Annotated in this window: 108 protein-coding genes, 2 tRNA genes and 1 riboswitch (1 of these 111 cut by a window edge); of the genes, 35 read left to right on the top strand and 75 right to left on the bottom strand. The window is 63.8% G+C overall.

Going from position 1 to position 112,303, the window contains the following annotated elements:
• Positions 1 to 21: 21 nt before the first annotated feature.
• The 4 genes from tnpC to ACEWQZ_RS01745 form a co-directional block, all read right to left on the bottom strand.
• The gene (gene tnpC, locus ACEWQZ_RS01730) at positions 22 to 1,635 is read right to left on the bottom strand and encodes an IS66 family transposase (RefSeq protein WP_476481345.1); all 1,614 of its coding nucleotides are present in this window, start codon (positions 1,633 to 1,635) and stop codon (positions 22 to 24) included.
• Positions 1,559 to 1,999: an IS66 family insertion sequence element accessory protein TnpB gene (gene tnpB / locus ACEWQZ_RS01735; RefSeq protein ID WP_476481346.1), complete on the bottom strand. Its 441-nt coding sequence runs from the start codon at positions 1,997 to 1,999 to the stop codon at positions 1,559 to 1,561. Before tnpB ends, tnpC begins: the two co-directional genes overlap by 77 nt.
• The gene (gene tnpA / locus ACEWQZ_RS01740) at positions 1,999 to 2,295 is read right to left on the bottom strand and encodes an IS66 family insertion sequence element accessory protein TnpA (RefSeq protein WP_476481347.1); all 297 of its coding nucleotides are present in this window, start codon (positions 2,293 to 2,295) and stop codon (positions 1,999 to 2,001) included. The genes tnpB and tnpA overlap by 1 nt, the downstream gene beginning before the upstream one ends.
• Positions 2,296 to 2,358: 63 nt before the next feature.
• Complete coding sequence (locus ACEWQZ_RS01745) at positions 2,359 to 3,390, bottom strand: IS3 family transposase (protein WP_476481458.1); 1,032 nt, start codon at positions 3,388 to 3,390, stop codon at positions 2,359 to 2,361.
• A 116-nt stretch (positions 3,391 to 3,506) separates the two neighbouring features.
• On the opposite strand from ACEWQZ_RS01745, the gene ACEWQZ_RS01750 reads away from it, so the two are divergent.
• Complete coding sequence (locus ACEWQZ_RS01750; protein ID WP_476481348.1) at positions 3,507 to 4,667, top strand: IS256 family transposase; 1,161 nt, start codon at positions 3,507 to 3,509, stop codon at positions 4,665 to 4,667.
• Positions 4,668 to 4,770: 103 nt separating this feature from the next.
• On the opposite strand, the gene ACEWQZ_RS01755 is transcribed toward ACEWQZ_RS01750, so the two are convergent.
• Genes ACEWQZ_RS01755 through ACEWQZ_RS01770 form a run of 4 tightly spaced genes read right to left on the bottom strand, consistent with a single transcriptional unit; the run spans position 4,771 to position 6,733 of the window.
• Positions 4,771 to 5,175, bottom strand: a complete 405-nt coding sequence (locus tag ACEWQZ_RS01755) for a transposase (protein ID WP_476481349.1) — start codon at positions 5,173 to 5,175, stop codon at positions 4,771 to 4,773.
• 39 nt (positions 5,176 to 5,214) lie between these two features.
• Positions 5,215 to 5,454 (bottom strand): hypothetical protein, encoded by a 240-nt coding sequence (locus tag ACEWQZ_RS01760; RefSeq protein ID WP_476481350.1) that lies wholly within the window; start codon positions 5,452 to 5,454, stop codon positions 5,215 to 5,217.
• A gap of 17 nt (positions 5,455 to 5,471) precedes the next feature.
• Positions 5,472 to 5,870 (bottom strand): hypothetical protein, encoded by a 399-nt coding sequence (locus tag ACEWQZ_RS01765; protein WP_476481351.1) that lies wholly within the window; start codon positions 5,868 to 5,870, stop codon positions 5,472 to 5,474.
• Positions 5,867 to 6,733, bottom strand: a complete 867-nt coding sequence (locus tag ACEWQZ_RS01770; protein WP_476481352.1) for a hypothetical protein — start codon at positions 6,731 to 6,733, stop codon at positions 5,867 to 5,869. The genes ACEWQZ_RS01765 and ACEWQZ_RS01770 overlap by 4 nt, the downstream gene beginning before the upstream one ends.
• Before the next feature lie 604 nt (positions 6,734 to 7,337).
• Between ACEWQZ_RS01770 and ACEWQZ_RS01775 the strand changes: the two genes are divergently transcribed.
• Positions 7,338 to 7,841: a DUF456 domain-containing protein gene (locus tag ACEWQZ_RS01775; RefSeq protein ID WP_476481353.1), complete on the top strand. Its 504-nt coding sequence runs from the start codon at positions 7,338 to 7,340 to the stop codon at positions 7,839 to 7,841.
• Between the two features lie 22 nt (positions 7,842 to 7,863).
• Here the strand turns inward: ACEWQZ_RS01775 and nuoN are convergent, their stop codons facing one another.
• From nuoN to ACEWQZ_RS01865, 18 genes are all read right to left on the bottom strand, one after another.
• Positions 7,864 to 9,306, bottom strand: a complete 1,443-nt coding sequence (gene nuoN, locus ACEWQZ_RS01780) for an NADH-quinone oxidoreductase subunit NuoN (protein ID WP_476481354.1) — start codon at positions 9,304 to 9,306, stop codon at positions 7,864 to 7,866.
• A 95-nt stretch (positions 9,307 to 9,401) separates the two neighbouring features.
• Positions 9,402 to 10,913, bottom strand: coding sequence for an NADH-quinone oxidoreductase subunit M (locus tag ACEWQZ_RS01785; protein WP_476481355.1), 1,512 nt, complete (start codon positions 10,911 to 10,913; stop codon positions 9,402 to 9,404).
• A gap of 12 nt (positions 10,914 to 10,925) precedes the next feature.
• Positions 10,926 to 12,881: an NADH-quinone oxidoreductase subunit L gene (gene nuoL, locus ACEWQZ_RS01790; protein ID WP_476481459.1), complete on the bottom strand. Its 1,956-nt coding sequence runs from the start codon at positions 12,879 to 12,881 to the stop codon at positions 10,926 to 10,928.
• Between the two features lie 162 nt (positions 12,882 to 13,043).
• Complete coding sequence (gene nuoK / locus ACEWQZ_RS01795; protein ID WP_476481356.1) at positions 13,044 to 13,349, bottom strand: NADH-quinone oxidoreductase subunit NuoK; 306 nt, start codon at positions 13,347 to 13,349, stop codon at positions 13,044 to 13,046.
• Positions 13,349 to 13,951: an NADH-quinone oxidoreductase subunit J gene (locus tag ACEWQZ_RS01800; protein WP_476481357.1), complete on the bottom strand. Its 603-nt coding sequence runs from the start codon at positions 13,949 to 13,951 to the stop codon at positions 13,349 to 13,351. The genes nuoK and ACEWQZ_RS01800 overlap by 1 nt, the downstream gene beginning before the upstream one ends.
• A gap of 13 nt (positions 13,952 to 13,964) precedes the next feature.
• Positions 13,965 to 14,453, bottom strand: a complete 489-nt coding sequence (gene nuoI / locus ACEWQZ_RS01805; protein WP_476481358.1) for an NADH-quinone oxidoreductase subunit NuoI — start codon at positions 14,451 to 14,453, stop codon at positions 13,965 to 13,967.
• 11 nt (positions 14,454 to 14,464) lie between these two features.
• Complete coding sequence (gene nuoH, locus ACEWQZ_RS01810) at positions 14,465 to 15,484, bottom strand: NADH-quinone oxidoreductase subunit NuoH (RefSeq protein WP_476481359.1); 1,020 nt, start codon at positions 15,482 to 15,484, stop codon at positions 14,465 to 14,467.
• Complete coding sequence (nuoG, locus tag ACEWQZ_RS01815; RefSeq protein ID WP_476481360.1) at positions 15,481 to 17,844, bottom strand: NADH-quinone oxidoreductase subunit NuoG; 2,364 nt, start codon at positions 17,842 to 17,844, stop codon at positions 15,481 to 15,483. The genes nuoH and nuoG overlap by 4 nt, the downstream gene beginning before the upstream one ends.
• Positions 17,845 to 17,994: 150 nt before the next feature.
• Positions 17,995 to 19,290, bottom strand: a complete 1,296-nt coding sequence (gene nuoF / locus ACEWQZ_RS01820; RefSeq protein ID WP_476481361.1) for an NADH-quinone oxidoreductase subunit NuoF — start codon at positions 19,288 to 19,290, stop codon at positions 17,995 to 17,997.
• Between the two features lie 161 nt (positions 19,291 to 19,451).
• On the bottom strand, positions 19,452 to 19,979 hold the full coding sequence (locus ACEWQZ_RS01825) for an NADH-quinone oxidoreductase subunit NuoE family protein (protein ID WP_476481362.1): 528 nt from the start codon (positions 19,977 to 19,979) through the stop codon (positions 19,452 to 19,454).
• Positions 19,976 to 21,229, bottom strand: coding sequence for an NADH-quinone oxidoreductase subunit D (locus tag ACEWQZ_RS01830; RefSeq protein ID WP_476481363.1), 1,254 nt, complete (start codon positions 21,227 to 21,229; stop codon positions 19,976 to 19,978). The genes ACEWQZ_RS01825 and ACEWQZ_RS01830 overlap by 4 nt, the downstream gene beginning before the upstream one ends.
• A complete protein-coding gene (locus ACEWQZ_RS01835; protein ID WP_476481364.1) occupies positions 21,226 to 21,951 on the bottom strand; it encodes an NADH-quinone oxidoreductase subunit C in 726 nt (241 codons plus the stop codon). Before ACEWQZ_RS01835 ends, ACEWQZ_RS01830 begins: the two co-directional genes overlap by 4 nt.
• The gene (locus tag ACEWQZ_RS01840) at positions 21,948 to 22,475 is read right to left on the bottom strand and encodes a NuoB/complex I 20 kDa subunit family protein (protein ID WP_476481460.1); all 528 of its coding nucleotides are present in this window, start codon (positions 22,473 to 22,475) and stop codon (positions 21,948 to 21,950) included. Before ACEWQZ_RS01840 ends, ACEWQZ_RS01835 begins: the two co-directional genes overlap by 4 nt.
• Positions 22,476 to 22,483: 8 nt before the next feature.
• Positions 22,484 to 22,840 (bottom strand): NADH-quinone oxidoreductase subunit A, encoded by a 357-nt coding sequence (locus tag ACEWQZ_RS01845; RefSeq protein WP_476481365.1) that lies wholly within the window; start codon positions 22,838 to 22,840, stop codon positions 22,484 to 22,486.
• A gap of 104 nt (positions 22,841 to 22,944) precedes the next feature.
• Positions 22,945 to 23,031, bottom strand: a tRNA-Leu gene (locus ACEWQZ_RS01850).
• Between the two features lie 34 nt (positions 23,032 to 23,065).
• Positions 23,066 to 23,503 (bottom strand): preprotein translocase subunit SecG, encoded by a 438-nt coding sequence (gene secG, locus ACEWQZ_RS01855; RefSeq protein WP_476481366.1) that lies wholly within the window; start codon positions 23,501 to 23,503, stop codon positions 23,066 to 23,068.
• Positions 23,504 to 23,531: 28 nt separating this feature from the next.
• Entirely contained in the window at positions 23,532 to 24,281 is a 750-nt protein-coding gene (gene tpiA / locus ACEWQZ_RS01860; protein ID WP_476481367.1) for a triose-phosphate isomerase, read from the bottom strand.
• A gap of 106 nt (positions 24,282 to 24,387) precedes the next feature.
• A complete protein-coding gene (locus ACEWQZ_RS01865) occupies positions 24,388 to 24,957 on the bottom strand; it encodes a DUF2845 domain-containing protein (protein WP_476481368.1) in 570 nt (189 codons plus the stop codon).
• Positions 24,958 to 25,076: 119 nt separating this feature from the next.
• On the opposite strand from ACEWQZ_RS01865, the gene ACEWQZ_RS01870 reads away from it, so the two are divergent.
• On the top strand, positions 25,077 to 25,673 hold the full coding sequence (locus ACEWQZ_RS01870; protein ID WP_476481369.1) for a YceI family protein: 597 nt from the start codon (positions 25,077 to 25,079) through the stop codon (positions 25,671 to 25,673).
• A 140-nt stretch (positions 25,674 to 25,813) separates the two neighbouring features.
• Here ACEWQZ_RS01870 and pmbA read toward each other — a convergent pair whose 3' ends face one another.
• The 14 genes from pmbA to ACEWQZ_RS01940 all read right to left on the bottom strand — a co-directional run bounded on the left by pmbA (position 25,814) and on the right by ACEWQZ_RS01940 (position 43,047).
• Positions 25,814 to 27,196, bottom strand: coding sequence for a metalloprotease PmbA (pmbA, locus tag ACEWQZ_RS01875; RefSeq protein ID WP_476481370.1), 1,383 nt, complete (start codon positions 27,194 to 27,196; stop codon positions 25,814 to 25,816).
• Complete coding sequence (gene tldD / locus ACEWQZ_RS01880) at positions 27,193 to 28,623, bottom strand: metalloprotease TldD (protein WP_476481371.1); 1,431 nt, start codon at positions 28,621 to 28,623, stop codon at positions 27,193 to 27,195. The genes pmbA and tldD overlap by 4 nt, the downstream gene beginning before the upstream one ends.
• 34 nt (positions 28,624 to 28,657) lie before the next feature.
• Positions 28,658 to 32,455, bottom strand: coding sequence for a YhdP family protein (locus tag ACEWQZ_RS01885; RefSeq protein ID WP_476481372.1), 3,798 nt, complete (start codon positions 32,453 to 32,455; stop codon positions 28,658 to 28,660).
• Positions 32,456 to 32,487: 32 nt separating this feature from the next.
• A complete protein-coding gene (gene rng, locus ACEWQZ_RS01890; RefSeq protein ID WP_476481373.1) occupies positions 32,488 to 33,960 on the bottom strand; it encodes a ribonuclease G in 1,473 nt (490 codons plus the stop codon).
• Between the two features lie 84 nt (positions 33,961 to 34,044).
• Positions 34,045 to 34,635 carry a Maf family protein gene (locus ACEWQZ_RS01895; protein ID WP_476481374.1) on the bottom strand — a complete coding sequence of 197 codons (591 nt, stop codon included), beginning with the start codon at positions 34,633 to 34,635 and terminating at the stop codon, positions 34,045 to 34,047.
• Positions 34,636 to 34,738: 103 nt separating this feature from the next.
• Positions 34,739 to 35,200, bottom strand: a complete 462-nt coding sequence (rlmH, locus tag ACEWQZ_RS01900; RefSeq protein ID WP_476481375.1) for a 23S rRNA (pseudouridine(1915)-N(3))-methyltransferase RlmH — start codon at positions 35,198 to 35,200, stop codon at positions 34,739 to 34,741.
• Between the two features lie 26 nt (positions 35,201 to 35,226).
• Complete coding sequence (gene rsfS, locus ACEWQZ_RS01905) at positions 35,227 to 35,589, bottom strand: ribosome silencing factor (protein WP_476481376.1); 363 nt, start codon at positions 35,587 to 35,589, stop codon at positions 35,227 to 35,229.
• Between the two features lie 75 nt (positions 35,590 to 35,664).
• Entirely contained in the window at positions 35,665 to 36,315 is a 651-nt protein-coding gene (gene nadD, locus ACEWQZ_RS01910) for a nicotinate-nucleotide adenylyltransferase (protein WP_476481377.1), read from the bottom strand.
• Complete coding sequence (gene holA, locus ACEWQZ_RS01915) at positions 36,312 to 37,331, bottom strand: DNA polymerase III subunit delta (protein WP_476481378.1); 1,020 nt, start codon at positions 37,329 to 37,331, stop codon at positions 36,312 to 36,314. Before holA ends, nadD begins: the two co-directional genes overlap by 4 nt.
• A complete protein-coding gene (locus ACEWQZ_RS01920) occupies positions 37,328 to 37,825 on the bottom strand; it encodes an LPS-assembly lipoprotein LptE (RefSeq protein WP_476481379.1) in 498 nt (165 codons plus the stop codon). Before ACEWQZ_RS01920 ends, holA begins: the two co-directional genes overlap by 4 nt.
• Positions 37,825 to 40,413, bottom strand: coding sequence for a leucine--tRNA ligase (gene leuS, locus ACEWQZ_RS01925; RefSeq protein WP_476481380.1), 2,589 nt, complete (start codon positions 40,411 to 40,413; stop codon positions 37,825 to 37,827). The genes ACEWQZ_RS01920 and leuS overlap by 1 nt, the downstream gene beginning before the upstream one ends.
• Positions 40,414 to 40,521: 108 nt before the next feature.
• Positions 40,522 to 41,046: a hypothetical protein gene (locus tag ACEWQZ_RS01930; RefSeq protein WP_476481381.1), complete on the bottom strand. Its 525-nt coding sequence runs from the start codon at positions 41,044 to 41,046 to the stop codon at positions 40,522 to 40,524.
• Positions 41,047 to 41,157: 111 nt separating this feature from the next.
• Positions 41,158 to 42,516, bottom strand: coding sequence for a leucyl aminopeptidase family protein (locus tag ACEWQZ_RS01935; protein WP_476481382.1), 1,359 nt, complete (start codon positions 42,514 to 42,516; stop codon positions 41,158 to 41,160).
• 51 nt (positions 42,517 to 42,567) lie between these two features.
• The gene (locus ACEWQZ_RS01940) at positions 42,568 to 43,047 is read right to left on the bottom strand and encodes a DUF2937 family protein (RefSeq protein ID WP_476481383.1); all 480 of its coding nucleotides are present in this window, start codon (positions 43,045 to 43,047) and stop codon (positions 42,568 to 42,570) included.
• A gap of 204 nt (positions 43,048 to 43,251) precedes the next feature.
• Here ACEWQZ_RS01940 and ACEWQZ_RS01945 point away from each other — a divergent pair, with 204 nt between their 5' ends.
• Positions 43,252 to 44,352, top strand: coding sequence for a GGDEF domain-containing response regulator (locus ACEWQZ_RS01945; RefSeq protein ID WP_476481384.1), 1,101 nt, complete (start codon positions 43,252 to 43,254; stop codon positions 44,350 to 44,352).
• A gap of 1 nt (position 44,353) precedes the next feature.
• Here the strand turns inward: ACEWQZ_RS01945 and ACEWQZ_RS01950 are convergent, their stop codons facing one another.
• From ACEWQZ_RS01950 to ACEWQZ_RS01980, 7 genes are all read right to left on the bottom strand, one after another.
• A complete protein-coding gene (locus ACEWQZ_RS01950) occupies positions 44,354 to 44,971 on the bottom strand; it encodes an ABC-type transport auxiliary lipoprotein family protein (RefSeq protein WP_476481385.1) in 618 nt (205 codons plus the stop codon).
• Positions 44,971 to 45,936 carry an MlaD family protein gene (locus ACEWQZ_RS01955; protein WP_476481386.1) on the bottom strand — a complete coding sequence of 322 codons (966 nt, stop codon included), beginning with the start codon at positions 45,934 to 45,936 and terminating at the stop codon, positions 44,971 to 44,973. Before ACEWQZ_RS01955 ends, ACEWQZ_RS01950 begins: the two co-directional genes overlap by 1 nt.
• A gap of 1 nt (position 45,937) precedes the next feature.
• A complete protein-coding gene (locus ACEWQZ_RS01960) occupies positions 45,938 to 46,735 on the bottom strand; it encodes an ABC transporter ATP-binding protein (protein WP_476481387.1) in 798 nt (265 codons plus the stop codon).
• Entirely contained in the window at positions 46,732 to 47,844 is a 1,113-nt protein-coding gene (locus ACEWQZ_RS01965; RefSeq protein ID WP_476481388.1) for an MlaE family ABC transporter permease, read from the bottom strand. The genes ACEWQZ_RS01960 and ACEWQZ_RS01965 overlap by 4 nt, the downstream gene beginning before the upstream one ends.
• A 95-nt stretch (positions 47,845 to 47,939) precedes the next feature.
• Positions 47,940 to 48,245 carry a M12 family metallo-peptidase gene (locus tag ACEWQZ_RS01970; protein ID WP_476481461.1) on the bottom strand — a complete coding sequence of 102 codons (306 nt, stop codon included), beginning with the start codon at positions 48,243 to 48,245 and terminating at the stop codon, positions 47,940 to 47,942.
• Positions 48,246 to 49,229 (bottom strand): hypothetical protein, encoded by a 984-nt coding sequence (locus tag ACEWQZ_RS01975; protein ID WP_476481389.1) that lies wholly within the window; start codon positions 49,227 to 49,229, stop codon positions 48,246 to 48,248.
• 65 nt (positions 49,230 to 49,294) lie between these two features.
• Positions 49,295 to 50,650 carry a Do family serine endopeptidase gene (locus ACEWQZ_RS01980; RefSeq protein ID WP_476481390.1) on the bottom strand — a complete coding sequence of 452 codons (1,356 nt, stop codon included), beginning with the start codon at positions 50,648 to 50,650 and terminating at the stop codon, positions 49,295 to 49,297.
• A 223-nt stretch (positions 50,651 to 50,873) separates the two neighbouring features.
• Between ACEWQZ_RS01980 and ACEWQZ_RS01985 the strand changes: the two genes are divergently transcribed.
• Positions 50,874 to 51,476 (top strand): HNH endonuclease, encoded by a 603-nt coding sequence (locus tag ACEWQZ_RS01985; RefSeq protein WP_476481391.1) that lies wholly within the window; start codon positions 50,874 to 50,876, stop codon positions 51,474 to 51,476.
• A complete protein-coding gene (locus ACEWQZ_RS01990) occupies positions 51,476 to 52,393 on the top strand; it encodes a 5'-3' exonuclease (protein WP_476481392.1) in 918 nt (305 codons plus the stop codon). Before ACEWQZ_RS01985 ends, ACEWQZ_RS01990 begins: the two co-directional genes overlap by 1 nt.
• Positions 52,394 to 52,406: 13 nt before the next feature.
• Here the strand turns inward: ACEWQZ_RS01990 and ACEWQZ_RS01995 are convergent, their stop codons facing one another.
• Positions 52,407 to 53,828 carry an SMP-30/gluconolactonase/LRE family protein gene (locus tag ACEWQZ_RS01995; protein ID WP_476481393.1) on the bottom strand — a complete coding sequence of 474 codons (1,422 nt, stop codon included), beginning with the start codon at positions 53,826 to 53,828 and terminating at the stop codon, positions 52,407 to 52,409.
• Between the two features lie 77 nt (positions 53,829 to 53,905).
• Between ACEWQZ_RS01995 and ACEWQZ_RS02000 the strand changes: the two genes are divergently transcribed.
• The 3 genes from ACEWQZ_RS02000 (at position 53,906) to ACEWQZ_RS02010 (ending at position 55,692) form a co-directional block, all read left to right on the top strand.
• On the top strand, positions 53,906 to 54,445 hold the full coding sequence (locus tag ACEWQZ_RS02000; RefSeq protein ID WP_476481394.1) for an NUDIX hydrolase: 540 nt from the start codon (positions 53,906 to 53,908) through the stop codon (positions 54,443 to 54,445).
• Between the two features lie 66 nt (positions 54,446 to 54,511).
• Entirely contained in the window at positions 54,512 to 55,498 is a 987-nt protein-coding gene (locus ACEWQZ_RS02005; protein WP_476481395.1) for an isoaspartyl peptidase/L-asparaginase family protein, read from the top strand.
• Positions 55,495 to 55,692, top strand: a complete 198-nt coding sequence (locus tag ACEWQZ_RS02010) for a CPXCG motif-containing cysteine-rich protein (RefSeq protein WP_476481396.1) — start codon at positions 55,495 to 55,497, stop codon at positions 55,690 to 55,692. Before ACEWQZ_RS02005 ends, ACEWQZ_RS02010 begins: the two co-directional genes overlap by 4 nt.
• Positions 55,693 to 55,750: 58 nt before the next feature.
• Here ACEWQZ_RS02010 and metF read toward each other — a convergent pair whose 3' ends face one another.
• The 3 genes from metF to metK form a co-directional block, all read right to left on the bottom strand.
• A complete protein-coding gene (gene metF / locus ACEWQZ_RS02015; protein ID WP_476481397.1) occupies positions 55,751 to 56,632 on the bottom strand; it encodes a methylenetetrahydrofolate reductase [NAD(P)H] in 882 nt (293 codons plus the stop codon).
• A 64-nt stretch (positions 56,633 to 56,696) separates the two neighbouring features.
• Positions 56,697 to 58,157, bottom strand: a complete 1,461-nt coding sequence (gene ahcY / locus ACEWQZ_RS02020; protein ID WP_476481398.1) for an adenosylhomocysteinase — start codon at positions 58,155 to 58,157, stop codon at positions 56,697 to 56,699.
• A 160-nt stretch (positions 58,158 to 58,317) separates the two neighbouring features.
• A complete protein-coding gene (gene metK / locus ACEWQZ_RS02025; protein ID WP_476481399.1) occupies positions 58,318 to 59,535 on the bottom strand; it encodes a methionine adenosyltransferase in 1,218 nt (405 codons plus the stop codon).
• A gap of 125 nt (positions 59,536 to 59,660) precedes the next feature.
• On the opposite strand from metK, the gene ACEWQZ_RS02030 reads away from it, so the two are divergent.
• From ACEWQZ_RS02030 to ACEWQZ_RS02080, 11 genes are all read left to right on the top strand, one after another.
• Positions 59,661 to 61,082 (top strand): phospholipase D-like domain-containing protein, encoded by a 1,422-nt coding sequence (locus tag ACEWQZ_RS02030; protein ID WP_476481400.1) that lies wholly within the window; start codon positions 59,661 to 59,663, stop codon positions 61,080 to 61,082.
• Positions 61,083 to 61,208: 126 nt separating this feature from the next.
• Positions 61,209 to 61,688 (top strand): Na+/H+ antiporter subunit E, encoded by a 480-nt coding sequence (locus ACEWQZ_RS02035; RefSeq protein WP_476481401.1) that lies wholly within the window; start codon positions 61,209 to 61,211, stop codon positions 61,686 to 61,688.
• The gene (locus ACEWQZ_RS02040; protein WP_476481402.1) at positions 61,685 to 61,969 is read left to right on the top strand and encodes an MrpF/PhaF family protein; all 285 of its coding nucleotides are present in this window, start codon (positions 61,685 to 61,687) and stop codon (positions 61,967 to 61,969) included. Before ACEWQZ_RS02035 ends, ACEWQZ_RS02040 begins: the two co-directional genes overlap by 4 nt.
• Positions 61,966 to 62,280 carry a monovalent cation/H(+) antiporter subunit G gene (gene mnhG, locus ACEWQZ_RS02045; RefSeq protein ID WP_476481403.1) on the top strand — a complete coding sequence of 105 codons (315 nt, stop codon included), beginning with the start codon at positions 61,966 to 61,968 and terminating at the stop codon, positions 62,278 to 62,280. Before ACEWQZ_RS02040 ends, mnhG begins: the two co-directional genes overlap by 4 nt.
• Positions 62,277 to 62,840 (top strand): DUF4040 domain-containing protein, encoded by a 564-nt coding sequence (locus ACEWQZ_RS02050; RefSeq protein ID WP_476481404.1) that lies wholly within the window; start codon positions 62,277 to 62,279, stop codon positions 62,838 to 62,840. The genes mnhG and ACEWQZ_RS02050 overlap by 4 nt, the downstream gene beginning before the upstream one ends.
• Complete coding sequence (locus ACEWQZ_RS02055; RefSeq protein WP_476481405.1) at positions 62,837 to 63,289, top strand: Na(+)/H(+) antiporter subunit B; 453 nt, start codon at positions 62,837 to 62,839, stop codon at positions 63,287 to 63,289. The genes ACEWQZ_RS02050 and ACEWQZ_RS02055 overlap by 4 nt, the downstream gene beginning before the upstream one ends.
• Positions 63,289 to 63,651, top strand: a complete 363-nt coding sequence (locus tag ACEWQZ_RS02060) for a cation:proton antiporter subunit C (protein ID WP_476481406.1) — start codon at positions 63,289 to 63,291, stop codon at positions 63,649 to 63,651. Before ACEWQZ_RS02055 ends, ACEWQZ_RS02060 begins: the two co-directional genes overlap by 1 nt.
• The gene (locus tag ACEWQZ_RS02065; protein ID WP_476481407.1) at positions 63,648 to 65,120 is read left to right on the top strand and encodes a monovalent cation/H+ antiporter subunit D family protein; all 1,473 of its coding nucleotides are present in this window, start codon (positions 63,648 to 63,650) and stop codon (positions 65,118 to 65,120) included. The genes ACEWQZ_RS02060 and ACEWQZ_RS02065 overlap by 4 nt, the downstream gene beginning before the upstream one ends.
• Complete coding sequence (locus ACEWQZ_RS02070) at positions 65,117 to 66,583, top strand: monovalent cation/H+ antiporter subunit D family protein (protein WP_476481408.1); 1,467 nt, start codon at positions 65,117 to 65,119, stop codon at positions 66,581 to 66,583. The genes ACEWQZ_RS02065 and ACEWQZ_RS02070 overlap by 4 nt, the downstream gene beginning before the upstream one ends.
• Positions 66,580 to 66,912 (top strand): hypothetical protein, encoded by a 333-nt coding sequence (locus ACEWQZ_RS02075; protein WP_476481409.1) that lies wholly within the window; start codon positions 66,580 to 66,582, stop codon positions 66,910 to 66,912. Before ACEWQZ_RS02070 ends, ACEWQZ_RS02075 begins: the two co-directional genes overlap by 4 nt.
• Positions 66,905 to 68,593 carry a Na(+)/H(+) antiporter subunit D gene (locus tag ACEWQZ_RS02080; protein ID WP_476481410.1) on the top strand — a complete coding sequence of 563 codons (1,689 nt, stop codon included), beginning with the start codon at positions 66,905 to 66,907 and terminating at the stop codon, positions 68,591 to 68,593. Before ACEWQZ_RS02075 ends, ACEWQZ_RS02080 begins: the two co-directional genes overlap by 8 nt.
• A gap of 38 nt (positions 68,594 to 68,631) precedes the next feature.
• Here the strand turns inward: ACEWQZ_RS02080 and ACEWQZ_RS02085 are convergent, their stop codons facing one another.
• Complete coding sequence (locus ACEWQZ_RS02085) at positions 68,632 to 68,898, bottom strand: hypothetical protein (protein ID WP_476481411.1); 267 nt, start codon at positions 68,896 to 68,898, stop codon at positions 68,632 to 68,634.
• A gap of 15 nt (positions 68,899 to 68,913) precedes the next feature.
• On the opposite strand from ACEWQZ_RS02085, the gene ACEWQZ_RS02090 reads away from it, so the two are divergent.
• Positions 68,914 to 69,258: a Rieske (2Fe-2S) protein gene (locus ACEWQZ_RS02090; protein WP_476481412.1), complete on the top strand. Its 345-nt coding sequence runs from the start codon at positions 68,914 to 68,916 to the stop codon at positions 69,256 to 69,258.
• Between the two features lie 71 nt (positions 69,259 to 69,329).
• Here ACEWQZ_RS02090 and ACEWQZ_RS02095 read toward each other — a convergent pair whose 3' ends face one another.
• From ACEWQZ_RS02095 to ACEWQZ_RS02110, 4 genes are all read right to left on the bottom strand, one after another.
• The gene (locus ACEWQZ_RS02095; RefSeq protein WP_476481413.1) at positions 69,330 to 71,168 is read right to left on the bottom strand and encodes an SLC13 family permease; all 1,839 of its coding nucleotides are present in this window, start codon (positions 71,166 to 71,168) and stop codon (positions 69,330 to 69,332) included.
• Between the two features lie 100 nt (positions 71,169 to 71,268).
• Positions 71,269 to 73,653: a serine/threonine protein kinase gene (locus ACEWQZ_RS02100; RefSeq protein WP_476481414.1), complete on the bottom strand. Its 2,385-nt coding sequence runs from the start codon at positions 73,651 to 73,653 to the stop codon at positions 71,269 to 71,271.
• 98 nt (positions 73,654 to 73,751) lie between these two features.
• Positions 73,752 to 75,560: a diguanylate cyclase gene (locus ACEWQZ_RS02105; RefSeq protein WP_476481415.1), complete on the bottom strand. Its 1,809-nt coding sequence runs from the start codon at positions 75,558 to 75,560 to the stop codon at positions 73,752 to 73,754.
• Between the two features lie 203 nt (positions 75,561 to 75,763).
• Positions 75,764 to 75,840: transfer RNA gene (locus ACEWQZ_RS02110), tRNA-Arg, on the bottom strand.
• A 119-nt stretch (positions 75,841 to 75,959) separates the two neighbouring features.
• Here ACEWQZ_RS02110 and ACEWQZ_RS02115 point away from each other — a divergent pair.
• Positions 75,960 to 76,373, top strand: coding sequence for a hypothetical protein (locus tag ACEWQZ_RS02115; protein WP_476481416.1), 414 nt, complete (start codon positions 75,960 to 75,962; stop codon positions 76,371 to 76,373).
• 69 nt (positions 76,374 to 76,442) lie between these two features.
• A complete protein-coding gene (locus tag ACEWQZ_RS02120) occupies positions 76,443 to 76,952 on the top strand; it encodes a c-type cytochrome (RefSeq protein ID WP_476481417.1) in 510 nt (169 codons plus the stop codon).
• Here ACEWQZ_RS02120 and ACEWQZ_RS02125 read toward each other — a convergent pair.
• Complete coding sequence (locus tag ACEWQZ_RS02125; RefSeq protein WP_476481418.1) at positions 76,928 to 77,536, bottom strand: acyl carrier protein phosphodiesterase; 609 nt, start codon at positions 77,534 to 77,536, stop codon at positions 76,928 to 76,930. The genes ACEWQZ_RS02120 and ACEWQZ_RS02125 overlap by 25 nt on opposite strands.
• Before the next feature lie 139 nt (positions 77,537 to 77,675).
• On the opposite strand from ACEWQZ_RS02125, the gene ACEWQZ_RS02130 reads away from it, so the two are divergent.
• Entirely contained in the window at positions 77,676 to 78,335 is a 660-nt protein-coding gene (locus ACEWQZ_RS02130) for an alpha/beta hydrolase (RefSeq protein ID WP_476481419.1), read from the top strand.
• 53 nt (positions 78,336 to 78,388) lie between these two features.
• Complete coding sequence (gene zapE, locus ACEWQZ_RS02135; RefSeq protein ID WP_476481420.1) at positions 78,389 to 79,477, top strand: cell division protein ZapE; 1,089 nt, start codon at positions 78,389 to 78,391, stop codon at positions 79,475 to 79,477.
• A 181-nt stretch (positions 79,478 to 79,658) separates the two neighbouring features.
• Here the strand turns inward: zapE and ACEWQZ_RS02140 are convergent, their stop codons facing one another.
• Entirely contained in the window at positions 79,659 to 80,210 is a 552-nt protein-coding gene (locus tag ACEWQZ_RS02140; protein ID WP_476481421.1) for a TetR/AcrR family transcriptional regulator, read from the bottom strand.
• A gap of 162 nt (positions 80,211 to 80,372) precedes the next feature.
• On the opposite strand from ACEWQZ_RS02140, the gene ACEWQZ_RS02145 reads away from it, so the two are divergent.
• From ACEWQZ_RS02145 to ACEWQZ_RS02155, 3 genes are all read left to right on the top strand, one after another.
• Positions 80,373 to 81,251 carry an alpha/beta fold hydrolase gene (locus tag ACEWQZ_RS02145; protein WP_476481422.1) on the top strand — a complete coding sequence of 293 codons (879 nt, stop codon included), beginning with the start codon at positions 80,373 to 80,375 and terminating at the stop codon, positions 81,249 to 81,251.
• Between the two features lies 1 nt (position 81,252).
• Positions 81,253 to 83,736, top strand: coding sequence for an acyl-CoA dehydrogenase (locus tag ACEWQZ_RS02150; protein ID WP_476481423.1), 2,484 nt, complete (start codon positions 81,253 to 81,255; stop codon positions 83,734 to 83,736).
• Positions 83,737 to 83,806: 70 nt separating this feature from the next.
• A riboswitch (cobalamin riboswitch) is annotated at positions 83,807 to 84,031 on the top strand.
• Between the two features lie 114 nt (positions 84,032 to 84,145).
• On the top strand, positions 84,146 to 85,924 hold the full coding sequence (locus ACEWQZ_RS02155) for a TonB-dependent receptor domain-containing protein (protein WP_476481424.1): 1,779 nt from the start codon (positions 84,146 to 84,148) through the stop codon (positions 85,922 to 85,924).
• A gap of 312 nt (positions 85,925 to 86,236) precedes the next feature.
• Here ACEWQZ_RS02155 and ACEWQZ_RS02160 read toward each other — a convergent pair whose 3' ends face one another.
• The 5 genes from ACEWQZ_RS02160 to ACEWQZ_RS02180 are packed head-to-tail and all read right to left on the bottom strand — an operon-like array spanning position 86,237 to position 90,780.
• Positions 86,237 to 87,046, bottom strand: a complete 810-nt coding sequence (locus ACEWQZ_RS02160; protein WP_476481425.1) for an ABC transporter permease — start codon at positions 87,044 to 87,046, stop codon at positions 86,237 to 86,239.
• Complete coding sequence (locus tag ACEWQZ_RS02165) at positions 87,039 to 88,232, bottom strand: ABC transporter substrate-binding protein (RefSeq protein WP_476481426.1); 1,194 nt, start codon at positions 88,230 to 88,232, stop codon at positions 87,039 to 87,041. Before ACEWQZ_RS02165 ends, ACEWQZ_RS02160 begins: the two co-directional genes overlap by 8 nt.
• A gap of 33 nt (positions 88,233 to 88,265) precedes the next feature.
• On the bottom strand, positions 88,266 to 89,084 hold the full coding sequence (locus ACEWQZ_RS02170; protein ID WP_476481427.1) for an ABC transporter ATP-binding protein: 819 nt from the start codon (positions 89,082 to 89,084) through the stop codon (positions 88,266 to 88,268).
• 28 nt (positions 89,085 to 89,112) lie between these two features.
• Positions 89,113 to 90,219: an acyl-CoA dehydrogenase family protein gene (locus tag ACEWQZ_RS02175; RefSeq protein ID WP_476481428.1), complete on the bottom strand. Its 1,107-nt coding sequence runs from the start codon at positions 90,217 to 90,219 to the stop codon at positions 89,113 to 89,115.
• 12 nt (positions 90,220 to 90,231) lie between these two features.
• A complete protein-coding gene (locus ACEWQZ_RS02180) occupies positions 90,232 to 90,780 on the bottom strand; it encodes a carboxymuconolactone decarboxylase family protein (protein ID WP_476481429.1) in 549 nt (182 codons plus the stop codon).
• Between the two features lie 274 nt (positions 90,781 to 91,054).
• On the opposite strand from ACEWQZ_RS02180, the gene ACEWQZ_RS02185 reads away from it, so the two are divergent.
• The gene (locus ACEWQZ_RS02185; protein WP_476481430.1) at positions 91,055 to 91,417 is read left to right on the top strand and encodes a SpoIIAA family protein; all 363 of its coding nucleotides are present in this window, start codon (positions 91,055 to 91,057) and stop codon (positions 91,415 to 91,417) included.
• 24 nt (positions 91,418 to 91,441) lie between these two features.
• On the opposite strand, the gene sufT is transcribed toward ACEWQZ_RS02185, so the two are convergent.
• From sufT to ACEWQZ_RS02200, 3 genes are all read right to left on the bottom strand, one after another.
• Positions 91,442 to 91,993, bottom strand: coding sequence for a putative Fe-S cluster assembly protein SufT (gene sufT / locus ACEWQZ_RS02190; RefSeq protein ID WP_476481431.1), 552 nt, complete (start codon positions 91,991 to 91,993; stop codon positions 91,442 to 91,444).
• Positions 91,994 to 92,215: 222 nt separating this feature from the next.
• Positions 92,216 to 94,126, bottom strand: a complete 1,911-nt coding sequence (locus tag ACEWQZ_RS02195) for a M1 family metallopeptidase (protein ID WP_476481432.1) — start codon at positions 94,124 to 94,126, stop codon at positions 92,216 to 92,218.
• 119 nt (positions 94,127 to 94,245) lie between these two features.
• Positions 94,246 to 94,584, bottom strand: coding sequence for a P-II family nitrogen regulator (locus ACEWQZ_RS02200; RefSeq protein ID WP_476481433.1), 339 nt, complete (start codon positions 94,582 to 94,584; stop codon positions 94,246 to 94,248).
• A 181-nt stretch (positions 94,585 to 94,765) separates the two neighbouring features.
• Here ACEWQZ_RS02200 and ACEWQZ_RS02205 point away from each other — a divergent pair, with 181 nt between their 5' ends.
• Positions 94,766 to 95,002: an accessory factor UbiK family protein gene (locus ACEWQZ_RS02205; protein WP_476481434.1), complete on the top strand. Its 237-nt coding sequence runs from the start codon at positions 94,766 to 94,768 to the stop codon at positions 95,000 to 95,002.
• A 767-nt stretch (positions 95,003 to 95,769) separates the two neighbouring features.
• Here ACEWQZ_RS02205 and ACEWQZ_RS02210 read toward each other — a convergent pair.
• From ACEWQZ_RS02210 to gshB, 5 genes are all read right to left on the bottom strand, one after another.
• On the bottom strand, positions 95,770 to 96,666 hold the full coding sequence (locus tag ACEWQZ_RS02210; RefSeq protein WP_476481435.1) for an aspartate carbamoyltransferase catalytic subunit: 897 nt from the start codon (positions 96,664 to 96,666) through the stop codon (positions 95,770 to 95,772).
• Positions 96,663 to 97,100, bottom strand: a complete 438-nt coding sequence (gene ruvX, locus ACEWQZ_RS02215) for a Holliday junction resolvase RuvX (protein WP_476481436.1) — start codon at positions 97,098 to 97,100, stop codon at positions 96,663 to 96,665. Before ruvX ends, ACEWQZ_RS02210 begins: the two co-directional genes overlap by 4 nt.
• A complete protein-coding gene (locus ACEWQZ_RS02220; RefSeq protein ID WP_476481437.1) occupies positions 97,093 to 97,656 on the bottom strand; it encodes a YqgE/AlgH family protein in 564 nt (187 codons plus the stop codon). The genes ruvX and ACEWQZ_RS02220 overlap by 8 nt, the downstream gene beginning before the upstream one ends.
• A gap of 69 nt (positions 97,657 to 97,725) precedes the next feature.
• Entirely contained in the window at positions 97,726 to 98,595 is an 870-nt protein-coding gene (locus tag ACEWQZ_RS02225) for an energy transducer TonB (protein WP_476481438.1), read from the bottom strand.
• Complete coding sequence (gshB, locus tag ACEWQZ_RS02230; protein ID WP_476481439.1) at positions 98,592 to 99,530, bottom strand: glutathione synthase; 939 nt, start codon at positions 99,528 to 99,530, stop codon at positions 98,592 to 98,594. The genes ACEWQZ_RS02225 and gshB overlap by 4 nt, the downstream gene beginning before the upstream one ends.
• A 186-nt stretch (positions 99,531 to 99,716) precedes the next feature.
• Between gshB and ACEWQZ_RS02235 the strand changes: the two genes are divergently transcribed.
• From ACEWQZ_RS02235 to ACEWQZ_RS02255, 5 genes are all read left to right on the top strand, one after another.
• Complete coding sequence (locus ACEWQZ_RS02235) at positions 99,717 to 100,148, top strand: response regulator (RefSeq protein WP_476481440.1); 432 nt, start codon at positions 99,717 to 99,719, stop codon at positions 100,146 to 100,148.
• A gap of 31 nt (positions 100,149 to 100,179) precedes the next feature.
• On the top strand, positions 100,180 to 100,758 hold the full coding sequence (locus ACEWQZ_RS02240) for a chemotaxis protein CheW (protein WP_476481441.1): 579 nt from the start codon (positions 100,180 to 100,182) through the stop codon (positions 100,756 to 100,758).
• 160 nt (positions 100,759 to 100,918) lie between these two features.
• Complete coding sequence (locus ACEWQZ_RS02245; RefSeq protein ID WP_476481442.1) at positions 100,919 to 102,958, top strand: methyl-accepting chemotaxis protein; 2,040 nt, start codon at positions 100,919 to 100,921, stop codon at positions 102,956 to 102,958.
• A 97-nt stretch (positions 102,959 to 103,055) separates the two neighbouring features.
• Complete coding sequence (locus tag ACEWQZ_RS02250) at positions 103,056 to 108,710, top strand: hybrid sensor histidine kinase/response regulator (protein WP_476481443.1); 5,655 nt, start codon at positions 103,056 to 103,058, stop codon at positions 108,708 to 108,710.
• A gap of 8 nt (positions 108,711 to 108,718) precedes the next feature.
• Entirely contained in the window at positions 108,719 to 109,192 is a 474-nt protein-coding gene (locus tag ACEWQZ_RS02255; RefSeq protein WP_476481444.1) for a chemotaxis protein CheW, read from the top strand.
• A 173-nt stretch (positions 109,193 to 109,365) separates the two neighbouring features.
• Here the strand turns inward: ACEWQZ_RS02255 and accC are convergent, their stop codons facing one another.
• From accC to ACEWQZ_RS02275, 4 genes are all read right to left on the bottom strand, one after another.
• Entirely contained in the window at positions 109,366 to 110,712 is a 1,347-nt protein-coding gene (gene accC / locus ACEWQZ_RS02260) for an acetyl-CoA carboxylase biotin carboxylase subunit (RefSeq protein WP_476481445.1), read from the bottom strand.
• Between the two features lie 6 nt (positions 110,713 to 110,718).
• Entirely contained in the window at positions 110,719 to 111,201 is a 483-nt protein-coding gene (accB, locus tag ACEWQZ_RS02265) for an acetyl-CoA carboxylase biotin carboxyl carrier protein (RefSeq protein ID WP_476481446.1), read from the bottom strand.
• Between the two features lie 3 nt (positions 111,202 to 111,204).
• Positions 111,205 to 111,651, bottom strand: coding sequence for a type II 3-dehydroquinate dehydratase (aroQ, locus tag ACEWQZ_RS02270; protein ID WP_476481447.1), 447 nt, complete (start codon positions 111,649 to 111,651; stop codon positions 111,205 to 111,207).
• A gap of 233 nt (positions 111,652 to 111,884) precedes the next feature.
• Positions 111,885 to 112,303 carry the 3' portion of a TlpA family protein disulfide reductase gene (locus ACEWQZ_RS02275; protein WP_476481448.1) on the bottom strand. 121 nt of this gene lie beyond the right edge of the window, so 419 of the gene's 540 nt are visible here — the last part of the coding sequence; its start codon lies off the right edge, out of view — the gene reads right to left on this strand; it ends in the stop codon at positions 111,885 to 111,887.

A 112,303-nucleotide genomic window follows, 5' to 3' on the forward strand; every position in this document is an offset into this window, starting at 1 on the left:
GTAAGCGTTCATTCCCGACCGTTACTGGTCGATCCACTGCACGTCTGATACAAGCGGCTTGCTGGCGAAGTGCTCTTTCCACAGCCTGGGCGTGAGCTGCTCGACTTTGCTGGCCGGGTGCTGACCTACGCGCTGGAGCACATCGACCAGATAAGTGTAGGGGTTGATGCCGTGGATTCGGCAGGTCACCAGCAGGCTCTGGATGGTGCCGATGTCCCTGGCCCCGAGCTCGGTCCAGCTAAAGAGCCAGTTTTTCTTGCCCATCGGGATGGGCCGAAGGGCGCGCTCGAGGTGGTTGGTGTCGATCGGCACCTCCGGATCGGACAGGAACACCTCCAGTGACGCCTTGCGCGAGAGCGCATAGTTCGCCGCCCGGCGCAGCAGGCTGGTCTTGGGCCGATCCATGCGCCGCATGTGCTGCTCACACCAGGCCCAGAAGGCCTGAACGACCGGCAGGGCGTGCTGGCTGCGATATCCGAGCTTGTTTCGGCCCGTCAGCGCCTGGTCGGTGATCTGCGCCTCGATCCGGTAGAGCTGGCCGATCAACTCCAGGGCCTGATCAGCCGCCTTGGGCTCATCGCCCAGGGCCGCATCGAACTTGCGCCGGGCATGGGCCCAGCAGTTGGCATGGGTGATCTCCGGGCGTGCCTGGGCATAGCGGGCATAGGCCGCATAGCCATCGGTGATGAGCGTGCCCGAGAAGTGCTTGCCCAGCGTGTCGGTAACGACCCGGCTCGCGCGGGTTGGCGAGAACACAAAGCAGACTTCATCATCCTGACCATAGACCGGCCAGAACCAGGCCTGTTTCATCTTGCCTTTCCGGCCCGGCGTCTTCGAACGCCCGGCCTTGATCGGGGTTTCGTCCATGGCCAGCACTTTCGATTGAAGTACTTGCTCAAGCTGGGCGTCATAGACCGGCTCGAGTAGCTGGACGGCGCGCTTGACCAGGTTGGTCAGCGTGCTGCGGCTAACGGTAATGCCGTTGGTGGCCAGGCGCTGGTGCTGGCGATACAGTGGCAGGTGATAGCAGAACTTGTCGACCATCAGACCGGCCAGCAAGCTGACATCAGCCAGACTACCTTCGAGCACGTTGGCCGGGGCCGGCGTGGTATGGACGTGATCATCCCTCAAGTCCTTGATGACCGGACGGACATACTGCAAAATCACATAACTGCCCGGCCGCTGGGCCAGGCGGTGGGTCACCTTCTCGCCGATGACGATCCGGTGTTGTTCCGGGATGGCTTCGATCTCAGGATCGGCGACCCGGATGACTTCGACCGGCACATCCTCGCTGAAGCGAAGGCCCGAGTCAGTTACCGCATTGCCGCGCTCCTTGACTGCCTTCTTGCGCGTATAGCTGATCGACTCGGTTGGTGCCACTTCGGCGGATTCGCCCGCCGTCTCGAACAGCGCCTTCTGGTCCACTGCCTCATCGATCAGACGCTTCTCGGACTTCGGTCCGAACAGCTGGCGCTTGAGCCAGGCGAGCTGCTGCTTGAGCGAGGCAAGCTCGTGGTCATGCTGTCGCTTGAGCGCTGCATGGTCTCGTTGCAGTGCGTCATAATCGCCTTGCAGCCGAGCGTATTGCTGCGGGCTGATCGGGGTTTTCGTGCGAGCCTGTGGCATGGTCTTCATTATACTTCAGCCGGTGTGGCACCTGCCGGTCAAAGCGCTTGAACTGACGCGATTTTTCGACCTTGATGCCATCGAGCAGCAGCCTCAGATCGGTCCAACTCAGCGCCTGCTTGTCACCGCGATGCACGTTGTAGTTGAACTGCCCTTGCTCCAGGCGCTTGCACCACAGGCAATAGCCGCCTCGGTCGAAGTAGAGCACCTTCATGTAGGTCCGCCTGCGGTTGATGAACACGAACAGGTGGCCGCTCATGGGATCCTCTTCGAGCTGGTTGCGCGCCAGGGCCGCCAGACCATCGAACTGTTTGCGCATGTCGGTGGGCCGGGCATACAGCCAGACCCGGACGCGATCTTCAGGGAAAAACATCAGCGCCGCCGCAGCCGCAGGCAGAGGCCACCGCCAAGATCCAGCTCAATGTCCCAGCCCGGCTCCGAACCCGTCATGGCACCCAGATCAATCCACGGCGACGTTGCCGACTCCGGTTCGTCACAGGTGGCCGCTGGACTCTTACCGGCCAGGCGCCGCTTCCAGTTGGCAAAGGTGCTCAGTGCAAGCCTCTCTTGCCTGCAAAACGCCACCTGGCTCAGGCCGCTGCCGGCCTGCTCGTCAATCAGGTTCTGCCACTGCTTTGCCGAGCGGCGAATGCGATAGGTCGAAGACATGATCTGCTCCTTGAGTTGAGTTTGGGAGCAGATTACCGGAACATGTCAACCTGTTTCGGACACTTATTTCAAAGTTAACGTAGATTCTCTTGCTGTATGACGGGCTGACGGTAAGGTCGGGAAGTTCACGGCACTTGATTCGCCACGTTCGATGGCCTCAAGCGCGATCGGATTGATCGTGACGACGGCCGGCGGCAGTGAGGTGGCCGGTGGCCCTGCGACAAAACGCTCCGGGTGTTTCCGGTACATTTCATCAAGCGCCGCTTGTCGGGTTCCAGCCAGCTCGCGATAGCGGCCGGTAAAGACCTGTTCTGGCGTGAACCCGGCCAAGCCACTGTGGTGATGGTGGAAGTTGTACCACTCGAAGTAACGCTCGAACCATCGTCGAGCATGGGCGATGCTCTCGAAGCGCCCCGGATAGTCCGGCTGATACTTGGCCGTCTTGAACTGTGATTCGCTGAACGGATTGTCGTTGCTGACCCGAGGCCGACTGTGGCTTCCAGTAATACCGTGCTCGCCGAGCAGGTCCAGGAAGCTGTGCGCAATCATCGGTGAGCCGCGATCCTGATGCAGCGTCAGTTGTCCGCTCTCGATCCGGTAGCGGCTGCTGGCTTCTGTCACCAGCTGCTGGGCCAAGGCACTGTTTTCCTTCCGCGAGACCATCCAGGCCAGCGCAAAGCGGCTGAACAGGTCGAGAATGACGTACAGTGACAGGTAAGTGCCGCGCGTGTGAACGGGCAATTTTGATATATCCCACGTCCAGACCTGGTTCGGTGCCGTCGCCTTGAGTCTCGGGATAGCGTGGTGCTGAGCGGGTCGCTGGTTGCGTCGCTCGCCGGCACACCCCTCAGCGCGCAAATAGCGATGCATGCTGCTGGTCGAGCACAGGTAGCGGCCTTGCTCCAGTAACTCGGAATAGACCTCGAACGGTGGTTGATCGCAGAATTCCTCGCTGTGGAGCACATCCAGGACCTCCTGACGCTGAGCCGGCGTCAAGGCTCTGGGCTGGATACTGTCGTGCCGAGCGGTCCGGGCAGGCTGACCGTCGCGCTGGCGTTTTCGGTGCGCGTAAACGGTGCTGCGGTTCAGGCCCAGCGATCGACGTTAGTGCACCATCTGTTCTGTAATTTCGGTGGCCTTGGTTTGAGGTAGGTCACCGGCTTATCCTTTTGTCGGAGTTTTCGACGACACAGACGAAAAGGAATCAACCGATGACCTACCAAGTAGAGGATACCGCGCTGGAACGGGTTTTTGAACTGTTGGCCGAGGAAGGATTTGACGGCATGAGTCAAGCGCTGGAAGTGCTGCTCAACGAGATGATGAAAGTAGAGCGCAGCCGGCACCTTCAGGCCAGCCCCTACGAGCGTTCCGAGCAGCGCCGGGGCTATGCCAACGGGTTCAAGCCGAAACGGGTTCGAACACGCGTTGGCGAGCTGGATCTAGCAGTTCCGCAGACTCGCGCCAGCGACTTCTACCCGAACTGCCTGGAGAAGGGCCTGAAGTCCGAGCGTGCGTTGCGCCTGGCGCTGGCCGAGGCCTACGTTCAGGGTGTCTCGACTAGGAAGATGGCCAAGCTGACTCAGGAGTTGTGCGGCATAGACGTCAGCTCCAGCGAGGTCAGCCGGGCAGCCCAGGCGCTCGATGAGACGCTCTCAGCGTGGCGCGAGCGCCCGATCGAGGCCATGCCCTACGTCTACCTCGACGCGCGCTACGAGAAGGTCCGCCACGGCGGCCAGGTGCTGGACAGTGCGGTCCAGCTGGCTATCGGGATCGATCGCCAGGGCCAGCGCAGTGTGCTGGGTGTCTCCGTAGCCCTGTCCGAGCAGGAGGTCCACTGGCGCGAATTTCTGACCAGCCTCAAGGATCGAGGCCTGCACGGTACCGAGCTGTTTATCTCGGACGCTCACGAAGGCCTAAAGGCCGCTCGCAAGGCGGTCTTCCCGGCCGTGCCATGGCAGCGTTGCCAGTTCCATGTTCAGCAGAACGCCCAGAAGTACGTGCCTCGCCAGAGCATGAAGCGGGAAGTGGCACAAGCCATCCGGGGCGTGTTCAACGCACTCAACCGGGAAGAAGCCGAACGACAGCTTGACCGGCTGATCCAGGCCTATCAGGACAAAGCCCCCAAGCTGGCCGCCTGGGCCGCCGAGGCGATCCCGGAAGCCTTGACCGTCTTCGCCTTCCCCGAGGGCCATCGCCGACGCATCCGGACCAGCAACATGGTCGAGCGTTTGAACAAAGAACTCAAGCGGCGGACACGGGTGGCGACACTGTTCCCGAATGAAGACAGCTGCCTGAGACTGGTCTCAGCCGTTGCCATGGAAATCTCCGACGAGTGGGAGACCGGACGGGTCTACCTCACAATGGAGCAATAGTGCCGATGGAAGGATAAGAGAATTTACAGAACAGGTGTTGCTTTATCCGATCGACAGGCCATTGCCAGGGGAAGACGGTCCGGGCGCTGTTCGAGGACAGCCTTCATTCGGCTTCCCCATTGCGCGCCCGATCCAGCATCGACAAGGCTTTTTTTTGGAGCTCAACGCAGTCCTGGGTAATTTCGAGCTTGCATTGCAGCCCGGAAAGCTGTTTTTCCAGTTGTCGGATGCGGCGTTGATCGGGCGTCAGCGCGGATTGAGGCCCCGGCCTGGTCTTGCCCAGCCCGGTTTCTCCATCGGCGGCCAGGTCCTTGCGCCACTGCTGCAATTGGCTGCTGTAGAGGCCTTCGGAGCGGAGCAGTTCACCGACTTCACCATACTGGCAGGCGTCGGCCCGGGCAATCACTCGGAGCTTGTATTCTGTTGAGAACCGGCGCCGGGAGCGCTTTTCCAGCGCAGGCTCGGGGATAACTTCTGTATCTCGCTGTTCGGGGGCTGGCTTAGGCATTGCATTGATTCCTCGTTCCGAGAGCCCTGAAGAATTACACTAACTCAAAGCAGAAGTGTATGGGACGAGGTTGACACACAGGGAGGGCAGCACCACCCCGCCCTGGGGCTGGCCGGTGAGGGGGTCGACATCGAAGGTCACCCGCAAGCTGTCGGGCAAGCTGGCCCAGTCGGCACCGCGCAGCACAATCCGGTTGTCGGGCCGTTCGGTCAGCTCGCCGCTCTGCTGGACGATCGCCTTGCGACCGCCCAGTACATCATCCGTGGTCGTATCGCTCATCTACGCTTTAAGTAGGTTTACCAGGAGATCCAAGACCAGTACGCAAAAATACCCATGTACGAAAATGACATAGCGATATCTAGATACCTCACTCCAGTAAACCTTAGATGTGGAAAGCGACCATGGAACCTATCCCCCCTGGCTTCTTTGGGATCAAGTATCGTTATGGCAAGGCAGAAAACAAAAAGTACAATAAAGAAAGAGAGCGTAGACAATGTGTCATAGAAGGCTGAAACCTTATCCATCCCGGAAAGAACATGCAGCTCAAAAATATATAGCCAAGAAATCATGAGCAGAAAGCTAGCCACATATAAAGACTTCGCCATTCTGAATGAAGCCAATAAACTTGCCATCAGAACCATGGCAATAAAACGATACTCAAAAGTTACAGTGACTAGCAACTTAGGAATGCTCATCGACAATATCCTGCATATGTAGATACCAAGCTTGCAAGGGCGTTCGTCACCAAGCCAACCATTGCTGCCACAGCTGCACTAACACCTGGAATTAGAAGAGAAACCATAACGGCAATGGTACCCATAGCAAATGATACTAATGCGTTGCACAGTTTCACGTTATCCTCAAGAAGCGCGAACCCGGCAGCGATCAGGGTTGTTGAAACCACAAGGGCAAGCGCGAAGAAGACAAGCCCTACCCCGGACGCTAGGAGTAGCGGGAAGGCAAGAAAAGCGACCATCAGAATCAGCAATCCAGAGACAATCAACTTAAAAGCCCCATTCTTCCCCCCATCGATCATATAGGACCCGGCCCCTGTCTCCGGATCGGTCAGGATATACCCACTCCCCTGCCACCCGGGCACAGTGATCGGCGCTTCATGCACGATGGCCTCGTAGCCGAACTTACTCACCGCCCGCCTGATATCACTGCGCGACGCGCTGCTGATCGCAACTTCCCCCAATGCCTCATCCAGATTGTCCTGCGTGATATGAAACACCCGCTGCCCCTCAGCCTGCGCCTTGGCGATGGCGGAGACTGCACTCACCCCCTCAGCCTGCTCGTCTTCGGTACTGAACTGCTGCTCGGGCACCGAGCTCTCCAGAATACTCTTGAGCATCCCCAACGGCTGCGCTGACTCAAGACGCTTGCTTTCGCTGCCATTGTGTGTGGTCAGCTGACTTGGCACGGAGTCAAGGTCCATATTCACCCCACCAGCATCGAGCGCCATGGGCATACCGTAGACGTATCTGACCCAGGGCTGGTAGCGGTAGGTGCCCACGCTCAGGCCGGGGCGGTAATGGGCGTTCGTCTGGGCCACCATCAATCCGCCCGGTGAACCGGCCCCCAATGCGTATCCGCCGAGAGTTCGCCGCTGACTGTCAGCCCAAAGGCGTAACCGCAGCCTAGACAAGCAATCGCTGCCACAAACAACCGCTGGAAGAAGGTGCGAACACGCTGGCCACCAGGCGGCTTGGAGCCTCTGTCATGAAACAGGAAAGCAGCTGGTGCGGGCTGTGAAAAAAGCGCTGGTATGCGCAGAAGTGCAATCATCGGTCCCACCGACAGGTAAATCCATCCCTGAGCCGCTCGTCACGGCCCCCGTCCGGTGGCGCTTTGGCAGGTTGTGACTACTTGCCGATCATGAGGTGGTCACAGATCCTCCCCGATCTGAAACCATAGATTTGTCCACCAGCCTAGCCCCCAACTAGACGGCGCAGATATTACACAGCTTCGTGACAGGCCGCAAGTTCTTGCTTCTGTAAATTGATGCCGTGATGATATATCTCGGCCCGGTGAGACATGATCGGCCGGGTATCTGCTGCCCACGGACTCTGTCGGTTCACGGGAATCAGCTTAGGTGACTCCACTGGTCATCGCTACCCGATTCCAATAAGATTGGGCCCTTGCAAGTGCGGGCGCATGTGATGGAGTGGCTTAGCTGGGAACTATTGATCTGGCCGGTTTGGGCACTGGCTCTGGCCCTCGTTCTCGTCGGGTTGGCAGGGACGATTTTGCCGATATTGCCCGGCGTGCCGATCGTCCTGCTGGGCCTTGTGCTGCTGGCCTGGCTCGACGGTTTCGAGCGCGTTGGCTGGTGGACGCTGCTGTGGATGACGGCGCTGACGGCGCTGTCGATGGTGATCGACTTCGTCGCCACTGCTGAGGGTGCGCGGCGCTTTGGTGCCGGGCGTCACGCCATAGTGGGCGCGACTCTGGGGCTGTTGATTGGCCTGTTTTTTGGGATACCCGGCATTCTCTTCGGTCCCTTTCTGGGAGCCGTACTCGGCCACATGGCCAGCCGCGCCAGGCTCGATGCGTCGCTGCGCGCCGGTGTCGGCGCCAGTGTCGGCGTCGTGGTCGGCACGCTTGCCGGCGCTGTCATTGGTGTGCTGATGGTCGTCTGGTTCGCCCTGGCCTGGTGGCTTTGACAAAGGCGTCTGCCTGTGCTTGCTAGCCCTGCGCGAATGCCGACAGGCACAGGGCAATCAGACCTCCGGAGAAAATCCCGAGTCCAATCATGGCCATGCCATTGACCGTCAGCACCGCGCCAAAGTCTACCGGAGCCGTCATTGGCTCGCTGTCTTCGGGCTCGTCGAAGTACATCAGTTTGACCACGCGCAGGTAGTAGAAAGCACCAATGACCGCCGTAATCACGGCCAGAATGCCCAACCAGGTGTAGCCCGCCGAAAGAGCAGCGACAATCACCTGCCATTTGGCAAAGAAGCCGGCAAAGACCGGAATCCCCGCCAGCGAGAACATCAGAACCAGCATCATCAGTGCATGCCAGGGGTTGCGGCGTGCCAGACCCTTGAGGTCATCGAGCTGATCGGCTTCCCGGCCATCCCGCGACAGCAGGATCAGCACCGCGAAACTGCCGGCTGACATGATGCCGTAAATGATGGCGTAGTACATCGCTGCCGCATAGCCTTCGGGAGTGGCCGGAAGCAGGCCAAGCAGCACAAAACCCATATGCGCAATGGTTGAATAGGCCAGCATGCGCTTGATGTTGGTCTGGGCAATCGCGACGACATTGCCGAGCACCATTGACAGCGCTGCGAGCACAATCAGCATGCCCTGCCAGTCTCCGTGCAGCTGTATCATGCCGTTATCGAGCAGGCGGATGGCCAAAGCAACTGCGGCCAGTTTGGGTACTGAACTGAGCAGCAGCGTGATCGGCAGCGGCGCACCGTCGTAGACGTCCGGAATCCACATATGCAGCGGGACGGCGCCAAACTCGAAGGCAATGCCGAGCACGATGAACACCAGGCCGACAGTCAGGAGCATGTCGTCGCCCATTCCGGCCGTCAGGGCGGCACTCACAGCAGACAGATCAAGCGAACCGGTCGCGCCGAAGATCAGGCTCATGCCGAAAAGGAGAAACCCCGAGGCCATTGCGCTCAGGACGAAAAACTTCATCGCCGCCTCGGAACCCGGAAGCGATTTACGGTTGAGCGCCACCAGCGGGTAGCTTGCCAGCACCATCACCTCGAGACCCAGATAGACGGTCAGCAAGGAGCCAGCCGAGATCAGCACCATCATGCCCAGCAGGGCGAACAGGCTGAGCGTGTAGAACTCGCCCTTGAACAGATTGAACTCGCGCAGATAGTGCTTTGCGTAAACAAACACGCCGATGAAGATCAGATAACTGAACACCTTGAGCACGTCACCAAAGCGATCGCGCACGAAGGTGTCGGAAAAGGCGTGCTCCACCTGGCCCGGCGCCATCATCGAGCCCAGACTCAGGATGGTGGCAAACACCAGAGTGACCAGGGCCAGAGTGTGGGTCAGGCCGCGGCGCCCATCGGAAATGAACAAGTCGGCAAGCAGGACCACGCAGGTCATGCCGAGCACGAATATTTCAGGCAGCGCCAGTTGCAGTTCGCTAATCGTCATGGTTGAAGTCTGTTGTCATTGTCCGGTTTGAAACCAACGGCCAGCCGCAGCGGCTCTCTGTTGTCGGTTCACTAAACGCCCGCATGGTTTTCCTGTCAGCCCAGCTTCGACTGCATGATGTGCTCGACCAGGTTTTCCACCGACGGCTGCATGAGTTCAATGAGTGGGAACGGATAAACGCCCACCGCGATCACAAGAATGGCCAGCGCCGCCATCACGATCCACTCACGCTTGTCGAGATCTTTCAGTGACGCGATCTTGTCATTGCCCACCTCACCGTAGATCACTCGCTTGACGAGCCACAGGCTGTAGCTTGCGCCGAGCAACAACATGAGCGCCACGCCCAGAGAAATCCAGATATTGGCGTGGAACGCGGCCAGAATGACCATGAATTCGCCGACAAACCCGGAAGTGCCCGGAAGCCCCGAGTTGGCCATGAAAAACAGGATGGTGAACATGGCAAACCACGGCATGGTATGGGCCACGCCACCGTAATCCGCGATCTGGCGGCTGTGAACCCGATCGTAGAGCACGCCCACAAACAGGAACAACGCTGCCGAGATGAAGCCGTGCGAAATCATCTGGACCATGGCACCAGTCATGCCCAGCGTCGCACCCGTCAACTCGCCGGTGTTGCGAGCAATGGCAAAGCCCAGGAATATGCCCAGCGTGACAAAGCCCATGTGCGAAATCGAGCTATAGGCGATCAACTTCTTCATGTCGCGCTGGACAATCGCTACCAGGCCGATATAGATGATGGCGATCAGTGAGAGCGCAATGATGAGCCAGTCGAACTGACCGGCAGCATCGGGCACTATCGGCAGCAGGTAGCGCAGCATGGCGTAGGTGCCGATCTTGAGCATGACCGCGGCCAGCACAACCGAGCCGCCGGTGGGCGCTTCAACGTGCGCGTCGGGCAACCACGTGTGGACCGGCCACATCGGCACTTTGACAGCAAAGGCAATCAGCATGCCGAAGAACAGCCACATCTGCGCCGTCATCGACAGGCCATGTTCCTGCAGCGTGGCAACATCGAAGCTGCCGGAATCCAGGTACAGCCACAGCATTGAGATCAGCAAGAAGACCGAGCCCAGAAAGGTGTACAGAAAGAACTTGATCGTTGCGTAGATGCGGTTGGGCCCACCCCACATGCCGATGATCAGATACATCGGGATCAGGCTGAACTCGAAAAAGACATAGAACAGCAGAATATCGAGCGCAGCAAATGTGCCGGTGATCAACGCATGCAGCACAAGGAACGTGGCCATGTACTGGTGCGGTCGATCACTGACATGCCAGCTGCTGATCACGATGACAAGGCTGGTCAGCGTGTTGAGAAGAATCAGCGGCAGAGAGATACCGTCGATACCCAGGTGGTAATGGATATTGAATGCTTCGATCCAAACCAGCTTCTCGACAAACTGCATGTCCGCCGATCCGGTATCGAAGCCGACATACAACAGCAACGACAGTCCGAATGTCACCAGGGCGACGATCAAGGCGAGCACGCGCGCCACATCCGGCGAGCGGCGGCCAAGAGTCGCCACGGCGACTGCACCGACCGCCGGTATCCAGATCAGAAGGCTGAGCAGGGGCCAATCCAGCATGGGTCAAATTCCTTATCGGAGCAGCATGAACGTCGCCAGCATGGCTACCAGCGCGACGGCCATGACGAAAGCGTAGTGAAACAGAAAGCCGGACTGGGCGGTACGAAGAACGGCTGACATGCGGCCGATCAACCGAGCCGAGCCGTTGACCAACCAGCCGTCGATCACGGTCTGGTCGCCACCTTTGGACAGGCCAGAGGCCACTCCGAGCCCGCCGCGAGCCAGGACGTTCTGCCACAGCTCGTCGAATCCGTACTTGCGGTCGAGGATGGTCCAGATCAGGCGGAAGCGCTCTCTGAGGCTGTCGGCCATACCCGGGTTGATCAGGTAGATATAGCTGGCAAGAGCGACGCCCAGCATGGCGAGCCAGAAGACCGGAGTGACAAACCCGTGCAGCGACATCGCCAGCGGGCCATTGAAGTGCTCGCCCAGCGCGGCAACCACATCGTTTTCCGGCCGCACCGAAATGGCATCGGCCAATGCGCCCCCGAACAGCAGTGGCTCGACCGTGAAATAGCCAAAGCCAAGTGACGCGATGGCCAGGAGCACCAACGGCACGGTCACTACGGGGCGGCTTTCACGCGCCTGGGAGCGCGTCTCCTCGTCCATGCGCGTCGGGCCGTGGAAAGTCAGATACAGCATGCGGAAGGTATACAAAGCAGTCACCAGCACGCCGGCATAGACGGCGAAATGAGCAAAGCCCGCGCCCGGACGCTCGGCCAGGCCGACGGCCTCGATGATCATTTCCTTGGAGAAGAATCCGGAAAGAAAGGGGAAGCCGATCAACGCCAGGCTACCTACCCAGGCAGTGATGGCAGTAATGGACATGTATTTTTTCAAGCCGCCCATCTTGCGCATGTCCTGCTCATGATGAAGCGCAATGATGACCGATCCGGCTGCCAGGAACAGCAGGGCCTTGAAAAAGGCATGGGTCGCAAGGTGAAACACCGCTGCTGAATAAGCGGAAGCGCCCAGAGCTACCGTCATGTAGCCCAATTGCGAAACCGTGGAATAGGCGATCACGCGTTTGATGTCATTCTGGACAATGCCCACCAGGCCCATGAACAGGGCGGTGACGCCACCAATCACCAGAATGAAGCTCAAAGCAACCTCGGAGGTCTCGAAGATGGGCGACAGGCGCGCCACCATGAAGATTCCAGCGGTAACCATCGTGGCCGCGTGGATCAATGCCGAAATCGGCGTTGGGCCTTCCATGGAGTCCGGCAACCACACGTGCAGCGGCACCTGAGCCGATTTGGCCATGGCGCCAAAGAACAGCGCCAGACAGATCACCGTCGTGGCCAGCACTTCTGTCTGGCCGAAGAGTCGGATGGTGGTGCCCTCCACCTCCGGGACGCCGGCAAAAACCGTGGCGTAGTCCAGCGAGCCGAAGAACAACAGCACCGCGCCGATGCCGACAACAAAGGTAACGTCACCGACGCGGTTGACCAGAAATGCCTTGAGGTTGGCTTTCACCGCGGACTCGCGCCCGAACCAGAAACCGATCAGCAGATAGGAAACCAGCCCCACCGCTTCCCAGCCGAAGAACAGCTGCATGAAGTTGTTGGCCATCACCAGCATCAGCATGGCGAAGGTGAACAGATTGATATACGAGAAGAACCGTTGGTAGCCGGGGTCGTCATGCATGTAGCCAATGGTGTAGATGTGCACCATCAGCGAGACCGAGGTCACGACCACCATCATCAGGGCAGTCAGGCTGTCGAGCAGGAATCCGACCTGAAAACGAATGCCGTCAGTCACCGCCCAGGTGTAGACGGTGTAATCCATATTCGGCAGGCCATTGAAGAAAACCTGCCAGGCCACGTAGATGGAGAGCGCCGTTGACCCACCAACCGCCAGGATGGTGACCCAATGGGCACCGGCACGGCCCACCTGGTGACGCAACAATCCGGCCACGGCGCTGCCGATCAGTGGCAGCAGCGGCATCAACAGCAGTACGGTCTCTATATTCACAACCAGTTATTCCCGTTACTCGTTGCCGATCCAACGGCTTTTGAATTCAACCACGAAGCGCACGAAGACCACGAAAGCATCCGATGTTCTTCATTTGTCGTTTCCTCGTGACGTTCGTCAATTGGCAGCAGTCATGCTGCCTGCACTCGCGCCGCATCACCCCTTAAGGTCGGCCATGTCTTCGACGCTGATCGAGCGGCGGTTACGGAACAACACCACCAGCAGCGCCAGGCCGATTGCTGCCTCCGCGGCGGCAACAGTCAGGATGAAGAAAACAAACACCTGACCGTCAAGCACGTCAAGGAAGCGGGCAAAGGCGATGAAATTCATATTGACTGCCAACAGCATCAGCTCGATGCACATCAGCAGAATCAGTACGTTCTTCCGGTTCAGGAATATCCCGGCCAGGGCAATGCTGAACAGCACCGCGCCCAGGGTAATGAAATGCGCCAGTGTCAGCATCAGGCGTCCTCTCCTTCGCTTTTCATCTTGACGATGCGCAGTCGGTCCTCGCGCTTGACCCGGATCTGGCGGCCGACATCCTGGTACTTCGTGCCCGGCCGGCGGCGATGAGTCAGCGCAATCGCGGCAACGATCGCCACCAACAGAACCACGCCGGCAATCTCGAACGGGTACAGATAGTCGGTATACAACAGCTCACCGATCATGCTGGTGTTGCTGTAGCCGGCGCCCTCGGCGGACGGCAGCGGCACCTTTTCCATTCCCCGCGTCCAGATGACGAGAAACAGCTGGGCCGCCATGGCCAGCGATACCAGTGCTCCGGCCGGCAGATAGCGCGCAAACCCTTCCTTGATGGAGGTCACGTTGATGTCGAGCATCATGACCACAAACAGGAACAGCACCATGACCGCGCCAACATAGACCAGCACCAGCGTGATGGCCAGGAACTCCGCCTGCAGCAACACCCAGATGCATGCGGCCGAGAAGAAGCTCAGAATCAAGAACAACACCGCGTGAATCGGGTTGCCGACCGTAATGACGCTCAGGGCCGAGAGCACGAGGATGGTGCTGAACAGATAGAAAACGATTTCGATGATTGGCATTCCAGACAGACCCTTAGCGGTAGCGTGCGTCTTGCGCGCGGTTGGCGGCAATGCTCTGTTCGAACCGATCCCCGATGGCCAGCAGCTGCTGCTTGTCGACGACCTTCTCCGACGCGTTTTCCATGTGGTACTCGCCGATATCGGTCAGCACAATCGAATCGACCGGGCAGGACTCTTCGCAGAAACCGCAGTAGATGCATTTGAACAGGTCGATATCGTAACGCGTCGTGCGTCGGGTGTTGTCCTCGCGGTTGTGCGACTCGATGGTGATCGCCAGTGCCGGACACACCGCCTCGCAAAGCTTGCAGGCAATGCAGCGTTCCTCGCCATTGGGATAGCGGCGGAGCGCATGCAGCCCGCGAAAGCGCGGAGACGTCGGCGTGTGTTCGTCCGGGTAATTGAGCGTGGTCTTCGGAGCCACACCAAAGCGCCAGGTCACGGCCATGCCGCGGAACAGTTCCAGCAGCATCAGAGAGCGAAGATAGCGTGCGATAGCTTGCATAATTACCTCGATCAGCCTCCGAACCAGCCCATCACGCGGAATCCGCCGGCGACCATGATCCAGACGATGGTAATCGGGATGAAGACCTTCCAGCCCAGGCGCATGATCTGGTCATAGCGATAACGCGGAAAGGTGGCCCGGAACCACAGAAACAGGAAACAGAACACCACGGTCTTGGCCAGGAACCAGTGCACGCCGCCGGCACCCAGAATGGTGTCACCAATGACGGGGATGCCGGAAAACGGCGACAGCCAGCCACCCATGAACAGCAGCGAGGCAAGCGCCGAGACCAGAATCATGTTGGCATACTCGGCCAGGAAGAAGACCGCAAAGCCGGCGCCGGAGTATTCAACGTGGAAGCCAGCCACCAGCTCTGACTCGCCTTCGGCCATGTCAAAGGGCAGGCGGTTGGTTTCAGCCACGCCGGAGACAAAATAGATGACGAACAGCGGCATCAGCGGCAGCCAGTACCAGGTCAGAATGCTGCCGGTCTGCGCCTCGACGATGGCGGTCAGATTCAATGAACCGGCCAGCACGATGACCCCTACCAGCGCAAAACCCATCGCGATCTCGTAGGAGACGGCCTGCGCGGCCGCACGCAAGCCGCCAAGCAGCGCGTACTTCGAGTTCGAAGCCCAGCCACCGAGCAGAATGCCGTACACGCCCATCGAGGTCAGCGCCAGCACCAGCAGCAAGCCGGCGTCGATATCGGCCAGCACCAGCCAGTCGTCGAATGGCACCACCGCCCAGGCCGCGAGCGCCGGCCCCAGCGACAGCACAGGCGCCAGCAGGAACAGGAACTTGTTCGCATTGCTGGGAATGATCAGTTCCTTGAACAGCATCTTGAACACGTCGGCAAAAGGCTGCAGCAGCCCCAGCGGGCCAATGCGGTTGGGCCCGCGCCGCGAGTGCATGTAGCCAAGCACCTTGCGTTCGAAGTAGGTGTAGTAGGCCACGGCAATGGTGACCGGCAGAATGATCGCCAGCACCTTGGCGATGGTCCACAACAGGGTCAGGAGCTGATCGATCATGACAGCACCTCCACGCTGATGTCGCCGCCGCCCGCACCCATGGTGGTTACCGGGCAGGTAGCTACCGGCAGGCCGATGGCGCCGGGCGCCACACGCGCGTCGAGTTCCAGATCAAGCTCCGCGCTGGCCTCGCCCTGGCGAACCCGAACCCGGCTGGCCTGCTCAAGGCCATGACGACGAGCCGTGGCCGGGTGAACGGCACACACGGTCGCCGCAGCCTGAGTGGTCTGTTGTAACGCCGGGGCCCTTCTGAGCAGGCTGTCGCCTGAATACATCGGCACCTCGCCGGTGCGCCAAAGGGTGTCGCCCTCGGCGACGAAAGGGGCCGCGGGCGCATCATGGTCTGCCGCGTCGATGTCGCCGGCAAGCGCCTGTTCGGTCACGGTCTCGAGAGTGGCAAAGTCAAAACCTTGCGCTCCAACCAGCTCTCCGAGCTTGCGCAGGATCTTCCAGCCGGCCTGAGCCTGCTCCGGGGCGCGGCCCACGGCCTGCAGGGTTTCACGATGACCGTCCGCGTTGATCCAGGTGCCGTCGACTTCCGGCGCGGGTGAAAGCGGCAGCAAGACATCGGCCGTTTCGCGCAGCAGCGAGTTGTCAAAGACGGTTGCCGCAACGACCGAAGCGGCACCGTCAAGCGCGCGCCGGGCGGCAGCCGGATCAGCCAGGTCGAAGTCGGGCTCGATATCCCAGAGCAGGTAGGCCTGGCGCCCTTTCGCGATCATGCTGCGAGCGTTCAGGCCACCGCGTTGCGGCACGCTGCCGGCCGCCCAGGCACCCTGGCTGTTGGCTGGCCCGGGCAGCGCCACCAGTGCCACTTCAACCGCCTCGGCGAGCCATTCAGCCAGGCGGCGCAGCCAGCCCGCTTCGGGGTGGTTGAGCGCCTGGTCGCCCAGCAACAGCACGCCGGAGTCGGCGTCCTTGAGCATGGCGGCAATCCGTTGCGCTTCCTGCTCCGGATGACGCTCACCGATATATTCGCCCAGCTTGCCTTCAGGCAGACTCTTGCCAGTGAGATCGGCAGCCGCCTTCGCTACCCGTGCCAGGGTGTCGACCATGGCCTGTGGCGGCACGATCATGCGCTCGGCCAGATCGAAGTGGAAATCCCAGGCCACGCTGTTGATGTCGGCAATCTTGGCGCCACCCTGGCGCCAGGCAGTGCGTACCCGGTGCCCCAGAATCGGCTGTTCGTGGCGAACGTTGCTGCCCACCAGCACAATCGCGTCGGACTCGGCCACGCTGGCGGTGGACACATCCAGATGGCCGCGACCGGCCTGCGGATGCGAGAAGTCGAGCAGGCGCAGACGATGATCAACGTTTTCGCTGCCCAGAGCGCGCGCCATCGACGCCGCCAGGTAGTGCTCCTCAACGGTTGCCCGCGGGGAAACCAGCACGCCCAGCTCCTTGCCGCCATGGGTGTCGACCGCTCCCTTGATTGCGCGCGCGGCAGCATCGAGGGCGTCTTCCCAGCTTGCCTCCTGCCATTGGCCGTTGACCTTGATTTGTGGTGTGGTCAGGCGATCTTCGACGTACAGGCCAAAGTGGCTGTAGCGGTCGCGGTCGGCCAGCCAGCACTCGTTGATTGCCTCGTTGCTGCGCGGCACTGCGCGCATGATCTTCTTGCCGCGCGTGTGATAGAACAAGTTCGAACCGAGGCAGTCATGAGTACCAATGTACTTGCGCGCACGCATTTCCCAGGGTCGCGCGGTGTGGCGAAATGGCTTGTTGGTCAGCGCGCCGACCGGGCACAGGTCGATGATGTTGCCCGACAGCTCGGAGTTGATATTGCGCTCGACGAAAGTACTGATTTCCAGATGCTCACCGCGGTTCATGCCGCCCAGCTCGCTGGTTCCGGCAATCTCCTCGAGGAAACGCACGCAGCGCGTGCAGTGAATACAGCGCGTCATGTCGGTTTCGATCAGCGGCCCGACGTTCTTGTCGCGCACCACGCGCTTGCGTTCGGTAAAGCGCGACACCGAGCGCCCATAGCCCATGGACAGATCCTGCAGCTCGCATTCACCACCCTGGTCACAGATCGGGCAGTCAAGCGGGTGATTGATCAGCAGAAACTCCATCACCCCACGCTGGGCATCCACCGTTCGCCGTGACTCGGTGAACACCTTCATGCCGTCAGCTACCGGTGTGGCGCAGGCCGGCAGTGGCTTGGGTGCTTTCTCGACATCGACCAGACACATGCGGCAGTTGGCCGCGATCGAGAGCTTGCTGTGATAGCAGAAGCGGGGAATATGGATGCCGGCACGGTCGGTCACCCGGATGATCATTTCGCCCTTCTTCGCCTCGAGCGCGCGCCCGTCGACTTCGATCGTGACGATATCGTCCTGTTTGTTCTCAGCAGTCGCCATTAGTCAGTCCAGCTCAATTCTGGCGGTCAATAACGCTTGACCATGAAACGCACGCAGGCAGGTCAATGGAGGCACTCATGCCAACTCCCCGCCCTTGGTGGTTCAGATACCCGGCAGCCCGGAAACACGTAATCATCGATTGGCGCCGGCTCATGCCGCCGCTCCCACACCGCCGCTCACCATCGAGCGGCCGTGCTCGACGTAGTGCTCGAACTCCTCGCGGAAGTGCCTGAGGAAACCCTGCACCGGCCAGGCTGCTGCCTCACCGAAGGCGCAAATGGTGTGACCTTCGATCTGGGTCGTCACCGACGCCAGGGTATCGAGGTCTTCTTTCTTGCCCTGACCCGCCATGATGCGATGGATCATGCGGTGCATCCAACCGGTGCCCTCGCGGCAGGGCGTGCACTGTCCACAGGACTCGGCATAGTAAAAGCGCGCGATGCGCAGGCATGCCGCGACCATGTCGGTGGTCTCGTCCATGACGATGACCGCACCCGAGCCCAGACCCGATCCGGCCTTCTGGATGGCGTCGTAGTCCATGGTCAGGTCCATCATCACGTCGCCGGGCAGCACCGGCATCGACGACCCGCCCGGAATCACGCCCTTGATCCGGTTGCCGTCGCGCATGCCGCCGGCCAGCTCCAAGAGCTCGGAAAAGGGCGTACCCAGCGGCACTTCGTAGTTGCCCGGCTTGTTGACGTGGCCGGACACCGAGAAGATCTTCGAGCCACCGTTGTTGGGCTTGCCCAGCTCCAGAAACCAGTCGGCGCCGTTACGCAGAATTGCCGGCACCGAGGCCAGGGTTTCGGTGTTGTTGATCGTCGTGGGCTTGCCGTAGATGCCGAAATTGGCCGGGAACGGCGGCTTGAAGCGCGGCATGCCCTTCTTGCCTTCAACCGACTCCATCAGCGCGGTTTCCTCACCGCAGATGTAGGCACCGGCGCCGAGCAGGTTGTGGATATCCACATCAATACCCGAGCCCATGATGTTCTTGCCCAGATAGCCGGCCTCGTAAGCCTCCTTCAGGGCGCCCTCGATACGCTCGAACGGCTCGTGGCGAAACTCGCCCCGAAGATAGTTGTAGCCGACCGTCGCACCCATGGAATAGGCCGCGATGGCCATACCTTCGAGCAATGCATGCGGGTTATAGCGCAGGATATCGCGGTCGTGACAGGTGCCCGGCTCGGACTCATCGGAATTGCACGCCAGGTACTTCTGTCCGGGGGCCGAGCGCGGCATGAACGACCATTTCAGGCCGCTGGGAAAGCCGGCGCCGCCGCGGCCGCGCAGGGCCGACTTCTTGACCGTCTCGATGATGTCTTCCTGAGGCGTTTTTTCCTTGAGGATCCGCTCCCAGGCCTGCCAGCCGCCGTGCTTTCGATAAGCCTCGAGCGTCCAGCAGTTGTCTTCATCGAGATGGGTAAAGCAAACGTTGTGTTCAGCCATAATCAATGCCCGCAAATCCTTGAATCACGCAGAACCGCTGAGCAGCCGAGAGCGCACAGGCCAATCGAATTGACATGCGAAGACCTGCACTCTGCGGCCTCTGTCCGGCGGTGTTGCTGCGCGCTGTTCATTGCATGATCCCTATGCGACACCGAATGTCGCTACTCCAGCCCATCGAGAATCTCATCAACCTTTTCCGGCGTGAGCTTCTCGTGATACTGGCCGTCGACAAGCATCATCGGCGCGCCGACGCAGCCGGCCAGGCACTCTTCCTCGCGCTTGAGGAAAATCCGCCCGTCCGCCGTCGTCTCACCGCTGCGTATCTCCAGCTTTTTCTCGATGTGGTCGACAATTTCGTCGGAGCCGCAGAGCATGCAGGAGATGTTGGTACAGACCGAAATCGAGTGTCGGCCGACCGGCTCGGTCTCGATCGCCGAATAAAACGTCGCCACCTCGTAGACCCAGACCGGCGGCACTTGAAGATAATCGGCCACGCCGTCCATCAGATCGGCGCTCACCCAGCCACCGTTCTGCTCCTGAGCGGCGACAAGCGCCTGAATGATCGCTGACCGCCGGCCTTCGGGCGTTTCGGGAAACTTGCTGACCCAGTGATCGATCTGGCGACGCGTTTCCTCGCTCAGAAGCTCGGCCTTGCCGGCCACGACGCTGGCAGTGGATTTGTCGGTCATCGGTCGATCTCTCCAAACACAATATCCTGAGTCGCGATCAGGGCAGCGATATCGGCCAGCATGTGCCCCTTGGCCATCTCGTGCATCGACGCCAGATGGGCATAACCCGGCGCACGCAAGTGCACCCGGAATGGCTTGTTGGCACCATCGGAGACGAGGTAGCAGCCGAACTCACCCTTGGGTGCCTCGACGGCGGAATAGGTTTCGCCCTCGGGCACGCAGTAGCCTTCGGTAAACAGCTTGAAGTGATGAATGAGCGCTTCCATGTCGTCCTTCATCTCTTCGCGTGTGGGCGGGGCAACCTTGAAGTTGCGCACGATCACCGGGCCCGGATTCTCGCGCAACCAGGCGATGCACTGCTGAATGATCCTGCTCGACTGGCGCATCTCTTCGACGCGAACCAGGTAGCGGTCGTAGCAGTCACCATTGGTGCCGACCGGGACATCGAAGTCAACTTCAGAATACTTGGCGTAGGGCTGTTTCTTGCGCAGATCCCACTCCACGCCGCTGCCGCGCAGCATCGGGCCGGTAAAGCCCAGCTGCAGGGCACGCTCAGCGCTGACCGAGCCGATGCCGACCGTGCGCTGTTTCCAGATGCGGTTGTCGGTCAGCAGGGTCTCGTAATCATCGACGCGGTCGAAGAAGTCTTCGACAAAGGCCTCGATGAAGTCCAGCAGAGAGCCCTGACGCCAGGCGTTCATGTACTCCAGGTCCTTGCCCTTGCGCCAGCGCGTTTCGGCCACCTTGGGCATCTCATCGGGCAAATCGCGATAAACGCCGCCGGGGCGGTAATAAGTGGCGTGCATGCGCGTACCCGAGACCGCCTCGTAGACATCCATCAGGTTTTCACGTTCGCGGAAGGCATACAGGAACACCGCCATGGCGCCCAGGTCGAGCGCGTTCGAACCGATCCACATCAGATGGTTGAGGATGCGCGTGATCTCGTCGAACATCGTCCGGATCCACTGCGCGCGCTCGGGCGGCTCGATATTGAGCAGCTTCTCGATGGCGCGCACATAAGCGTGCTCATTGCACATCATCGAGACATAGTCGAGGCGATCCATGTAGCCGATCGAGTGGTTGAACGGCTTGGACTCGGCCAGCTTTTCGGTCGCGCGATGCAGCAGCCCGACATGCGGATCAACGCGCACGACCGTCTCGCCCTCGAGCTCGAGAATCAGGCGCAGCACGCCGTGGGCCGATGGATGCTGCGGCCCGAAGTTCATGGTGAAGTTGCGAATCTCGCTCATGACCCGGCTCCTTCAAGCTTGTCGTCAACGTAGCGACTGTCACGGCGTACAACGCGGGCCACGGTCACGCGCGGCTCGATTTCGACCGGCTCGTACACCACCCGACCCTTGTCTTCGTCGTAGCGGACGGTCACGTTGCCGATCAGCGGGAAGTCCTTGCGGAACGGATGACCGATAAAGCCGTAGTCGGTCAGGATCCGGCGCAGATCCGGATGCCCCTCGAAGATCAGACCAAAAAGGTCGAACGCCTCGCGCTCGTACCAGTTGACCGAGTTCCATACCTCGATCAGGGACGGCAGCACCGGAAACTCGTTGTCGGGCGCATAGCAGCGCAGGGTCAGCCGACGGTTGTGCTTGATCGACAGCAGCTGGACAACCACGGCAAAGCGATTCTGGATCTCTTCCGCCTCGGGGCGATTCTCCCAGGCAAAGCGTCCGGGACCGAGCTCGTCAGCTGCGCGCGAAAAGCCCTGACCCGTGGCCTCGGCGGTTTCCCACTCGTCGTCACCATAGCCCAGGTAGTCGATACCGCACAGGTCGATGAGCTGCTCGAACGCCAGATCGGGCTCGTCGCGCAAGAGCCAGGCGGCATCCAGCCAGTGGTCGCGCGGGATCTCCACCGCCAGCTGGCCGCGGTGCTCGGTCATCGAGGCAATGCGCTCGCCCAGCTTGTCGCTCAGCGACTCGGCCAGCGCCTGATTACGTGAAGAAAACTGGGTCATGAGCGGGCAATGGTATTGGTGCGACGAATCTTCTTGTAGAGCTGCAGCACGCCGTAGACCAGCGCCTCGGCCGTGGGCGGACAGCCCGGCACGTAGATATCGGTCGGCACGATGCGGTCGCAGCCGCGGGTAACGGCATACGAGTAGTGATAATAGCCGCCGCCGTTGGAGCAAGAGCCCATGGAAATCACCCACTTGGGGTCGGGCATCTGGTCATAGACCTTCCGGAGCGCCGGCGCCATCTTGTTGACCAGCGTACCGGCCACGATCATGACGTCGGACTGACGCGGACTGGGCCGGAAGATCATGCCGAAGCGGTCGAGGTCGTAGCGCGAGGCGGCCGAGTGCATCATTTCCACCGCGCAGCAGGCCAGGCCGAAAGTGACCGGCCACATCGAGCCGGTACGCGCCCAGTTGATCAGCGCATCGGCACTGGTGGTCACGAAGCCCTTGTCGAGCAGCGGATTGTCGCCGCCGGGGCGCAGAATATCTTCAACCGGGCTCTCGGGAACCGGGTTGTGCATGATGTTGCTTATTCCCATTCCAGCGCTCCCTTTTTCCATTCATAGATGAAGCCGATCACCAGGATCAGCAGGAAGATGCCCATCGCCACCAGACCGGTCAGGCCGACGCTGTCGAGCGCCACCGCCCAGGGAAAGAGGAAGGCAATTTCCAGGTCGAAGATGATGAACAGGATGGCCACCAGGTAGAAGCGCACGTCGAACTTCATGCGCGAGTCCTCGAAGGCCTCGAAGCCGCACTCGTAGGGCGAGAGCTTTTCGCTGGACGGGCGCCGGGGCCCGAGGATGCCGCCAGCCAGCAGCAGCGCCACACCCATGCCCAGGGCGATGACCAGAAACAGCAGAATCGAAAAATAGTCAGCGAGCATTCAGTCTACCCTTAGCCTGTGCGCCGTTTGCCGCAAGACTCTCGCAGCAACCGCTTGCATATACCTGTTACGCCCCGCGGGCGGGGCGCAACATTGTCGCATATTGGTGCCGAAGGCCGGACTCGAACCGGCACAGCCGCTAGGCCACTGCCCCCTCAAGACAGCGTGTCTACCAATTCCACCACTTCGGCATTGTTCATGACCCGAAACCCCTTCTGATTGACGTCAGTCAACCGCGGGTGGCTCCGGTGACTCTTCTCCGGTTGCATCTTCCTCAACCGGCACCTCCAGGAACTCCGGCTCTGACGCCTCGGACTCGGGCGCCTGCGCCTCATCCGCCGAAGCGGGCGCTGCGTCGGCCGGCTGTTCGGCGGCTGGCGGCACCAGCTGCTCGGCCACGCCGAGATCCTGAACCTGCTCGCCAACATCGGCGCTGCGCGCGGCCAGAACCGCCATGGCCAGACTGGCTCCAAAGAACGCCACGCCCAACCAGCTGGTCAGCTTGGTCAGAAAGCCGGTCGCACCGCGCGAACCGAACACCGTGCCCGAGGCACCGGAACCAAAAGCCGCACCCATGGTGGCACCCGGACCCCGCTGCACCAGCACGACGGCAATCAGGGCGGCGGCCAGCAGAACCTGAAAAACGATCAGAATCGTATACATCAAAAATCTCTTTGCGAAACCGTTGGAATCAGACCGCCTGGTAGATCCCCATGAAGGACTCGGCCTGCAGTGACGCACCACCAATCAGACCACCGTCGATGTCTTCACAGGCAAACAGGTCAGCGGCGTTGTCTGGCTTGACGCTGCCACCGTACAGGACCCTGACTCGGCCGGCTATTGTAGCATCCTCTTCAGCGAGCTGCGCCCTGATTGCAGCATGAACTTCCTGCGCCTGTTCCGGCGCAGCCGACTGGCCCGTACCGATGGCCCAGACCGGCTCGTAGGCCACGACAGCCCGCGAAAACGCCTGAATGCCGGCCGCTTCGAGCACCGCGCCGAGCTGCGCGCGAATGACCTCGCGAGTGCGCCCGGCCTCGCGCTGCTCCAGCGCTTCACCAACACACAGGATCGGCTGCAGGCCCGCCTCCTGGGCGGCCACGAATTTTGTCGCCACCAGCGCGTCGTCTTCATTGTGCCGGGCACGGCGCTCGGAGTGGCCCACAAGGACGTGCGAACAGCCCCAGTCGGCCAGCATGGCGCCAGAAACCTCGCCAGTGTGGGCGCCGCCGGCGTGGGCGCTGAGATCCTGGGCGCCCAGCATCACCGGGGTCGAATCGATCAGGGAGTCGACCAGAGGCAGATAAGGAAACGGAGGCAAGATCATGACCTCGGCGCTTCGATTGGGATCGAGGCGGGCAAGAATGCCGCCGATAAGGCGCCGAACCTCGGGCTTGTTGCCGTGCATCTTCCAGTTGCCGGCAATCAGCTTGGTACGCATGATTCCACCATTGGGGGTCAACGAAGGACGCAGATTCTACTGCGTTCGGGCGGGCCGGACAAAGCGGCCGATGAAAACCGCTCGGACGAAGCCCGCGCAGGGCGTATCAGAGCGGAGAAATCTGCCGCAACCGGCCGTTCAGAAAGCGCACTTCCCGAGCCTGCTGTCGCGGCCCGAAGCGATAGGTCCACACCTGGTGCCGGCCAGCCGGACCGCCGCCATGATAACCAAAAGCGGGCAGCTCGTAGCGGTGATCGGGCGCACCGCAGCGAGCGAAGATCTCGGCGATGGTGTCGCCCGCACGAGTCAACTCATAGGGGCCGCAGCCGCGGCTGCCGGGTGTGTATTCGGTGCCGTATCCCAGATTCCTGATGCGTGAAAGCCGCCCGTTGACGAACTCCAGCTGGCGCATGAAACGGCTCGCGCCGAAGTTGATCGTCCACCGCTCGACCCGATCAACTCCAAAAATGCGTCCGTGCCGGCTCACCGCCCGGGGCCGATCGTAGCTCTCCTGCCAGAAGGGCTCGGGGCAGCGGTCGGCCACTCGCCAGATCGGATCACCGGCCTTGACGAGGCGCTGCCCGCAGCGCATGGCGTCATCAACCGCCGGCGCCAGACCGGGCGCGGACAGAAGCAGGGCCAGCAACAGAATCTGGCTGATTCGCATCGGATTCATGCCAGCAGCTTAACCGTCGGCAATGAACCATGACTGAATTGCCGCAGCCCGCGCCGACGCCCCGAACGCCAGATGTAATAATGCGCGGCTTGTGTACTGTCCATCGGAGATCAAGACAAATGAAGATTCGCCTGATCACGGCGCTGTGTGCGCTGGCCCTGGCTTTGCCGCTGCAGGCCGCTGAACGCTACCTGATCGACACCGGGGGCATGCATGCCTTCGTGCAGTTCAGGATCTCGCACCTGGGCTATTCCTGGCTCTACGGTCGTTTCAACGATTTCGAAGGCGAGTTCACCTTCGACCCTGACCAGCCCGAAAACTCCGCCGTGCAGGCAACGATCCGCACCGCCAGCGTTGACAGCAACCACGCGCGCCGCGACCGACACCTGAGGAGCGATGACTTCCTCGACGTCGAAAACCATCCCGAAGCCCGCTTCGAATCCACCGGTTTCGAGCCCCTGGGCGAAGACCGCTATCGCGTGACCGGCGACTTCACGCTGCGGGGCAAGACCCGGGAAATCGAAATCGAACTGACGCAGATCGGCGCCGGCGAGGACCCCTGGGGCGGCTTCCGCCGCGGCTTTGAGGGGCGCACGACTTTCGCGCCCGAAAACTTCGGCATTGACTACGATCTCGGCCCCGCCTCGCAGAACGTCGAGATCATCCTCTCGATCGAAGGCGTTCGTCAGGACGATGCCGGCATGGCGGAGGGTTGAGCGCTCGGCACCCTCTGCAAGCGCGATCCGGAGGGCGCGAAGCAGGCCCGCTGAAAGTCACTGCGTCAGTACGCCGTGACTTCTGTTCGCGTGCTTCGCGCCCTTCTTTGCAGCGTTGACGCTGTCGGGTTGGCGAGTGCTTACTGATCCTGCCCGGCGACGGTCATCCAATCGACCAGCAGTGAGCCGGTGCGGACGTTGTGGCGGGCATCCACGTCGGTGCCCGCGGCAACCAGATTGGCGAACATCTCGCGCAGGTTGCCGGCGATGGTGATTTCCTCGACCGGCCCGGCAAGCTGGCCGTTGCGAACGCGAAAGCCGCTGGCGCCGCGAGAATAGTCGCCGGTAACGATATTAACGCCCTGCCCCATCAGCTCGGTGACCAGCACGCCATCCCCCATTTCGGCCAGCAGCGCATCAAAATCATGCGTGCCCCCGACCAGCTCCAGATTATGCACACCGCCGGCGTTGGCCGTCGTCTCCAGCCCCAGACGCCGCGCCGAGTAACTGCTCAGGACATAGCGTGAAAGCACGCCGTCGGCGACCAGCGGCGATTCACGCGTGGCCACCCCGTCGGCGTCGAAAGCAGCCGAACGGGCAGCCCGGGGCAGCCGCGGACGCTCGATCAGTGATGCCCAGGCCGGCAGCACGCGCTCGCCCATTGCATCGAGCAGGAAGCTGCTGCGCCGATACAGGCTGCCACCGGACACGGCGGCGATCAGGTGGCCTATCAGGCCACGCGCAACCTCGGGGGCAAACAGCACCGGCATGCGGCCGGTGGTAACGCGCCCGGCGCCCAACCGCCGCAGCGCTCGACGGGCGGCTTCAGCGCCGGTTGCCTGCGGCGCATTCAAATCCTGCCAGCAGCGCCGGGTGTCAAAATCATAATCGCGCTGCATGCCCGAATCGTCCCGGGCGATCAGTACGCAGCTTTGTGAAAAGCTGGTGCCGCGCATGCGGCCCACAAAACCGTGGCTGTTGGCATAGACCGCCAGGTTGGCTTCGGTCGCCACGCCCGCGCCTTCGGAGTTGTCGATGCGCTCATCGGCGTCCCGACCGGCCTGTTCGATGGCCAGCGCGCGCTCGACGAGATCGTCCAGGGCAATGTCTCGCGGATGCCACAGATCCAGGTCCGGAAAGTCGCTGGCCATCAACCCGGCCTCCGCCAGGCCCGCTGCGCGGTCAGGCTGCGTGTTGCGGGCAATCGCCAGAGCCCGCGCCACGGTTTCGTCGATCATCTCCGGGCGCAGATCGCCGGTACTGGCGCTGCCGCTGCACTGGTTCAGATAGACGGTCACCTGAACGCTGCGATCGCGCGCCTCTTCCAGCGTTTCGACCTCGCCCAGGCGAACGCTTGCCTCACGCCCCAGACTGGAGCCCAGCGCCACCTCGGCCTGGTCGGCGCCGCCGGCGCGCGCGCGATCGAGCACGCGCTGGGCAATGCCCACCAGCAGCTCGGTCTCGCGGTCGGGGTCGTGCAGCAGCACGGTATGGTCCGAATGGGTCAATTCAGCTGTGCTCATCCCGTCCCCCCGACGGTCAGACCGTCAACCCGCAGCGTCGGCTGGCCGACGCCGACCGGCACCCCCTGCCCTTCCTTGCCGCACACGCCGACGCCCGCATCGAGCGCCAGATCATTGCCGACCATGCCCACGCGCGTGAGCACGTCAGGACCGTTGCCGATCAGGGTCACGCCCTTGATCGGCGCAGCGACCTTGCCGTTTTTCACGCGGTAAGCTTCGGATGCGGCGAACACGAACTTGCCCGAAGTGATATCCACCTGGCCGCCGTTGAAGCCGACGGCGTAGATGCCGTCATCGACTGACGCCAGGATTTCGCCGGGGTCATGCTTGCCCGGCAGCATGTAGGTGTTGGTCATGCGCGGCATCGGCAGGTGAGCAAACGATTCCCGCCGACCGTTGCCGGTCGACTGGCCGCCCATCAATCTGGCGTTGAGCTTGTCCTGCATGTAGCCAACCAGGCGGCCGTTCTCGATCAGGGTGTTGCAGGCGGTGGGCGTGCCCTCGTCGTCGATGCTCAGCGAGCCGCGGCGGCCATCGAGCGTGCCGTCGTCGACCACGGTGCATTCCTCGGTCGCCACGCGCTCGCCCATGCGCCCGGAAAAGGCCGAAACGCCCTTGCGATTGAAGTCGCCCTCGAGGCCGTGGCCCACCGCCTCGTGCAGCAGCACGCCGGGCCAGCCGGGGCCGAGCACCACCGTCATGTACCCGGCCGGTGCCGGCTCGGCCACCAGATTGAGCGCGGCAACACGCACCGCCTCACGCGCGTGCTCCTGCCAGAACTCCGGCGCCATCACCGCCTCCAGAGACCAGCGGCCACCGCCACCGGACATGCCCTGCTCGCGCCGGCCGTCGTCTTCCATCAGAACGCGGATGTCCAGACGCACCAGCGGGCGTACGTCGCCGGCGAGCACGCCATCGGTGGCCGCAACCAGAATCGAATCGTGGCTGGCAGCGAGATTGACGCTGACCTGGCTGATGCGCGTATCGAGCGAGCGCACGTAGGCATCGATGGTGCGCAGCAGCTCGACGCGATCGGATGACTTTCCGTGCGAGACCGGGTCGTGGGCAGCGTAGCGCGCCGGCACCGTCAGCGGCTGACCAACGCGCACCATGCCGCTGCCGCCGGCACGGGCAATGGCCCGAGCGCTACCGGCGGCATCCAGCAGGGCCGGTAGCGCCATCGAGTCGGCATAGGCAAAGCCGCTGCCGGCACCGGCGACAGCGCGCACACCCACACCCTGGTCGGAGTCATAGCTGCCGCCCTTGACTGCGCCGTCCTCGAGCATCCAGCTTTCACCGATCCGGCGCTGGAAATACAGTTCGCCGAAATCGATCTGCGAAGACATCAGCCGGCCAAGCGCCAGCTCCAGTTCTTTTTCGCCCACGTCGGCCGGAGCCAGCAGGCTGTCGAGTACTTGTTCATACATGATGCAGGGGATATCCGGTCAGGACCGCGCGCTTTCAATCCGGCGGCGGCAATTCGTTGGCTTCACTGCTCTGTTCAGGTTCAGATTCAGGCTCAGGCTCCGCTTCCGGCTCCGCTTGTGAGTCGGACTCCGGCGGCAGCGACTCGGGCTCGGCGGCGCGGGCGTCGATCAGCGCCACCACGGGATCCGACCATGCACCGGTGACCCGATAGCGGGCTTCGGCGAGGCCCTCCAGGGGGCGCTCCAGCAGGCTGCGCAGTACCAGCCCGGCGGCAGCGCCGGCCGGCCCGCCGGCCAGACCACCGATGACCGGCAGCGTGCCGCTGACACCGGGCTCGACAACGATGGTCTGATCATAGGTTTTCGTTGCCAGATCGGTGCGCCCGTAAACACTGATCTCGGCTGCCGGCGAGTCGAGGCGCAGCCCATCGGTATGGGCAATACCGCTGTCGAGCTCGAAACGACCGCGGATGCGATCGAACTTCAGACCCTGACCGAAAACATCGCGAAAATCGAGCATCAGGCGGCGCGGAACGGCGCTCAGGCTGACCAGCCCCAGCAGGCGGCCCGCGCCTGGCTGGGCCTCGGGAATTCTGCCGTCGCGCATCATCACCTCCAGATTGCCGCTCAGGCGGGCCAGGCTGAAGTCGGAAGGCGCGCCCGGCCAGCGGCCGTCGATCTCGATCTGCGCCCGGGCTGCCTCGAAGCGCGAGGCATGGCCCAGGCTGGTCAGCAGAGCCTCGGGGTCGGTGCTGATCAGGCGCCCCATGAACTCGGTCAGGGGGCGCTCAGGCCCCAGGATCCAGCGGCCGTAGCCGCTTGCTTCCAGATGCGGCCCCTTGATCTCGACACGCTCGATCTCGATGCCGTCCTGACGGGCGTGGGTCTCGATACGCGCACGCCCGAGCTCGAGATCGCCGTAGGCGAGCGCTTCGATCAGCACGTGCATGGGCGGAAACCGGGTCGGCACGCGGGTGTGGGTCTGTCGCGGAAACGGCGCCTGGGCCAGATCCACCACCGGCGCCTCCTGCAGCAGCCTGTCAAGCGTCAGACGGTCGAGCGCGACGGCAACGACGCGGCCGGAATCGACAGGCATCGGAATCGAGACCGTACCCGCGACCGATTCACCTGCCAACCGCAGCTGCCAGCGCTGCGCCAGGCGCTGGGCTTCCAGGTTGACATCGCTGATCTGCAGTCGGCCATAGGCCAGCTGGCCCACCTGCATCCGCAGATGGCCCTGAACGGGCGCGGCAGCTTCCGGGGCAAGGTCGACAAACCCGGAAATCCAGTCACTCCAGGCCGCCAGGTCGAGTCGCTCGATCTGCGCGCCCAACTCGAAGCCGGGCGCCGACGGCAGCGCTGGGGCACCTTGACCGATGCCGGCGGCCAGGCGCCACCCGGCCTGGCGGCGTTCAGCGGTCAGGCTGAGCTTGTCACCCAGACGCCCGCTGACAGCCAGCGCCTGATCGTGACCGCGCAGCCGCAGCTCCAGCGGCATGGCCTCGCCCGCGGGCTTGCCCAGCGGCTCGGGCCAATGCAGGGCCACGTCATCAAGGTTCGAGCGCGCCGCCAGCCGCCAGCCGCCGGCGGGGTGGCCAGCCAGAGTCACCCGCCAGCGCGCGGCGCCGGCCACTCGCTGCGCCAGAGTGGAGGCCGGCGGCTGTTGGGCGGCCAGGCGTGCCAGCGGCGCCACGCCTTCCAGCTCCAGCCACGCCGGTGCCGAGAAGCCGGCGGCCAGGGAAAGATGGTGCGACTCGGGCCCGGCCAGCTGCAGGGTCGTGGCGTCGATGCCTTCGCGATCAAAACTCACGCTGCCGACCAGCTCGGGCAACCGCAGGCCGGCCATCGGCAGGCTCAGCGTCGTTTCTGCAAGCTGCAGCTGGCCTGAAAGCTGCCATTCCGACATGTTGCGCACCGGCAGAACCAGCCCGAGATCCAGAGACAGCGACCCGCTCGCAGCGACCGGATCGACAAAGCGCGACCAGCCTTCAAGCGGCAGCCCGGCTATCGTGGCGTAAACATCCGCGGCGGCGACCGTCTCGGCGGCAAGGTCGATCGCCACTCGCGGCTCGGCGAGATTGTCAATGGCGATTCGTTCGGCAGACAGCGGCACCGGGCCCAGCCGGCCCTGATCGACACGGGCCTGCATGCTGCGACCGATGAAATCAACGCGGCCATCCAGTTCGCGGGCCTGTGGCCAGCCCTCCCAGTAGTCGAGGCGGGCCGACTTAAAATCGGCCCAGGCCTGAAAATCGCCGGCACGCCAGTTTCTGAACCGGCGCCCCAAACGGACATGATAGTTGAGCCCGCCGCTGGCCGACCCCACCCCCAGCAGGGCATGATCGAGCCACTCAAGCGCCCGCGGCGGAATCTGCCCGGCCGGCAGCCAGGGGCGCGGATCAACGGCGTCGATGCGCTCGGCAACCACGGTAAAGTCCATGAACGGCCGCCCGCCGCCCAGCCACACCCAGCCGGCGGCGCGACCCTCGGCCTCCGGACGGGTGGCGACAATATTGTCGAGCTGCACCGCCCGGGGCGAGACAATCACCCGTCCCGACACCGTCTCCACAGGAATCGGCTGGCGCATCTTGGCGGGCCAGTCCACGACCGGGCTGCCCGAAAGCGAGAGCGCGGCGCGATCGCCGGATACGCCCAGGCGGACGTCCACGTCGGCGAGGCTCAGACGATCATCGGGCAACTCGAAGCTCAGCCCGTCGACCTGGCCCGACAGGCGCTGCAGGGAGCCCGGATGCCGATACAGCAGCTCGAGATCGCTGACCCGACCGGCCATCGAATCAGGCCAGTGCGACCACCGCCCCAGCCAGCGGCCAAACAGTGTGTGCAGCGCCGACAGGTCGAGTCGCGGCGCCGACGCCGCCCAGCGCTCGCCGTCGTGGGCGACGACCAGATCGCGGGCCACGATCTGCCCGCCCTGGCGCAAATGCCGGATTTCCGCGTCCAGACGGCGGCCGAGACGCTCGACGCGCAGCGCACCGTCAAGATCGAAACCCCGTTCGCCATCAAGCTGGAACTCCAGCTCGGCCCAGCCGCCCTGCTGGTGATGCCAGCGAAAGCTCAGCTCGGCATTGAGCTGGTCCGGCGGCACGCGCAAAAAATCGGGGAGCAGGCGTTCCATTCCCGGCGCTTCAAGCTGCAGCCGGGCCAGCCGCACGCGACCGCTCATGGCCCGCAACTGCCCGTCGACCTGCTCGCCCAGCAGGGTCAGCAGCAGCTCGGCCTCGGGCGCCGAGGCCGGATGTGCGCGCGCCACCAGGGCCGTCTGTGCGCCGCGGCGCCGGATTTCGCCTTCGCTGATGACCAGGTCCAGCGGTGACCCGGAACGCGGCCGGATTTGAATGCGCACGTCGCGCACCAGCAGATCACCGGCCAGCCCCTGCCCGGCCGCCGCGTCAGGACGAGACGCGCTGTCGTTGTGCATGTGCAGCCCCCAGCGTCCACGCTCGTCCTGGGCCAGCATCAGCTCGAGGTCCAGCACCACCAGACGGAAAGGATTGCGCCCGGAGCGCAGCAGGTCGGGCAGGTGCAGCTCCAGCCTGGCCGTGGCCGCGTCGATGAGCGGGTTGGCTGCGGGCCCGGCACGCAGGCCCACCAGCGTGATCTGCGGGGTCAGGCGCGGCCAGCGTGCCTGGACGCGCGCGATCGAAACCGGCTGACCAAGCCGCTCGGAGAGACTGTCTTCCAGCCAGGGCCGTAACTCATCGGCGTAGGGAATCAGCAAGCGGCCCAGGCCGACGATGACCGCGGTGGCAATGATGGCCACCGCCGCCAGGGCAGCCAGCCACTGGCGCAGACGCTGCGCGAGCGAACGCATGGCCGGCGACGCATCGTGACCGGCAGGTTGCCTCAAAGCAGAACCACGTCGAACTGTTCCTGGTCGTACTGATCTTCAGGCTGAAGGTGGATACTGGTGCCGAGCTGCTCGATCAGTTCGGCAATCGAGCCATGGTGCTCCTCGAGCATGCGATCAACCACCTTTGGGCAGGCCATGACGCGCATCTGCCCGGTGTCGAACTGACGCACCGCGCGCATGATCTCGCGAAAGATCTCCGAGCAGATCGTATCGACGCTCTTGATGCGGCCGCGCCCTTCACAGGTCGGGCAGGGCTCCGACAAGCGATGCTCGAGGCTCTCGGTGGTGCGCTTGCGCGTCATTTCCACCAGGCCCAGCGGCGAGATTTCCGAAACCGTCGTGCGCGCATGATCGCGGGCCAGCGCCCGCTGCAAGGTTCTGAGCACCTGGCGCTTGTGGTCATCCTCGCTCATGTCGATGAAGTCGATGATGATGATGCCGCCGAGATTGCGCAGCCGCAGCTGGCGGGCGATGGCCTGTGCCGCCTCGAGATTGGTCTTGAAAACGGTTTCCTCGAGATTGCGATAGCCCAGATAAGAACCCGTATTGACGTCGACGGTGGTCATCGCCTCGGTCTGATCGACAGTCAGGTGGCCACCCGATTTCAGCGGCGTGCTGCGATCGAGGGCGCGCTCGATTTCGGTTTCGACACCATACAGATCGAACAGCGGCCGGTCGCCGCCATAGAACTCGATGCGATCGGCCCACTCCGGGAAGAATTCGCCGGCGAAACGCAGCGCGCGCTTGAACGTTCCGCGCTCGTCGATGCGCACCTTCTCGACATCGCCATGCATCAGATCCCTGAGCGAGCGGTAGGGCAGCGAGAGATCCTCGTACACCAGCTTGCCGGGCGCGGCGTTTTCGGCATCGGCCTCGATGCGCGGCCACAGCCGCCGCAGGTATCTCAGATCGCCTGCCAGCGCCTCGGGTTCGATGCCCTCGGCATTGGTGCGAATGATGAAACCGTGCTCGGAGTCTTCGGCGATCATCTCGCGCAGCTCGTTGCGCAGGCGCTCGCGCTCGGCCTCGATTTCAATGCGCACGGAAACGCCCAGGCTCTGGACCCCGGGCAAGAGCACCAGATAGCGCGAAGGAATGCTCAGCTGCATGGTCAGACGGGCGCCTTTGCTGCCCAGCGGGTCCTTGACGACCTGCACCAGCAGTTTCTGACCCTGCCTCACCAGCTCCGAGATCGGCGGAACGGGCCGCAGCTCACCGCTGACGTCGAGTTCGGGCTGGCGCGGCACGATATCGGCAGCGTGCAGAAAAGCCGTGCGCTCCAGGCCGATATTGACGAAGGCGGCCTGCATGCCCGGCAATACTCGCTCGATCCGGCCCATATAGATGTTGCCGACATGGCTGGCGTCGCCGCTGCGCTCCAGATAGAGCTCCTGCAGCAGGCCGCTCTCGACCACCGCCACGCGCCGTTCGGTCGGCGATATGTTGATCAGGATTTCGTCACTCACGGCCGGGCCATTCGCTCAAGGATTGCACAACGCGCAAGAATAGCATTGCGCAGAAAAATCGAGGCCTGGTCGCCCGCGCCGCCCTCAGCTTGCCAGGCCGGCCTCGCGCAGCAGTTCGCCGGTGACAAACAGCGGCAGGCCCACCACGGCCGAATAACTGCCCGTAATCGAGCGCACCCAGATGCCGGCGCTGCCCTGAATGCCATAGGCTCCGGCCTTGTCGTGCGGCTCGCCCGAGGCGACATAGCGCTCGATCCAGGCCAGCGGCAGCTGCGCCATTTCGACCCGGGTATCGCGCAAACGTTCCCGGCTCGCTCCATCGGGCCCGACCAGGGCCACCGCCGACAGCACCTGGTGCTCGCGGCCGGACAGCCGCCCGAGCATGGCGCGGGCCTCATCATCGTCGGCTGGCTTGCCCAGACACTCGCCGTCGATGACCACTACGGTGTCCGCGCCGAGCACGAAATGATCACTGCAGCGCGCGTGAACGGCCAGCGCCTTTTCGCGCGCCAGCCGCCCGACCAGGGCCGCAGGCGTCTCGTTCTCGGCCGCGGTTTCATCGATATGCGCCGGCTCGATGTCAAAATCCAGCGCGAACAGCGACAGCAACTCACGGCGGCGGGGAGAAGCGGAAGCGAGGATCAGGCGAGGCGGTGTGTTCGCGGGATCGTTCATCGGGTCTGTGGTTGGCTGGTTCGCAACGATTATGCGGTGAGGCTGACAGAATGCAACAGAAGGCGAGCTGGCCCGAGCGCAACCAGCCAACCAGCATCAAGCCTCAGGCCCGATGATAAGGATGCCCGCTCAGAATCGTCGACGCCCGGTAAAGCTGCTCAGCCACCAGGACGCGCACCAGCATGTGCGGCAGGGTCGCCGGGCCCAGCGACCAGTGCTCATGGGCGCGCTCGACCACAGCGGCATCGAGCCCGTTGGCTCCGCCGATCAAGAACCAGACCGGTTCGCCGCCCAGCCGCCAGTGCTCAAGCCGCGACGACAGTTTTTCCGTCGACCAGGCCCGGGCGGCAATCTCCAGAACGACCACCCGTGCGCGCCGGGGCAGTCGGGCGAGCAGACGCTCGGCCTCCAGGGATGCCTCCCGACCTGCGCCGGCCTTGCCGGCAACCGGCACCTCGACCAGACGCAACGGCGTGGAAGCGGGCATTCGCCGGGCGTATTCCCGCCAGCCTGCCGTGATCCAGGAGGGCGCCCGGGTTCCTACGCTGGCGACAACCAGATCCACGAATCGGCACGCATTCTCGGGCGCGATCAGGCCTGAGCGCGTGCCGCGGGCGGCGCCGACCAGAGCTTTTCAAGGTTGTAGAAGGCGCGAGTCTGTGGCTGCATGAGATGAACGACGACATCGGCCAGGTCGACCAGCACCCATTCCGCCTCAGCCCCCCCTTCCGTGCCCAGCGGCTGAATGCCGCGGCTTTTGACGCGCTGCACCAGCCGGTCGGCCATGGCCTTGACCTGACGCGGCGAAGTACCCGAGGCAATCACCATGTAGTCGGCAAAGCTGCTGCGCCCGGACAGGTCGATGACCTGAATGTCCTGGCCTTTGGCGTCTTCCAGGACAGCGACGACGAGTTCCCGCAGCTGCTGCGGGTCAAGCAGTTCTGTTTGCTTCAACGAATCATCCATGACTGTACACAGGGGGCATTTTACGCCTTGTCCGCGTGAAGTTCAGCATTTGCGACCGGATTGTCACCGGGCAAAAGGCCGTTGATAGAGCCCGTGCTTGCGGATGTAGGCCAGCACAGTCGCCGGCAACAGGAATCTCGGATCGCGTCCGGCGGCAAGCTGACGGCGGATATCGGTGGATGAAATCGACAGCTGGGTCACGCCGAGGTAACCCACCCGGCCGGCAGGGCTTGTCATCAGCTCGTCGAGTCGGCCAACCCGCCGCTCATCGAACAGTTCAGCCACTTCAGCGGCGTATTTCGCCTGGCTGCGGGGGCGCTGCATGACCACCAGGTGCGCCAGGGCCACCAGCTCTCGCCAGCGATGCCACTCGTTGAGATGATTGGCCGCATCCTGACCCAGGCACAGAATCAGCGGTCGCGAGCCCGCCTGTTCGCGAATGGAGGCCAGCGTCTCCACCATGTAGGAGGGCCCGTCGCGCCGCACCTCACGCTCGTCGACGGTCAGGTCGGGGTACGGCGCCAGCGCCAGCTCGAGCATGGCCAGACGATGACCGGCTGCGGCCACGGTGTCATCGCGGTGCGGCGGCTCGCCTGCCGGCAGCAGGCGGAAATCATCCGCCGCCAGTCGTTCACAGACCTCCGAGGCGGCGCGCAAATGCCCATAGTGCACCGGATCAAAGGTGCCGCCGAAAACGACCGTCGCCTGATTCATGCCGCGCAGAACTCCCAGCGATTGGTCGCCAGCGCCACGCACAGGCGCTCGAGCCGAAGCCAGAACATCTCGCGGCCGGTCGACTTGGACAACTGATCAAGATCCGACAGCTCCGACAGCGCCCGGGCCACCACCGCCACGGACAGCCGACGCGCAGCATCGGCGATCGGCTGTTGACGGCTTTTCCATATGCCCAGAGCCTGAAACGCCTGCCCCGGCGACTGCGTGCGCGCCAGCATCTGGAAGCTGCCGATGGTCTGCAGTTCGCGCGCCAGGGCACCGACGACCAGCGGCATCGGCGTGTCGGCCTCGCGCAGGCCGCGAACACAGCGCACCGCCGCGCCCGCCTGGCCGGCAAACACCAGCTCGACCAGGCGAAAGCTGTCAAAGCGCGCGCTGTCGGCCACCGCCGCCCGCACCTGCTCGAGTCCGATCTGCCCGCCGGGATAAAGCAGCGCCAGGCGTTCGATCTCCTGGGCTGCCGCCAGCAGGTTGCCTTCCAGACGCTCGGCCAGAAAGCGGCAGGCGGACTCATCGGCGCGGATGCCGCGGCGCGACAATCGCTGGCTGATCCACTGCACCAGGCGCTGCGGCTTGACCTTCCAGCAGGGTACATAGACACCGGCCTGATCCAGCGCCTTGACCCACGCGGTCCTTTCGCTGGCCATCTCCCAGGCATCGCACTTGACCAGCAGGACGTCGTCGCTGCCGGACTTGACGAAAGCACGCAACGCGGCCCCGCCCTCGCGGCCGGGCTTGCCCGAGGGCAGGCGCACTTCCACCAGGCGCCGGGTGGCAAAAAGAGAGGTGGTCTCGGTAGCAGACTCCAGCTGGCTCCAGTCGAAGCGCGCATCGGCCTCCAGCACCAGACGCTCGGCCACGCCGGCCTTGCGCGCGGCCTGGCGTATGGCGTCGCAGGCCTCCTCGATCAATAACGGCTCCTGGCCGGCCACCAGATAAACCGGATCGAGGCCCCGATCGAGTCGCTGCGGCAGCTTTTCCGGAAACAGTTTCACGATCTGGCGCCGGCCAGCGCCTCCAGGCGCCGGAGCATTCGTGCTGCCATCGAGCGGCTGAGGTCAGCGCGCAGGAACTCTTCTTCGCGCTGCGCGGCCAGAATTTCCTTTTCGTCAAAACTGTAGTCACGCGTGACGCTGAGGCGATCACGCTCGAGCACGGTCTCGCCGGCGGCATCTTCAAGCCGCCAGTACACCTCGAAAACCAGCAGATACTCACGCACACGAGCCTGGCCTGAAACCGAAAGCGGCTCGCGCCACATGCGCTGCGAGTCGATGCGCAGCGTCGCCGCATCGGAGGCCGGCGACGACAGGAGATCGACACCATTGGCCTCGAGCAACAGGCTCAGCTCGCGGGCAAAAACGGTGCTGTCATCGCCTACGGCCACGTGCGTGCGGCTCATGAACTCCGGCAGGCGGGCATCGCCGCGCAGCTGAAAGCCGCAGGCGCCGACCAGTGCGGCCAGAAACACGATGCCGATCGCGCGCTGCATCAGCCGACCACGATATTGAGCAGCTTGTCGGGCACCAGAATGACCTTGCGCACCTGCTTGCCCTCGAGATGGCGGGCGACGTTGTCATCACCCATGGCGGCCTGCTGAACGCTGTCGCGGTCGGCCCCCGGGCGCACGTCGATGCGACCGCGCACCTTGCCGTTGACCTGCACCACAATGGTCACGGCAGCGCGCGCCAGGGCAGACTCGTCAACCGCCGGCCAGCCGGCCTCGAACACCGACCCTTCGCGCCCGAGATCGTGCCACAGGGACTCGGCCAGGTGCGGCGTCACCGGGGCAATCAGCCGTACCACCGCCTCCCAGGCTTCCTGAGCCAGCTTTCGCCCGGGCTCGTCGGTCGCCGTGAATCGCTGCAGCTGGTTGCAGAACTCCATGGTCGCAGCGATGGCGGTATTGAAGGTCTGGCGCCGGCCCATGTCATCGCCGACCTTGGCAATGGTTTCGTGCAGCTGCCGGCGCAGCTCGCGCGCGTCACCGTCAAGGGCATCGGGCCGCTGGCCGGGCAGAGCCCCTGCGGCCACGTGGGCCTGCACACCGGCATGCAGTCGCCGGAGAAAACGCCAGGCACCCTCGACGCCGGCCTCGGACCACTCCAGCGAGTGTTCGGGCGGCGCGGCAAACATCGAAAACAGGCGTACGGTGTCGGCGCCCCAGGTATCGACCAGCGTCTGCGGGTCCACCCCGTTGTTCTTGGACTTGGCCATCTTCTCGATGCCGCCGGGCTCGACTGCCTTGCCGTCGGCCTTGAGCACCGCGCTGAGCACCTCCCCCTTGCCGTCGCGCTGGACCTCCACGTCGGCCGGATTGAACCAGATCCTGCGACCGGACTCCTCCTCACGGTAGTAGGTCTCGGCCAGCACCATGCCCTGAGTCAGCAGGCGGGCGAAGGGTTCGTCGATCTCGATGAGCTTCTGGTCACGCATCAGCCGGGTCCAGAAGCGCGCATAGAGCAGGTGCAGAATGGCATGCTCGATGCCGCCGATGTACTGATCGACCGGCATCCACTGATCGGCGCGTTCGTCCACCATCGCCTGATCATTGTCGGGGCAGGTATAGCGCAGAAAATACCAGGCCGAGTCGACAAAGGTGTCCAGCGTATCGGTCTCGCGCCGGGCGTCGGCGCCGCATTCGGGGCAGTCGACCTCGAGAAATTCCGGATGCCGACTGAGAGGGTTGCCCGAGCCGTCGGGCACCAGATCCTCGGGCAGGGTCACCGGCAGATCGGCATCGGGCACCGGCACGTCGCCGCATTCGGGGCAGTGAATGATCGGAATCGGACAGCCCCAGTAACGCTGGCGCGAGACACCCCAGTCGCGCAGACGAAACTGCGTGCGGGCCCGGCCGGCACCGCGCTGTTCGAGCTCGGCGACGATGGCATCGAAACCCTGAGACCAGGCAAGGCCGTCGAAACGACCGGAGTTGACCAGATGGCCAGCGCTTTCGGCATAGTCATCGTGCCACTGGCGATCATCGTATTGCCGCTGCTCCGGCAGGCTGATGACCTGCCGAATCGGCAGGCCGTATTTCAGGGCAAAAGCGAAGTCGCGCTCGTCATGCGCGGGAACGGCCATGACCGCGCCCTCGCCATAGGCCATCAGCACATAGTTGGCAACCCAGACCGGAAGTTCGTCACCGGTCAGCGGGTGGACGGCTTTCAGCCCGGTGTCCATGCCCTTCTTTTCCTGCGCCGCAATATCGGCTTCCGACACGCCGCCCTGCTGGCATTCGGCAATGAAGGCGGTCAGCTCGGGATTGCCTTCAGCCGCCTGCCTGGCAAGCGGATGCTCAGCGGCCACCGCCATGAAAGTCGCCCCCATCAGCGTGTCGGGACGGGTGGTGAAGACCCTGATCGTCTCCTCACCACAGGCGAAGTCGACCTCGGCACCCTCGCTCTTGCCGATCCAGTTGGCCTGCATGGCGCGCACACGCTCAGGCCAGCCGTCAAGGCCATCAAGGCTTTGGAGCAGCTCGTCGGCGTAGTCGGTAATGCGCAGGTAATACATCGGGATTTCGCGCTTTTCGACGGTCGCGCCGGTGCGCCAGCCTTTGCCGTCGATGACCTGCTCGTTGGCCAGCACGGTCTGGTCGACCGGGTCCCAGTTGACCGTGCCGGTCTTCTTGTAGGCAATGCCGCGCTCGAGCAGGCGCAGGAAAAACCACTGGTTCCAGCGATAGTATTCCGGGTCGCAGGTCGCCAGCTCGCGCTCCCAGTCGATGGCAAAACCCAGCTGCCTGAGCTGCTCGCGCATGTGCGCGATGTTTTCACGGGTCCATTGCGCCGGGGGCACGCCGTTGGCCATGGCGGCATTCTCGGCCGGCAGACCGAAAGCGTCCCAGCCCATCGGCTGGAGCACGCGCCTGCCCTGCATGCGCTGATAGCGAGAAATCACGTCGCTGATGGTGTAGTTGCGCATGTGGCCCATGTGCAACCGGCCCGAAGGGTAGGGAAACATGCTCAGGCAATAAAACCGCTCGCCGTCGCCGGATTCGGCACGATTCGCGTGGCGCTCTTCCCAGAAACGCTGGATTACCGGCTCGAGCTCGCCGGGGCGATAGCTGTCTGTCACCGTCTGCTGCTACCCTGCTGTGCTTGGAAACAAGTTTGTGAAAGCAACGCCGCCCCGCATGCGGGGCGGCGCTGGTCTTGTCGCTGGACCGATCGGGTGGTCAGCGGTCTACTGCGGCTCACCGTCGTCGTCGGTTGCCTCGTCGGCGCGCTCGGCCAGTCGATCCCAGGCATCGTTGGCTTCCTGCCAGGCTTCCCGCGCTCTGGCGCTGGCGCCTTCCCAGGTATCACCGGCCTGCTCGCTGACCTTTTCCCAGGCTTCTTCGGCCCGCTCGCGCGCCTGCGCAGCAGCTTCCCGCGTTTCCTGCCAGGCCTCGCTGCCCTTGTCGTCGGCGGCGGCAAGCGCCTCTTCGGCCTTGTCGCGGGCTTCTTCAGCCAGCTCGCGTGTTCTCTCCCAGACGCTGTCGTCAACGGCGTCTTCAGCGGCCTCGACACTCTCGTCAACCGACTCGGCCGCACTCTCCCCGACCTCCCGGCTTCTGTCCCTGACCTCGTCAAAGGCGTCGGCGGTCTTCTCGCCGGCCTCTTCCACGGCTTCGGCCGCCTTGTCGCCAGCGTCCTCGATCTGATCAGCTTCTTCGGACTGGCAAGCAGCCAGCGCCAGAATGGCGACTGCAATCCACATGTAACGCATGATCTCTCTCCTGCTTTGTGCGCAGCCTGTGCGCGTTGTCCACCAGTCTTTATCCTAACCTCATTGTTGCGCCTGCAACACCCCCCGACGCCGGCCGCGGGCGCATGCACCTCAACCGTAGACCGACTCCAGCCACTGCCACATGCTGCGCAGCCCCTGCACCTCGCCTCCGGCCGGACGCCCGGGGCGATCCGACTGATTCCAGGCATAGATATCAAGGTGCAGCCAATCGACATCAGCGGCCACGAAATGATCCAGGAACAGCGCTGCGGTCACGCTGCCGGCAAAACTCGAGGTGCCGGTATTGGAAAGATCGGCGATGGCTGGTTCGATCTGCTGGCGATAGGGCGCGAACAGCGGCATGGGCCACACCGGGTCCTCCAGCGAAAAGCTCAGATCCTGAATCTCCCGGACCGTCGCGGTGTCGCGGCCGTAGATGGGCGGCAGATCTTCGCCCAGGGCAACGCGTGCGGCCCCGGTCAGGGTGGCAAAATCAATCACGCGCTCAGCCCCCTCTTCGCAGGCCAGGGTGAGCGCATCCGATAACACCACACGACCCTCTGCATCGGTGTTGCCAATGGCCACGCTGGTGCCCTTGCGGGTGGAGATGATATCCGAGGGCCGATAGGCATTGCCCGCAATCGCGTTCTCCACCGCCGGAATGTAGACCCGCAGATTGACGTCCAGGCCCATGGCCATGATCACCCGCGCGAGGCCGAGCACGTGCGCGGCACCGCCCATGTCCTTCTTCATCAGCACCATGCCGGCGCCGGGCTTGACGTTGAGCCCGCCGGAATCGAAGATCACGCCCTTGCCCACCAGGGCCAGTGGCGGGGCATCGTCGCGCCCCCACTGCATGCGGACAAGGCGCGGATGGCGGCTGGCGGCCTGCCCGACCACGTGTATGGCCGGGAACTCGCGCTCGAGCCGCGCGCCCTCGATGACCTCACAGCGGGCGCCGTACTCGCCGGCCAGCTGGTCGGCCACATCGGCCAGCTCGCCCGGCCCCAGATCATTGGCCGGAGTATTGACCAGATCGCGTATCTGAAAAGAGGCGTCGAGCAGAACCCGCAGGCGCTTCTCGGCCCCGGCTTCTACCGCCAGACGTGCCGCCGGCCGATCCATTTTCTTGTAGCGATCGAAACGGTAGCAGCCCAGGCCCCAGCCAACGGCAGCGCGCTCGACCTCTTCGCTCGACCAGTCGCTTGCCAACCGATAGTCACCCGCGGGCAGCTCGCCGGGCAGGTGGGCAAGCGCCCAGAGCCGATCATCGCTTTCACGCCCGGCAAGAATGCAGGCCAGAGCGCCCTGATCGTCGGGTACCGCCAGAAACGTGCCCGGCCGGGCGCTGAAGCCGCTGGCCTCGACCCAGCTGCGGCCCGTGGCGTCGGCCTGCTCTTTCCAGGAGGCCAGCGTTTCGGCATCCAGGGAGTGAATGGGAATGGCGCGCTCGGGGGATACGCAGAACATGCTGACTCCGCTTGGTTGAATAAAGTCCTCAAGGATAGCAACTGCCGCGCCTCAGCGCGCGCGCAGCGAGCGCCGGCGTCGCAGCAGCAGGCCGGGCGACTTGATCAACTCATAGGTCAGCAGCGCCAGCACAACGCCAACGGCGGTCCAGATCAGGGAGGGTGCATCGATGGGCAGCGCAGGCGTGAATGCCTCCCAGGCGCGCCGAGCGATCGCGGAATCGCCGTGTTGCAGCATCATGATCGGCTGCAGCAGGGGCGAGGCATCGGCAATCGCGGCATGGGTCGCCTCCAGCTCGGCCACGCGGTCGGCAAAACCGCGCACGGCCTGCGCCCGCTCCGGCGCCGTCAGCTCCGGCACCAATACGCCGCGCTCGACCAGCTCGAGCGTTCGCCGGGCTTCGTCCAGATGCCCTCCCAGACGCTGCAGATAGGCGTGGGTAAACGCCGGCGCCTGGGACAGCCCCATGCCGCCGCCGGCCCCGCTCACGGCGCTGCCCAGATTGTCGAACTTGCGGCCAATCCATCCCATCTGCGCCAGTTTCTGGCGCCCCGGCGGGCAAGTCAAGGCCGCATCAACGCCTGCCGCTTTGTGCCGTCAAGTGACCGCTGCCGTCACCGGCCCGCGGGCAAAAGCCGCCCGGCAATGCGTGGCCGAGGCGGAATCGGGCGCCCGTGTCGCTGATGCAGTCCAAACAGAACACCAACATGGCACGAGAGCTGCAAGGAGTACGGCATGGACACGCACACGCAATCTTCTTCGCGGCAGCCGCGAATCCTGTTTGTCGACGACAGCCGCCTGATGCGGGCCTGCGCCAATCAGATACTGGGCAAGCAGTTTGATCTGGTGCTGGCAGAGTCGGCGGAACAGGCCTGGGATCTTCTGCAGACCGACCCGCGCATCGAAGTCGTTTTCAGCGACCTGGTGATGGCCGGCAGGAGCGGCTTCGACCTGCTCCAGCAGATCAGGCAGGCCGAGCAGGCCCGCCTCAAGGAACTGCCCCTGGTGCTGATCACCGGCCAGGAAGACGGCGAGGCCAAACGCAAGCACGCGCTGATGCTCGGCGCCACCGACTTCATCTCGAAACCGTTCCAGGCCAGCGAACTGACTGCCCGCGCCAAAGCCTATGCGCGCAGCGGGCGATCCGCCAGGCGCCTGCGCCTGCTCGAGCAGGCGCACCATATCGACCCTGAAACCGGGCTTGGCAATCGGCGTTACTGCGAAGAGCGGCTGATCCAGGCGATGAGCTTCGCCAGGCGCCATCAACAGCCGCTGGTGCTGATGCATCTGCGCCTGTCAGGGCTCGGAGAACTGCTCGATGAGCTTGGCGAGCGGCACGCCGCGCGCGCGCTCGAGCGCATCGGCGACACCCTTCGGCAACGCATTCGCCGCGAAGACACGGTCTTCCGGACCGAACCGGAAACCTTCAGCTTCCTGCTCACCGCTACCGATGCCGAGGGCGCCCGGCAGCTGCAGCAACGCTTCCTGCCCGATCTCGACGCGCTGGGCCTGAGGCCGGCTGGCGAAGCGCTGGGGGTGGAGGCCGGCTTCATCATCCAGACGCCGCCGCCGATGAACGGACGCGACGGTGCCCAGATTCTCGAAGACGGGCTGGCCGGCAAGAGCCATCCGCCGGAGCCGGCGCAGGACGATGACGAGGCGGCGCCCGACATCGAACAGGCGCTGGCCATGGTCAAGCAGGGCCAGGCAGAGCGCCTGCAGCCGCATCTGCATTCGCTCCGGCGGCGTCTGCAACCGCTGCTCGAGCTGATCGAGGCCGAAACTGCCGGCAATCGCCACGGCCGCGGCGGCAACGGCAGCCGCACCGCTCACTGAATCAGCGCTCGGCGCCCGAAGCTGTCGCTGTGCCCAGCCGCCCCTGCAGCCAGTCGGACAGCTCTGCAAACGCCCGGCGCAGGCTCGATTCCAGGGCCGGCAGGGCCTGATCGATGGCATTTCCCTCGGCTGACTCGTGGCGAACCACCCGGTGGGTTGCCACCAGCCCGCCGCCGGCGTCGAACAAGCGCGCCGCGATATCGAACTCGGCGCGCAGCCCGGTTTCGGTTTCTGCAAACTCGAAGCCGTGCATGACCAGATCAAGGCGGTAGTCCGCGGGCAGGCTGCCATATCCGCCCACCGTGGCGACGCGGCCATCGAGATATTCAATCAGCATTGTCTGCACCAGATCCGGTGCCCGGTCGATCCAAGCCACGCCTGCCCAGGGCAGCAGCGTGCGCTCGCGGCGCAGCAGGATACGGCTGGAATCACGGGTACGGTCGGTACGCGGACGCGAAATGGCCAGCGTGCCGTTGTCACCCGGTTGTTCAGCCGCGGGTTCTGCGTCCAGCTGGGGGGCGATCAGCCGATAGCGGACCTCGCCGCCACCCAGCATGCACGAGCTGGCCAGCAGCGCGACAGTCAGGCACATCAGCGCCCGGTAGACAGAATGTTTCATCAGGGTTCGTACTCCTCTGGCCGCTCATCACCCAACAGGAAGCCGGCGGGGTTGCGCTCGAAACGCTCGGTCACGGCAGACAGCTCGTCGATCAGCTGGCGCATTTCCTGCACCGCGGGCCCAAGCGGGGTGATGACCTGGTCGCCCAGGCCGGAAAAAGCCGCCTCGTTGTCGGCCACGAGACCATCAATGCGTTCGCCGGTCCGGGCCAGGCGGCTCATCGCTTCGCGCAGCGACTCGGCCGCCTTGGGGAAAGACTCCAGCAGCACCGGCTCGATGCGGGCAAACGAGGCGGATATGTCCTCCACCAGGCCGCGAACCTCGCGAATGAGCGGCGCCAGCTCCTCGCTGGTCCGATCGAGGTTGCGCACAATCTGACCAAAGCGGCCGCTCTCCACGTTGAGCGCCGCGGTAAAGTCCTCGATGTTGGCCAGCGCGGCGCTGACGCGTTCGCTGTTTTCCTCGCTGAGCACCTCGAGCAGGCGCAGCATCACCTCGCTGGCGGTACTGGCAATGTCCTCGGAGGCCTCCATCAGGCGCTGCAGGCCCGACTCCTCGGCGATGATCACCGGGCGCTTGCGCTCGGGATCGGCCTTCAGCGGCGGGCTGTCGGCGCTGCCGCCGCGCAGCTGGATGGTCGACACCCCCGTCAGCCCGGAGGCCGAAAGACGCGCCGTCGTATCCTGACGCAGCGGCGCCTGTTCTTCCAGGCGAATGACGGCAATCACCCGCCCGGGATCATCCGGCGACAGGCGCAGGTCGCGCACGCTGCCCATGGTGATGCCGTTGTACTGCACGCTCGATCCGGACGCCAGGCCGGTCACCGGCTGCAGGAAGTGCACCTCCAGCTCCTGCCAGGCCTCGTCGGCAGCCCACTTGGCGGACCACAGGCCGACGAGCACCAGCAAGACCATGCCGGCCAGGGTGAAGGCTCCGATCAATACGTGGTTGGCCCGTGGCTCCATATCAGCTTGCCTCTCCTGCCTGCGCCAGCCTGGCCTGACGTGCCCGCGGGCCGTGGAAGTAGTCCTGGACCCAGGGATGGTCAAAGGCCTCGACTTGTTCGAGACCATCGTTGATCAGCACGCGCCGGTCGCCGATGACGGCAATGCGATCGCAGATACTGTAGAGCGTATCAAGATCGTGCGTGATCAGAAACACGGTCAGGCCAAGCGCGTCGGTCAGGGTACGCAACAGCCGGTCGAAATCGGCAGCGCCAATGGGATCGAGCCCGGCGGTGGGTTCATCGAGAAACAACAGCTCGGGATCGAGTGCCAGCGCCCGCGCCAGGCCGGCGCGCTTGCGCATGCCGCCCGACAGCTCCGAAGGATACTTGCCGCAAGCCGTCAGCGGCAGGCCGGTCAGACGAATCCTGAGGCGGGCAAGCTCACAGCGGAGCGCGCCGTCGATCTCCGGATAATGCGTCTGGATCGGCACCTCGACATTCTCGCGCACGGTCAGTGAAGAAAACAGCGCGCCGTCCTGGAACAGCACGCCGGTTCGGCGCCGCAGCGTGCGCAGCGACTCTCCGCTGCCGTTGACCCGCTGCCCGAACACTTCGATGAGGCCGGACTGCGGCTGCAACAGCCCCAGAATCGAGCGCATCAGCACCGACTTGCCGCTGCCGGACCCGCCCACCACGCCGAGGATCTCGCCGCGCTCGACGTCGAGATCCAGCCCGTCGTGCACGGTCTGGGTGCCAAAACGGTTGACCAGCCCACGAACCCGGATCACCGGGCCGTGTTCCGCTGCTGCCGCGCTCACCAGCCCAGCTCCATGAAAAACACCGCCGCGAAGGCGTCGATGATGATGACCAGGGTAATGCTCTGCACCACCGCCGAGGTGGTGCGCTCACCCACCGACTGGGCGGTTCCGGCCACTTTGAGTCCTTCCAGGCAGCCAATCAGCGCAATGGTGGCAGCAAAGATCGGCGCCTTGCACAGGCCCACCAGATAGTGCTGCAGGGTGACGGCCTCGCGCATTCGGGCAAGAAACATCTCCGGCTCGATGCCCAGCCCCAGCACCGAAACCGCCAGGCCGCCGGCAAACCCGGCCAGCGTGGCCAGCAGCCCGAGAATGGGCAGCATGATCACCAGCGCAAGCAGCCGCGGCAGCACCAGCAGAACGATTGGATCCAGGCCAAGCGTGCGCATGGCATCCAGCTCTTCACGCGCCTTCATGGTGCCGATCTGGGCGGTAAAGGCGCTGGCGGTTCGTCCGGCCATCAGAATGGCGGCCAGCAGCACGCCGAATTCGCGCAAGAAAGAAAAGGTGATCAGATCGACAACGAACAGCTCGGCACCGAAATCGCGCAGCACCGTGGCCCCGAGATAAGCCACCACAGCGCCGACCAGAAAGGCCAGCAGGGCCGTCAGCGGCAGCGCGTTCAGGCCGGTCTGCTGCATGTGGTGGACAGTCGCGGTCACGCGCCACTGCGACGGCCGGAACATGGTCGTCGCCAGGCGGCTGAGGGCCAGCCCGAGAAAACCCACCAGGCGACCGAGGTGGTATCCGGCATGCGCCACGGTCTTGCCAATTCCGGCCAGCCACTCCTGCCACAGCGGTGCCGGTGCTGCCTCCTGCTGCCAGTCGCCGGCCAGCGCCGCGGCCACGGTGTCGAACAGCGGCCGATGCGCGGCCGCCAGGCGGATATTTTCAGGCTCGACCGACAGCGATCGGGCGGCGCGAATCAACAGATAGGCGCCGGCAGCATCCAGCCGCGAGATCGCCGAGGCGTCGATTTCATGCGCCGAATCACCGGCACGGGCCACAATCGGCTCCAGCGCGGCCGCCTGATCCAGCCGCCAGTCGCCCACGGCAAGCCGGCGCTCGCTATCGGCGGAGTCGGTCAGAAATTGCGCGGAATCGACCATACGAAGTGGCGAGTAATCAGAAAAGTGACAGCTGTGACTTTAGTGTACCCCGGCAGCATTCGTGGTCATTTCAGCAATTGATACGTTTGGCGCTATCAGCGCTCGAAGCGGTCTTCGAAGACAGGCGGGTTTTCATCCATGATGCCCAGGCAGGATGGCGTATTGGCGGCAACCTTCTGCAGCAGCCGGGACTCGACTCTTGAGTGCAGCTCGAATTTGTTGCTACCGCAGCCTGCGGAACTGACATGACAGTAGCTCATCAGCGTGCCCTGGCTCCCGGCCGGACAGCTGACCGGGCCGGAATAGCAGCCCGACTCCGCGGCATAACACTGATCGATCTCGGGTTGATAGCAGTGCGTGTGCGATGAGCCGAGGTTATGCCCCAGCTCGTGCGCCAGCAGCTAAGCGCTCCTCTGGACATCAACCCAGGAACTGTAGAATAACTGATTGACGCTGTAGCTACCACCATAGGCCCCTGTGCGGCAATAGGTGTCGAGCCAGGCAATGCCGGAAGCCGGGTTGCCCGAAGACGAGTTGCCTGAAATCAGGGCGGCATGGGTGCGGTCGATATGATCCATATTGCTCGCCCAGTAAGCGCCGAATTCATCGAGATGCGCACGACTGGCGCCCGAGTCCTTTTGTGAATACGGATCCGAGCCCACCCGCAATATGGTGGGGCCCTGCAGCATCCGCAGGTTCAACTGAGACTCGAAAACCGTGTTCGTGGCCACCATCAGTTCTTCGAAGTAGGCGGTCGCTGCGGCTTCGTCGTTGCCAAAGCGCTTGTCCAGCCATTCAGCGTCGGTATCCAACGCCAGCACGCCGTAGCGCAAGCCGCCCTGGCGGGCGGCATGCAGCGCATCGCCTGCCGGTACCGGCGGCTGGTCCGATGCATGGTCAGGCTGATCCAGCGCCAGATTGCCGCAACTCTGGGTCAATTCGACGCCCGTGGGCAACAGCGCGTCAACGCCACGGGCTTCGATTTGCCAGCCCCTGTCGCTGCTCAGGTGCAGCGCCTGCATGCCCAGGGCGGTGATCAGCGTGCCGTCCAATCGCAATCCGACCGGGTCGAACAACAGGCCAACGCGGGTGGACTCGCGGCCTGGGCGCCTGCCCATGAAGACCTTCCGGCGCGGATAGTCGAGCACGGCCAGCTCGCCGTCGCGAACGACCTGCACCCGGGCACCCGGCGCTCTGAGCTCGATGCGCTCGAGCACGACCGTACCGTCGATGACGCCACCGAGCAGGGCGGCGTCAACCGCAACGGCCTCGCCAACGGCGACGCGATCGAGCGCCAGCAGCAGGCGCTCCGGTGTTTTGATTGGCGCCGCAAGCGCCGCCGCGCAGGGCAGCAGGCAGGCGAACAGGCACATCAGGATCCGCATGGACATTCTCCCGGGCAGTCAGGTTGCCGGAAGCAGTGTACCCCGCCGCCCCGAAGGATCCGCAATCAACCCAGAGGCACCCGATAAGCCCCGCCCCGGCGGTGAATTTCCAGCGTCAGCTCGTGGCCTTCATCCAGCGGAAAGAGGGTTCGCATTTCGGCAAGGCTGCGCACCCGCTGCCGATTGACGCCAACGATCAGGTCCCCTGAGCGCAGCCCCGCGTTCCAGGCCGATGAGTTGCGGCGAACCTGCTCGATCAGCACACCGGCGGCGCGGGCGCGCTCGGGAATCCGGACCAGAGCGGCGCCCTCCAGGCGTTCGTCGAGACGCCGGCCGGAGATGCGCTCATCGAGATTTTCCTCGATGCGCACGCGGGCCGCCTCACGCCGGCCTTCGCGCAGGTACTCCACCCTCACGCGACGGCCAACGGCCAGCAGACCCTCGATATTGCGCAGTCCCTGGGCGTTCTTGACCGGCCGGTCATCGACCGAAACGATCACGTCACCGGCGTTGAGCCCGGCCTCCAGCAGCGCCGACTTCTCGTCCATGCGGGTTATGACCACTCCCTGCGTGGTCTCCAGGCCGAGCGCCTCGCGCAGCTCTTCATCGAGATCCTGCACCTCCACGCCAAAGGAACCACGTCGCACTTCACCATGCTCGATCAGCTGCGCCATGACGTGCTCGGCGGTGCTGACGGGAATCGCGAAGCCGATGCCGACATTGCCGCCCGAAGGCGTGAAGATCGCCGTATTGATTCCGACCAGCTCGCCGCGCAGGTTGATCAACGCACCGCCGGAGTTGCCGGGGTTGATGGAGGCGTCGGTCTGAATGAAGTTCTGATATTCCAGCCCGCGCAGCCCGCTGCGTCCGAGCGCGGAAACGATTCCGGAGGTGACCGTCTGCCCCAGGCCGAAAGGATTGCCGACGGCGACCACGAAGTCCCCGACCCGCAGGCGGTCGAATTCGTCGAGCGGCAGCTCGGCCAGGTCGTCGGCCTCGATGCGGATCACGGCCAGGTCGGTGTCGCGATCGGAGCCGACAAACTCGGCCGCCAGCTGGCGCCCGTCCTGCAGGCGCACGGCAATGTCGTCAGCGCCTTCGATGACGTGATTGTTGGTCAGCACATAACCGCCTGCGGCATCGACAATCACGCCCGAACCCAGGCTTTGCTGCTCGCGCTCGCGCGGCCGCCCCGGAAAATCGAAAAAGCGACGGAAGAAAGGGTCATCCAGAAGCGGGCTGCTGCGCACCTGAACGCGGGTTGTGGTGTGCACGTTGACCACCGCCGGCATGACCTCCTCGAGCACCGGCGCCAGCGAAGGCAGTGGCTCACCGTCGACCGCTGCCGGCAGCGCCGCGGTCGCCGTGTGCAGGCTCAACAGCAGGGTCAGGAACAGCAAAATGCGAAAGCTGGTTTTCATCTATGGCCCTTTTGGTGATGGAATACCGAGTGTCAATGATGCCGCCTTGGACTGATCGGACGGTCGCCAGGTTCACTCCAACCGCCGGTGGCCGCAAAGGCCCGCGGCAGGCGGGCGGCCGCGGCGAACAGGGTTGCAATTGCCCGCAGAATCCGGATGATGTAAACGTCGCCGGTTTCGCTGTCCCCAACATATTGGGCACGAAACGCCTGGAGAACACAATATGCTGAACCTGGACCAGCAAATACTGCGCACCGATGTCACCGGAATGCCGCTTGAATGGATCGGCTACCAGCATGCGGTTCGTCTGATTGTGCTCAACCAGGTCCGCTACGCTCTGGGCCGCGTGCTCTATCGCCTGCACGGCGGCATCAACGCCGGCAGCGGCCGGCGCACGGAAATCCCGATCAATGCCATCATCGCCACTCAGGGCCTGCATCCGGATGCCCATCGTTTTTACGACCGCTACACGCCACCGCTGTCGAACCGCGCGCTGTTCCGGCGCGACGAGAACCTCTGCCTGTATTGCGGCGAACAATTTCCGGAGCGCGCCCTGTCGCGCGATCATGTTCATCCGCTTGCCCGCGGCGGCGCCGACACCTGGGCCAACGTCGTGACCGCCTGCAAGCGCTGCAACAACCACAAGGGCTCGCGCACGCCCGAAGACGCCGGCATGCAGCTGCTGGCCATTCCCTTCACGCCCACGCATGCTGAATACGTCTACCTGCAGGGGCGGCGGATCGTGGCCGACCAGATGGAGTTTTTGCTGGCGCACTTTCCGCGCAACAGCGTGCTGCGCAAACGCCTGACCGCCACCGCCGCCTGATGCTCGACACCGGCAGCAGCCCCAACGGCCCGCAGCGGGCCTACCTGATCGATGCCAGCCTGTACATCTTTCGCGCCTGGTACAGCATGCCCGACCGCTTTGCCGATGCCGCCGGGCGGCCCACCAACGCGGTCTACGGTTTTGCCCGCTTCTTGTGCGAACTGCTCGAACAGACCGAAGCCCACCACGTGGCGGTGGCCTTCGACGAGTCCCTGACCAGCTCGTATCGCAACGAGATCGATCCCGAATACAAGGCCAACCGCGAACCCGCGCCCGAAGCACTCAAGCGCCAGTTCGCCTGGTGCCGCGACCTGGGCCGGGCGCTGGGGCTGACGGTGTGCTCCGACAGCTATTACGAAGCCGATGACCTGATCGCCACGCTGGCTGATCAGTGTCAATCGCGCGGGCAGTCGGTGTGCGTGGTCACCGGCGACAAGGACCTGACGCAATTACTCGTCGATGACGACCACTGGTGGGATTTCTCGCGCCGGCGGCGGCTGGACTGCCGCGGCGTGTTCGAGCACTTCGGTGTCCACCCGCATCAGATGGCCGACTTTCTCGCGCTCACCGGGGATGCCGTCGACAATATCACCGGCGTGCCCGGCGTCGGCCCCAAGACGGCCAGCGCGCTGCTGGCGCACTTCGGCAGTCTGGATGCAATCTACCAACGCCTTGATGAAATCGCCTGGCTGAAGATCCGCGGCGCGAAAACACTGGCGGCCCGGCTGCGCGAGCACGAAGCCGCTGCGCGCCTGGCCCGGCAGCTCACCGGGCTGCACTGCCAGGTACCGCAGCTGGCCGCGATCGGCGATCTGACCCGTGGCAGGGGCGACGGCGACGCCCTCGACGCCCTGCTCGACAGCCTCCACTTCGGCCGTCCGCTGCGCGAACGGCTGCACCGCCTTTCACCGAGCTGAGGAATCCGCCCGATCAGCCGCCGCCGGCCTCGCCCCGGCGCTGCATTTGCTCCATGATCTCCTGACCGACGACCTGCACCGAGGCATTGTCGACATCGATGGTCATGATCGGCACTTCGGGCAACTCGCCGCGTGCCTGGCCTTCGGCATCGACGTGCTGCCAGTGGCTGGCGCCGAAGAAGTAGAGGTCCTGCCCGTCCATCACCCCGAAGGTGGGGGTGTCGAACTCATCCAGCGCCGCCGCCAGGGGCGCAACCGCGGTCACGCCCAGGCCGTCATCGCCCAGGGCAAGGCGCACGACCCGCTGTGGGGTAATGGCGTTCTGAATGGCAATCAAATGATTGTTCCACCAGTAAAGGCCGTCGATGCCGCCGGCGTTGAAGGTCTCGGGAATGGCCAGCTGCCAGGCCTGCTGGCCACCGCTGACGTCAACCACGAAAATCCCCAGCTCGTAGTCGGCCACGTAGAGCAGGCTGTCGTCGTCATTGAGGGCCAGACCGCGCAGGCTGGTGAAATTCTGGTGGCCGAAAAATGGCTTCAGCGCGTCGCTGCCCGGGTCCAGGCGATAGACCACCGGCGCCTGGGTATCGGCGGCGAAAACGGTGCCGTCAGCGGCCAGCGCGAGCGAGCCGAGCAGGTTGCGCCCGGCGCCGCTGCTGAGCTCGTATTCGGCCTGCAGCTCGCCGCTTTCAAGATCGAGGCGCAGCAGTGAACTGTGCACTTCGTCATCGCGCGGCGGCCCCTGAAACTGGCCTACCGCACTGCTGGCCACCCACAGATGCCCGCGCTGCGCATCCACGGCAAGGTCGAAAACACCCTGAATCTGCGGCACGGTCTCGGGAGAGGCAAACGTCTGCCATTCCTGGCCGTCCTTGCTGGCGAGAATCAGCCCGTCGCGAATCGTGCCGACAAACAGGCGGCCGCTGTTGTCGTCGTGGGCCATCGCCTCGGGCATGGCGTACTCGTGGTCCAGCTGCGACCACACGGTCACGTCGCCGAAGGCCTCACCGGCACTGGCCATCAGGTCGTTGAGGTGGCTGTAGAGTCCGTGCTCGCGCAGCGGTTCGACAGCGTCGATCCGGTCCCAGTCTTCCGACAGGCCCTGCTGTTGCATCTTGAGCATCATGTTGAACGCCTCGCTGAGATTGCCCAGGCGGGCGTGGCCTTCCACCAGGTGACGCATGAAGTCCTGATTGAAAGGTCGCAGTTGGTGCAGCTCTTCGGTGGCCTCGACCCAGCCTTCCACGTCCTGACGTTCATAGGCCTTTCCGGCCTTGCTGATCCAGTGGGGAAGCCGCTGGCCGGGCAGCATCCGGCTGCTCTGCGGCGGCTGTTCTTCGCCAGCCTCGCCGGAGCGCGGAGTCTCCTGAGCCAGGCCGTGACCGATCCCCGCCAGGCCGGCGATCATGATGAAGATTGAAACGGAAACGCGCATAATTCTTCTCTGTGGGTTTTGCATGAAAGCTGGGTGTGGGACTATCCCCGAACCGATTCGTTCATCCGATCAAGAGCATGGAACGCATGGCACGAGAGACGCAAAAAGATGCCCTATTGTACGCCGGGCGCTACCTGAAGCTGATCGAGCGCAACGGCTGGGAACTGGTCTCGCGTCATCACCGCGTGGCGGTGGTGGTGGCGTGGACACCGACCGACGAGCTGCTGCTGGTCGAGCAGTACCGTATTCCGCTGCAGGCACGAACGATCGAGCTGCCCGCCGGCCTGGTCGGCGACCAGCTGGGCCAGGAAGACGAGCCCCTGCTTGCAGCAGCCGGGCGCGAGCTGGAGGAAGAGACCGGCTGGCGTGCCGGAGCGATCAGGGAAATCATGCCCTGCCCGACCTCTGCCGGCCTCAGCGACGAAGTGGCGGTTTTCGTGCACGCCAGCGAGCTGGTGCGCGTGGGCGAAGGCGGCGGCGACGCCAGTGAGTCCATCCGCGTTCACGCCATTGCGCGCGGGCAGATCGACCGCTGGCTCGACGAGCAGCACCAGCGCGGCCTTGCCATCGACCCCAAGATCTACACGGCACTTTACTGGTTCAGGCGCTCCGATTGACCGCCCTGACGACGGCAACGCCAGTGCTACACTGCAATGCAGTCACCCATCACGGATCAACAACCCATGCTTCGAACCCTGCTGCTTGCCACGCTGCTGTTTCTGACCGGAGCGGCGATGGCTGAATCACCCGTTGCCATTGCCATTCACGGCGGCGCCGGCACCATCCTGCCGGAGAACATGACCGCAGAGCGCGAACAGGCAATTCGCGACGCGCTCGAGCGCTCGGCCCGCGCCGGGCACGCGGCGCTCGAACAGGGGCGCCCCGCCCTGGAAGCCGTAGTGGCCGCCATCCGGATTCTCGAGGACGCGCCGCAGTTCAACGCCGCACGCGGGGCCGTTCTGACCAACACCGGCACGGTGGAAATGGACGCCTCGATCATGGACGGGGCAACGCTCGATGCCGGCGCCGTTGCCGCGGTCAAGGGCATTCGCCACCCGGTCGAGGCGGCGTTGCACGTCATGAACGACTCGCCACACGTGATGATGATCGGCGAAGGTGCCATGAATTTTGCCAGGGATCACGGGCTGGAATTCAAGAGCGAGGACTGGTTCATTACCGATTTTCGCCGCCAGCAGCTCGAAGCAATGCAGGCCGACGAACAGGCGGCCCAGGCGCGCCGACAGAACTGGTATTCAACGGTCGGTGCGGTTGCCCTGGACGCCAGCGGCAACCTGGCCGCCGCCACTTCCACCGGCGGCATGGCCAACAAACAGTGGGGCCGCGTCGGCGACTCGCCGATCATCGGAGCAGGCACTTACGCCGACAACCGCGCCTGTGCAGTATCGGCCACCGGCCACGGCGAGTTCTTCATCCGCCACGTGGCCGCCTACAACATCTGTTCGCTGATGCGGCTGACCGACATGTCGCTGGATGAGGCCGCTGATCAGGTCATCAACGCAACGCTCAAGGACGTTGGCGCCGACGGCGGCGTGATTGCCATCGACCCCTCCGGCCGCATCAGCATGCCTTTCAACACCCCCGGCATGTATCGCGCCGCGATTCACCCGGACGGCCGCTTCGAGCTTGGCATCTACCGCGAATCGGAATGATGGAAGACGCGGGCGAGGGCGAGGATTTCGAGTTTGCCTGCCCCTGGTGCGGCGAACCCAACGAACTGTTCATCGATCCGGGGGAGCGCGGTCAGCGCGTGGTTGTCGACTGCCGCGTGTGCTGCAAACCGATCGAGATCGCCGTACCGCTCGACCCCGGGGGCGCGCCCGGGGTGAGCGGCGAGGATCAGTAGCCCAGAAAGCAGCAACCCGGCACGGGGCCGGGTTGCTCGAGCTCGATGCAGGAGGGTCTCAGGCGATGTTGCGCCGAGCCGCGTCATCGAGCCGGCAGAGTCCGAGGTTGCGGCACAGGGCTACCGACGGCGCTGATCGGTTGAGCGTATAGAAGTGAATGCCCGGGGCGCCGCCCTCGAGCAGCTGCTGACAAAGGCGGGTGACGACCTCTTCGCCGAACTGACGCAGCGACTCCATCTTTTCGTCCCTTTCCCAGGTCTCGATGCGCTTGGCGATCCACAGCGGAATCTCGGCGCCGCACATGCGCGAGAACCGGGCCAGGCCCGAATAGTTGGTGATCGGCATGATGCCGGGCACGATCGGCACGTTCACGCCGAGCGCGCGGGCGTCATCGACAAACCGGAAGTAGCTCTCGGCGCCGAAGAAGTACTGCGTGATGGCGCCGTCGGCACCCGCCGCCACCTTGGCGCGAAAGTGCTCGAGGTCGCTGTCGGGTGACTTCGACTCCGGATGATGCTCCGGGTAGCAGGCCACCTCGATATGAAAGCGATCGCCGTATTCCTGGCGAATGAACTGCACCAGATCGACGGCGTAGTCGAACACGCCGGTGCCGCCGCCCGAAGGCCGGTCGCCGCGCAGAACCACCAGGCGGTCGACGCCGTGGTCACGGTAGTCATCGAGCAATCGGCGAATGCTGTCGATGTTTTCCGACATGCAGGAGATATGCGGCGCGGTAGGCACGCCGGTGGCGTCGATAATGCTGCGCACGGTATCGAAGGTGCGCGTACGCGTCGATCCGCCGGCGCCGAAGGTCACCGACATGTATTCCGGTTCCAGCGCGGCCAGATGGCGGCAGGATGCCTCGAAGCTCTCCTGCTGCTTGTCGTTCTTGGGCGGAAAGAACTCGAAACTCAGTTGGGGCTTGCTCATGTTTGACATGGTTCAGGCTCCGGCCTGCGGGTGGCAGCCACCCGCAGGCCCGAACCCGGAACCTGTTTTCCTCCTAGTAGCGATAATGTTCCGGCTTGTACGGTCCTTCGACCTGTACACCGATGTAGTCGGCCTGCTCGGCGTCGAGCTCGGTCAGGCGCACGCCCACGCGCTCCAGGTGCAGACGGGCAACCTTTTCGTCGAGGTGCTTGGGCAGCACGTAGACCTGGTTCTCGTAGCGTTCGCCGTGCTTGAACAGCTCGATCTGCGCCAGCGTCTGGTTGGTGAACGAGTTCGACATCACGAAGCTCGGATGACCCGTGGCGCAACCCAGGTTCACCAGGCGGCCGCGCGCCAGCAGGATGATCTTCTTGCCGTCAGGGAAGGTGATGTGATCGACCTGTGGCTTGATCTCGTCCCACTCGTAGTCGTCAAGGCTGGCAACGTTGATCTCGTTGTCGAAGTGGCCGATGTTGCACACGATGGCCTGATTCTTCATGCGCTGCATGTGGCGGTGGTCGATGACGTTGTAGTTGCCGGTTGCAGTCACGAAGATATCGGCCTCTTCGACCACGCCCTCGTCTTCCAGGTTGACCACCTTGTAGCCTTCCATCGCCGCCTGCAGCGCGCAGATCGGGTCAACTTCGGTAATCCAGACGTTGGCCGACAGCGCTCTGAGCGACTGCGCCGAACCCTTGCCGACGTCGCCGTAGCCGCAGACAATGGCAGTCTTGCCGGCCACCATCACGTCGGTGGCGCGCTTGATCGAGTCGACCAGCGACTCGCGGCAGCCGTAGAGGTTGTCGAACTTGGACTTGGTGACCGAGTCGTTGACGTTGATGGCCGGAAAGTCCAGCGCGCCTTCCTTTTCCATGCGGTAGAGGCGATTGACGCCGGTGGTGGTTTCCTCGGTCACGCCCTGAATGTTGGCCAGCGCCTCGGCATACCAGCCGGGGTTGGACTCGAGCCGCTTCCTGATGGAGGCGAACAGGGCCTTCTCTTCCTCGCTGCCGGGTTTGTCGAGCACGCTGGCGTCCTGTTCGGCCTTGGCGCCCAGGTTGAGCAGCAGCGTGGCGTCACCGCCATCATCGAGAATCATGTTGGCGGTCTGCCCGTCGGGCCACTGGAATATGCGGTGGATGAATTCCCAGTACTCGTCCAGCGTCTCGCCCTTGAAGGCAAAGACCGGAATGCCGCGGTCGGCCATCGCCGCTGCGGCGTGGTCCTGGGTGGAGTAGATGTTGCACGAGGCCCAGCGCACTTCCGCGCCCAGATCGACCAGGGTCTCCATGAGCACGGCCGTCTGGATGGTCATGTGCAGTGAACCGGCAATCCGCGCGCCCTTGAGCGGCTGATCCTTGGCGTACTCGGCCCGGGTCTGCATCAGGCCCGGCATTTCGGTTTCGGCGATCTTGATTTCCTTGCGGCCGAAATCGGTCAGGCTCGAATCGGCGATACAGAAATCCTGATCGGTCGGGGCGATCTGCTCGTCGAAGAGCACGCCCTTGGTTACGTCTTCGGGATTGGCACTCATTTGGTGGTTACCTCTTGGTTTGTTCAAACTTGAAAAATCGTGGACTCACTCGATCTCATCGGCTTCGATTGGACGGAGTGTGAAGTGTGAAGTGTGAAGTGGCTGGCTTCGAGAAAGCATTCGCCCTGTTCACACTTGCCACTCCACACTTGGTTGGCCCCTAGAGCCCTGCATCCTTGCGCAGGGCGTCGGCCTTGTCGGTCTTCTCCCAGCTGAAGGTCGTGAAGTGCTCGGTCGTTTCATGACCGTCGCGGATGACCTTGGCGGAAGCCTCCTGGGGCTGACGTCCGAAGTGGCCGTTGCTGGCCGTCTGGCGATACATCGGGTGCAGCAGATCCAGGGCCTTGAGAATGCCGTAGGGCCTGAGATCGAAATGCTGACGGATCAGTTCCTCGATCTTTTCTTCCGGCACCTTGTTGGTTCCGAACGTGGTCACCGAAACGGACGTCGGCTCGGCCACGCCAATGGCGTAGCTGACCTGAACCTCGCACTTGTCGGCCAGGCCGGCGGCAACCACGTTCTTGGCCACGTAGCGGCCGGCATAGGTGGCCGAGCGGTCGACCTTGGACGGGTCCTTGCCCGAAAACGCGCCGCCGCCGTGGCGCGCCATGCCGCCATAGGTATCGACGATGATCTTGCGCCCGGTCAGGCCGGCGTCGCCCACCGGCCCGCCGGTGACGAACTTGCCGGTCGGGTTGATGTGGAAGCGGGTATCGTCGTGCAGCCAGCCGGCCGGTATCACCGGCTCGATGATGTGCTTTTTCACGCCCTCGCGCAGTTCTTCCAGACCCACACCCTCGTCGTGCTGGGTTGACAGCACCACCGCGTCGATGGCGACCGGCTGGCCGTCCTCGTAGCGCAGCGTGACCTGGCTCTTGGCGTCGGGGCGTAGCCAGGGCAACGGGTTGTCGGTGTGCTTGCGCAACCGGGTGTGCTGCTCGACCAGACGGTGCGCATAGTAGATCGGCGCGGGCATGAGAACGTCAGTCTCGTTGGAGGCGTAGCCGAACATCAGGCCCTGGTCGCCCGCACCCTGGTCTTCGGGGATTTCCCGATCGACGCCCTGGGCAATGTCGAGCGACTGCTTGCCGATCATGTTGATGACCGAGCAGGTATGGCCGTCAAAGCCCACTTCCGAAGAGTCGTAGCCGATATCGACAACGACCTGCCGAATCAGCTCTTCGAGATCGACCCAGGCACTGGTCGTGATCTCGCCGCCGACAACCACCGCTCCGGTCTTGAGGAAAGTCTCGCAGGCAACGCGGGCGTGCGGATCCTGAACCAGGATGGCATCGAGAATCGCATCGGAAATCTGGTCGGCCATTTTGTCCGGATGCCCCTCGGACACCGACTCGGAAGTAAACAGGTAAGATCTCATGTCGCAGATTTATCTCTTGATCGGGATAGAAAGATATTAGTGTAACGCAGCCGGAATTTCCTTGCATCATCCGATTTCACGGGGAACACTGGCGTATTGCCCCTGCGGGCGCCACAAAAAAGACGATGTCCTGGGAAACGCTCACGCTTCTGCTTTTTCACGCCGTGCTGGCACCGGCAACGGCACTCCATGCCCTGCTGTACAAGCGCGAGCCCCGCGGTGCCTTCGGCTGGATTGCCGTCTGCGTGGTCACGCCGATCGCCGGGCCGGCGCTGTATCTGTTCTTTGGCGTCAACCGCACCCGCAACCGCGCCCAGCGCTTTGCCATGCCGCCGCTGCGTGCGGGCGAGCGCGGCCAGGCCGTCGCCCGCCTGCATCCGCTGCCCGGTGATCTGCCGGCCACCTTCAGCGAGCTGGCGCGCAGCGGCGGGGCGCTCAGCCGCCACGCCCTGGTTGGCGGCAACCGGGTCACGCCGCTGATCAACGGTGAACAGGCTTACCCCGCCATGCTCGAAGCCATCGATCAGGCCCGCGAGCGCGTCTGCCTGACCACCTACATTCTTGATCGTGACGACACCGGGCAGGCGTTCTGCCGGGCGCTGGCCGATGCCGTGGCCCGTGGCGTCGACGTGCGCGTGCTCATTGACGGCATCGGCGAGTGGTATTCGCTGCCGCGGGTCGGCCACCGCCTGCGCCGCGCCGGCGTTCGTACCGCCGCTTTCCTGCCGCCGCGCCTGCTGCCGCCGTCGCTGTCGATCAACCTGCGCAACCACCACAAGATCCTGGTGGTCGACGACCAGGTCGCCTTCACCGGCGGCATGAACATCAGCGACCGCCACCGCGTGGACGACCCCGCCAATGCCAACGCGACCGCCGACATGCACTTCCGGCTGACCGGCCCCGTCGTCGGACAACTGACGCTGGAGTTCTACCGCAGCTGGGAATTCGCCACCGGCGAAGTCGTGCGCTATCGCCCGAAGGTGGAAACCGACGGTGGCGAGGTGATTTGCCGCACGCTGACCGACGGGCCCGACGAGGACCTCGACCGCATGACCATGCTGCTGTCGGCAGCCATCGCCAGCGCCCGGCACTCCGTGCGCGTCATGACGCCCTATTTTCTGCCGCCGCGAGAGCTCATCGGCGCCCTGCAGGTCGCGGCCGTGCGCGGCATCGACGTGCACGTGGTGCTGCCGGAGAAAAGCAACCTGCCCTACGTCGACTGGGCAACGCGCAACATGATCTGGGAGCTCCTTTTCCGGGGCGTGCGGGTCAGCCTGCAGCCGCCGCCGTTCAACCACGGCAAGCTGTTTGTCGTCGACGACTTCTACAGCCTGGTCGGCTCGGCCAACTGGGATCCGCGCAGCCTGCGGCTGAATTTCGAACTGCAGGTCGAAGCCTATGACGCCGCGCTGGCCGCTACACTGTCAACGCATATCGACCGGCTGGCCGCAGCCGGCCGCGAGCTGAGCCTCGAGGAAGTTGACGCTCGCAGGCTCCCGACCCGGCTGAGAGACGCCGCCTGCTGGCTGTTCAGCCCCTATCTGTGAACGCCGGCAGAAACGAGTTCGTGCAGCCGTTCCTGAATCGTGCCCCAATCCCTGACCTTGCTCACATCGACTTCGTCAATCACCCCCCCCGCTCAGTCACACGATTTTGGTAAGATTCGCCGTCTTATGCGCTATCTCCTCTCACTGGCCCTCATCATGGCCGCGCTCTGGCTGGCACTTTCGGGCATGTTCGACCCGATTGTCCTGGCGCTGGGCGCGCTATCCATCGCCCTGGCCTGCTGGCTGGCCTGGCGCATGGACGTCATCGGCATCCAGCACAATCCCGGGCTCTTTTCCTGGCGGCTGCCGATCTACTGGGCCTGGCTGGCCTGGCAGATCGTGCTGGCCAACATCGATGTCGCCCGCGCCGTGATCGACCCGCGCGGCCACATTCATCAGCGCGTGCTGCGCGTGCCCGTCCGCCAGTCACGCAATGTCACGCGGGTAACCTACGCCAACTCGATTACGCTCACGCCCGGAACCGTCAGCCTGCGTCTGGACAAAGACGAAATCGTCGTGCATGCACTGACCCGCGCCGGCGCTGAAGGCGTGCTGTCGGGTGAGATGGGCGGCCACGTCTGCTGGCTGGAGGGCAAGCTCCGATGATCTACACCCTGGCCGCCCTGACCATGCTGGCCACCATGGCCCTGGCCCTGACCCGTGCCCTGCTCGGCCCGCAGGTTTGGGACCGTATCGTGGCCGTCAACGTCTTCGGCACCAAGACCGTGCTGCTGGTCGCGCTGATCAGCTTCGTGCTGGGCCACGAGCTGTTCATCGACGTGGCCCTGGTCTATGCCCTGATCAATTTCATCACGATCATCGCGGTACTCAAGCTGGTGCGCCTGCAGGATCCCGACGAGATCGGCCACGACGGAGGGAGTTCATGATCGTCGTCGATGTATTCAGCTGGATCCTGCTGCTGGGCGGCGGCCTGGTCGGCATTCTCGGCGGCATCGGCTTGCTGCGCTTTCCGGATTTCTATTCGCGACTGCACGCAGCGGGCATGACCGACACCCTGTGCGCCCTGATGATCATCGCCGGGCTGATTCTCCAGGCCGGCTTTACGCTGCTGGCGGTCAAGCTGGCGCTGATCCTGCTGTTTCTGCTGTTCACCTCGCCGACGGCAGCCCATGCGCTGGCCCGCGCCGGGCTGCACGACGGCCTCAAACCCAAGGGAGAGCAGTCATCGAACAATTGATCGATCTCACGCTGCTGGCCTTTCTGGCGATAGTGGCAATTGCCGTGCTGCGCATGCGCGACCTGTTCGCTGCGGTGATGATGTTCACCATCTATTCGCTGGTCTCGGCGTCGCTGTTTACCGTGCTCGACGCCGGCGACGTGGCGCTGACCGAGGCGGCCGTCGGCGCCGGCATTTCCACCATTCTGATGCTGCTGGCGCTGACGCTCGCCCCGCGGCATGAAGACCACCGCCCGGGCCGCAACCTCACCGCCTTGGCGGTGGTGCTGGTCACCGGGGCCAGCCTGGTCTACGCGACCTGGGATCTGCCGCCCTTCGGCGCCGCCGATAACCCCATCCATCAGCACGTCGCGCCCTACTACCTGGAGCAGTCCTACGACGACATCGGCATTCCCAACGTGGTGGCTTCGGTACTGGCCGGCTACCGCTCCATCGATACACTGGGCGAGGTCTACGTGATCTTTACCGCCGGCATCGGCGTGATGATGCTGCTCGGCGCTACCCGCAAACGCCGGCGCCCGTCAGTGGACAAGGCCGGCGAGAAGGAGCGCAAGGAATGAACAACAACAGCATCCTGCGCGTGGTCTCGCGCTTTCTCATTCCGCTGATCATGCTGTTTGCGCTCTACATCCAGTTTCACGGCGAATACTCGCCGGGCGGCGGCTTCCAGGCGGGCGTGATCTTCGCCGCCGCCTGGATTCTGTTTGCGCTGGTGTTCGGCCTTGACGAAGCGCTGGCGGTCATCCCCGCCAGAGCCCAGAAAGCGCTGGCAAGCATCGGCGTGATGCTTTACGCGACGACCGGCCTGCTCGGCGTCTTGCTGGGCAGCCACTTTCTCGACTATGCGCCGCTGGTGCCCAGCTCGCCCCAGGCCGCACAGCAGACCGGCATCGTGCTGGTCGAGTTGGGCGTCGGCATTACCGTGGGCGCCGTGATGATGATCGTCTACACCCTGTTTGCCGACCGCGCGCGCGTCGTTGCGGACATGGAGCAGGAGGAGAATGACTGATGGGCTGGCTCGGCCACTTCAACTACTGGATCGTGATCTTTCTGATGATGACCGGCTTCTACGCCGTCATTGCGCGCGGCAGCATGATCAAGATCATCATCGGCCTGAACATCTTTCAGACGTCGGTGTTCATTCTGTTCATTTCCGCCGGCAAGATCATTGGCGCGTCGTCGCCGGTGCTTGAAAAGGGGGTCGACCTCTATTCCAACCCGCTGCCGCACGTGCTGATCCTGACGGCGATCGTCGTTGGTGTGGCCACCACCGCTGTCGGCGTGGGCCTGGTGGTGCGCGTGCGTGAAAACTACGGCAGCATCCAGGACGACCAGCTCACCGAAGACGAGGACGGAGAGCCCGGCACATGAGCATCATTGAGTGGATGCCGTTCAGCGTGCTGCTGCCGCTGATGGCGGCGCCGATTTGCGCCCTTCTGCCCGGCCGTGTGTTGCCGTGGCTGCTGGCCACCGTCAGCGTGACCGCCTCGGCGGTGATCATGGCCTTCGTGCTGCCCGAAGCGGTGCAGGCACCGATGCGCTACTTTTTCGGCCAGTGGCCGCCGCCGATCGGCATCGAATACCGTGTCGATGCGGTCAACGGCTTCATCGGCCTGCTGATCGCCCTGATGGGCGCGGTGATCCTGCCCTGGGGCCGGCTTTCGGTCAATCGCGAAGTCCCGCAGCGCCAGGGCCTGTTCTACGCGCTCTTCCTGCTGGCCTTCTCGGGCCTGATGGGCATCACGCTGACCGGCGACGCCTTCAACGTCTTCGTCTTTCTCGAGATCTCCTCGCTGTCGACCTACGTGCTGGTCAGCCAGGGTCGCAGCCGCGCCGCGCCGCTGTCGGCCTTTCGCTATCTGGTCATGGGCACGCTCGGCGCGACCTTCTACCTGATCGGCCTTGGCCTGATCTACATCATGACCGGCACGCTCAACATGGTCGACCTGGCCGAGCGTCTGCCGGCCGTGGCCGACAGCCGCGCCGTGCAAGCGGCTTTTGCCTTCATCATCGTCGGCATCGGCATGAAGCTCGCGCTGTTTCCGCTGCACCGCTGGCTGCCCGGCGCCTACACCAACGCGCCCTCGCTGGTCTCGGTGTTCGTCGCCTCGACCGCGACCAAGGTGGCGGTCTATCTGCTGCTGCGCCTGATCTTTACCGTCTTCGGCCCGGAGTTCGTCGGCCGGATGCCGTTTTCCGAGACCTTCTTCGTGCTCGGCATCCTCGGCATTCTGTTCACCTCGATCTGGGCCATCGAGCAGAACAACGCCAAGCGCCTGCTGGCCTACTCCAGCGTTGCCCAGGTGGGCTACATGGCGCTGGCAATCAGCTTTGTATCGGTCGCCGGCATCAGCGCCGGCCTGGTTCACATGTTCAACCATGCCCTGATGAAGGGCGCGCTGTTCATGTGCGTATGCACCGTCATCCATCAGACCGGCTCGGCGCAGGTCTCGGCCTTCCGCGGCCTGGGCCGACAGATGCCGCTGACCATGCTGGCCTTCGTGCTGGCGGGCCTGAGTATCATCGGCGTGCCGCTGACGGTCGGCTTCATCAGCAAGTGGATCCTGATCGAAGCGGCCATGGCCGAGAACGCCTGGTTTACCATCGCCGTGGTGCTGATCGGCTCGCTGCTGGCGGTGCTGTATATCGGCAAGATCGCCGAAGCGGCCTGGCTGCAGCCTGCGCCGGAGGGCCAGCGGCCCGTGCGCGAAGCGCCTTTGAGCCTGCTCGTGCCGATGTGGCTGCTGGTGGCGGCCAACTTCTATTTCGGTATCGACACGCGGCTGACCGCTGACGTCGCGCGCCGCGGTGCCGAAGTGCTGCTGGGGGTTTCACCATGAGCCCGACCATGCTGATCATTGCCCTGATCGTCACCCCGCTCATCGGCGCGCTCGCCGTTGGTCTGCTGGGCCGCTGGCCCAACCTGCGCGAGACCGCCACCCTGGTTACCGCGGCTACGCTGTTCGGCCTGGCCACGCAGTTGATCGGCCCGGTGCTCGACGGCCAGGACGTGGCCCTGCAGCTGATCGATATTCTGCCGGGCCTGTCGATCAGCTTTCGCCTGGAGCCACTGGGCCTGATCTTCGCCCTGCTGGCCAGCCTGCTGTGGTTCGTGACCTCGGTGTACGCCATCGGCTACATGCGCGGGGCCAATGAGCCACGGCACACCTCGTTCTTCGTCTTCTTTGCCATCGCCATCAGCGGCGCGATGGGCGTAGCCACCGCCGGCAATCTGCTGACGCTGTTCATTTTCTACGAGGTGCTGACCATCAGCACCTGGCCGCTGGTAGCGCACAAGCACAACGCTGCCGCGCGCGCCGGCAGCCGCACTTACCTGGGCGTGCTGCTGGGCACCTCCATCGGCCTGCTGCTGCCGGCCATCATCTGGGTCTGGATGGCGACCGGCAGCACCGAATTTGTGCCCGGCGGCATCCTGTCAGGCACGCTCGGCCCGGTCGAGGCGGCCATCCTGCTGGCGCTGTTCGTGCTCGGCATCGGCAAGGCTGCGGTCATGCCCATGCACCGCTGGCTGCCGGCAGCGATGGTCGCGCCCACGCCAGTATCGGCTTTGCTGCACGCCGTGGCGGTGGTCAAGGCCGGCGTGTTCACCGTCATCAAGGTCGTGGTCTACATCTTCGGGCTGGATTACCTTTCCGGCGTGCCGCTGGAGCAGTACCTGGTCTATCTGGCCGGCTTTACCGTCATCGCCGCCTCGATCATCGCGCTCAAGCAGGTCGAGCTCAAGCGCCTGCTGGCCTACTCGACCATCAGCCAGCTCAGCTACATCGTGCTGGCGGCCCTGGTGCTGGCGCCGCTTTCCGAGCTTGGCGCGGCGGTGCATATCGTCGCTCACGCCTTCGGCAAGATCACCCTGTTCTTCTGCGCCGGCGCAATCTACGTCGCCTCGAAGAAAACCCGGGTGGACGAATTCAACGGCATCGGCCGACGCATGCCGTGGACGATGGTGGCCTTCGCCATCGGCGCGATCTCGATGATCGGGGTGCCGCCCACGGCCGGGTTCGTATCCAAGTGGTACATGCTCGCCGGGGCACTCCAGGTCGGCAACTATTTCGCTCTGACGGTTCTGATTCTCTCAACCGGGCTGAACGCGGCCTACTTTTTGCCGATCGTTCACCGCGCCTTCTTCCGCGACGAGAACGTGACCCCGAAGATCGACCACCGTGAAGCGCCCTGGCCAATGGTGGCGGCGCTGACCTTCACGGCGGCCCTGGTCATTCTGTTCTTCCTGTTCAACGGACCGATCGTGGATATCCAATCACGCATCCTGGAGGTTGGCACATGAGCCGGTCGCCCAGACCCGAGCAACGCCCCGAGCCACGGCCCGACAGCGATCACTGGCTGGTTCGGCCTCGATCAATCCGCCTGATGTGGTGGATTTTTGGCGCCATTCTGGCGCTGACGGTCGCCGGCCAGCTGTTTGTTCACTTCCACGCATACTTCAAGGTCGACGGCTGGTTCGGCTTCTACGCGATCTACGGCTTTGTCACCTGCGTGGCCATGGTGGTGGGCGCCAAACTGCTCGGCTTTGTGCTCAAGCGTCCCGACGATTACTACGCTGACGACACCGGGCCGGTATCCGAGCACGTCGGGGAGGACGACCAGCATGTTTGATTTCGTCCTGCCTCCTGCCCTTGTGATGATCGCCGGCGGGCTTCTGATCGCCTTGGTCCGGCAGTCGACTCTGCGCGCCCTGATTGCGCTGGCCACGCCGCTGATCACGCTGCTTGCCATCTGGCAGGTCGGCGACGGCGTTCAGTTGACCACCACTTTTCTGGGCTACGAAGCGCAGCTGGTCGAGGGCAGCAGCCTGCGGCGGCTGTTCGCCACCGTCTTTGCCATCATGGGCTTCGGCGGCGTGCTGTTCGCCTTCCGCCAGTCCAGATGGTGGGAGCTGTCGTCGGCCCTGATCTATGCTGCCGGGGCCATCGGCGTCAGTTTCGCCGGCGATCTGATCGTGATGTTCGTGTTCTGGGAGCTGATGGCGATCTTCTCGACCATCGTGGTCTGGTGCGGCGGCACGCCCAGCGCCCGCGCGGCCGGCATTCGCTACGCCATCATCCACCTGAGCGGCGGCATTCTGCTCAAGATCGGCATCATCGGGCTGATCCTGCAGACCGGATCGACGGAGATCCGGGTGCTCGAGCTGGGTGACTTCGCCACCTGGATGATGTTCCTCGGCGTGCTGGTCAACGCGGCCGCACCGCCACTGAGCGTATGGCTGGCCGACGCCTATCCGGAATCCAGCCCCATGGGTGGGGTGTTCCTGTCGGCGTTCACCACCAAGACCGCGGTGCTCGCGCTGATCCTGCTGTTCCCCGGCACCGAACTGCTGGTGTGGCTGGGCACCATCATGATCTTCTACGGCATCATCTGGGCGCTGCTGGAAAACGACATGCGGCGCATCTTGAGCTACTCGATCGTCAACCAGGTCGGCTTCATGGTGGTCGGCATCGGTATCGGCACCGAGCTGGCGCTCAACGGCGCGGCCGCACATGCCTTTGCCCACATCATCTACAAGGGCCTGCTGTTCATGAGCGCCGGTGCGGTGCTTTACCAGACCGGAGTGAGCAAATGCTCCAGCCTGGGTGGTCTGTTCCGCACCATGCCGCTGACGACCATCTGCGGCACCATCGGTGCGCTGGCGATTTCGGCCTTCCCCTGGACTTCGGGCTTCATCTCCAAGTCGATGATCTCCTCGGGCGCGGCCGAACAGAACATGGCGCTGATCTGGTATTTGCTGGTCGCGGCTTCTGCGGGCGTATTCCTGCACGCCGGCATCAAGTTCCCCTGGTTCGTGTTCTTCCAGAAGGACTCCGGACTGCGTCCGCCAGAAGCGCCCTGGAACATGCGCCTGGCGATGATCTTCTTCTCGGCCATCTGTATCGGCCTGGGGATCTTTCCGGGCCTGCTCTACGGCCTGTTGCCCTACCCGGTCGACTACCAGCCCTACACGGCCGACCACGTGCTCAGCCAGCTGCAGCTGCTGCTGTTTGCCGGCCTGGCGTTTTTCGTGATGCTGCCGATGATGCAGCGCACGCTGACCATCACGCTCGATTTCGACTGGCTCTACCGGCGCCTGGCGCCGAAAGCGATTGGCGCTGTCGACCGCGGGCTCAGTACAGTGGGTGGGCGAGCGGCCCAAGCGGCACTGTCGGTGGGGGGCCGGGCCATCAACCTGATTCGGGTGCAGTCCTACCGCTACTTCTCCAGCCGCAGCCCGATGGGGCAGATGGCGATCTGGATGGCGGTTCTGCTGGCAGCGATCATCCTGCTGACCTTCAGCGGGTCCTGATCAGACAACGGCGGGCCGGCGAACCACGCCGGCCCGGCTCACCTGCGGTTGCCGCGCTCGCGGTGAACCACGCGATACTCGACGTCGATCAGGCTGTCATCGCGCTTTTTCCTGCCCGACCGACCCAGCCAGCGGCGCACGGTCAGAACAACAAAGCCGATCACCGCCATGCCGACGGCCACGGCCAGAAAAACCAGCCCGAGCAGGAAGCTCAGGGCGAGAACGCCGATTCCCAGAAGAACCAGCCCGAAGCGCGCCAGCGGACTGGCCGGCGGCTGATAGAATCGCTGTCTTGGATCTTGCATACAGTGTCTGACCCCGTGAATGAATCTGTGTTCCTGTGCCCTGCCGACGACCTGGCCGAAGGGCAATACCGCGAATTCCAGCTCGAGCTGGCCGGCGAGCCAACCTGGCTGATCGTCACCCGGCGCGAGGGCGCCGCGCGTGCCTGGCTCAACATCTGCCCGCATCAGGGCCGGCCGCTGAACTTCGCCCCCGACCGTTTTTTGACCGACGAGAACAATCAGCTCGTCTGCGCCCATCACGGCGCGGTTTTCGAGCCGGCTACTGGTGAGTGCATTGCCGGGCCGTGCAAGAACGCTGCCCTGCGCACGGTCGACATCGACGAAACCGGCGGCAAGATCTTCGTCACCGCGGCACCTTGATTAACCCCGCATAAAGGCAGGTTGCCTTCAGCCGCGCTTCGCGGCGGCCGTCATCATGCAAGCCGGCGCGCTCAGAACAGCAGGTTGAGCCCGGCCAGCATCACCGCCAGGTACACGAGACTCATCCAGCCGCCGACGCGCACAAAATCCTTCACCTTGTAACCCCCCGGTCCGATGAGCAGGGCGCTGACCGGATGCGTGGGCAGAATGAAGGCGTTGGAGGTCGCCAGCGCGATCAGCATGGCATACAGCGCCGGGCTGGCGCCGGTGGCCAGCGCGATATTGATGGCAATCGGCACCAGAAGCACCGTGGCGCCCACGTTGGACATGAACAGGGTAAACACGGTGGCCATGAGCGCCAGTACCAGCTGCACCACCAGTTGCGGCATGTCCCCGAGCAATTCAAGCACCTGCTGGGCCAGCCACGCTGCGGTGCCGGTCACTTCCATGGCGATACCCAGCGGAATCAACCCGGCCATGAGGAACACCGTTTTCCAGCTCACCGCCCGATAAGCCTCGTCCATGCTCAGCACGCCTGCCAGCACCATGCCGATGGCCCCGGCCATCAGCGCAACCGACAGCTGAAAGCCGGTAAACAGGATCAAGAACAGGCTCAGGGCAAAAAAGCCGACCGCATGCACCACCTTCTGCGGGCGCTGCTCTTCCTTGGGAATATCGGTGGCGACGATGAAGTCCTTGACCCGCGCCAGCTTGGCCAGGTCGCGCCAGGTCGAGTGGCTGACCAGACAGTCGCCTACCTGCAGCACCTCTTCGCGCAGATCCTCGGTAATGATCTCGTTGCGGCGGTTGATGGCCAGCACGGAAATACCGAAGCGCGAGCGCAGCTGCGCCTCACCGATGGTCTGGCCGATCAGGCGGGCGCCCGGCGGCACCACCACTTCCGAAATGCCGGCGCGGGTGGGATTGAACAGGTTGCCGAAAGTGCGCAGGCGTGGCTGCAGCCGCAGGTTGTTGGCCAGGGCGAATTCGCCCACCTGTTCACGCGTGCCCATCACACCGAGCACGGTTCCGACCCAGATCATTTCATCGGACGGCGGCGCCAGCCGCGGGCTGTCGGTATTCTGGATGGCCAGCATCAGCGGGGCACCGTCCAGGGTTTCGGCCTCGGCCATGCGCATGCCCACCAGCGGCGAATCCACGGTCACGAGCATTTCGTAGATGTCGCCCTCGAGGCCGTAGACTTCCTTGAAATAGCTCTTGGTGCGCGCCGGCGAGGCCGGCTTCTTCTCCCTGGGCCTGGGCAGCAGCGCGGCCCCGAAGACCAGAAAGTAAAGCAGTGTCGCCACCATCAGTGCCAGCCCGATCAGGGTGACGTCAAACAGCCCGAAAGGCTTGACCGCCTCCGCGCCCGGCGGCAGCGATCGATTCGACGTCTCGATCAGATCGTTTAGCAGAATCAACGGCGAAGAACCCACCATGGTCAGCGTGCCGCCGACAATCGTGGCAAAGCCCATCGGCATCAGCAGGCGCGACAGCGGCAGATCCAGGCGCGCAGAAATCCGGCTGACCACCGGCATGAACAGCACGGTGACCCCGACATTCTGCAAAAAACCCGAGGTTGCGCCCACCGTTGCCGAAAGCAGCGTTCGGATGCGCGACTCGCTCGGCCCGCCAAGCTTGACGATAAACGACGAGACCAGGTTCATGACTCCGGTTCGATCCAGGCCTGCGCCCAGAATCATGACCGCAATGATCGCAATCACCGCGTTGGAGGCAAAGCCGGAAAACAGCTGCTCGCCCGGCACCAGCCCCAGCAGGCCCACCAGTACCATCACGCAGATTGCCGCCACATCCAGCCGGACAAGCTCGGTGACAAACAGGAAAACGGTCAGCCCCAGCAGCACCAGTACCAGCACCATGTCGCCGCTGAGAGTCAGGCCGTTGTTCATTACGTGCGTTCTTCTCCGTGGAATGCAGTTGGGTGTTGCTCCGTGGCGTTTACCTTACCCGAAGGCCACCCGAATTGCGCGCATTGTCATCGCATTCAGCTCACCGGCCGCGCGTTTGTCCGCGCAAGCGCGCCAGTTCCTGCCTGAGCGCGGCAGCACGCTTGGCCCGACCCATGGCCGCATGCACCTCGGCCAGGGACTCCATGGCCTGCAAGCGCCGGAAAAAGTCCTCGCCCATCATCTCGCCGAGTCGATCAACGGCAATCTGCAGGTGCTCGCCGGCAGCGACCATGTCGCCGGCAGCCAGCTCGCTCTGGCCCAGGCCCAGATAGACCAGGCCGTGAAACAGATGCGACTCCGGAAAAACGCCGCCGCCGTCGAGCGCAAGCCGATGCATGGCCAGCGCCTGTTCAACGCGGCCAAGCTCGCGATAGACATTGCCCAGGTTGTAGGTAAAGGCAACCGACTGCGGATGATTCATCCCGTAGCGCTCGATCGCAAGCTCGCGGGCGCGCTCATAAAAAGGCAGTGATGCCTCGACCCGTTCAGCCCCGCCCTGCTGGCGGATCGCACCGGCCAGATTGCCGTAGACAACGATCATCTGCGGATGGTCCTTGCCGTACAGGCGCTGCCCCTCCTCAAGGCTCTCGCGCAACACTTGTTCGGCCTCGGCATAGCGCTCTTGCCTGAGCAGCAGCACGCCGCGGCTGTTGAGCAGACCGCTGAGCCGGGCCCGGCCGGCGGGGTCATCGCGTGCGCGAACGGCCGCCAGCGCCGCCTCCAGCCAGCGGTTGGCCTCGTCGAGTTCGTGCATCTCGGACCACGCCTGGCTCATTTGCGACAAGGCGGCGACATGAATGGCTTGCAGCTCCGGTGCCGGTTCAGAGCCGATTTGCGCCAGCACTTCGCGGTAGATTTCGATCGCCTCGCGGTAGCGCCCCTGGTCGTAGCGCAGGCTGCCCTGAATGGTTTTCAGGTTCAGCCAGTCTGCCGTGCTGTCGTGTTGGTGCGCAACGGCCAGGGCGTCGTCCAGCCGGGCCTCGGCCAGATCGAGCCGGGCCTCGCTGAGGTCGACCACGCTCAGCTCGGCGGCGGCATCCAGATAGATCGTCGGCGCCTGCCGGCGATCGATCAGCTCGAGCACGCGCTCGACGTGCGCGCGGGCGCGCTTGTTCTGACCGAGGCTGGCGTAGACCTTGCCGATGGTCAGCTCGATTTCCGCACGAATCCGGGGCTGGCCGGCCAGCTCGCTGCGCACGCGCTCGGCCGCATCGGCGAGCACGCGATCAAGTACCGGCGTCGGCTGACCGGCAGCAGTCTGCGGCTCGATCGAAGAAAGCATGCGCGTCGTGAAAGCTGCAATCTGCTCGGCCCGATCAGCCTGGGCACGCGCTTCGAGCAAGCCCCAGATCGCCACCACCAGCCCGGCCACCAGCGCCAGCGACACCAGCGAGGCCGCCGAGACCGCCAGGGCGTTGCGGGCCATGAACTTGCGCCAGCGATAGGCGCGCGTGGCCGGTACGGCCTCCACCACCTCATTGGCCAGATAGCGCCGCAGATCTCTGGCCAGTGCCGCCGCCGATTCGTAGCGATCATCACGGTCAGGCGCCAGCGCGCGGGCCAGAATCCAGCGCAGCTCGCGCGGCAGGTGGCCGGCCTCGGACAGAGCCGGCCCGGCAGGGTCGCGGGCCGAATTTCCGCTGACAGTCGAAGCAACCAGCCCCTTGCGGATGGCCGCGAGCGCTGAGGCGTGGTCGGCCGACGGCGGGCGCTGTCGGGTCAGAAGTTCGAACAGAAGAACGCCAAGCGAATAGACATCGGTACGTGTGTCAACTTGCGCGCCGGGCCCTGCGAGCATCTCAGGGCTCATGTAGCCGCGCGTACCGGCGCGATCAGTGGTATCCGAGCGCGAACGACCAGCCCGCTCGACGATGCCCGTGGCAACGCCAAAGTCGATGATCCGGGGCATGGAGGCATCGTCAACGCGAACAACCAGCACGTTGCCCGGCTTGATATCGCGGTGGATCACGCCCTGCTGGTGAGCATGCTGAACACCGCCACAGACCCGCACGAACAATTCCAGCCGCTGCTTCGTCGACAGCCCGTGGCGCTCGGCATGCTCGATGATGGGTTCACCGCGAACCCACTCCATCGCGAACCAGGGCCGTCCATCATCAGCAGTGCCGGCATCAAAAACCTGGGCAATGGCCGGATGATGCATACGCGCAAGCATCTGCCGCTCGACCTCGAACATCGCACCCCGCGTGCCGCCGGCACGACGCGCACACAACAGCTTCAGCGCCACATTGCGCTGTACCGGCTCGAGCTGCTCGGCCAGATACACTGTCCCCATGCCACCACGGCCGAGCTCCCGGAGCAGTCGATACGGCCCGATACGTTCCGGCATACCGTCGCCGGGTACGGCCGCACTTGCCTGACCCTCGACGACGGTTCGATCATCTTCCGGCGGTATTTGCCCGCTCATTGCGGAGCCCCTTGCTTGGACAACAGTACAGAGCTAGCACGCACTCTCACCTCAAACCCCAAAAGGCCAGAGAGCCTGGCCTCACGGTCCCGACCGGCTCAAGCGATGACTTCTCCTGCCGACACCACCTGGTTCTTGCCGCGCGCCTTGCCAGCGTACATCGCATCATCAGCCCGTTTGATCAGTTCGGCAAGGTTTGCTCCAGGCTCTATTTCGGTAACGCCGAAAGTCAGGGTCATCAACAGTGGCCCCCCGTTGACCTGCGGCGGAGAATCGCCCAGCGCCCGGCGGAGTTTCTCGGACACGTGAAGCGCACCCTCTTGGCGCGTTCCAGTCAGCAGAAGCAAAAACTCTTCCCCACCCCAACGAGCTGCCAGATCGACGCTACGCAGGTGTCGCTGGACCACCCCAGCCACGTGCACAAGCACCTGGTCGCCCGCCTGGTGTCCCAGCGTGTCATTTATGCGCTTGAAGCTGTCAATATCCGCCAGGATCAATGACGCCGGTTCGTTGTGTTCATTGCGTCGGTGGATGGCACGGTTGATGTGCTCGGTCATGTCGCGGCGGTTGCCAAGGCCGGTCAGCGGATCCGTTCGGGCGGCCCTGTCAAGCGCATGCGATACTCGACGGCCGAGACGATAGCGGTTGTACACCAAGCCCAGTATCAGCAGTAATAGCACGACCAAAATGATCGAGGCAGTACTGATCAGCTGCTGCCGCCGGGCGCGCTGCTCGGAGACTTCAGTGCGCGCTCGCTGCAGCGCCAGCTCACGTTCGAGCTGCTCGGCGCGAAAAGCCTGCTGCAGCTGCTCCACGCGGGCAGCGAGATCCTCCTTCGCCTGGGCATCGCTGAGCAGAATGAGACGCTCCTGGGTACGAAAAGCCGACTCGAAGTCACCCTGATGCTGGTAGACGTCGATCCGCTGCCAGAGAATTGATTGAAGTGCGCTCAGACTGCCCCCGGGGATGATTGACTCAGCCTCGTCAAGCATCTCCAGCGCCCTCTCCGGGCGATCGAGCATGGTCATGGCCCGGGCGCCGGTCAGCAGGGACTTGACCACGCCATTGGTATCGCCCACTTCTCGCCGCAGTCTCAGCGATCGGCGGTGATGATCCAGAGCCTCCCGGACACGATCAAGATGAATCAGGGCCCGCGCGATATTGTCTTCGGCATAGGCAATGCCACGGCGGTTGCCGAGTCGCTCGAACAACCCGAGCGCGCGACGGTTGTATTCCAGATTGGCCTGATGCTCTTTCCGTGCGCGCTCGTGTTCACCGGCCCGGGAGTGATCCTCGGCAATACGCGCCGCCAGGGCACCGAGGTTGACCAGTGTGCCGGCCACGCCTTCCTTCCGGCCGATCTTCTCGAAGCCCGTCAACGCCTGCCGATGATACTCGCGTGCCTCTTCCCAGTTGCTCATGGAATTGTGCAGGTTGCCGATGTTGCCCGCTGCCCGGGCGGCGCCCAGGGCGTCGCCGGCAGCCTGGCTCTGTTCCAGCGCAACAAGGTAATGTTCCAGCGCGCGATCGAAGACACCGGCTTCCCAGTAGATGACGCCGGCCGTGCGGCGCACCGTAGCAACCTGGACAGGATCATCGATCCGGTCACTCAGGACGAGCGCGGTCTCCACGGCCTTGATTGCCGCATCAATTCGTCCCAGGATATGCAGATTGGACGCGACTGCGGAGTGAACCAGCGCACGCCCTCCAGGACATTGCAGCCCGACCTGATCCATCTGGCGCAGCAGCTCACGCCCCTGCTCCACACCGGCGGCAGCGTCATGATCGCGCATGGTGCGGATCGACTCGGCCTGCTCCAGAACCCCGGCGCAATCCAGGGCGCGGGCCGGAACGGCCTGCATCAAGCCGAACACCGGCAGGGCCACAAACAGGAATCTGAAAATCATGTCGCGAGTATAGCGACTTGATATCGGGATAAGAATGCCCAAGAGTGCGCTGCTCAGTGCCGCGCGGCAGGATGGCTGTCGCTGCGCTCCAGCGATTGTGCGCTGCGCGCACAATGCGAACCTGACTTGTCATGTGCCGCAGGTTCGAATGCGCCGTGGGCAGGACGGTGGCTGTTTGAGCGGAAACGGCTTCGATTGAAAACTGGCGCGCCCGGCAGGATTCGAACCTGCGGCCTTCGGCTTCGGAAACCGACACTCTATCCACCTGAGCTACGGGCGCGTGCAGCGCTTTATTGTAACCGAAAACCGCGATTTTTCTCACTCCGGGTCGCGTTACGGCCGCGCGCCGCGGCGTCGGGTACACTGGCGGCACGTCAGCATCCGGAAAACAGCTTGTTCATGCGCACTCCAGTCGCGGTCACCTCGGGCCTGGTCGTTGCGGTCATTCTGATCGAATCGATATCAGCGGGTCTGACCGTGCTGCTGCCGGCATCGACGCTGTATGTGCAGGCCGGCGACGGCTTTGCCCCCCCGGTGGTGTGGCCGCTGCTGCCGATACCGGCGCTGATCTGGCTTGTCGGCAGCCTGGCTGGCGGGACCATGGCGGCAGCAGCCGCACCGCAGGCAGCCTGGGGGCTGGCCGTGGGCGTCCTGCTGGCGCTGCCGGCCATACTGCTGGTGGGGCTGATCAGCCCGGGCAACTCCATGGCCCTGCTGGCCGGCGTGTTGCCCGTGGCCGGCGCAGCGGCCGGAACCGCCCTCAGCGTACGGCTGAGGCAGGCGCCTGCAAGCACCGCCAAACAGACGGTATAATCGCGTTTTTCCCGGGGTCCGTCATGCGGGCCGTATTGTATTTTCAGTCAATCGTGAGGTCCGTCCGGCGTGTCCGAGCAACATGATCGTCAATTCATCCAAACGTTCAGTGTGGTGGTGGCCGCGCTGACCGCTTTCATGGTGGTCATCATCATTCTGGCACTGGTGATTCACTACTACGCCTACGAGCCCGACCAGAGCACCGCGCGTCAGGCCGCGGTGGATGAGCGCCTGCAACCCGTAGCCGGCGTGTATGCCGGTGAAACCGGGCGCGCGGCCGCTCAGGCCGCGGCCGAAGAAGCCGCCGCCAGTGCCGAGGCCGAAGTCGCTTTCGACGGCTCGACCGACGGCCAGATGATCTACTCCCGGGTCTGCTCGACCTGCCACGACACCGGCGCGGCCGGAGCACCCAAGCTCGAAGCCGGCGACTGGAGCGACCGCCTGGACAAGGGTCGCGAGACGCTGCTGACGCACGCCATCGAGGGCTTCAACGCCATGCCGGCGCGCGGCGGCCGTTCGGATCTCAGTGATGAGCAGGTCACCGCCTCGGTTGACTACATGCTCGACCAGGTGCAGTAGAGCTGCTTGCGGTCTTCGCGGGCGCGGGCCTGAAGATCGGGAAACAACGTCAGAAACGCGGCTTCGATGGCGCGGTCGTGCGCATCGAGCAACCGGACCCCGGCGGCCAGCGGCCAGCGCCGCCCGTGGCGGTAAGCCAGTAGCGAGAACGTTTTTTCCAGCATGGCGCGCTCGCCGTAACGCTGCCACAGGCGCTGAGCGCGTGCCCAATGACTGAAACGCACCAGCCGCGGCGGCAGCTGCGCCTGATGACGAGCCAGCAGCTCGTCGATCTCGGCGGCCAGTTGTTTCAACCCGGTGGGCCCGAAGCGCGACCAGTGCCGGCTCAGCATGTAATCGAACAGCACATCGAAGATCACGCCGCCATAGCGACGCCACGGCGGCTCGAGACGCTCGAGCAGGCCGATGACTGCGGGATGGGCATCGCTGAAGGAATCGATCCGCCGGTGCAGCTCGACCCCTGCTGCCCAGCTGGGAGGCAGATCTTCCAGGGCCTGGCGTCCCTTGACGTGATCGCCCAGAAACGCTCCCAGGCGCAGGCCTTCATCAGAGCCGGCGAGCACCACATGGGCGAGATGATTCATGCCAGACGCGGAATGGACGGGTGAGTTATGATGATGCCCCCGCGGCGGGCACTCAGGCAAGTTTCAGCGGCACGTCCCGATCACTGAAATGGCGCTGTGGGGCCCGCAAACAGCGCTGGCAACTGTCAAGGACACCTCAATGGATACCAATCCGGGCGAGTTTCCGACCGAATCCGCCGAATTCTTCATCACCGGCCCGGCCGGCAGGATCGAGTGCCTGGCCGATGTGCCCGAAGCCGGCGAGGAACGCCCGGCCACAGCCATTCTCTGCCACCCGCACCCACAGCACGGCGGCACCCTGCGCAACAAGGTGGTGACCATCATGGAGCGCAGCCTGCGCGAGCTGGGGCTGCGTACCGTGCGCTTCAACTTTCGTGGCGTCGGCGACAGCGAAGGCGAGTTCGACGACGGCGAGGGCGAAGTCGACGACCTGTTGGCGGTGCTGGACTGGCTGCGCACGACCCGGCCCGACGACGACCTCTGGTTGGGCGGCTTTTCGTTCGGCTCCTACATTGCGCTGAAAGTCGCCCAGGATCAGCCGGTTCGCCAGCTGATTTCAATTGCACCGCCGGTCGAGCGCTACGGCTTTGCCGAGTTGCAGGCCCCCGACTGCCCGTGGCTGGTGGTGCAGGGCGACGAAGACGAGGTTGTCTCGCCCGAGGCGGTCTATGACTGGGCCGAAAAACTCGGACAGGACGCCAACCTGGTGGTCATGGAAGGCACCGGGCACTTCTTCCACCGCCGCCTTATGGACCTGCGCGGCCTGATCAAGAACCATGTCCGGCCCAACCTGCCCTGAGCGAGACGGCAGCGCAGCAATCAGCGTCACCCCCGGGGCACACTGAACAGCCAATGATTCAAGACGGTCCACTGGCCCGCTATCGGGCGCTCGTCGATGGCGGCGAGCTCAAGTCCGACGCCGCGCAGCAAGCCATTGCCCAGGCGCTGGAGCAGCGTCATGCGGCGTTGCTCGCGCGACCGGCACGCTGGATCGACCGGCGCCGCCGGCGCCATCGGCCGGTGCGCGGGCTTTATCTGCACGGCCGGGTCGGCCGCGGCAAGACGCTGCTGATGGACCTTTTCGCCGACAGCCTGAAAGCCACTGACGTCCCGGTCTGGCGCATCCACTTTCACCGCTTCATGGATCATGTCCACGCTGCGCTGCGCAAGCGAGATCGCCAGCGCGATCCCTTGCCGGCCATTGCCGGCGAGATCGCCACACGCTGTCGGGTGTTGTGCTTCGACGAATTCCATGTCAGCGACATCGCCGACGCCATGCTGCTGGGCGGCCTGCTCGAGACCCTGTTCGAACGCGGCCTGTGCCTGGTGGCAACCAGCAACACCGCCCCGCGCGAGCTGTATGCCGAGGGCCTGCAGCGCCGGCGCTTCATTCCCGCCATTGAAGCCATCGAGCGACACTGCGAGGTCGTTCACCTGCAGGCGGCCACCGATTACCGGCTGCGCGAACTGGTGCGCCAACAGATCTATTACCACCCCATCGACGATGAGGCCAGAGCCGCCATGCGCGAGCGCTTTGCCGCCCTGGCCCGCGGCGAGCGCGTCCAGACCCGCCCGCTCACGGTGCGCGGCCGGTCCATTCAACCGCTGCGCCGCGCCGGGCCGGTGGTCTGGTTCGACTTTCAGACCCTGTGCGAGGGCGCGCGCTCCAGCGGTGACTACATCGACCTGGCGCGGCGCTTCGACACCGTGTTCGTCAGTGAGGTGCCGGTCATGGTCGAGCGCGACAACGACGCCGCGCGGCGTTTCATTCACCTGGTCGACGAATGCTACGACCGCTCGGTCAAGCTGATCGTCTCCGCTGCAGCGCCGCCACAACAGCTCTACACCGGCGAGCAGCTCGCCGCCCCCTTCGAGCGCACCACCTCACGCCTGATCGAGATGCAGAGCCACGACTATCTGGAACGGGAACACCGACCGTGATGGTTGGCTGGTTGGCTGGTTGGCTGGTTGGCTGGTTGGCTGGTTGGCTGGTTAGCTGGTTAGCTGGTTGGCTGGTTAGCTGGTTAGCTGGTTCAGCAAGCATATCCGCCAATACCATCCTCGCGCGGCGAAGCCGCCCCGCAACGACATCAGACGTCGAACCAGCCAACCAGCAAACCCATCAGTCTTCGATCAAGGCCTCAATGACATGCTGCACATAACTATCGAACTCGGGCTCATCCTTGTCGGGCACCAGACCCTGGGCCTGGAGCTGCAGATAACCGACGTAAGAGGAATACATCAGATGGGCGCGGTGGCGGGCCGGGCATTCACCCAGACCCAGCTCTTCCAGGGCGGCGGCCAGATACTTGATGCGGCGCTCCGTTACCCGCCGCAGCACCGGCCCGATGGCGGGATGATCGGGGCTGGCGCAGAGGGCGGCATACACCCGGTGGGTGAGCGTCTGCCGACTGGTGCGCCAGACAAAATCGGCCAACCGTTCGGCCGGCGCACTGGCGGTACTCAACGACAGCTTCAGGTGCTGGCGATCCTGCCGCTCCCAGCGCTCGACCGCCCGCACCAACAGCTCGTCGCGGCCCGGAAAGTGCCAGTAGAAGCTTCCCTTGGTAATGCCCAGACGGCGCGCCAGGGGCTCGACCCGCAGTGCGGCCATCCCTTTTTCGGCAATCAGCGCCAATGCCGCCTGCTCCCAGTCAGCCGGCGTCAGGGGCAATTTGTCGCCCGTACTGCGATCTGTACTTGATTTGACCATGATGATCCGCGATGGTACCCCTTCCAGCGTTCGGAAGTGACCGCAAGCTCTTGTGTGCCGGCCAGACCGAACCAATATGACATTGCATTGACTAATGAACAGGGTAAACCCATACTCTGCCGTATGGAAGCTGTGCGTAAACTCAACGACGACATTCGCCGCCGCCAGATATGGACCGATGACGGCATCCGGCTGAGCCTGCGCTATTATGGCGACGACCGTGCGCCCTGTGTGCTCATGGCGCACGGCTTCGGCCAGACACAATACGCTTGGGAAAGTACCGGACGCCAGCTGGCCGCTGCCGGCTGGCAGGCGGTCAGCTATGACGCGCGCGGTCACGGTGAGAGCGATCGCGCACCCAGTGGCGAGTACGATTTCGAGCAGTTCATCGAAGACTTCCGCCGGGTGTGCGCATCCCTGCCCAACCGGCCAGCGGTCATCGGCGCCTCGATGGGCGGCCTCACGGCACTGCTTGCCCACTCGGAAAAACCCAAGGTGGATCTGGCCGCGCTGGTGCTGGTCGACATCGCGCCGCGCTGGGATGACAGCGGCGTGGAGGCCATGCTGGCGTTCATGCGCCAGAATCCCCGGGGTTTCGAAACCCTTGATGACGCCATCGAGGCCGTCGGTGGCTTCCTGCCGCACCGCAAGCGCAACGGTTCCAGCGACGGGCTGACGCGCAACCTGCGTCAGGGGCGCGACGGACGCTGGTACTGGCACTGGGATCCGGCCATGCTGGCGCTGGCCGAGAAGAGCAGCAACCTCCAGTCACGGCTCAAGTCGGCTTCGCGCAGACTCAAGATTCCCACTCTGCTGGTGGCCGGCGGCCAAAGCGAAATCATTGGCCAGGAACACATCGAAGAGTTTCTCAAGCTGGCACCGCACGCCGAGCAGGCCACCGTGGAAGAAGCCTCACACACGCTGGCCGGAGATCGCAACGACCATTTCATGGGCGCCGTCACGCCGTTCCTCAAGCGGCAGGCCACCCAGGGAGCAAGCTGATATGACCCTGTTTCTTTTCCTGCTAGCCCTGCTCGTTGCGGGGCTGGCCTGCGCCTATTTTCGTGCTTCGATCAACACCTGGGCCATCGTCACCGGCCTGGTGGGCCTGGGCTTCACCATTGCCGGCGAGCCCGGCTGGATCTCGCTGATCATCTTCTGGGTGCTGTTCATTCCCGTGGCCGCCGTGCTCGTCAACCGCGGCTGGCGGCGCGAGCTGCTCACCCGAGCAGCGATGGACGCCTTTGGCACCATGACCCCGCAGATTTCAGAAACCGAGCAGGCCGCCCTGGACGCCGGCACGGTCGGGTTCGAAGGCGAATTGTTCGCCGGCAATCCGCGCTGGAGCCGCTTTGTCAAGAAGCCGCTGCATGAGCTGAGCACCGAAGAACAGGCTTTCGTCGATGGGCCGGTGCAGGAGCTGTGCGACATGCTCGACGAATGGGAAAACACCCACTACCGCGCCGGCGTATCCGAACAGGCCTGGGACCATATGCGCAAGCACGGCTTCTTCGGCATGATCATTCCGAAGGAGTTCGGCGGCCTGGGCTTCTCGGCCACCGCCCACCGCGCCGTGCTCGAGAAAGTGGCGGGTGTGTCGCCGATGGTCGGCTCGATCGTGGCCGTACCCAACTCCCTGGGCCCGGCCGAACTGCTGCTGCACTACGGCAGCGACGAGCAGAAAAACCACTACCTCCCGCGCCTGGCCTCGGGCGAAGAAATTCCCTGTTTCGGCCTGACCAGCACGGTCGCCGGTTCAGATGCCACCTCGATTGCCGACTACGGGGTGGTCTGCAAGGGTAACTACAAGGGTGAGGAAGTCCTCGGCATCAAGCTCAACTTCGAAAAGCGCTACATCACGCTCGCCCCAGTAGCAACCGTGGTCGGCCTGGCCTTCCGTTTGTACGATCCCGACGGCCTGATTGGCGATCGCGAGGACATCGGCATTTCCGTGGCGCTCCTGCCGGCTGACACCGAGGGCGTTGACATCGGCCGGCGCCACATGCCGCTCAACGTGCCCTTCCCCAACGGCCCGATCCGCGGCAAGGACGTGTTCATACCGCTCGACCACCTGCTGGGCGGCGTCGAGCACGCCGGCAACGGCTGGCGCATGGTCATCGAGTCGCTGTCGGTCGGTCGCGCCATCTCGCTGCCGTCATCAACCTCCGGCGGCTCCAAGGCCGCGGCGCTGGTCACTGGCGCCTACGCGCGCATCCGCAAGCAGTTCAACCTGCCCATCGGCCGCTTTGAAGGTATCGAGGAGGCGCTGGCCCGCATTGCCGGCCACACCTATGCGATCAGCGCGCTGTCGCGCCAGACCGCCTCGGCCATCGACGATGGCGAGCGCCCGTCCGTACCCGGCGCCATTGCCAAATACCACGCCACCGAATACGGGCGCGACATTGTCAAGGATGCCATGGACATCCACGGCGGCAAGGGCATCATTCTGGGCCCGAAGAATTATCTGGGCCGCGCCTGGCAGGGCGCGCCGATCTGGATCACGGTCGAAGGCGCGAACATCCTCACGCGCTCGCTGATGATCTTCGGCCAGGGCGCCATCCGCTGCCATCCCTACGTGCTCAAGGAGCTCAAGGCGCTCGAGATCGAAGACGAAGACGAGCGCCTGATCGAATTCGACAAACTGCTGTTCAGCCATGTTGGCCATTCGATCTCGAACGCCGTGCGCGCGTTCGTGCTGGGCCTGAGCTTTGCCCGCTTTGCGGTCGTCCCCGGCGACCGGCGCACCCGCAAGTACTACCGCAAGCTCAGCCGCTACAGCGCCGCCTTTGCCTTCCTGGCGGATATCGCCATGCTCACTTACGGCGGCAAGCTGAAAATGAAGGAGAAAATCTCCGGACGGCTGGGCGACGCCCTGAGCCATCTCTACATCTGCTCGTCCATGCTGCGTCGCTTCGAACACGACGGCCGCCCGGCCGCCGATCAGCCGATCCTGGCCTGGGCCTTTCACGACGCCATCTTCAAGATTCAACAGGCCATGTACGGCGTGGTCGACAACTACCCCATGGCTTGGGCGCGCCCGTTTCTGCGCCTGATCATCTTCCCCTTCGGCCGTGTCGAGCGTCCGCCCAACGACCGCCTGGGGCACAAGGTCGCCGCGCTGCTGCTGTCACCATCCGAGACGCGCGACCGCCTGGCCCGCGGCATCTACAAGACCAATCGTGAAGGCCACTGGCTGGGCGTGCTCGAAGCACTGCTGCCGGATGTGATCGCAGCCGAACCGGTCGAGCGCAAGTTCTCCAAGGCGCTGCGGGCAGGCGAAATCGAGGGCTACACCTTCGAGCAGCAGCTCGAACAGGCTCGCGACAAGAAGCTGCTTGCCGACAAGGAGATCGAAGTGCTCACCGACCTGCGCAAGCGCGTCCTCGAAGTGATCAGCGTCGACGACTTCGATCTGGCCGAACTGCAGGCCGGCCTGACCGACAAGTGCGAGGCCATCCGCGACCAGCACGAAACCGACGCCAGCTGAGGCCTGCCAGTCCGCGTCACCGTTTACCGGCCCCACACCGGTGCCGGCACTGCGTTATAATCCTGATGGTCGGTCGGCGCTGCCGCCGGCTTTCTTTTTGCCAAATCGCAGTGAGTTTTCGGGAAGCCGGTGCAAGTCCGGAACTGCCCCCGCAACTGTAACCGGCATTGACGCACAGGCGTTGATGTTGCTGGATAAATCCACTCCGCCGAAAGGAATGGGGGAAGGATCCAGCCTGGGCCCGCCACAGCCGGCCACCGGAAGTCAGGAGACCGGGCTCGCTGCATCAGTCTGAACTTCCGGGTTGCGGCGGGCGACCGGTGTCGACGACAGTCATTTTCCTTCGCTGTCGGTGGCGCTGCCCTGCCACCCACCCGGCTTGATGCGCGGGTGAGCGCAAGGAGCACACATGCAACGCACCACCTTGAGCGTGCTGGCGAGCGCCGGCATGCTGATCTCGAGCGGCCTTTCTGCCGCCGACTCAACCTTTGATGGCGATACCGTCCAGGTCACGGCGACGCGAACGCAGCAGTCGATCGACGCCTCTCTGGCGGCTGTTTCCGTGATCACTCGCGACGACATCGAGCGCGTCCAGGCGCCGGATCTGCTGGAGCTGCTGCGGCTTCAGGCCGGCATCGACGTCGCCCGCAGCGGCGGCCCTGGGGGGCAAACCAGCCTGTTCATGCGCGGCAGCAACTCCAACCACGTGCTCGTGCTCGTCGACGGCGTGCGCGTGAGCGCAGCGGGTTCGGGCGGCTTCACCTGGGAGATTCTCGATCCGTCCATCATCGAGCGCATCGAAATCGTGCGCGGGCCGCGCGCGGCGCGCTGGGGCTCGGACGCCATCGGCGGCGTCATTCAGATCTTCACCCGCCTGCCCGATGGCGGCGGCGCACGCGCCGCCTACGGTCGCTATGATGATCGACAGCTGGCCGCGCAGGTCGGCAACGGATTCATCGGCTTCAACGCTTCGGCTCGTCGCACCAACGGTTTCTCGGCCCAGAATCCCTCCGGCCCCTCCTATGACCCCGACAATGACGGTTTCGAAAACCTGAGCTTCAGCGCCCGCGGCGACCACCCGCTCGGTGACGGCCAGCTCAACTGGTCAGCGCGTGCCGCCAGCGGCGACGTCGAGTTTGATCAGGGCGAAACCGATTTCCTCAACTACGCCCTGAGCGGCAGCTACCGACAGGCCACCCGCGGCCCGTGGACGTGGGAAGGCTCGGCCGCCTTCTATCACGACAACATGGAAACCGATAACGGCTTCAGCATCGCAGACGCCGTCACCCGCCGTGTGCAGGCCGGCTTTCAGGCCGAACGCGGCGTCGGCAGCGGCACCTGGCTGCTCGGCGTCGATGCCTGGCAGGTCGATGGCGACACCGACGACTCATTCGACGAAAGCCGCGACAACGTCGGCATCTGGACCGGCCTGGACGGCGGCGACCGACAGCTTTCATGGGAGGCCGCCCTGCGCGCCGACCACGACAGCCAGTTCGGCTCGGCGCTGACCGGCAACCTGGCCGGCGGCTGGCGCTTCACCGAAAGCCTGCGGCTTTCGGCCAGCCTGGGCCGGGCCTTCCGCGCGCCGACCTTCAGCCAGCTGTACTCGCCCGGATTTGCCGGCCAGTACGCGGGCAACCCCGACCTTGACCCTGAAACCTCGCTCAGCGGCGAAGTCGGCCTGGACTGGTCCGGCCCGGGTGGCCACGGCCTGAGCCTGAGCCTGTACCAGAATGAAATCGACGACCTGATTGCCTTCACCGGCGTCGACTTCGAGGCCGTCAACGTCGAAAAGGCACGCATCCGCGGCGCCGAGCTGGGCTACCGTTGGACCACCCGCCAGTGGCGGGCAGAATCCAACCTGACCTGGCAGGATGCCGTCAACCGCTCTCAGCACACCGACCTGCTCCGGCGCGCCGACTTCAAGGGTTCGCTGACCCTCGATCGCACCTTCACCAACGGCGGCTGGATCGGCGGCGAAGTCGTCCACGTCGGCAAGCGCCCGGACTTCGGCGTCGAACTGCCCAGCCACACCCTCGTCCACCTGCGCGCCGGCTGGCCGCTGGGCGCGGGCCTGAGCCTGGAAGGCAGAATCGAGAACCTGACCGACAAGAAGTACGAACCGATCGCCGGCTACAACGCCGCCCGCCGCGCCGCCTTCGTGGCCGTTCGCTGGCAGACGCCTTAGCATATTCGCTACCGGCGACGACAGAACCCGCCGAGCTCAGCTCGGCGGGTTGCAAGGCGCCACGCACCTCGATTAAAGACCCCATCAAAAGAACCCGACTCATCGTACAACCCCAGGCGAGCTACGATCCTGGTGAACGATCAACCGATTGGGTTCGATGACCAGCCATCGCTGATGCGGATGATGCCGCTCAAAGGCTTGCTCAGCATGTCGATCGGCTGACCCCCACGACCTGTCGCACCGGAACGCTGCGGAAAAGGTTCGCTTGGATGGCCGAGTACAACTCGGGTCAGGCAACGCTGAGCAAAGCGCTCAGTCCTCGTCACCGTGCGTCCACATGCGATGCAGTTGCTGTACGGAGGCGTCCAGAAGAAATCCGAGCGCGCCGATCAGAACAATGACTGCCATGAGTTCCGAGTAAGCCATGCGGTCCCGGGTGTCCAGAATGAAGTAACCCAGGCCGGAGCTGACCCCCAGCATTTCGCAGGGAATCAACAGGATCCAGGTCATGCCGATGGCCACGCGCACTCCGGTCAGTACGTGCCCCCGTATACCCGGCATCACGACCCGTACGAGAGCTTCCCACCGCGTGGCGCTCAGGCTGCGGGTGAGCATCAGCCACTGAGGGTCGAGCTGGCGCACACCGGCCGCTGTATTGATGATCATTGGCCATACCGCAGTAGCGGTAAGCAGGAAGTACACAGGCGCGTCGCCGATCCCGAATACCATCACTGCAATCGGCATCCACGACAGCGGCGAAATCATCCGCAGAAACTGGAACGCACTGCCGGTCATTCTGTCTGCAACCCTTGACAGCCCGATCAGAATGCCGATGGGCATTCCAATAGCCAGCGCGGCCAACAGGCTCAAGAGAACGCGGCGCAGGCTTGCGCAAATATCGGTCGTCAGTTCATTTCTTGCCAGCAAGCTGTAAAGACTGCCAAGGGCATCACCGGGTGCCAGCATGGCAGCCAGAGGGAGATCTTGCTGGAGCAGTCGTACACCGATCGACCAGAGCCCGAGCAGAACACACAGGCCCGCCAGGCTCAAACCAATATTCAGGCTGTTCTCCGGTAACGCAGAATCACGTCCCGGCCCATTGGCTGTTACGGAGTCAGGCATCAATGATTTCCGTTCGGGTAAACGACTCCGGCTGGTCGAACACCTTCATGCCGCCGACGCGGCCGATCGCATGCTTGACGAAACGATCGTCGACAAGGTCTTGTGCCGCGAACTCGGGCGCCAAGTTCGTGAGGAAATCCCGCTTGCCTTCCACGTAGGTTTCCTTGAGCATTTCAATCATGCGCTCTGTATAGCTGGGATAGGGGTAAGGCTGGAAGTCAATGCGGTGAGAGTCCCACTCCCCGTGGCGAATGGCCCCGGTGGATGCATGGAACGCGTTGTCCTCTGGTGACGGCGCCAGCACCTTGGCCAGAACCTCCTCCGTATGCGGCATATATCTCTGCGCGCCGGCACGCGACAGAAGGCGAGCGCTTTCCTTCCTGTTTTCCCGAACCCAGGCCTGAGCCTCGACAATGCCGTTGACCACTTTCTGTGACCACTTGCTGCGGGCCTCAAGATCATGCTCGTGCATCATGACCACGCAGCAGGCGTGCTCTTTCCATACGTCCCCAGTAAATCTCAGCACCCGGCCGATGTTTCGGACTTGACTCAGGGCGACAAACGGCTCAGCCACAATATAGCCGGCCACCCGGCCAGTAGCCATGGCGGGCAACATGTCTGAAGGCGCCATCACCACAAGTTTTACCTGCTGGTCACCGGGAGTGCCTTCGCCGATCGGCTCAAGCCCCTCTTTCTTGAACAGATACTGAAGAATGATGTTGTGGATGGAGTACCAGAAAGGAATCGCAATCGTGGTGCCACCAAGATCCTTGATCTCTTTGTAGTTGCCATCTGCCGCCACCGCCAGGGAGGAACCATCCACGTGGTTCCAGGCAACAACCCTTGACGGGGATTTGCTGCCGTAACGGGCATAAACGCTCATCGGAGAAAGCATATGCACCACGTTTACCCGACCACTCAGAAAGGCCTCCACAAGCTGCGCCCAGCTGCGGAACATGCGGGGTTGCTCCACTTTCAGCCCCTGCGCCTGCCAGAGTTGATTCTGGTGGGTGATCAGCAACGGGGCCGCATCGGTAATCGGCAGATAACCCACGCGCACAGGCGCTGAGGGCTCAGCCGCCAGAGCCGAGCTCAGCATGCTCAGCAACGGTGCCGCTCCCGCGGCTGTAAACAGGGCCGACAGCTTGAGAATCCGCCGGCGTGAATGCGAGATGGTGTCTGTCATGGTTCGGAATCCGGCATGTTCATGAAATGTGCGTTATCCGGGGACAGCCTGCAGGCGGTCTCGAGTGCCGTGCTGTTGATCGAAGCGCCCGCGGCCCAGTGCGGTGACGATCTCGCGGCGGCTGCGGACCAATACGGGATTGCTGCCGTCCCGGCTGTGGCCACTCAGATCCCATGTGCCGGCAACGCACACTGGCTGGCCTCCCAGAAGCACTACGCGATCGGCAACATGCAGTGCTTCATCAATGTTGTGCGTTACCAGAATGGCGGCTGTGCCATGGTTTTGGGTGACGCTCAGCAGTAGCTGCTGCATTTGGCTGCGGGTGACTGCATCCAGTGCACTGAAAGGCTCGTCCAGCAGCAGAACCTCCGGCTGCCGGGCCAGGCAGCGCGCCAGGGCACCACGCTGGGCCATGCCGCCAGACAGAGCCGCCGGGTAAGCGGCCGCAGCATGTTCAAGGCCGACTTCTTCCAGGGCAGACTGGACCCGCTCACGCTTTTCCTGCTTGCTGATTCGCTGCTGCCGCTTGAAATTCAGGCCAAATGCCACATTGGCCTCCAGGTTCAGCCAGGGCAGCAGGCACGGATCCTGAAACATCAACCCGATGCGCGGGTGTGGGCCGTTCAATTCTTTTTCGCCCATCATCACCTGGCCATGATCCGGCCGGCGCAGGCCCGCCAGGACCCGCAGCAATGATGACTTTCCGGATCCGCTGGAGCCCAGTACGGCAAGTACTTCACCGGCTTTCAGTCGCAGCGATAAATCACGCAGCACGGGCTGGGCCTCGCGCTTGTGGCGATAGCTCAGTGAGACGGCTCGGGCCTCGAGAACATTGGCAGCGGCAACAGCCATGATGGAACTCCGTAAGCCGTGGCGGCAATCACGCGCAGGCTCGTGCATTTTCAATGTCGTGAATCTCTTTGCGCAGGTGTTTCAGTGCCGGCGTTACGATGCCGACAAATACCGCCTCGCGCAGATGGCGTTGCGCTGCATCGCGCATGAGATACCCTCGAGCGCCGGCATGCAGTACAGCGGAGTTGGCTGCCCGCAATGTCAGCTCAGAGACGGCCGCGCGCAATCTCAGTGCATCCAGCACCCGGGCATTGCCCTGTCCGGCCAGGGCGGCCTGTTTCAGGGCCTGATCATAGAGATCATTTCTGTCAGCCCGGATTTCCGATTCCTGATCACTCAGAAACCGGTTAACCCCTGAGTGGATGGCGTTGCTTTCATGTATCCGCTGCAGGCAGCCAGCCACTACACCCAGCCCGATTCCGCACTGACCAATGATGAATCCGGGCTTGATGCGCTGCATGAAACCCTCGAACTGGTCCGGATGGGCAATGACCTGATCCGCTTCGATGCCCAGCTCCCGGAATTGAATGCTGCAGGTTGCCGTACCCTGCATGCCCGAAAAATCCGGGCAGGGGCGAAGATCGAGACATTTGCTGTCGCCTGCGGCCAGGAACATCGCGTAACCGCCCGTGTCGACCTCTGCGCTTACAATCAGTAGATTGCTGCGGTCGATATTGGAGACCCAGGGCAGCCTTCCGCGCACGGTGTAGCCGCTGGGTGTCGACTCGGCCTTCAAATGCATACGTTCCATGCCAGCAAGATGCTTTATGGTGTTGGACATACCGGTTCCCGACAGATCCCTGCCGGAGGCAACGCGGGCAAGATAGCGCCTGCGCGTTGCTTCAACCCGGGCATGCTGCAAGTACCAGGCGCAGGCGCTCTGGCACCAGGCAAGAAACGCCGTGGCGCCGCAATACCGGCCCACCAATGCGATGGCCTGGAACTGACGGGCCAGGTCTACGGAGGGGTCTTCACCGGCGTTGGAGCCAAAGCCTCCTCGCTCCCCCAGGGAGCGCAGAAACTCCCGTGGGTAGACGCCATCGCGGTCAATTTTGCCGGCCAGCTTTTTCAGCTCGGCCCCGGCAAGTGTCCGGATTGACCCCAGCCATTGATCAGGTGCTGCGTTCGTTTTCATGATCGGCCCCGTTCAATCGAGCGCAAAGGGCTGAAGCTCAGGGTTGATCGGCGTTCTTGCCAGATTGTTGGCGTAGTTGCAGAGCGTGGCCAGACTCACCCCGAGAACAACGTCGAGTGCGTTCTGCTGGTTGTACCCCGCAGCAAAAAAGGCCTCCAGCTCGTCATCTGAGACCTGACCCCTCTGAGCCATGATCTGCAGCGTAAATGTGGCCAGCGCATTCAGCTTTTCATCGGGCAAGGTATCTGCGTTGCGGAGGGCCTCGAGCAAGGGCGTCTGCATGTCGAGGGCTTTCTGGGCGATTCTTGTATGTCCCGCCACGCAGAACCCGCATTCATTGGTCACGGCAGCGGTGATTTGAACAACTTCCCTTTCAACACCGGACAAGCTGTTGCGGCAGTTAATCTTGCCTGCTGTCTGGTAGGTTTCAATTGCCTCTGGCGAGCTTGCGAGCACACCCAGCAAGTTGGGGACAAAACCGCTGTCTTTCTGCGCAGCCTCCAGCCGCTGGGCAGACCTCTGTGGTGCGGTTTCGATCGTCTGAATGACTAAACGGCTCATGCATCCTCCCGCGACGGGATAAAACCAAGGAAGGTGGACTGTAAAACAATGAACCGTAACGACAAAAGACTGATATCGAATATGTATATCCCTTCCCGCTCGTTGGTTATTGTTATCAACCCGGCAGCGCCACCCTTGACGAAGGCCGCGGGACGCTTGACGGGGGGTCACAATCAGCGAGCGGCGCGGATTGATCTAAACGATCCGGCGCGCGGCCTGTCCAAGCCATCAGGCAAGATCGAAGCAACATCGCTCACCACAGCGGGAGAACGCCATGATGCGCTACACCGAAGATCCGGCCCACGAAACCGTCGAACTGGTCGTCGAAGGCAGGGTCACGGAACAGGACTTCGAGCAGGTCGCCGGCCGCCTGGAGGCATTCATCGAGGCGCACGGCAAGATCAAGGTGCTCGAGGTACTCGAGAGCTTCAAGGGCTTCGATGCCGCCGTGCTCGGCAAGGGCATCCTGTTCGACATCAAGCACATCAGGAACATCAGCCACTGCGCCGTCGTCAGCGACTCGGGCTGGATCGGCCCGCTCACGCGTGCCGTCGGCGCCGTCGTGAGCTGCGAGATCAAGGTTTTCGGGCACGACCAGATCGACCAGGCCCGAACCTGGCTGCGCGAGGTCGATTAGCCTGGCGGGGACACCGCCCGCTTATTAGAACATCCCGGTCTCGAGCCGTGCTTCCTCGCTCATCATGTGCTGGCTCCAGGGCGGGTCGAAGACCAGGCGGACGTTGACCTGGTCGATGGTGGGAATGCGCTTCAGCCGCTCTTCGACGTCGGCGACGATGAACTCGCCCATGCCGCAGCCGGGCGCGGTCAGGGTCATTTCGATGGCCACGTGTCGATGCTCATCGTCGATCTTTTCGACGTCGCACTCGTAGATCAGGCCCAGATCAAGCACGTTGATGGGAATTTCAGGGTCGTAGACGGTCTTGAGCTGGCTGATGACCAGCTCCTCGAAATCCTCGTCTTTGGCATTTTCGGGCACCTGCGGGGGCGGCGGCGGCTCCTTGCCGATGGCGTCGGCATCGTCGCCGGCCAGCCGGAACAGCCGGCCGTCAACGTAGATGGTGAAGCTGCCGCCCAGCTGCTGGGTGATATAGCCCACCGTGCCGGCGGGCATGTCCACCGGCACCCCATCGGGCACCATGATCAACTCGCAGTCGCGCTCGAACTTTACCGGTGTGTAGGAATTGCCGAACATCACTCACCCAATACAGGATTGATTTGGTCCCTATTATATCGGGATATGCAGGATGGCTTGCAATAGATAGCGGCAATCGAAGAGAAACCACGGAAGACACGGCAGAGTCTCGCCCATCGGCCGCCTTGAGCGCTGCAAGCTTCCGGCGATCCGACGAAGCAAACGGCTTCGGATTTTCCGGTCCGTGTGCTTCCGTATCTTCCTTGGATTCAATGTTCAGGCTCAGTCCCGAGCAATCTCCAACGCGCGCTCGCTGGCCTGGCGCGTGAGCGGATGGTAGCCGGGCCGGGCACGTTGGTAGACGTCAATGGCCCACTCCCGGCCCCAGTCGCTGTCAGCCAGAGCGCCGTAGAGCGGGCGGGTGAACTTGTTGCGCCCGACGTTCAAGAGGAAGGCCTCGAGGCGCTCGATGCCCGGCTCGTACTGCGTCTCTATGGTGCGCATCAGCCACTGGAACAGGATTTCGTAGTTGCCGGCAGCGGTCAGCTCGAAGGCGGCATCGAGCCTGGCCATGCGCTCGGCGTCGAGCTTGTCTTCCAGACCGGTGAGGAAGTGCAGCCACTGGTAGACCGACCATTCATCGCCCGGCAGGTCCTGAGCGGCAACCTCGTGGTCGAGCCAGCGCTGGCGCCAGTCATCAACCTGCTCGAAGGCGTCCGACTCCGGTGCGACGGCGTAATCGGGCAGCCCGCCCTGGTAGAGCCACTGATCGACTTCTTCCATGCTCAGCTCATCGGCATGCTTTGCCACCAGGTTTTCCTGCAGGTAGCCGCGGAAGGTTGCAGTCGTGATCGACTGGAAGGCGAAGTGGTCGAAGTAGGCCTGCAGGAAACTGTCGATGGCAGCGCGCCCGACACGCTGCTCGATCCACTCGAGAAAGAAACGACCCTTGCCGTAAGGCACACCGGTGAGCGCCTGCTCCGGGTCCTTGCCGTCAACATCCAGCACCAGGCTGCCCATGCTGTCATCGGTATGCTCAAGCTCTTCGGTCAGGTCCTCCCACTCCAGAACAGCGAGCTGACGCTCGACTTCCTTGCCATAGAGCGCCTCCATGATGCGCGACTCGATATAGACAGTGAAGCCCTCGTTGAGCCATAGATCCCGCCAGGCGGCGTTGGTGACCAGGTTGCCCGACCACGAGTGCGCCAGCTCGTGCGCGACCAGACCGAGCAGGCTGCCGTCGCCGGCAATGATGGTGGGCGTGATGAAGTTCAGGCGCGGGTTTTCCATTCCTCCGAAGGGAAAGCTCGGCGGCAGTATCAGCAAGTCGTATCGACCCCAGCGGTATTCGCCGTAGAGATCGACACCGATATCGACCATTTCTTCGAGCACGTCGAATTCGGCCGCGGCGGCCTCGAGCTGCTGCGGCTCGGCATAGACGCCGGTACGCGGCCCGGTTTCAGCGAATTCGAGATCACCGATGGCAATGGCCATCAGGTAGGAAGGCACCGGCTGCGGCATGTGGAACTGATACTCACCGCGATCGTTCTTTTCCGAGGGATTGCCGGCCGCACCCATTACGGCCATCAGCTCTTCGGGCACGCGAATGGTGGCATCGTAGGTGTAGCGTACGGCTGGCGTGTCCTGCAGCGGGACCCAGGTGCGCGCGTAATGCGGCTGGCTCTGGGAGAACATGAACGGCTTGCCCGAGCTCGTCTGTTCGCCGCTGAGCCACTGCAGCCCGAAGGCCTCGGGTGAGCTGGCGTAGTCGATGCGCACCTCATCGACCCCCTCGGGAAGGAGGATGACCAGGGGCTGACCCAGATCGCCGCGCGTCTCCGTGTCGGCCAGGCGCCAGGTGAGCGGCTGATGGTTGCCCCCGCCTGCAGGCGCGGTCACGTCGCGGATTTCCAGCCCGCGGGTGTCGAGCACCAGGCGCGGATGCTCCGGGTCGGTGCGCTCGAGCTCGAGCACGACCTGCCCCGACAGGCTGTGCGCCTCCATATCGGCCTTCAGGTCCAGGCGCAGGTGCGCGATACGCACCTGCTCGTACTCGGCAAAACTGTGCGGATCGGCTCCGGTTTTTACCTGCCATTGTTCAGCGGGCTCGAGCGGCGCATCGGAGTCATTCTGACCACAGGCCGCAAGCGCCAGCAGCGCGGCGGCCGCAATAGTCCATACGGGCATTTTCATATTGGCTGTTCTCACTTGGCAGGTGCCTGTCGGCCATTCGGAGCCGCCGGCCACAGCCGGCTGCCCACGGCTCTCGGCACGTTATCAGTCCACGGGTCTATCGGTTGCTGCGGCAATGATTACAACGCATCATCACCCTCTTCACCGGTACGGATGCGCACCGTGCGCTCCAGCGCGGTGACGAAGATCTTGCCGTCGCCGATACGGCCCGACGCGGCGGTCTCGACGATGGTCTCGACCACGCGCTCGGCAGCGTCGTCCGGCACGGCAATCTCGAGTTTGAGCTTGGGCAGGAAATCGACCACGTATTCGGCGCCCCGATAAAGCTCGGTGTGCCCCTTCTGGCGCCCGAAACCCTTGACCTCCGAAACCGTCATGCCGGTCACACCCACCTCGCCCAGTGCGTCACGCACGTCGTCGAGCTTGAAGGGCTTGATGATGGCGGTAATGAGCTTCATCGTTTCGCCTGGGATTTTCGGGAACCATGATGACAAGAGATTAACGCAGATTGCGACAGCGTGCATGCGCCGGAATCATCCGGCCCCGGCGGCGGTGAACCGGTTGCATCGATCGACCCGGACCGCCCATTCCGGTTTCAATCTGCGCTAGTCTGCAGTTTCAAGAACTCAAGGATGCCTCATGCGCCCCGACTTTCAGACCCTTGACGAAATCACCCGCCGGCTGGCGGCTGCCGTGCCCAGGGAAGTGCGCAGCGCCCGCGCCGAACTGGAAGAGCAGTTTCGCGCCGTACTCGAATCCGCCTTCGACCGCATGGATCTGGTCACGCGCGAGGAATTCGAGATTCAGAAGAAGGTGCTGGCACGGACGCGAGAGAAGCTCGAGGCGCTCGAGAAACAACTCGAGGACGATTCCTAGACTGAATTCGCGTCGCTGACGGGCCGGGTATCGGTTGTGGTCACCCGGCTGCGGCGGGTGCCGCCCTGTACCGGCGTTTCTCTTTTATCGGGACGCTTCGTGCATCGAAGACGTCGATGAGGCGGGCGTCACCGGGCAATGAGCAAGCCCTGACAAGTCAAAGGCGTTCCGTCCGCCTGATTGGCAGGCTGTTGGCGGGCTTGGCAATAGTCGTCCGTCAGGGACGTGGCCCCGATCGATGCAGGCCACCATCACAACCCCGCAATGCCTTGGGCCCAGACGGCAGGTCGCGGTTACATCCGCGACGGACGAGGTAGCGGACCGGCACCAACGCAAGCAACGCGTGGCCGGAGCCGCCGCGTCGCTACGCCCATCCATGGCCCGCCGATCGAAGGCGGGCCGCCGGTCTGTCGGCTTCGTTCCATATATTGCGAACGCCACCGGATCCTCCGACGGAATTTTGGCGAAGGCAGCGCCGCGAAGGGGCCAGCCCGCACAGCAAGCCAGTCCTGAAACAATCGAGCGTGAGACGTTGACCTTGAAGAGCGCTTCTTGGTTACTTTTTTCGCTCTGGAAAAAGTAACCCGCCATCAGCCTGCGAAGCAGGCGGGCGGAACGCCTTTGACTTGTCGAAACCCGCACTGCAAGCGGCAATCACCAGCCATCGCAAGGCGCCGCGTGACATGCTGCGCAGCGCATCAGCCCGCGACGCAGGCCGGGCGGAACGAATGACGCCGGCACAAACAAACCCGACGGCCAAGCCGCCGTCAGCCGAACAGCCACTCGAAAATCGCCATCCGGGCAAACACCCCCATCCGCACCTGTTCGAGGATCAGCGCGCGCCGGCCGTCAGCCACCGCGGCATCGATTTCCATGCCGCGGTTGATCGGCCCCGGGTGCATCACCAGGCAGCCCGGCGCGGCCTGTGCCAGGCGGGCTTCGGTCAGGCCCCAGTCGGCAAAATAGGCCTCGCGCTCTGGCCAGCCGGCACGATCCATGCGCTCGTGCTGAACGCGCAGCATCATGATCACGTCGGCACCGCTCACGGCTTCGCTGAGCTTGTCGTGCAGGCTCGCCACGGCAACCGGCGGGCTGTCGGGCAGCATTGCGCGTGGCCCGGCCAGGCGGATTTCGGCCGCGCCCAGACGCTGCCACAGCTGTATGCCGGAACCGGCCACCCGCGAGTGACGAACGTCGCCGACGATCGCGAACTTCAGCCCGGCCGGATCAAGGCCGCGGGAACGCAGCGTGGCTGCATCCAGCAGAGCCTGGCTGGGATGTGCATGATGGCCGTCACCGGCATTGATCAGATGCAGGCCCGCCGCGGTCGCGGCCAGCTGCGCGACGCGGTGGCTTTCGGGGTGGCGCAGAACGACGGCGTCAATCCCCATGGCCGCCAGCGTGGCCGCGGTATCTTCCAGGGTCTCGCCCTTGGTGGTCGAGGAATGCTCGAGCTCGATGTTGACTGCGCCCATGCCCAGACGGCGCGCTGCCAATTCGAACGAGACGCGAGTGCGGGTGCTGGGCTCGTAGAACAGGTTGGCCACCGTGGCATGAAGCCGCCGCACCTCAGCGCCGCGTGACAGGGCACAAGCGCGCTCGAGAATGCGCTCGATATCGTCGTCGGCCAGACGATCAATGGCAAGCAAGTGCCTGTTTCTCAAGGATGCTCCCCCATCCAGGATTCGAGAATCACGGTGGCGGCGACGCTGTCGAGGCGTTTGGCGTCGCTGCGCCGGGCACGCCCCTGTTGTCGGCGGCCGGCGTGGCGCTCGGCCGCGGCGTGTGAACTCAGGCGCTCGTCCTGAAAGCTGATTTCGGCATGCGGATACTGCGCCTGCAGGTCGGCGCCAAAATCCCGCACCCGTCGGCTCATGTCCGACTCGCTGCCGTCACCGGCCAGCGGCAGCCCGAGCACGATGCGTGTTGGCCGCCACTGGCGGATGACTGCGTCGAGCTGCTGCAACAACCCGTCGTTGCTGCGATAGCGAATGGGATCGAGCGGGCGCGCAGACCCGGTCAGGCGATGACCGACGGCCACCCCCACGGTGCGCTGGCCGAAGTCGATTCCCAGCAGCGCAGCGGCTGCGTCAGGCATGCCCGCCGGCGGGTTGCAGCGTGGCCACGTCGATGCCCAGCCGCGCCACGGCTTCTTCCCAGCGCTGCTCGGCCGGCAGGTCGAAAATGACCTCGGCATTCGCCATCACGTTGAGCCAGGCGTTCTGGCGCATTTCTTCCTCGAGCTGCCCGGACTCCCAACCGGCATAGCCCAGGGCCACCAGGAACTTCTCCGGCCCCTCGCCTTCGGAAATGGCCTCAAGCACGTCTCGTGAGGTGGTCACGCAGATGCCTTCGCCGACATCGACGGTGGCTTCCCAGCTGCGATCGTCGCTGTGCAGAACGAACCCGCGCTCGGGATGGACCGGGCCGCCGACGTAGACCGGCTGATTGGCCAGCTGCGCATCCTCGCAGCTGAGCCCCAGCTGCTCGAGCACGTCTTCGAGCACATAGTCGGAGGCGCGGTTGATGGTAATGCCCAGCGCGCCTTCTTCATTGTGCTGGCACATCAGCGTCACGCCGCGCATGAAGTTGGGGTCTTCCATGCCCGGCATGGCAATCAGGAATTGATGTTCAAGGTAACTCACGGCTTTCATTCTACCAGTGGAACCAGCAGCCGATATGGGGACGAAAGCGGCGAAAACCCGAAAACGCCGCTGCGCGGCTCATTCGCCGTGCAGCACGCCGGCACTGGAAAACTGCCAAGTGCGCGTAATGGTGAGCAAATCGGCCTCTTCCCGGATTTCCGCCGGCAGCGGTGCAAAGGGCGCAGACAGGCGCACGATGCGCACCGCGGCGGCGTCGAGCACATCATGCCCGGAGGAGCGCAGGACGCGAATCCGGCCAACGCTGCCGTCCTCGAAAACATCCACGCTGAGCACCAGCGCCCCGGCCAGATTCTCGCGTCGCGCACGCGCAGGATAATTGAGGTTGCCCACGCGCTCTACCTTGGAGACCCACGAGCGCATGTAGCCGGCATAAAGATGCTCACGCGTATTCGCCGAGACGAACTTGCGTCGCGGTCGCTCGGGATAGTCGACGGCGTCACTGAAGCGCTCGATCGAACTGCGCGCGATCGAGCGCGACTGCTCGATGAGTTCACTGGTCGAGACCTCGACCTCCGGATCGCTCTCGGTTTGCTCCCGGATCGGGTTGGCCCGCTGTTTGTGCTCAACCTGCACAACCTCATCGACCTGCTCGGGTTGCGCCTGCGCAGCCGCGTCGCTGGCCTCCTGGTCCAGCGGCGCTGTTTCCTCCTCGCGGCTGGTGGCCATCGGCTCGGCAGGCCGATCGACCTCTTCAGCCGTGCCGCCGCCGCGCTGACTTGCTGCGGCAAGAAAGTCGGCTTCGTCGGGCGCTTCCTCGGTGGCCCATTCCACCAGCACGACATCCAGGCTGCTGGGCACGCTGTCAGGCTTGCTGCCGAGAAACTCGAAGTGCACCAGCCCGATAATGGCCGCGTGCAGGCCCACCGCCACGGCTGCAGCAATGGCCAGCGAGTCGCTGCCCCGAGGCGCTGAGCGCGCTGCCGTCATGGGTCGACTGCATCGAACAGGTCACCGATGATGTTGATTCCGAACTGGGCATCGAGCTCTCTGACACAGGTCGGTGAGGTGACGTTGATCTCGGTAAGCCGGTCGCCAATGATGTCGAGCCCGGCAAATTCAATGCCGTGCTCGAGCAGCACCGGCCCCACGGTCTCGGCAATCGCTCGGTCGGCGGGCTCCAGCGGCCGCCCCTCACCCCGACCCCCGCGCGCCAGATTGCCGCGAAAATCGCCTTTTCCGGGAATGCGCGCCAGCAGCTTGTCCACGGGCTGGCCGTGCACGATCAGCACGCGCTTGTCGCCTTCGGAAATGGCCGGCAGAAACTCCTGAGCCATGGCCATCCGCCGGCCATTGTCGGTCAGGGTTTCGATGACGACGTTGAGATTGCGCTCATCACGATCGACCAGAAAAATGCTCTTGCCGCCCATGCCATCAAGCGGTTTGAGCACCGCACGACCGGTCCGGCCGACAAAATCGCGCAGCGTGGCGGCATCAGCGCTGACCAGGGTTTGCGGAATCAGCTCGGGGAAGCGCGCAATGGCCAGCTTCTCGTTGAAATCACGCAGGGCCTGGGGACGGTTGACCACCAGCGCACCGGCGGCCTCGGCCTGCCCGAGCAGGTAGGTGGCAAACAGATAGTTGTCATCCACCGGCGGATCGGTGCGCATCAGTACCAGGTCATCCGGACCCAGCGGTCGATCGACCGACTCGCCCAGCGCATACCAATCCTCGGGATCGTCTGTGACGCGCACCGCGCGCATTCGCGCACGACATTCAGCGCCGTCAAGATACAGCTCCGTTACGCCCAGATACCACAGTTGATAACCGCGGCGCTGCCCCTCGAGCAGCATCGCCAGCGATGTGTCCTTGGCCACTGTGATGGCCGCTATGTCGTCCATTACCACGACGAGGTTCTTGCGCATGTATGCTCCGTTGCGTCAGACTGGCCCGGCACGACGGCCCGGGTGGTCGCTCTCAGAAACCGGGAAACATCTGTAATCCCATGGACTTCTGTGACACAATTCTACTGGATTGGCAAATTCGCCGAAGATAGACTAACCTAGCCGTCAAAATCCACAGGTGTATCCGTCAGCGGCATCAGGCAGACCATGAGCGCAGATCAAAACAGCGACAGCGGAGAAGACATGACAGCCGATCTCAGCGGCCTCAAGATCATGCTGATCGACGACAGCCGAACCATTCGGCGCTCGGCTGAAACCATGCTCAGCAAGGAAGGCTGCGAGGTGATCACCGCCAACGACGGCTTCGAGGCGCTGGCGCTGATCCACAAGCACGAGCCGGATCTGATTTTCGTCGACATCATGATGCCCCGTCTCGATGGCTACCAGACCTGCGCGATCATCAAGAACAACGCGCGTTTCAAGAACGTGCCGGTGGTCATGCTGACCAGCAAGGACGGGCTGTTCGACAAGGCCCGCGGGCGTATTGTCGGCTCTGACCATTATCTGACCAAACCGTTCACGCGCGATGAGCTCCTTGCCGCCGTGCGCCAGCAGCGTGAACGCGCCGCAGCGGCCTGACGACGACGGCCAGAGGAATTCGAGAGGGACAATGCAAGGGGACCAGCAGCTCGCGACCAAAACGGAATCAGGCCGCCTTTCCCTGTTCGCGCGCCTGGCCGACTATGAGCGTCGCAGTCTCGAACACGACGTTGGCGAATCCGCGCGCCAGCAACAGATCAGCAACTGGGACGGCGTGGTCTTTCGTCTTGGTGATTACTATCTGACCTGCCGCATCAACCAGATCGATGAAATCATCGCCTTCCCGTCCTACACCCTGATCCCCGGCGCCAAGGAGTGGCTGCTGGGCCTGGCCAACGTGCGCGGCAACCTGGCGCCCGTTTCCGATCTCGGCTGGTTCCTGTTCGGCAGCCGCACGCCGGTGACCAATCGCACGCGGCTGATCATTACTCGTATTCAGGGTCGCCTGGCCGGCCTGGTGGTTGACGAAGTCTTCGGCCAGCGACATTTCCATACCGACGATCTCAAAAGCGCGACCGAGTGGGACGACACCGCCCTGGCGGGGCTGGTCGCGCAGCAATTCGAAACCAGTGAACGCAAGTGGGGGGTGCTCAGGCTCGATGAACTCCAGGCCAACCAGGAGTTCATCAACGGCGCCCGGGAAGAGTGAAGCAAAGGGACAGAACCAACGTGCATGAATCATTCAGCAATCCGTCGAGCCCGCGGCGATACGCCCGGGTATTGACGCGAGCCACAGCAGATGGACACGGCATTCGGCGGTATCGCCTGGCCACCGGATGCCCCAGCGTATTACAAGATGAGGTGAAGGCATGAGCAGCGCCGCGACACAATCCACACAGCAGCGACTTTCTCCAGCGCAGGCACTCCTGTTCATTCTGCTGGTCGCCCTTCTGGGCCTGGTCGCCTACAACTTTTATCTCCTCAACCAGCGCAATACCCAGGAGACCCAGTATCTGGGGTTGACCACCGAGATTCAGGTGCGCGCACAGCAGCTGGCAAAGGCTGCCGGGGAGGCCGCCGTCGGCAACTTCGAAGCCTTCGATGAGCTCGGCAACACGCGCAACATCATCGACGAGTCGATCAGCACGCTGCGAAACGGCAATCCCGAAACCGAACTGCCGCCCTCGCCGGCGCGCGTTGACACGCCGCTGTCGAGGCTCGAAGCGACCTGGTCAGGCATCGATGCCAACGCCTCGGCGATTCTCGGCCGCTCGGATCTGGTGGTCGAACTGGCCGAAGCGGCAACCACGTTCAACAGCAACATTCCGCGCCTGCAGGCGCAGTCCGACGAAGTGGTCCGCCACATGATCGAGACCGGCGCCCCGACCGTTCAGATTTACGTCGCCAGCCGCCAGCTGGCGCTGGCCGACCGCATGTTGCGGCGCGTCAACACCATTCTTGCCGGCGGGCAGTCGGCCATCGCCGCAGCCGATGCCTTCAGCCGCGACGCCAGCCTGTTCAATCGCGTGCTGCAGGGGCTGATCAACGGTGACGAGGATCTCGGACTGCCGGCCGTGCGCAACAGCCGCGTACTCGAGGCGCTCGCCGAAGTGGTGCCGATTTTCGATGAGGTCCGGCTCGACGTCGATACCATCCTGACCGCCTCGACCGACCTGTTCGAGGTGCGCGACGCCGCCGACGAAATCTTCCTGGACGCCGAAGTCCTGACCGACCAGACGCGCGAACTGGCCGACGAATATGCCAACCTGGGTGAAGGCGTCCTCTGGCCCTCACTGCTGGCCGGGCTGGCGATTGCGGCCGCCGCCCTGCTGATCCTGTTCCTGATCGGCGCCAGCGCCTACTTCCAGCAGCGCCGGGCGGCGCGACAGACGGCCGAAGTCAACCAGAGAAACCAGGAGGCCATCCTCCGCCTGCTCGACGAAATGTCATCGCTCGCCGATGGTGACCTGACCGTACAGGCCACCGTCACCGAGGACGTCACCGGCGCCATCGCCGACTCGGTCAACTATGCCGTGGAGGCCCTGCGCGACCTGGTCTCGGGCGTCAACACCACCGCTCAGCAGGTGGCGGCCCAGGCGCAGGAAACGCGGGCCACCACCACTCAGCTGGCCGAGGCCAGTGAGCACCAGGCGCAGGAAATCCGCTCGGCCACCGAAACCATCAACGAAATGGCCCAGTCCTTTGACGACATGGCCCAGCGTTCCAGCCAATCAGCCGACGTGGCGCAGAATTCGGTCGAAATCGCCAACCGCGGCGCCGACATGGTGCGCCAGACGATTTCGGGCATGGACAGCATTCGCGACCAGATTCAGGAAACCTCGAAGCGAATCAAGCGCCTGGGCGAGTCCTCGCAGGAAATTGGCGACATTGTCGAGCTGATCAACGGCATTTCCGAGCAGACCAACGTGCTCGCGCTCAACGCCGCCATTCAGGCCGCATCAGCCGGCGGTGCCGGTCGCGGTTTTGCGGTGGTTGCCGACGAAGTGCAGCGACTGGCCGAGCGCGCTACCAACGCCACGCGGCGAATCGAGGCGCTGGTGCAGACCATTCAGGCCGACACCTCCGAGGCGGTCACCTCGATGGAGCAGACCACTTCTCAGGTGGTGTCGGGTGCCCGACTGGCCGAGGATGCCGGTGAGGCGCTCGAGTCGATTGAAAACGTGTCGAACGACCTCGCCGGACTGATTAACGAAATCTCCAAACAGGCGCAGCAGGAGTCCCGGAACGCCACCCGTATCGCCGAGATGATGAACTCGATTCGAGACATTTCCATCCAGACGACCGAAGGGACCGGCCAGACCGCCAGATCGGTGGCCAACCTTGCCGAGCTGGTGCGCGAGCTTCGCGACTCGGTGGCCGACTTCACGCTGCCCGAAGACGAAGACTGATTGACCGCTTCCTGCCGCGGGCGCCGGGCGCCCGCGCGGGCGGCGGCACCTGGAGTACGATTCAAATGCGTTGCAGCCTGCTGAACAATTCGCCGACATGAGCAACTCTGGCACCCACCAGTCCCTGCAGTGGACGCGTCCGCTGATCGACGAGCTCGGCCAGGAAATTCTCCAGGCGGTGGAGCACTGGAGCGCGGCCGGCACGGATCGCAGCCCCTCCGACCTCGACGGCGCCATCGAGGCCGCCCGACGCATTGCCGGCAGCCTCTCGGTGCTCGAATTCCACAGCGGCGAGCTGCTCGGCGAAGCGATGGCCGAAGCGCTCGAGGCCATCCGCAAGGATGACTTCGGGCGTGAAGAAGAAGCGCTGAACGCCCTGATGGAGGCCTGCGCCACCCTGCCCGACTACCTGGACTACCTTGCGAGCACCCATCGCGACGCACCGCTGGTGCTGCTGCCAACGGTCAACAGCCTGCGCACCACCGTGGGCGCCAGGCCGCTCGACGAATCCGAGTTCTTTACGCCCGCCGTCGATCATGTCAAACTGCCCGCGGGCAGCGACGCAACGCCCGCCGGCGAACTGCGACGCAGCCTGCAGCAGGCGCTGGGCGTCTTTCTGGTCAACAATCAGGACCAGCACTCGCTCGAGGAACTGACTCGCATTGGCCTGGCCATGCGCGATCACTCCGGGCTGGCAGCCTCGGCCCGGCGCGCCGGCTGGGCCGCGGCTGCGGTCTCGGCCTCGCTCAAGGTCGGCGACCTGGAAAGCGGCCCGACCCTGGCGCGGCAATACGCCCGCCTGGACGCCCTGCTCAAGAGCCTGGCCGACGGCGCAGACAATGTTGACGAGGCTGCCGACGCACTGTGTCGCGCCTTCCTGTTCAACCTGGCCATCAACCGCCCGGCCAATGACACGGCGCGCGAAGCGTGGAACGCTTTCAGCCTGGACGAGCACGCGCCGGAAGCGGCCAGCCAGGCGCGTGCTTTCCTCGCCGGGCGCAATCGCGCCCTGTTCGCGGCGGTCACCCAGGCTGCACGCGAAGACCTGGCTCAGATCAAGGACACCCTGGGCACCCAGCTCGAGCGCTCCACCGATCCGGACCTGCTGGAAAAGCAGACCGAACTGCTGGGCTCGGTGGGCGAATCCCTGGCCATGCTCGGTCTCGACCGGCTGGCGCGACGCATCCGCACACAGGCCGAACACCTCTCCCGGCTGGAATCCGATGCCGACGACCCGGCCCTGCTCAACGTCGCGCGCGAACTGCTGGTGGTCGAATCCCAGCTTGAAGAAAACCTTGGCCTGGTTGAAACCGAAGCCGAGAGCGCCGAAGACGAACAGGATCTCTCCGGCACCCTGCTGCCGGCCTCGGAATGGCGCCGGGTTCTGCGGCAGATGTTTCATGAGGCCGGAGAGGACCTTTCCCACGCCAAGAGCCAGCTGGACGCGCTCAACCGCGGCAAGGCCGAACCCTCGGCCGCCGGCGAGGCGGGCGAAATGCTCGACCGCATTGCGCGTGTGCTCTACATGGCCGAACTCGAAGACGGCGCCGACATGCTTGCGGCGGCGACCGCGCTGATCGCCGCCCAGCTGATCGAAGCCGATGAACCCGCCAGCGGCCAGCTGGAAATTCTGGCCGAGGCGCTGACCATCCTGGAGTTCTACTTCGACGCTCACACCCGGCTGGACGAAAACGGCCGGCGTTACTTTGCCAACACCCGCCAGCAGCTCGAAGAGCTGGGTTACTGGCCCGGCAGCGCCGGCACTGACAGCGTCGCGCCGGCCGCCGAACACGACGAGGTCACCGAAGCGGCGCCGGCTGCGGAAACCGCCGACCGGGGCGAGGAGACGCTCGATACGGAAGCTGCAGCCACGGCAGAGGCACCGCCTGAAAGCGCCGAGGCGGTCGATGGCGAACCGGACGATACCGAGAAGACCCCCGAGATCGAGCCGGGCCAGGTCGATGACGGGCCGGACTTCAACATCGAAGCCGACTTCCAGGTTGAAAGCGACTTCGACTTCTCCGCCGACCTGATCGCCGAAACCGGCCAACAGGGCGCGCCGGTGCCGATCGACGACGCAGCCGAGGCAGCGCCGCCGGCACCCCAGCCCGAAGACATACCCGAGCAAGAGCACGGGGAAAGCCCGGCCGCCAGCGACGATTTCGGCATGGACGACTTCGACATTGTCGAAATCTTCCTGGAAGAGTTCGATCAGGAGCTCGAAACGCTCGAACAGATGCTGCCGAAGTGGCGCCAGAGTCCGGACGACAACGACACGCTGACGACCATTCGCCGATCCTTCCACTCTCTCAAGGGTTCGGGCCGGATGGCCGGCGCGGAGGAAATCGGCGAGTTTTCCTGGCAGATGGAAAGCCTGCTCAACCGCGTGCTCGACGGCCAGCTCGAGCCCGAACCGGCAGTGATGGATTTCATTGCCGCAGCGATGGACATGCTGCCAAGCATGCGCGCACGGCTTTCCGGCGAAGGCGAGCAGATCCATGACGAAGCCGCCTGCGCCAAGCTGGCCGAAAGCGCCGAGCAGGTTGCCTCCGGCGAGGTCTCACCAAGTGCCGCGGCGGCTGCGGCCGCAAACGCCGAGCTCGAAGGCCTGGATCCGACCCTCATCGAGCTGATGGTCAAGGAGCTGTCGGAAAATCTCGAAACCCTGGATCAGTGGCTCGAACAAGCCCGACAGGCCGACTCACCGGGCAGCATCGACGACAGCCTTGTGCGTGCCGTTCACACCATGAAAGGCACCATGCGTCTGGCGCCCATTGGCGATGAAAACGACAGCGCCCAGATTTTCGAACAGTACCTGGAAGAACTGGCGCATTCCGGCGAAGCCCCCGACGAGGCCGGCTTCACTGCGATCCTGGCCTGTCAGGCGCTGTTTCAGAAGCGCCTGGACCGCCTTCAGGGCGAACAGGTGGCCGACAGCGAATTCGATACCGAAGCGCTCTCGACCGAGCTGCGTCGCCTGCATGGCCTGGCCTATCGCGACCGGACGGAACCGACCTGGCCGCCCGAGGCGCTCGCCACCGAAGACGAGGAAGACGTATTTGCCGAGCCGGTCGGCGATGCGCCAGGTGCATTCGACGAAACCGAACCCGGCGACGACGCCCCGGAGCCGGCTGCAGCAGTCGATGGCGAAGACGGGCCGGAACACGCCGACGAAACGCAGGAACCCGGCTTCGTGGACGAGCCCGCTGCGGAACAGCCCGAGCCCGAGCCCGAGCCCGAGCCCGAGCCCGAGCCCGAGCCCGAGCCCGAGCCCGAGCCAGAGCCCGAGCCAGAGCCCGAGCCAGAGCCAGAGCCCGAGCCAGAGCCCGAGCCAGAGCCAGAGCCAGAGCCAGAGCCAGAGCCAGAGCCAGAGCCAGAGCCAGAGCCAGAGCCAGAGCCAGAGCCAGAGCCAGAGCCAGAGCCAGAGCCAGAGCTGGCCGAGGATCCGTACGCCAATCTCAACGAGGACCTGCTCGAAGCGTTCATGGAAGAGGCTGAGGAAATTCTCGAGCGCTCCGACGAAACCCTGCAGCAATGGCGCGAGGCACCCGAAGACAAGGCGCTGGTCACCAGCCTGCAGCGCGATCTCCACACCATCAAGGGCAGCGGCCGCATGGTCGGGCTCGATCAGATCGGCTCGGTCGCCCATGCAATGGAAGAGCTGCTCGAAGGCATTGCCGCCGGCCTGCACCGAGCGACAACGGATCGCATCGACGCACTCGAAACCGGCTGTGATCACCTGCACGGCATGGTCGAGGCGGTCAAGAATCGCGAAGCGATGCCGGCTGCCCCCAGCGACGGGCTGCTGCCGGGACAGGACGACGAGATCGACGAGGTAGAGATCCTGCCCGAAGCCGTGCAGGAGCCGGTGGCAGAGGCCGGCGATGCGGCCGGAGAAGACCAGACCGCACGCTCGGAGACGCTGCGCGTGCCGGCCAACCTGGTGGACAACCTGGTCAACTTTGCCGGCGAAATCAGCATTTTCCGCTCGCGTCTGGAAGAGCAGGTCAACGTCTTCCGCAACAACGTGGCGGAAGTCGACGAAACCGTCATTCGACTCCGGGACCAGCTGCGCAAGCTTGAAATCGAAACCGAAGCACAGATTCTGGCGCGCTACGAGCGCGAGCACGGACCCACCGACGAAGCCTTCGATCCGCTCGAGCTCGATCGCTATTCCACCATTCAGCAGCTCTCTCGCGCCCTGGGTGAATCGGTCAACGACCTTACCAGCCTGACGACCATCCTCGACGACGCCACGCGGCAGTCGGAAACGCTGCTGATGCAGCAGTCGCGCGTCAACACCGAACTGCAGGAAGGGCTGATGCAGGCGCGCATGGTGGCCTTCAACACCTTGCTGCCGCGGCTGCGCCGCGTGGTACGCAACGCCGGTCGCGAGCTTGACAAGCAGGTGCATCTGGCCGTGGATATCGAAGGCGACGGCGAGCTCGACCGCTCGGTACTCGATCGGATCACCGCTCCGCTGGAGCATTTGCTGCGCAACGCCGTCTCGCACGGCATCGAACGGCCGCAGGAGCGCCGCGACAGGGACAAGCCCGAAAGCGGCACCATCCACATCGATGTCAGCCGCGAGGCGACCGAGCTGGTACTGCGCGTCAGCGACGATGGCGCCGGCCTGGATCTGGACGCCATCCGTGAGCGCGGGATCAGTCAGGGCCTGCTGGCTGCGGCCGAAAACACCGGCGAACGCGAGCTGGCCCAGCTGATCTTCCGCCCCGGCTTCAGCACCGCCGAACAGGTCAGCGAACTGGCCGGGCGCGGCATCGGCATGGACGTGGTCGCCAACGAAGTCCGTCAGATCGGCGGCAGTGTTCGCGCCGAGACAACCGCGGGCCAGGGAGCGCAGTTCACCATCCGCATCCCGCTGTCGCTGACGGTCATGCAGGCCATTATCGTGCGCGTGGCCGATCGCCAGTTTGCCATTCCGCTGCAGGCGGTGCGCGGCGTGACCCGAATGCTCAGCTCCGAATGGGAGCACCAGGTGCACTCCAGCGATCCGCACCAGGAGTACGCCGGCGACCCGTACCCTCTCATCGAGCTGGAAACCCAGCTCGGCTTCGACGTCGAAGAGCTTTCCGAAGGCACCCTGTCGCTGCTGATGATCGAGGCCGGCGAACACCGCGCTGCCCTGCGCGTCAGCGAGCTGCAGGGTCATCGCGAAATTGTCATCAAGCCCGTCGGCCCGCAGATCAGCTCGATTACCGGCATTCTCGGCGGTACGATCAGCGGCGATGGTCAGGTCATACCGATTCTCGACATGGGGCCGCTCATTCGCCGCGCTTTCGAGAAGAACCTGCTGCCCGGGCACGAAGCCGAATATGCGCGCGCCGAGCGCGCCGAGGAAGTCAAGCGCACGCCGCTGGTCATGGTGGTCGATGACTCCATCACCATGCGCCGCGTGACCGCCCGCGTGCTTGAACACCGCGGCCTGGAGGTAATGACCGCCCGTGACGGTCTGGATGCGGTAGAAGCGATGTTCGAGCGCGTTCCCGACCTGATTCTGCTCGACATCGAAATGCCGCGCATGGACGGTTACGAGCTGGCCACCCATGTACGCAACGACCCGCGCCTGAAGCACCTTCCAATGGTGATGATCACCTCGCGAAGCGGCGAGAAACATCGCCAGCACGCCCGAGATCTGGGCGTCAACGGCTATCTGACCAAACCCTATCGGGAGGCAGACCTCGTCGAAGAAGTCTTCGACCAGCTCCGGATGCCCGTGCCGCAAGGATAGAAGCGAACATGTCCGACATCGAAATACGCAGCGTGATGGTCCCGGTGACGGGAGCCGACCTTCTGTTGCCCAACGCCACCGTCGCCGAAATGGTCGGTTATACCGAGCCCGACCCCATTCCCCAGGCGGTCGATTGGGTGCTGGGAACCATCCTGTGGCACGGCTGGCAGGTGCCGGTCATCAGCTTCTCCCGCCTGATCGAGACGGCCGACGGCGAAGCGCTCGAGTCCGCGCGTATCTGTATTCTCAAGACTCTGATCGATACCGACCGCATGCCCTACATGGCAATCGTCACGCAGGGCCACCCCAGCCTGGTAACGATCACCGAAGACAACTTCGAAGAAACGCATACCGAGTCGAATCCGATCGCAGTCGCCGGCCACGCCCAGGTTGAAGGCCGCGACGCAGTCATCCCGGATCTCGACCGCCTGGGCCATCTGGTTGCTCACGCCGCTTTCGGAGCGTTACCGCTCACGAGTTGAAAGTGTGAAGTGTGAAGTGTGAAGTGTGAAGTGTGAAGTGTGAAGTAAAGCAGTAGCCTAGTGCTGATCAGTTGGGGTGCTGTCTGGAATTCAGCCTCTTCCCACCCGATAAAGAAATCCCTCACTTAACACTTAACACTTAACACTTAACACTTAAAACTTCACACTTAAAACTATCTTTCAAGCAGCTTCTCCAGATAGTGGATATTCGTCCCGCCTTCGCGAAAGCCGGGATCCTCCATCAGTCGCTGATGCAGCAGAATATTGGTGACCACCCCGCGCAGCACGATCTCGTCCAGGGCCACGCGCATGCGCTCGATTGCTGCATCGCGGGTTTCGCCAAAGGTGATCAGCTTGCCGATCATCGAATCGTAGTTGGGCGGCACCTTGTAGCCGTCGTAGATGTGTGAATCGACACGCACGCCGGGCCCGCCCGGAGCATGAAAAGCGCTGATGGTGCCCGGCTGGGGAATGAATTTTTCGGGATCTTCGGCGTTGATGCGGCATTCGACCGCATGCCCCTGGATGCACACATCTTCCTGCGCGAATGGCAGCGGCTCGCCGGCAGCGGCGAGGATCTGCGCGCGGATCAGATCCAGCCCGGTGATGGCCTCGGTGACCGGGTGTTCGACCTGAATACGCGTGTTCATCTCGATGAAGTAGAACTCGCCGTCTTCGTAGAGAAACTCGAAGGTACCTGCGCCAAGGTAGCCAATGCGTCGGCAGGCGTCGGTGCAGATCCGACCGATGCGCTCACGCTCTTCGGCTGTAATTCCCGGTGCGGGTGCCTCCTCGATGACCTTCTGGTGGCGTCGCTGCATCGAGCAGTCACGTTCACCCAGATGCACGGCATTGCCGTGGCTGTCGGCCAGCACCTGCACCTCGATGTGGCGGGGATTGGTCAGGAACTTTTCCATGTAGACCGTCGGGTCACCGAAACCCAGACGAGCTTCCTGGCGCGTGAGGCTGATCGACTTGATCAGGTCGTCGGGGTGTTCGACCACGCGCATGCCCCGTCCGCCGCCGCCGGCAGCCGCCTTGATCAGTACCGGATAGCCGATCTCGTCGGCCAGCTTGCGGGTGCGACGGTCATCATTGCCCAGCGGGCCGTTGGAGCCAGGCACGCAGGGAACGCCGGCCTGACGCATGGCATTGATGGCCGACACCTTGTCGCCCATCAGGCGAATCGTTTCCGCGCGTGGCCCGATAAACGTAAAGCCGGACTCTTCCACCCGCTCGGCAAAATCCGGATTCTCCGCCAGGAAGCCGTAACCGGGATGCACGGCCTCGGCATCGGCGACTTCCATGGCGGCAATGATCGCCGGCACGTTCAGATAGCTCTGGTTGGCAGGCGCCGGACCGATACAGACCGATTCGTCGGCCATGCCCACGTGCTTGAGGTTGCGATCCACCGTGGAATGAACGGCCACCGTGCGGATCCCCATGGCGTGACAGGCGCGCAGAATGCGCAGCGCAATTTCGCCGCGGTTGGCGATGAGTACCTTCTTGAATGGTGCCATGATGCCTCAGGCCTTGCGGATCACAAACAGGGGTTCATCGAACTCCACCGGCTGGCCGTCCTCGACCAGTACGGCAACCACCTCGCCGCTGAACTCGGCTTCGATCTGGTTGAACATCTTCATCGCCTCGATCAGGCACAGCGTGTCACCGGACGACACTTTGCTTCCTGTCCGAACGAAAGGATCGGATTCGGGGTTGGGTGCAGAGTAGAAGGTTCCGACCATCGGCGAGCGCACCACCTCGCCTTCAGGCAGGGCTTCCTCCGCCTCGGCGGGCGGGCTGCCGCCGGCGTCGGCCGCGGCCGGCTGGGGCACGGCTGCCGCCGCCGGCTGAGGCGCGGAAACCGGAATCTGCTGCACGGGCTGGGCAGGCTGCGGCGCCGGGTGGCGAATGAGCCGAACCGATTCCTCGCCCTCGTGAATCTCGATTTCTCCCAGCTCGGATTGCTCGAGCAGCTCGATCAGTTTCTTGATTTTTCTCAGGTCCATATACTATTCCGAAGCCTTGATCTTGTTGATGACAGCCTGCAGCGCCAGGACGTACGATTCGGCGCCAAACCCGACGATGACGCCCTCCGCCAGATCGCTGCAATAAGAGCGATGCCGAAATGGTTCGCGGCCGTGCGGATTACTCAGGTGAACCTCGACGAACGGCACCGCCACGGCTGCCAGCGCATCGCGGATGGCGACCGAGGTATGCGTGAATGCGGCCGGGTTGATCAGTATCCAGTCCGTGCCGTCGGCGGCCGCGGCCTGAATGCGCTCGACCAGCTCATGCTCGGCGTTTGACTGAAACGTTTGCAGCGCGACCCCATGATCCGCGGCCAGGCGCATCAGCCTCTCGTCGATAGCGGTCAGCGTCGTCGTCCCATAGACCTCGGGCTCGCGCTGCCCGAGCAAGTTCAGATTGGGTCCGTGAACGACGAGAACGGCACTCATGCCGACTCCTGAGCGTGCTAAAGAATGGCGAGTGTGCCGCATGGTGGAGGAATTGTCCACACGTTCGATGAAGATGGGCGAAGATACGGTGGCGAATGGTGGGGTGAGTGTGAAGTGTGAAGTGTGAAGTGTGAAGTGTGAAGTGGGGAGTGTGAAGTGGGGAGTGTGAAGTGGGGAGTGTGAAGTGGGGAGTGTGAAGTGGGGAGTGGGGAGTGGGGGTTGTCCGGGTTGTTTCAATCCAGGTTTGGTGCCAGCGCCTCCTCGAGCTCTGCGGCCGTCACCTCGCCGAAGTGGCGCCAGCGCACGATGCCGTCGGCGTCGACCAGCACGGTATAGGGCATGGCACCAACGCTGTTGCCCCAATCGCTTTGCACGTCCAGGACCTCATCTTGATCGGCCAGTATGGTGTAGTCGATGCCGAGTTCGTCGACAAAACGGCCGACCGCTTCAGGGTCGTCCAGGGCGATACCGACCACCGCAAGCGCGTCGGCATGGCGTTGGCTGGCGTCCTGAAGCACGGGCATTTCGCGCCGGCAGGGCGCGCACCAGGTGGCCCAGAAATTGACCAGCATCGCGCGGCCTGCGAAGCGCTGGGCAGCGACGCGCTCACCATCGAGGGCCGGCAGATTGAAGCCGGGATGCGGCTCCCCGA

It is taken from the genome of Wenzhouxiangella sp. YN1, from assembly GCF_056324145.1.

Excerpts from the sequence above, each read along its gene's own strand:
- ACEWQZ_RS01935 (WP_476481382.1), bottom strand. The coding sequence starts at position 42,516 with ATGTTCTGCGTATCCCCCGAGCGCGCCATTCCCATTCACTCCCTGGAT.
- ACEWQZ_RS01965 (WP_476481388.1), bottom strand. The coding sequence starts at position 47,844 with ATGGTCGATTCCGCGCAATTTCTGACCGACTCCGCCGATAGCGAGCGC.
- ACEWQZ_RS02100 (WP_476481414.1), bottom strand. The coding sequence starts at position 73,653 with ATGAGCGGGCAAATACCGCCGGAAGATGATCGAACCGTCGTCGAGGGT.
- ACEWQZ_RS02080 (WP_476481410.1), top strand. The coding sequence starts at position 66,905 with ATGTTTGATTTCGTCCTGCCTCCTGCCCTTGTGATGATCGCCGGCGGG.
- ACEWQZ_RS02180 (WP_476481429.1), bottom strand. The coding sequence starts at position 90,780 with ATGAGCCGTTTAGTCATTCAGACGATCGAAACCGCACCACAGAGGTCT.
- ACEWQZ_RS02085 (WP_476481411.1), bottom strand. The coding sequence starts at position 68,898 with ATGCAAGATCCAAGACAGCGATTCTATCAGCCGCCGGCCAGTCCGCTG.
- ACEWQZ_RS01870 (WP_476481369.1), top strand. The coding sequence starts at position 25,077 with ATGAAGATTCGCCTGATCACGGCGCTGTGTGCGCTGGCCCTGGCTTTG.
- ACEWQZ_RS02160 (WP_476481425.1), bottom strand. The coding sequence starts at position 87,046 with ATGCCTGACTCCGTAACAGCCAATGGGCCGGGACGTGATTCTGCGTTA.
- ruvX (WP_476481436.1), bottom strand. The coding sequence starts at position 97,100 with ATGCCTGACGCAGCCGCTGCGCTGCTGGGAATCGACTTCGGCCAGCGC.
- ACEWQZ_RS02195 (WP_476481432.1), bottom strand. The coding sequence starts at position 94,126 with ATGAAAATGCCCGTATGGACTATTGCGGCCGCCGCGCTGCTGGCGCTT.
- ACEWQZ_RS01835 (WP_476481364.1), bottom strand. The coding sequence starts at position 21,951 with ATGACCCAGTTTTCTTCACGTAATCAGGCGCTGGCCGAGTCGCTGAGC.
- ACEWQZ_RS02170 (WP_476481427.1), bottom strand. The coding sequence starts at position 89,084 with ATGGCTGTTGCCGCTGCCAATGTTCTCGAGGCCCGAGCCGTCTCACTG.
- ACEWQZ_RS02185 (WP_476481430.1), top strand. The coding sequence starts at position 91,055 with ATGATGCGCTACACCGAAGATCCGGCCCACGAAACCGTCGAACTGGTC.
- ACEWQZ_RS02165 (WP_476481426.1), bottom strand. The coding sequence starts at position 88,232 with ATGACAGACACCATCTCGCATTCACGCCGGCGGATTCTCAAGCTGTCG.
- ACEWQZ_RS01785 (WP_476481355.1), bottom strand. The coding sequence starts at position 10,913 with ATGCTGGATTGGCCCCTGCTCAGCCTTCTGATCTGGATACCGGCGGTC.
- nuoN (WP_476481354.1), bottom strand. The coding sequence starts at position 9,306 with ATGACGATTAGCGAACTGCAACTGGCGCTGCCTGAAATATTCGTGCTC.
- sufT (WP_476481431.1), bottom strand. The coding sequence starts at position 91,993 with ATGTTCGGCAATTCCTACACACCGGTAAAGTTCGAGCGCGACTGCGAG.
- ACEWQZ_RS01765 (WP_476481351.1), bottom strand. The coding sequence starts at position 5,870 with ATGAGCATTCCTAAGTTGCTAGTCACTGTAACTTTTGAGTATCGTTTT.
- ACEWQZ_RS02030 (WP_476481400.1), top strand. The coding sequence starts at position 59,661 with ATGTCCTGGGAAACGCTCACGCTTCTGCTTTTTCACGCCGTGCTGGCA.
- ACEWQZ_RS01955 (WP_476481386.1), bottom strand. The coding sequence starts at position 45,936 with ATGGAGCCACGGGCCAACCACGTATTGATCGGAGCCTTCACCCTGGCC.
- nuoG (WP_476481360.1), bottom strand. The coding sequence starts at position 17,844 with ATGGCGACTGCTGAGAACAAACAGGACGATATCGTCACGATCGAAGTC.
- ACEWQZ_RS02095 (WP_476481413.1), bottom strand. The coding sequence starts at position 71,168 with ATGAACAACGGCCTGACTCTCAGCGGCGACATGGTGCTGGTACTGGTG.
- ACEWQZ_RS02150 (WP_476481423.1), top strand. The coding sequence starts at position 81,253 with ATGACCCTGTTTCTTTTCCTGCTAGCCCTGCTCGTTGCGGGGCTGGCC.
- ACEWQZ_RS01750 (WP_476481348.1), top strand. The coding sequence starts at position 3,507 with ATGACCTACCAAGTAGAGGATACCGCGCTGGAACGGGTTTTTGAACTG.
- accC (WP_476481445.1), bottom strand. The coding sequence starts at position 110,712 with ATGGCACCATTCAAGAAGGTACTCATCGCCAACCGCGGCGAAATTGCG.
- ACEWQZ_RS01920 (WP_476481379.1), bottom strand. The coding sequence starts at position 37,825 with ATGCAGCGCGCGATCGGCATCGTGTTTCTGGCCGCACTGGTCGGCGCC.
- ACEWQZ_RS02060 (WP_476481406.1), top strand. The coding sequence starts at position 63,289 with ATGGGCTGGCTCGGCCACTTCAACTACTGGATCGTGATCTTTCTGATG.
- ACEWQZ_RS01885 (WP_476481372.1), bottom strand. The coding sequence starts at position 32,455 with ATGCGTTCGCTCGCGCAGCGTCTGCGCCAGTGGCTGGCTGCCCTGGCG.
- ACEWQZ_RS02040 (WP_476481402.1), top strand. The coding sequence starts at position 61,685 with ATGATCTACACCCTGGCCGCCCTGACCATGCTGGCCACCATGGCCCTG.
- ACEWQZ_RS02155 (WP_476481424.1), top strand. The coding sequence starts at position 84,146 with ATGCAACGCACCACCTTGAGCGTGCTGGCGAGCGCCGGCATGCTGATC.
- aroQ (WP_476481447.1), bottom strand. The coding sequence starts at position 111,651 with ATGAGTGCCGTTCTCGTCGTTCACGGACCCAATCTGAACTTGCTCGGG.
- ACEWQZ_RS01830 (WP_476481363.1), bottom strand. The coding sequence starts at position 21,229 with ATGAGCGAGATTCGCAACTTCACCATGAACTTCGGGCCGCAGCATCCA.
- tpiA (WP_476481367.1), bottom strand. The coding sequence starts at position 24,281 with ATGCGTACCAAGCTGATTGCCGGCAACTGGAAGATGCACGGCAACAAG.
- pmbA (WP_476481370.1), bottom strand. The coding sequence starts at position 27,196 with ATGAGCACAGCTGAATTGACCCATTCGGACCATACCGTGCTGCTGCAC.
- ACEWQZ_RS02105 (WP_476481415.1), bottom strand. The coding sequence starts at position 75,560 with ATGATTTTCAGATTCCTGTTTGTGGCCCTGCCGGTGTTCGGCTTGATG.
- ACEWQZ_RS02075 (WP_476481409.1), top strand. The coding sequence starts at position 66,580 with ATGAGCCGGTCGCCCAGACCCGAGCAACGCCCCGAGCCACGGCCCGAC.
- ahcY (WP_476481398.1), bottom strand. The coding sequence starts at position 58,157 with ATGAGTGCCAATCCCGAAGACGTAACCAAGGGCGTGCTCTTCGACGAG.
- tnpB (WP_476481346.1), bottom strand. The coding sequence starts at position 1,999 with ATGTTTTTCCCTGAAGATCGCGTCCGGGTCTGGCTGTATGCCCGGCCC.
- tldD (WP_476481371.1), bottom strand. The coding sequence starts at position 28,623 with ATGTATGAACAAGTACTCGACAGCCTGCTGGCTCCGGCCGACGTGGGC.
- ACEWQZ_RS02010 (WP_476481396.1), top strand. The coding sequence starts at position 55,495 with ATGATGGAAGACGCGGGCGAGGGCGAGGATTTCGAGTTTGCCTGCCCC.
- zapE (WP_476481420.1), top strand. The coding sequence starts at position 78,389 with ATGATTCAAGACGGTCCACTGGCCCGCTATCGGGCGCTCGTCGATGGC.
- accB (WP_476481446.1), bottom strand. The coding sequence starts at position 111,201 with ATGGACCTGAGAAAAATCAAGAAACTGATCGAGCTGCTCGAGCAATCC.
- metF (WP_476481397.1), bottom strand. The coding sequence starts at position 56,632 with ATGTCAAACATGAGCAAGCCCCAACTGAGTTTCGAGTTCTTTCCGCCC.
- metK (WP_476481399.1), bottom strand. The coding sequence starts at position 59,535 with ATGAGATCTTACCTGTTTACTTCCGAGTCGGTGTCCGAGGGGCATCCG.
- ACEWQZ_RS01990 (WP_476481392.1), top strand. The coding sequence starts at position 51,476 with ATGCTCGACACCGGCAGCAGCCCCAACGGCCCGCAGCGGGCCTACCTG.
- ACEWQZ_RS02175 (WP_476481428.1), bottom strand. The coding sequence starts at position 90,219 with ATGAAAACGAACGCAGCACCTGATCAATGGCTGGGGTCAATCCGGACA.
- nadD (WP_476481377.1), bottom strand. The coding sequence starts at position 36,315 with ATGAATCAGGCGACGGTCGTTTTCGGCGGCACCTTTGATCCGGTGCAC.
- ACEWQZ_RS02235 (WP_476481440.1), top strand. The coding sequence starts at position 99,717 with ATGAGCGCAGATCAAAACAGCGACAGCGGAGAAGACATGACAGCCGAT.
- ACEWQZ_RS01775 (WP_476481353.1), top strand. The coding sequence starts at position 7,338 with ATGGAGTGGCTTAGCTGGGAACTATTGATCTGGCCGGTTTGGGCACTG.
- ACEWQZ_RS02205 (WP_476481434.1), top strand. The coding sequence starts at position 94,766 with ATGCGCCCCGACTTTCAGACCCTTGACGAAATCACCCGCCGGCTGGCG.
- ACEWQZ_RS01985 (WP_476481391.1), top strand. The coding sequence starts at position 50,874 with ATGCTGAACCTGGACCAGCAAATACTGCGCACCGATGTCACCGGAATG.
- ACEWQZ_RS01760 (WP_476481350.1), bottom strand. The coding sequence starts at position 5,454 with ATGAGCGATACGACCACGGATGATGTACTGGGCGGTCGCAAGGCGATC.
- ACEWQZ_RS01940 (WP_476481383.1), bottom strand. The coding sequence starts at position 43,047 with ATGGGATGGATTGGCCGCAAGTTCGACAATCTGGGCAGCGCCGTGAGC.
- nuoH (WP_476481359.1), bottom strand. The coding sequence starts at position 15,484 with ATGATCGATCAGCTCCTGACCCTGTTGTGGACCATCGCCAAGGTGCTG.
- ACEWQZ_RS02115 (WP_476481416.1), top strand. The coding sequence starts at position 75,960 with ATGCGCACTCCAGTCGCGGTCACCTCGGGCCTGGTCGTTGCGGTCATT.
- ACEWQZ_RS01770 (WP_476481352.1), bottom strand. The coding sequence starts at position 6,733 with ATGGTGGCCCAGACGAACGCCCATTACCGCCCCGGCCTGAGCGTGGGC.
- nuoF (WP_476481361.1), bottom strand. The coding sequence starts at position 19,290 with ATGGCTGAACACAACGTTTGCTTTACCCATCTCGATGAAGACAACTGC.
- ACEWQZ_RS02220 (WP_476481437.1), bottom strand. The coding sequence starts at position 97,656 with ATGAAAGCCGTGAGTTACCTTGAACATCAATTCCTGATTGCCATGCCG.
- gshB (WP_476481439.1), bottom strand. The coding sequence starts at position 99,530 with ATGCGCAAGAACCTCGTCGTGGTAATGGACGACATAGCGGCCATCACA.
- ACEWQZ_RS02035 (WP_476481401.1), top strand. The coding sequence starts at position 61,209 with ATGCGCTATCTCCTCTCACTGGCCCTCATCATGGCCGCGCTCTGGCTG.
- ACEWQZ_RS02255 (WP_476481444.1), top strand. The coding sequence starts at position 108,719 with ATGTCCGACATCGAAATACGCAGCGTGATGGTCCCGGTGACGGGAGCC.
- ACEWQZ_RS02125 (WP_476481418.1), bottom strand. The coding sequence starts at position 77,536 with ATGAATCATCTCGCCCATGTGGTGCTCGCCGGCTCTGATGAAGGCCTG.
- ACEWQZ_RS01895 (WP_476481374.1), bottom strand. The coding sequence starts at position 34,635 with ATGAACGATCCCGCGAACACACCGCCTCGCCTGATCCTCGCTTCCGCT.
- ACEWQZ_RS02225 (WP_476481438.1), bottom strand. The coding sequence starts at position 98,595 with ATGACGGCAGCGCGCTCAGCGCCTCGGGGCAGCGACTCGCTGGCCATT.
- ACEWQZ_RS01845 (WP_476481365.1), bottom strand. The coding sequence starts at position 22,840 with ATGCTCGCTGACTATTTTTCGATTCTGCTGTTTCTGGTCATCGCCCTG.
- ACEWQZ_RS01950 (WP_476481385.1), bottom strand. The coding sequence starts at position 44,971 with ATGAAACATTCTGTCTACCGGGCGCTGATGTGCCTGACTGTCGCGCTG.
- ACEWQZ_RS02245 (WP_476481442.1), top strand. The coding sequence starts at position 100,919 with ATGAGCAGCGCCGCGACACAATCCACACAGCAGCGACTTTCTCCAGCG.
- ACEWQZ_RS02130 (WP_476481419.1), top strand. The coding sequence starts at position 77,676 with ATGGATACCAATCCGGGCGAGTTTCCGACCGAATCCGCCGAATTCTTC.
- ACEWQZ_RS02250 (WP_476481443.1), top strand. The coding sequence starts at position 103,056 with ATGAGCAACTCTGGCACCCACCAGTCCCTGCAGTGGACGCGTCCGCTG.
- ACEWQZ_RS01975 (WP_476481389.1), bottom strand. The coding sequence starts at position 49,229 with ATGCGGATCCTGATGTGCCTGTTCGCCTGCCTGCTGCCCTGCGCGGCG.
- ACEWQZ_RS02200 (WP_476481433.1), bottom strand. The coding sequence starts at position 94,584 with ATGAAGCTCATTACCGCCATCATCAAGCCCTTCAAGCTCGACGACGTG.
- ACEWQZ_RS02145 (WP_476481422.1), top strand. The coding sequence starts at position 80,373 with ATGGAAGCTGTGCGTAAACTCAACGACGACATTCGCCGCCGCCAGATA.
- ACEWQZ_RS01995 (WP_476481393.1), bottom strand. The coding sequence starts at position 53,828 with ATGCGCGTTTCCGTTTCAATCTTCATCATGATCGCCGGCCTGGCGGGG.
- secG (WP_476481366.1), bottom strand. The coding sequence starts at position 23,503 with ATGTATACGATTCTGATCGTTTTTCAGGTTCTGCTGGCCGCCGCCCTG.
- ACEWQZ_RS01865 (WP_476481368.1), bottom strand. The coding sequence starts at position 24,957 with ATGAATCCGATGCGAATCAGCCAGATTCTGTTGCTGGCCCTGCTTCTG.
- ACEWQZ_RS01755 (WP_476481349.1), bottom strand. The coding sequence starts at position 5,175 with ATGCCTAAGCCAGCCCCCGAACAGCGAGATACAGAAGTTATCCCCGAG.
- nuoK (WP_476481356.1), bottom strand. The coding sequence starts at position 13,349 with ATGCTGACACTGGCGCATTTCATTACCCTGGGCGCGGTGCTGTTCAGC.
- ACEWQZ_RS01840 (WP_476481460.1), bottom strand. The coding sequence starts at position 22,475 with ATGCACAACCCGGTTCCCGAGAGCCCGGTTGAAGATATTCTGCGCCCC.
- ACEWQZ_RS02240 (WP_476481441.1), top strand. The coding sequence starts at position 100,180 with ATGCAAGGGGACCAGCAGCTCGCGACCAAAACGGAATCAGGCCGCCTT.
- ACEWQZ_RS01980 (WP_476481390.1), bottom strand. The coding sequence starts at position 50,650 with ATGAAAACCAGCTTTCGCATTTTGCTGTTCCTGACCCTGCTGTTGAGC.
- ACEWQZ_RS01825 (WP_476481362.1), bottom strand. The coding sequence starts at position 19,979 with ATGACCGACAAATCCACTGCCAGCGTCGTGGCCGGCAAGGCCGAGCTT.
- ACEWQZ_RS02065 (WP_476481407.1), top strand. The coding sequence starts at position 63,648 with ATGAGCATCATTGAGTGGATGCCGTTCAGCGTGCTGCTGCCGCTGATG.
- ACEWQZ_RS02070 (WP_476481408.1), top strand. The coding sequence starts at position 65,117 with ATGAGCCCGACCATGCTGATCATTGCCCTGATCGTCACCCCGCTCATC.
- ACEWQZ_RS01800 (WP_476481357.1), bottom strand. The coding sequence starts at position 13,951 with ATGCCAATCATCGAAATCGTTTTCTATCTGTTCAGCACCATCCTCGTG.
- mnhG (WP_476481403.1), top strand. The coding sequence starts at position 61,966 with ATGATCGTCGTCGATGTATTCAGCTGGATCCTGCTGCTGGGCGGCGGC.
- nuoI (WP_476481358.1), bottom strand. The coding sequence starts at position 14,453 with ATGCAAGCTATCGCACGCTATCTTCGCTCTCTGATGCTGCTGGAACTG.
- ACEWQZ_RS02005 (WP_476481395.1), top strand. The coding sequence starts at position 54,512 with ATGCTTCGAACCCTGCTGCTTGCCACGCTGCTGTTTCTGACCGGAGCG.
- ACEWQZ_RS01930 (WP_476481381.1), bottom strand. The coding sequence starts at position 41,046 with ATGCGTTACATGTGGATTGCAGTCGCCATTCTGGCGCTGGCTGCTTGC.
- ACEWQZ_RS01945 (WP_476481384.1), top strand. The coding sequence starts at position 43,252 with ATGGACACGCACACGCAATCTTCTTCGCGGCAGCCGCGAATCCTGTTT.
- tnpC (WP_476481345.1), bottom strand. The coding sequence starts at position 1,635 with ATGAAGACCATGCCACAGGCTCGCACGAAAACCCCGATCAGCCCGCAG.
- ACEWQZ_RS02055 (WP_476481405.1), top strand. The coding sequence starts at position 62,837 with ATGAACAACAACAGCATCCTGCGCGTGGTCTCGCGCTTTCTCATTCCG.
- tnpA (WP_476481347.1), bottom strand. The coding sequence starts at position 2,295 with ATGTCTTCGACCTATCGCATTCGCCGCTCGGCAAAGCAGTGGCAGAAC.
- ACEWQZ_RS02000 (WP_476481394.1), top strand. The coding sequence starts at position 53,906 with ATGGAACGCATGGCACGAGAGACGCAAAAAGATGCCCTATTGTACGCC.